Below are 114,509 nucleotides of genomic sequence, written 5' to 3' on the forward strand. Positions count from 1 at the left end.
GTCGTCACATGACGACGAACCAGAGCCCCGTCCCCACCCGTCCTCTCGGCACCACCGGCCCCCGCGTCTCCGTCCTCGGCCTCGGCTGCATGGGCATGTCCGCGCTGTACGGCGAGACCGACCGCGCCGAGTCGATCGCGACGATCCACGCCGCCCTGGACGCCGGGGTGACCCTGCTCGACACGGGCGACTTCTACGGGATGGGGCACAACGAACTGCTGATCGCCGAAGCCCTGCGAAAGGCCCCCGCGAGCGCCCGCGAGCAGGCGCTGACCAGCGTCAAGTTCGGCGCGCTGCGCACGGTCGAGGGCGGTTTCTCGGGGTACGACGGGCGGCCCGCCGCCGTGAAGAACTTCGCGGCGTACTCGCTCCAGCGCCTCGGCGTCGACCACATCGACATCTACCGGATCGCCCGGGTGGACCCGGACGTGCCGATCGAGGAGACCGTCGGCGCCATCGCCGAGCTGGTCGAGGCGGGGCACGTGCGGCACGTCGGGCTCTCGGAGGTCGGCGCGGACACCCTGCGCCGGGCGGCGGCCGTGACCCCGGTCTCCGACCTCCAGATCGAGTACTCGCTGATCTCCCGGTCGATCGAGAAGGAGATCCTGCCCGCCGCGCGCGAGCTGGGCATCGGCGTCACGGCGTACGGGGTGCTGTCGCGCGGGCTCATCAGCGGCCACTTCGCCCGGGACCGGAAGCTGGCGGCGAACGACTTCCGGGGCATGAGCCCCCGCTTCCAGGGGGAGAACCTCCAGCGGAACCTGGACCTGGTGGACCGGCTGAGAGCGATCGCCGAGGCGAAGGGCGCGACGGTCGCGCAGACCGCCGTCGCCTGGGTCCTCGCCCAGGCCGAGCGGCAGGGCGCGGACATCGTGCCGCTGGTCGGCGCCCGGCGCCGGGACCGGCTCGCGGAGGCGCTCGGCGCCCTGGACGTCAGGCTCGACGCGGCCGACCTGGCGGCGATCGAGAAGGCCGTCCCGGCGGGCGCGGCGGCGGGCGAGCGGTACCCGGAATCGCAGATGGCGCACCTGGACAGCGAGCGCTGACCGGCGGGTAGTGTCCTTCCATGGCCGCCACCGAGACCCTGACCGCCGAGCGCATCCTCGAAGCCACCGAGGAGGTGCTGCGGCGATACGGCCCGGCGAAGGCGACCGTGGTGGACGTGGCCCGGGTCCTCGGCGTCAGCCACGGCAGCGTCTACCGCCACTTCCGGACGAAGGCGGCGCTGCGCGAGGCGGTGACCGAGCGGTGGCTCTCGCGCACCGAGACCGACCTCGCCGCGCTGACGACGGCGGCCGGACGACCGGCGCGGGCCAAGCTCCACGACTGGTTCGCGACCCTCTTCGAGGCCAAGCGGCACAAGGCGGGCGGCGACCCCGAGCTGTTCGCCACGTACGGGGTGCTGATCGACGAGAACAGCGGGGTGGTCGACCGGCACGTGGACGTCCTGATCGGCCAGGTCCGGTCGATCGTCGAGGAGGGGGCGAGGGACGCGGAGTTCAGCGCCGAGGACCCCGAGGCGACGGCCCGCGCCCTGTTCGACGCGACCTCCCGCTTCCACGACCCGGCCTATGCCCCGGAGTGGCGGCGCCCCACGATCGAGACCGAGTTCGAGGCCGTGGTGGACCTCCTGCTCCGCGGCCTGCGCGCCTGACTCCCCGCCCACGGCCCTGCCACGGCCAGGGCCCCGCGACACCGCGACCGGCCGCCCGCCGGAGGGACGCCCGGCCCTTCCGGCGCCCCGGCCCTTCCGGCGCCCCGGGCCTTCGGTCTCCCGCACCACGGCGAAGCCCCCGGGTCCGTTTCCGGGACCCGGGGGCTTCGCCGTGAGCGTGGGGCGGGTCAGCAGCCGAGCAGGCGGCTGCCCAGGTAGCCCTGGATCTGGTCCAGCGAGACGCGCTCCTGCTTCATGGTGTCGCGCTCGCGCACGGTCACCGCGTTGTCCTCGAGGGTGTCGAAGTCGACGGTGACGCAGAACGGGGTGCCGATCTCGTCCTGGCGACGGTAACGGCGGCCGATGGCGCCCGCGTCGTCGAACTCGATGTTCCAGTTCTGGCGCAGGTCGGCCGCCAGGCCCTTGGCCTTCGGGGAGAGCTGCGCGTTGCGGGACAGCGGCAGGACCGCGACCTTGATCGGGGCCAGCCGCGGGTCGAGGCGCAGCACGACGCGCTTCTCCATGACGCCCTTGGCGTTGGGGGCCTCGTCCTCGGTGTAGGCGTCGAGGAGGAAGGCCAGCATCGCGCGGCCGACACCGGCGGCGGGCTCGATGACGTACGGCGTCCAGCGCTCGCCCTCCTGGTCCAGGTAGGACAGGTTGGCGCCGGAGGCCTTGGAGTGGGCGTTCAGGTCGTAGTCGGTGCGGTTGGCGACGCCCTCCAGCTCGCCCCACTCGCTGCCGCCGAAGGAGAAGCGGTACTCGATGTCGGCGGTGCGCTTGGAGTAGTGGGAGAGCTTCTCCTGCGGGTGCTCGAACCAGCGCATGTTCTCCTCGCGCATACCGAGGCCCGTGTACCAGTTCCAGCGCTGCTGCATCCAGTACTCCTGCCACTCCTCGTCCTCGCCCGGCTTGACGAAGAACTCCATCTCCATCTGCTCGAACTCGCGGGTGCGGAAGATGAAGTTGCCCGGAGTGATCTCGTTCCGGAAGGACTTGCCCATCTGCGCGATGCCGAACGGGGGCTTCTTGCGCGAGGTCTGCAGCACCTGGCCGAAGTTGGTGAAGATGCCCTGGGCGGTCTCGGGGCGCAGGTAGGCGACGGAGCCGGTGTCCTGGGTCGGGCCGAGGTGGGTGGAGAGCAGCCCGGAGAACTGCTTGGGCTCCGTGAAGGTGCCCTTGTTGCCGCAGTTGGGGCAGTTGAGGTCGACAAGGCCGTTCTCGGGGAGACGGCCGTGCTTCTCCTGGTACGCCTCCTCCAGGTGGTCCGCGCGGTAGCGCTTGTGGCAGGAGGTGCACTCGGTCAGCGGGTCGCTGAAGGTGGCGACGTGACCGGAGGCCTCCCAGACCTCGGTGGCCAGGATGACCGACGAGTCGATGCCGACGACGTCCTCGCGCGCGGTGACCATGTAGCGCCACCACTGACGCTTGAGGTTCTCCTTCAGCTCGACACCGAGCGGTCCGTAGTCCCAGGCGGCCTTCTGGCCGCCGTAGATCTCACTGCACGGGTAGACGAAGCCACGGCGCTTGCTCAGGCTGACGATGGTGTCGATCTTGTCGGCGGCCACGGTGCTCTCTTCATTACGACGACGAAGTGCGAATGCCACAGGTTACCGGCGCCCGTACCCCCCGTATCAAATCGGTTCGGAGAGCGGTCCGCGCGAGGGCGCGGGACGGCGGCACGGGACGGCGGCGTGGGGTGGCCCACACCCAAGGACAATTGACAATCGTTTCCAGTTTTGTTGAAAATGAGTGTCATGAACGTACGCCGCCTGATACCCAGCACCGCCCTCGCCGGAGCCGTCGCGCTCGGCGCCGTCACCCTCTCCGCCTGCGCCGGAACCTCCGACGCGGCCGACAAGGGCGACAGCGGCAGGCTGGACGTGGTGGCGTCCTTCTACCCCATGCAGTACCTGGCCGAGCGGATAGGCGGCGACCACGTCGCCGTCGACACCCTCACCAAGCCCGGCGTCGAACCCCACGACCTGGAGCTCAAGCCCCGGCAGATCGGCGCGCTCGGCGACGCCGACGTCGTCCTCTACCTCAAGGGCATCCAGCCCGCCGTCGACGAGGCCATCGCCCAGGCCGGCGTGAAGAACACGGTCGACGCGGCCACCCTGACCACCCTGGAGACCCACGGCAGCAGCACCGGCCACGACCACGGGCACGGGGCGGAGGGCCACGCGGCGGAGGAAGCGGGCCACGACCACGGCTCCGAGGCCGGAACCGACCCGCACGTCTGGCTCGACCCCGTGAAGTACGCCGAGGTCGCCCGGGGCGTGGGCGCCGCCCTGGCGAAGGCCGACCCGGCCCACGCCGCCGACTACACGAAGAACACCGACGCCCTGGTGAAGCAGCTCGGCGACCTCGACGCCAACTTCCGCGACGGCCTGAAGAACACCACCACCAAGACCTTCATCACCACCCACTCCGCCTTCGGCTACCTCGCCGAGCGGTACGGCCTGGACCAGGAGGGCATCTCCGGCGTCGACCCCGAGTCCGAGCCCAGCCCCGCCCGGATCAAGGAGATCCAGGACATCGCGAAGAAGGACAAGGTCAGCACCGTCTTCTTCGAGACCCTCGCGAGCGACAAGACCGCCAGGACCCTCGCGGACGACACCGGTCTGAAGACCGATGTGCTCGACCCGCTGGAAGGCATCACGGACAAGTCGAAGGGCGACGACTACCTCCAGGTCATGCGCGCCAACCTCGACGCGCTGCAGAAGGCCCTCGGCGCCAAGTGACCCCCGCACCCAAGGAGGTGTCCGCCATGGACGCGGAACCCGTCATCTCCGTCCGCGGAGCCTCCGCGGCCCTCGGCGCCCGGCCCGTGCTGCGCGGCGTCGACCTCACCGTGCACCGCGGCGAGGTCGTCGCCCTGCTCGGCGCCAACGGCTCCGGCAAGTCCACCGCCGTCCGCGCGGTCATCGGCCAGGTGCCGCTGACCGGCGGCACGATCGAACTGTTCGGCACCGACCGGAAGCGGTTCCGCGACTGGGCCCGGGTCGGCTACGTGCCGCAGCGCACCACGGCCGCGGGCGGTGTCCCCGCCACGATCCGCGAGGTCGTCGCCTCCGGCCGCCTCTCCCGCCGCAGGTTCGGCCCGCCGGGCCGGGCCGACCGCGCCGCCGTCGACCGGGCCATCGAACTGGTCGGCCTCGCCGACCGCGCCCGGGACTCCGTCTCCGCGCTCTCCGGCGGCCAGCACCAGCGGGTCCTGATCGCCCGCGCGCTCGCCTCCGAGCCCGAACTGCTGATCATGGACGAGCCGATGGCGGGCGTGGACCTCGCCAGCCAGGAGATCCTCGCCGCGACCCTGCGCGAACAGGTCGCGGGCGGCACCACGGTCCTCCTCGTCCTGCACGAGCTGGGCCCCCTGGAGCCGCTGATCGACCGGGCGGTCGTCCTGCGCGACGGCTGTGTCGTCCACGACGGCCCGCCGCCGGAGGCCGTCGGACAGCACGCCCTGCCCGGCCACGACCACGTACATCCGCACGCGGCCGGTGAGCCGCTCCGCACGGGACTGCTGACCTGACCATGGAATTCCTCGAACCGGCCTTCATGCAGCGGGCGCTGCTCGCCGCCGTGCTCGTCGGCATCACCGCCCCCGCCGTCGGCCTCTACCTCGTACAGCGCCGCCAGGCGCTGATGGGCGACGGCATCGGCCATGTCGCCATGACCGGAGTCGGCCTCGGCTTCCTCCTCAACTCCAGCCCCGTCTGGATGGCGACCCTGGTCGCCGTCGTCGGTTCGGTGGCGATGGAGCTGATCAGGGCGTACGGGAAGACCCGCGGCGACCTCGCGCTCGCGCTGCTCTTCTACGGCGGCATGGCCGGCGGCGTGCTGCTGATCAACCTGTCGCCGACCGGCTCCAACGCCAATCTCAGTTCGTACCTCTTCGGCTCGCTCTCCACGGTGTCCCCCGAGGACATCACCGCGATCGCGGTCCTCGCCGCCTTCGTCGTCCTGGTCACCGTCGGCCTGCGCCGCCAGCTCTTCGCGGTCAGCCAGGACGAGGAGTTCGCCCGGGTCACCGGGCTGCCGGTGCGCGCCCTGAACCTGCTGATCGCGGTCACCGCCGCGGTGACCGTCACGGTCGCCATGCGGGTCGTGGGCCTGCTCCTGGTCAGCGCCCTCATGGTGGTGCCGGTGGCGGCGGCCCAGCAGCTGACGAAGTCGTTCCGCGCGACCTTCGTCCTCTCGGTGGCGACCGGTGTCGTGGTCACCCTGACGGGCACGGTCACCTCGTACTACCAGGACGTGCCGCCCGGCGCGACGATCGTGCTGTACGCGATCGGGGTCTTCGTCCTCCTGACGCTGCTCGCCACGCCGCTGGCCAAACGGCGGGCACGGGCCGCCGAGGAGGCCGCGGCGGGCTGCGACGTACCGGTTCCGGCGACCCGGCGGCCGACGGACGACGTCAAGGTCTGATCACTCAGATCCCGGGGGGCCGGGGTGCTGGCAGAATGGCGGGGGCAGACAAGGATTCAAGGAGGCCCCCGTGGTGACGGCAGGACCCCCCGTACGAGGCCGCTCGACCAAACAGCGGGCCGCCGTCTCGGCCGCGCTCAACGAAGTGGACGAGTTCCGCAGCGCCCAGGAGCTGCACGACATGCTCAAGCACCGTGGCGACTCGGTCGGCCTCACCACCGTCTACCGCACCCTCCAGTCCCTCGCGGACGCGGGCGAGGTCGACGCGCTGCGGACCAGCGAGGGCGAGACGGTCTACCGCCGCTGCTCGACCGGCGACCACCACCACCACCTGGTCTGCCGCGTCTGCGGCAAGGCCGTGGAGGTGGAGGGACCGATGGTGGAGCAGTGGGCCGAGACGATCGCCTCGGAGCACGGCTTCGTGAACGTGGCGCACACCGTGGAGATCTTCGGCACCTGCGCGGAGTGCGCGCGGAAGTGACCTGACGTAGTCGGGGCCCGTACCGGGGTCGGTACGGGCCCTTCGCGCGTCCCCCGTCAGAGGCGGGTGAGGTGCCGGTCCAGGAGTGCCCGCAGCCGGTCGGCGTCGGCCGGACCGGCGAGCCCGCTCTTGGGCAGGTAGGCGAAGCCGGTGGAGGCCCCCCGGGCGGTGAGGAGCACGAAGAGCCGGGGCGTCTCCACGTACCGGGGCAGCATCGGCCAGCGGATGGCGGTGTCGGTGTCACGGGTGATCCACCGCCCGCCGTCCTCGTCGACCAGGGCCCGGCCCTCGCCCTGGTCGCGCACCGCCCGGAAGACGCTCCGGGCGGTCGTCACGGGAACCAGCTCCGCCGCGAGGACGGCGACGAGACCGAGCCCGGCGAACAGGGCCGCGGTACGCGGCTCCCGGTCGGGCGGCAGCAGGGCCAGGGCCGCGATCACGAGGGCGAGCCCGCAGGCCCCGCGGGCCATCCAGCGCAGCGCCCGCCACCAGGGGGCGGCCCGCAGCCTGATCCGTACGGCCTCGCTCACGTCTTCGTACAGGGGCGGGTAGACGAGTTCGAGCCCGTCCCCCGGGGTGTCGCCGGTCGCTTCGCTCACGGCGGTGATCGTAACCGGGCCCGGCGGTGGCCCGGCCGGGGCGGTCAGGCCTTGTCGAGGACGGCCAGGTCGGCCGGGTCCACCCCGCCGAAACGCCGGTCGCGGGAGGCGTACTCGACACAGGCGCGCCACAGGTCGCGGCGGTCGAAGTCGGGCCACAGCACGTCCTGGAAGATCATCTCGGCGTAGCTGCTCTGCCAGATCAGGTAGTTGGAGGTGCGCTGCTCGCCGCTGGGGCGCAGGAAGAGGTCCACGTCCGGCATGTCCGGGTAGTACAGGTACTTCTGGAAGGTCTTCTCGTTGACCTTCGACGGGTCCAGCCTGCCCGTGGCGACGTCCTCCGCGAGCTTCTTGGCCGCGTCGGCGATCTCGGCGCGACCGCCGTAGTTGAGGCAGAAGTACAGGGTCATGGCGTCGTTGTCGACGGTCTGCTCCTGGGCGACCTGGAGCTCCTGGACGACCGACTTCCACATCTTGGGCATCCGGCCGACCCAGCGGATGCGGATGCCCAGTTCGTTCATCTCGTCGCGGCGGCGGCCGATGACGTCCCGGTTGAAGTTCATCAGGAAGCGGACCTCGTCGGGCGACCGCTTCCAGTTCTCGGTGGAGAAGGCGTAGAGGGAGAGGTTCTTGACGCCCATCTCCAGGCAGCCCTTGAGCACGTCGAGGACGACGCCCTCGCCGATCTTGTGGCCCTCGGTGCGGGGCAGACCGCGCTCCTTGGCCCAGCGGCCGTTGCCGTCCATCACACAGGCGATGTGGTTCGGCACCAGCTCCGACGGGAGCTTCGGCGGGCGGGCGCCGGACGGGTGCGGCTCGGGGAGCTTGTACTCGCGGCGCTGCCGTCCGAGGATTCCGCGTCGTGCGATGGCCATGGCGATGGATCTCCTAGCTCTTCTCTACGTACCGCAGGGAGCGCAGGCCGCGCTCCAGGTGCCAGTGCAGATAGGCGGACACCAGCCCGCTGCCCTCCCTGACGTGACGCGGCTCGCACGCGTCCGCAGTCGCCCAGTCGCCCGTGAGCAGCGCGCTGAGCAGGCCGATGGCCTCCGCAGAGGGTACGACGCTTCCCGGGACCCGGCAGTCGCCGCAGACGACTCCGCCCGCGGCGACCGAGAAGAACCGGTTGGGGCCGTCGAGCCCGCAGCGGGCGCAGTCCTCGAAGCTGGGCGCGTAGCCGTTCACGGCGAGGGAGCGGAGCAGGAAGGCGTCGAGGACGAGGTGGGGGGCGTGCTCGCCCCGGGCGAGGGTCCGCAGTCCGCCGACGAGCAGCAGGTACTGCTGGACGGCGGGTTCGCCCTCGTGGTCGGTGAAGCGTTCGGCCGTCTCCAGCATGGCGGTACCGGCGGTGTAGCGGGCGTAGTCGGTGACGATGCCGCCGCCGTAGGGGGCGATGGTCTCGCTCTGGGTGCAGAGCGGCAGGGTGCGTCCGAGGAGTTCGCTCCCCCGGGCGAAGAACTGCACGTCGACGTGGGAGAACGGTTCGAGCCGCGCGCCGAACTTGGACTTGGTCCGCCGGACGCCCCGGGCCACGGCCCGTACGCGTCCGTGGCCACGGGTGAGGAGGGTGATGATGCGGTCCGCTTCGCCCAGCTTCTGGGTGCGCAGCACGATGCCGTCGTCGCGGAACAGACTCATGGGGCCATTCTCGCGTACGGGAGGGGGGTGCCGGGACCGGGGGCGGCGGGTTCTCCGTCCGTACGGGGAGGGTGCCGGTCCGTACGGGGAGGGATGCCGGTGCCGGGGGCCGTACGGACCCCCGTACGGGGACGGGTGCCGGTGCCGGGGGCCCGTACGCCCGCGCCCGCCCGGGTCCAACGCCCGGCGCCCGCCCGCGCCCGCCCGGGTCCGGGTCCACGCCCGGGTCAGGGTCCGCGCCCGGGTCAGGGTCCGCGCCCGGGTCAGGGTCCGCGCCCGGGTCAGGGCGCTTCCGTCTCCGCCGCGCCGGTCCCGGGCGTCCGGCCCGCGTCCGGTCAGGACACCTCGCCCCGGCTCCGCGCGTTCGCGTGCGCGGTGGCCGCGCTGATCCGCTCGGCGGAGGTGGCCTCCCGCACCCCTTCGGGCTCGACGTCCCATTCGCGTCCGCCGCCCAGCGGGCGGACCTGGACATAGGGGCCCTCGTGGCCCATGACCCTTCCGACCCGCCCTGTGCGGATCTCCACGACGTACGACCCGATGGGCAGTGTCATGACCGGTTCTCCTCCCCGTGGGCGCCTTCTCCGTGTCTCCTTCCACCAACGTATGCCTTTCTGAATCCATTTCCCGCTTCGCCTCACCAGAGCGGAACCGCATCCGCGGAATCAACAGACCCGCAGGTCACGCAAGTGCCGTAGGAGTCAGGGAAGTTGCCCTGTTCGATCGGTCAATTCGAAAGCCGTGGTGGAATGCGGTGCGGGAAATCGAATGGGACGCGGAAAATCCACGCGCTTTTCGAACGGACGCGGAACGGACGCGGAACAGGCGCGGGCCGGGCGCGGACCCGGCCCCGACCGCGCTCCGGCCGCGTTCCCGGCGGCCCTCCGGGCGCGCTCCAACCGCACTCCGGCCGGACGGAAAGGGCGACGGCGGGCCCGGCCCGCACCACCCCCCGGACCCTCCGAAACCTAGTCACCCTTGGGTAAGTCATAAGATCGCCTTATGGGTCCATAGGCCGGGGGCGGGTACCGCCGTGCGCCGTGCGATATTTAGGGTGACCTAAGTGTCGGCGGCTTCGCCGCCACGTCGTTTGCGAAGGGAACCCACTCATGCCCCGCCCCCTCCGGGTCGCGATCGTCGGCGCCGGCCCCGCCGGAATCTACGCCGCCGATGCGCTGCTGAAGTCCGAGGCCGCCGCAGAGCCGGGTGTGTCCATCGACCTCTTCGAGCGGATGCCCGCCCCCTTCGGCCTCATCCGCTACGGCGTCGCCCCCGACCACCCCCGCATCAAGGGCATCATCACCGCCCTCCACCAGGTCCTCGACAAGCCGCAGGTCCGCCTCTTCGGCAACATCGACTACGGCACCGACGTGCACCTGGACGACCTGCGCGCCTTCTACGACGCCGTGGTCTTCTCCACCGGCGCGATGGCCGACCGCCCGCTGAGCATCCCGGGCGTGGAGCTGGACGGCTCGTACGGCGCCGCCGACTTCGCCTCCTGGTACGACGGCCACCCGGACGTCCCCCGCACCTGGCCGCTCCAGGCCGAGAAGGTCGCCGTCCTCGGCGTCGGCAACGTGGCCCTCGACATCGCCCGCATCCTCGCCAAGACCGCCGAGGAACTGCTGCCGACCGAGATCCCCGCCAACGTCCACGAGGGACTCAAGGCCAACAAGGCCGTCGAGATCCACGTCTTCGGCCGTCGCGGCCCGGCCCAGGCCAAGTTCAGCCCCATGGAGCTGCGCGAGCTGGACCACTCGCCGAACATCGAGGTCATCGTCAACCCCGAGGACATCGACTACGACGAGGGCTCGATCGCCGAGCGGCGCAAGAACAAGCAGACCGACATGGTCGCCAAGACGCTGGAGAACTGGGCGATCCGCGACGCGGGCGACCGCCCGCACAAGCTCTTCCTGCACTTCTTCGAGTCGCCCGTCGAGATCCTCGGCGAGGACGGCCGGGTCGTCGGCCTGCGCACCGAGCGCACCGAACTGGACGGCACGGGCAACGTGAAGGGCACCGGCGCCACCACCGACTGGGACGTCCGGGCGGTCTACCGCGCGGTCGGCTACCTCTCCGACGAGCTGCCCAAGCTGCCCTGGGACACCGCCAGCGGCACCGTCCCCGACCAGGGCGGCCGGGTGATCGAGGAGACCGGCGAGCACCTGGCCTCCACGTACGTCACGGGCTGGATCCGGCGCGGCCCCGTCGGCCTCATCGGCCACACCAAGGGCGACGCCAACGAGACCGTGGCGAACCTCCTGGACGACTTCGCGAACGGGCGCCTGCTCGCCCCCGCCACCCCCGAGCCGGACGCGGTCGTGTCCTTCCTGGAGGGCCGGGGCCTCACGTACACGACGTGGGAGGGCTGGTACGCCCTGGACGCCGCCGAGAAGGCGCTGGGCGAGCCCCAGGGCCGCGAGCGCGTGAAGATAGTCGAGCGCGAGGACATGCTGCGCGCCAGCGGCGCCATCGGCTGACCTCCGCGCACGGCGGACCCGTCCCGTGCGCACGACGGCTCCGGCCCCCGGCCGCGTCCTCCTGAGGGAGGGCGGGACCGGGGGCCGGAGCCGTCGTATGGGCCCGTACGGGCCCGGGGCACCGGTCAGGACACGGTGCGGGCCGAGGCGAGGAGCCGGGCGACGTCGTCGGGGGCGAGCGCGAGCGCGTTCCCCACGGTGCCCAGGACCTCCTGCTCGGCCGGGCTGTAGATCCCGTCCGCGAGGGCGATCCGGGCGGCCCCGAGCAGCAGGGCCTCCCGCCCGGCGGGCGCCAGGTGCGGTGTGAGCGGCTCCAGGGCCTCGTGCAGCTCGATCGCGAGGAGCGCGCCCTCCGGGTTCACCTCGGGCATGAAGCGCCCGGTGTCGGCCTCCAGGGCCGCCACGAGGTCGACGAGCTGAACGGCCGTGCACTCGGCGAATCCGGCGGACCTGACCGCGCTCACGGCCCGGTCGAGGACCTCGCGCGAGTGGGTGCCGCCCGCCGCGAGGACGGCGAGGGCGACGGTGTGCACGGCGTCCCGCAGCATCGCGGAGAACCGGCCGGTCGTCGGGGAGTCCAGCACCTCCGTGCCGAAGTGCGTGTGGCAGGCGGCGCATTCGACGACCGGCCCCGTACACCCCCGGGGCAGGACCGGCACTCCGAGGACGGCGAACCGGCGGCGGCCGGTGCGCCGCCGGTAGTTGCGGTCGCCTCCGCACTCCTCGCAGAAGAACTCACCGTCCCCGACGGTGTTCCAGGAGGTGCGGATCCCGCATACGCCCACTTTCCCACCACGTGAATCCCGGGCAGACCGCACACGCACCTCCTCGACGGCCCGGCTGCACTGCCGGCGTTGGCGTGATGTTAGCCACATCCTCGTTGTGGCGTCAGCACCCCGTCAGGAGTTCGTCGTGCGGATGGCCGAGACACGTCACCGCTCAGGAGGTGCGGCGGCGGCGCTTTGCGAAGGCCAGGAAGCCTCCGCCGACGAGGACGGCGGCCGCCGCGGCGGCGATCGTGCCCGGTCCGATGGCCGAACCGGTCGAGGCGAGATCACCCTCCGGGGTGGCGGTCGGCGCCGGGGTCGGCGTCGTGCCCGGGGCGGTGGTGGACTCGCCGGGGCCGGCCGGGGTCGACGGGGAGGCGGAGCCGCCCGGGGTCTCGGAGGCGCTCGGCGTCCCGCCGCCCTCGCTGGGGGTCGGCGAGGGGGTGCCCGGGGGCGTGGCCGTCGGGGTGGGGACGGTGGTCTCGGTGGGCTTCGGGGTCTCCGGGGTGACGACCGGGCCCGGCTTCGTCTCCTTGGGGAGGCAGCCGGTGAAGTTCATCTGGTGGGTCTCGGCGCCGGGGACGGTGTCGAGGGACCCGGCGATGACGGAGCCGTTGACGTGACCGGGGCCGTAGGCCGTGCTGCCCATGGAGACGGCGGCGCGGGGGGCGAGGATCGTGCCGGGCCAGGAGGTGTAGTTCTTCTTCACGCTCGTGGCCTCCGGGAAGTTCCACAGCAGCTTGGAGCGGACCTCCTTGAAGTCCGCGCTGCCGGAGGCGTAGTCGTCGATCACGAAGTTCTTCACCTGCGCGTCCCAGAGCCAGACGCTGGAGGTGGGGCGGGTGTGCATGTCGTACGAGCCGCCGACGACGTTCACCAGGGTGGAGGCGCCGGTGGGCACCTTCACGTAGATCTCGCCCGCCTTCTGCAGGTCGGCGGCGCTCACCGCGAAGACGTTGAGCCGGGCGTCGGTGCCGGTCAGGAGGAGGCTCCTGCCGTCCACGGCGGCCTCGCCGTTCGGCTTGACGCCCGCCCAGCCGGTGGACAGGGCGCGCAGTTCGGTGAACTCCTTGCCGAAGTCGATCGGCGAGGGGCCTTCCTTGACCTTGTCGCCGTCGACGCCGAAGCCCTGGCCGGGCGTGGAGCGGTTGACGACCTTCGCCGCTATGCCGGTGCCGTTGTCGAGGACGACCTGGTTGGCGTACAGGGTGCCGCCGACGACGAGGCTGTGGCCGCCGGGCAGCCGGGCGAGGTCCGCTCCGGTCAGCTTGTGGCCGATGGAGAAGCCAGAAGGCCGCTTGGGGTCGCCGAAGGTGGCGTCGCCGCCGACGGCGACCGCGCCCTCGGAGTCCGAGTGCCGGACGGAGTCCTTCTCGACGAACTCGGCGTAGTGGCCGGCGATGCCGAGCGGATTCGTCACGCACTCCGTCGTGGTGGTGGCGGAAGCGACGGGGGCCCAGCTGAGGGCGGCACCGGTCACCGCGAGGGCGGCGGCCACGGCAGCGGTCGTGCGCATACGGAACTCCAGCTCAGGGGAGGTGCGAAAGGGGCGCGTGGGGGGTTCGTGCGGGACATGTGTGGGGAGTGTGCCCGAGCGACGCCCCGACTTTCCGCCATTCCCTGATCTACCGTCAACTCACCTCATATGACGGTCAATCCGACATAGAGGGATCACTCACCTTAAGCGAAGCTGAAACTGTGACGCGTTTCACTCGCGCCGGGGCCCCGCGCCTCACAGAGAGGCACGGGGCGGCGACGGTGGGAAGCGTCAGCGGGCGGAGCGGTTGACCGCCGAGACGACCGCCTTCAGGGAGGCGCGGGTCGTGTTGGCGTCGATGCCGATGCCCCACAGGACCTTGCCGTCGATGGCGCACTCGATGTACGAGGCGGCCTGCGCGGACGCGCCCTCGCTCATCGTGTGCTCCTGGTAGTCCAGCAGCCGGGCGTCGACGCCGACCGCCTGGAGCGCGGCGAAGAACGCGGAGATCGGGCCGTTGCCGGAGCCCGTCAGCACGGTCTCCGTACCGTCCACGACCGCCTCGACGGTCAGCGTGTCCGTGCCGTCGGTGTCCGAGGTGGACTGGCCGGAGCGGAGCTGCACCCGGCCCCAGGCGTTGTCCGGGTTGGGCAGGTACTCGTCCTGGAAGACCGCCCAGATCGCGGCCGGGGTGACCTCGCCGCCCTCGCTGTCGGTCATCTGCTGGATGATCCGGGAGAACTCGATCTGCATCCGGCGGGGCAGGTCCAGCTTGTGGTCGTTCTTCAGGACGTACGCGATGCCGCCCTTGCCGGACTGCGAGTTGACCCGGATGACCGCCTCGTAGGAGCGGCCCACGTCCTTCGGGTCGATGGGCAGGTACGGCACCGCCCACTCGATGTCGTCGACCGTCTTCCCCGCGGCGGCGGCGTCGGCCTCCATCGCGTCGAAGCCCTTCTTGATGGCGTCCTGGTGGGAGCCGGAGAAGGAGGTGTAGACCAGGTCGCCCGCGTAGGGGTGGCGCGGGTGGACCTCCATCTGGTTGCAGTACTCGCTGGTCCGGCGGATCTCGTCGATCTGCGAGAAGTCGACCTGCGGGTCCACGCCCTGGCTGAACAGGTTCATCCCGAGGGTCACCAGGTCCACGTTGCCGGTCCGCTCGCCCTGCCCGAACAGGCAGCCCTCGACGCGGTCGGCGCCCGCCATCAGCGCCAGCTCGGCCGCCGCGACCGCCGTGCCCCGGTCGTTGTGCGGGTGGACCGACAGGCACACGTACTCCCGGCGGGTCAGGTTCCGGGACATCCACTCGAACCGGTCCGCGTGCGTGGACGGCGTCGAACGCTCCACCGTGGCGGGCAGGTTGAGGATGATCTCCCGGCCCGGACCCGGCTGCCAGACGTCACAGACCGCCTCGCAGACCTCCAGCGCGAAGTCCAGCTCGGTGTCGGTGAAGATCTCGGGGCTGTACTGGTAACCGAACACCGTCTCCGGGCCCAGCAGCTTCTCCGCGTACTCCATCACCAGCCGCGTGCCGTCCACCGCGATCTGCCTGATCTGCTCCTTCGAGCCGCGGAAGACGACCCGGCGGAAGGTGGGCGCGGTCGCGTTGTACAGGTGGACGGTGGCGCGCTTCGCGCCGACCAGCGACTCCACGGTCCGCTCGATCAGGTCCTCGCGGGCCTGGGTCAGTACGGAGATGGTGACGTCGTCCGGGATCGCGCCCTCTTCGATGATCGAGCGCACGAACGCGAAGTCCGTCTCGCCGGAGGACGGGAATCCGACCTCGATCTCCTTGTAGCCCATGCGGACCAGCAGGTCGAACATCTCGCGCTTGCGGGCCGGGGACATCGGGTCGATCAGCGCCTGGTTGCCGTCGCGCAGGTCCGTGGAGAGCCAGCGAGGAGCCCGGGTGATCCGCTGCTCGGGCCAGGTCCGGTCGGGGATCTCGACGGCCTCGTACCGGCCGTACTTGTGGATCGGCATCCCGGACGGCTTCTGCAGCCGCGTCGCGTTGGTGACGGGCGTGGGACGGCCGACGAAGGGGGACTGGGACATCGCGTTGGGCTCCTCGGTACAGCGGGAGGGGTTCCCCTGCCCTTCACGGGACTCGGGGGAGGCCGACTGTCGAACGCAACACCAGGTCCCGCGGGGAGGGGGTCGGCCTACGACTACAGGCCCTCGCCGCGGCAGCTAAGGAGAAGCAGCCCGAAACGCATGATGCCCCGCAGCCTAGCCGAGGACGACGGAGGCGGACGTCCCGTTTCAGTATGCGGGACGGCCTCCACGTCAAGACCCAACAGTGACGCATCACTCCATTTCGCCAATTCCCGTCTCAGCCCGTGACAGCGGGGTCACGCAGTGCCACATTGCAGAGATGACCCACACTCCCGTCTTCTGCTCGATCATCCCGCCGCACGTCCTGGACAAGCTGGCCCGGGACGGGAACGACGCGGCCCTGCGCACCCTGGAGGCCGACGCCGCCCTGCGGACCCGCCGCCGGGTGACCGGTGTCCGGGACGTGGTCGCCCCGGCGCCCTCGGACTCCGCGAAGCCGAACCGCACGATCTACGACGCCGGGCACCAGGAGGTCCTGCCCGGCAGGAAGGTCCGCGGCGAGGGCGACGCGCCCGGCCCCGACGCGACCGTGAACCGCGCCCACGCCGGTCTCGGTGCCACGTTCGACCTCTTCCGGGCGGTCTACGGACGGGACTCGCTGGACGGGGCGGGGCTGCCCCTGCACGCGAGCGTCCACTACGGCCAGCGGTACAACAACGCCTTCTGGGACGGCCAGCAGATGGTGTTCGGCGACGGGGACGGGGACCTCTTCCTCGACTTCACCATCCCGGTGGACGTCATCGGGCACGAACTCACCCACGGCTTCACCCAGCACACCGCGAACCTGGAGTACTACGGCCAGTCCGGCGCCCTCAACGAGTCCGTCTCCGACGTCTTCGGCGTCCTGGTCAAGCAGCACGCCCTCGGCCAGAGCGCGACCCAGGCCGACTGGCTGATCGGCGCGGGGCTGCTCGGCCCCGGAGTCGACCACGGCACGGCGCTGCGCTCCATGAAGGCGCCGGGCACCGCGTACGACGACGACGTCCTCGGCAAGGACCCGCAGCCCGGCCACATGGACCACTACGTCCGCACCAGCCGGGACAACGGCGGTGTCCACATCAACTCCGGCATCCCCAACCACGCCTTCTACCTGCTCGCGACCGAGCTGGGCGGCAACGCCTGGGAGCGGGCCGGGCAGATCTGGTACGACGTGATGACCGGCGGGACCCTCACCCCCGAGGACCGGTTCGCCGAGTTCGCGGCGGCCACCGTGGCGGCGGCGCGCGCCCGGTACGGCGACGGGACGGAGCTCCAGGCCGTCCTGAAGGCCTGGTCCGCGGTCGGGCTGCCGTCCGACTGATCCGGCTGGTACACAGGTCCCATGCGGATTCGAGTGCGGCGCACGGGCGGTTTCGCGGGGATCGAGCGGTCGGCGGAGGTGGACACCGGGGCGCTGGCGGACGCCGCCGAGTGGCACGCCCTCGCCGACCGGGTGCTCGCGGACGGCGACGACACCGGCCGGGGCGTCCCGGACGGCTTCCGGTACGAGATCGCCGTCGACGGCCGCACGGTCCACTGCGGCGACCCGCGGCTGACGGAGGCGCAGCGGACCCTCATCACGAGGGTCCTCAAGGAAGGCGCGTAGCCGAGAGGGACGGTGTCCGGTGGCCGCTCCGCACGGAGCGGCCACCGGAAGCCGAGCACCCCCGTTCCACACCCCCGTTTCGCCCTGTAGTTCGAAGGCGGGTCCGTGTCCTGCGAGGATGGCGCCCCTTCCGTCAACCTCGCGAAAGTGGACCGCACATGAACGACAGTCAGTTCAACCGGCGCGACTTCCTCTCGTTGAGCGGTGTCGCCGCCCTGGCCGCCGCCGGGATCGGGTCGGCCGCCGGAACCGCGGGCGCGGCGGGACCGCGTGCCGGGGCGACGGGCGCCGCCCTGGCGCTGCCGCCGTCGAAACTGATCCGGGTCGAGGGCAACACCGGCCCGGCCTACTTCCGTGAGAAGGCCGTGCGGCGGGGGACGGTCATCCAGTCCCTCGGCTTCGACAACGTCAACCGGCGTCTCTACTTCGCCCAGCTCATCGGCGGCGGACTCCAGCTCGCGGGGGAGTCCGCACCGGTCCCCGCCGCCACCCGCGACCTCCACGGCGATCTGGCGATCACCGAGTGGACCCTGGGCCCCGACACGGCGGAGGGCGCCGGGAGCGCCAGCCTCACGGGCCACATGTATCTGCGGGGCTTCGGCCACGGTGTGGGCATCGGCGTCGAGCCGTCCGGGAGCGGCACCTATCTGTGGACCGAGGTCGACGCCGTCCAGGACACCGTGGAGGGGACGAGCCGGGGCCGACGCCTCTGCCGCTTCAAGTTCACCGGTTCCGACACGCCCCTGGACGCCACCAGCACCTCGCTCCAGAAGTTCACCCCCGTTCCCGGCAGTGTGAACAACACCGCGGGCGTCGACCCGCTCACCGGCCGTCTGGTGGTCCGCTACAGCCTGAACGGGATGCGCTACCGGATCTTCGACCTGGCGGCGGCGCGGGCGGGCGACTTCGGCGCCCCGCTGGCCGAGATCGCCGAGCCCGCGCTCCAGATCGACCGCGACCTCTACGGGAAGCCCTCGTTCCAGGGGTACGCGGTGGCCGGCCAGTTCCTTTACATGCTTCACGGGAACTCGTACGGCTACACCCAGGACCATGACGGCGATCCGTCCACGCCCAAGATCGTCATCTCTCCGCCGGGCGTGGGCAACACCCACCTCACCTCGGTGGACCTGAACACCGGCCAGATCGTCAGGACCTTCCACTCGAAGGCGGGCTACACGCTGCCGTTCCGGGAGCCGGAGGGCCTGGCCGTCCAGATCCCGAAGGCGTCCGAGCCCGAGGTGTTCCGGCTCTGCATGGGCTTCGCCTCGGGGGACACCCCGGGCGCGCGCACGGCGTCGGTCTACTACAAGGACTCGCTGATCCAGCCGTAGGACGGGACGGGACCGGACGGCACGGCGGCCGGGCGTCACCGCACGACGGCGTCACGGCGTCACGGCGTCGCCGCGTCACGGCATCACCGCATCACCGCGTCACCGCGTCACCGCCTCGCCGTACGAGAAGGGGCCGCGTCCGGGGAGAAGTCCCGGGCGCGGCCCTCGTCGTGCTCTGCGGCCCTTCCGGGGCCCGCCGCTAGAAGCCGAGCTTCCGCAGCTGCTTCGGGTCGCGCTGCCAGTCCTTGGCGACCTTCACGTGCAGATCAAGGAAGACGGGGGTGCCGAGCAGCGCCTCGATGTGCTTGCGGGACTTCATGCCGACCTCCTTGAGGCGGCTGCCCTTCGGGCCGATGATGATGCCCTTCTGGCTGGGGCGCTCGATGTACACGTTGGCGTGGATGTCGAGCAGCGGCCGGTCCGCCGGGCGGTTCTCGCGCGGGATCATCTCCTCGACGACCACCGCGATCGAGTGCGGCAGCTCGTCCCGGACGCCTTCGAGGGCGGCCTCGCGGATCAGCTCCGCGACCATGACCTGCTCCGGCTCGTCGGTGAGGTCGCCCTCCGGGTAGAGCGGCGGGGACTCGGGGAGCAGCGGGATCAGCAGGTCGGCGACGAGCTGGACCTGCTTGTTGCCCACGGCCGAGACGGGCACGATCTGCGTCCACTCGAAGCCCAGCTCCTTGCCGAGCTGGTCGATCGCGATGAGCTGTTCGGCGAGGGTCTTGGAGTCGACCAGGTCGGTCTTGGTGATGATCGCGACCTTGGGGGTCTTCTTGATCCCGGCGAGTTCCTTGGCGATGAACCGGTCGCCGGGGCCGAGCTTCTGGTCGGCGGGCAGGCAGAAGCCGATCACGTCGACCTCGGCCCAGGTGGCGCGCACCACGTCGTTGAGCCGCTCGCCGAGGAGGGTGCGCGGCTTGTGGAGCCCGGGGGTGTCGACCAGGATCAGCTGGGCCTCGGGGCGGTGCACGATGCCCCGGACGGTGTGCCGGGTGGTCTGCGGCCGGTTCGAGGTGATGGCCACCTTCTGACCGACCAGAGCGTTCGTGAGGGTGGACTTGCCCGCGTTGGGGCGGCCGACGAAGCAGGCGAAGCCGGCCCGGTGGACGGCTTCGGATTCTTGGTTGCGAGCGCTCATGGAGGCCATTGTCCCCGATGAGCGCCCGCCGTACGCACTCAGTGCGCGCTCGCGGGTACCGGAGCCTCCCCCACGGGGTCCGTACGGGGGTCCCGGCGGGCCGTCCGGCGGCGGCGGAGCCGCAGGCCGAGGACGGTGGCGGCGCCCGCCGCGAGAAGGGTGAGGAGGGCGGTCCAGGGCACGGCGAGGAAGGAGACGGTGCCGGTCTCCCGCACGTCCTTCGCGGTGGCGGTGAGGGTGACGTCCCCCCGGTCGAACTGGGGGGAGCCGGTCCACCGCGCGGTGAGCCGGATCTTCTGGCGGGGCAGCAGTTCGGCGGGGACCCCGGTCAGGCCGCGGGCGAGGAGGGTGCGGCCGAAGAGCCCCTCGGCGCGGAGCGCGACCTGGGGGCTGAGGGTGACGTTGCCCCGGTTGTGCAGGGTGTACGAGACGAGGGCGCTGCTTTCGCGGGTGCCGGGGACCAGCGGCCGGTCCTGGTCGAGGGTGATGTCCTCGACGGCGAGGGCGGGCACGGTCGGGCCGGTGACCCGGAGGTAGACGCGGGCGGCGACGGCCCGCTGGACGCCGACGGCGACGGCGCTCCCGGCGGCGGGGCCGATCCGTTCGTCGAGGGCGACGAGGGCGCCGGGGTGGTCGCCGGGGTCGGCGTCGGCGGGGACGGTCAGCGTGTAGGGGACGGTGACGGCGGAGCGGGGCGGGACGGTGATCCGGGTCTGCTCCGGGGTGATCCAGGCTCCGGCGCCGGTCTGCCGCTCCTGCCGGGTGCGGACGGCGAAGCCGCCGTCGCGGTCGGTGTTGTAGGCGTCGGCGCCGTAGAGCCGGAAGGTCAGCGGGCCGTCCGTCCGGTTGGTGACGGTGACCCGGTCGGTGACGGTGGCACCCGGGTCGACGGTGAGGAAGAAGTAGGGGCGGCTGCCCGGCCGGGCAGCCGCCGGATAGACCGCCCATTCGCCGTTCTCCGCCGCCCCGGCGCCCGGCGCGAGGCCCAGGAGCAGGAGGAGGGCGCTCAGGAGGAGGGCGTACGGCTTGACGCGGAGGACGTACGGTTCGACGCGCACGGTGCGGAACCCCCTGGGGTGCGGATCGGCGGCGGACCGGCCGGGTGCGCGCCCGGCCCGCCGTGCGGTCAGGACAGGGTCAGCGTGAGCAGGCCCGCGTACGAGCCGGGCGCGGTGAACGCCGGGACGTCGAGGGAGAGGCCCGCGTCGACGGTGAACTCGCCGCCCGTGAGGGCGCCGTTCGGGGTGGAGGCGAGGGTCGCGCCGCCGCTGCCGACGGGTCCGGCGGATCCGGCCGCGCAGGTGCTGGGGCTGCCCTCCTTGGCGGTGCAGGACGGGGTCCAGCTGAGGTTCCCGGCGCCGAGGGAGCCGCCGGGGCCGGTGAAGTCGGTGACCTTGCCGGTGAGGGACCAGCCCGCGGGGCCGCCGCGGAAGTCCTTGACGGTCACGGTCTGGAGGCTGCCGGTGGCGGCGCCGCCCTGCCCGAAGTCCACGGCGGAGAGCTGGACGGCGTCGCCCGCCTGGGTCATGGACAGTTCGCCCGCCGTGACGGACGCGGTGATCCGCTGGCTGCCCGGCGGCTGCGGGGTGTCGTCGACGACGGTGTAGGCGGCCGGGCCCGCGCCCTTGTCGGCGTTCCAGGAGGCGCCCTCGTAGGCCACGATCCCGGTGGTCGCCTTGTCGTTGACCTTGAGGCGGGCCGCGAAGGAGCCCTCGCTGTCGGTGGTGACGGTCATCCGGTCGGCGGTCTCGGCCGCTCCGGCGCGGCCGACGACGGTGACGGCGGTGAGCGGGGTGAACCGGGAGCCGTTGACGGTGACCCGGACGCCGGGGGCGCCGGAGGGCGTCTCCAGCTGGAGGGCCCGGGTGTTGGGGCTGGTCACCGGGCTCGCGGTGACCGTGTCGGAGACCGGGGCGGGCGGGTTGAGGACGGTACAGGGGGTGTCCAGCTCCATGAGGTAGCTGGTGTGGATGTTGTAGTCGCCGGGAGACAGGGTGATCGTTCCGGCCTGGGTGACCGTGAAGGTGCCGGTCATGGAGAAGGCCGGGAAGGAGCCCTTGCCGGGGACCGGCGGGTTCTTCTTGGGGCCGGTGACGGTGAGGGCGCCGCTCTGGGCGCCGCCGAGGACGACCTTGCCGCTGGGCGTCATGATGTCGGCCGGGAGGGCGAGGTCGACCGGGTTGGACGCGGCGGGCTTGGTGATCGTGTAGGTGACGGTCACGACGTCGCCGACCTTGGGGCTGCTCTTGTCGACCGAGACGAGGGCGGTGGTGGTGCCCTGGATGGGCGGGATGCCCGCGATCGGCGGCGGGACGCAGCGGGTCTGGTACTGCACCTCCACGGAACTGCTGGTCGCACCGGCGGGGGCGGCGAGCGCGCCGCCGCCCGCGAACGCGAGGGCGGTGGCGCCGAGGACGGCGGTCCAGCGCCGTCTTCGGACGGCCGCCCGGGATCGGGTGAGTGCCATGGTGTGCCCCCTCCTGAGGAATGAGTGGGCGCCATTGACGGCCGTCGGTGAAGAGAAGTCAAGGCACGCGAGGAACATCGACTGATGTGCCGTCAGATACTGTCAAGATCGGCTCGGTCGGGTCTTTCCGCAGGTCATCGGCGGGGCGGCCGGGGCCGGAGCGCGACGGAGACCGGCGCCGCCCGAGGGCGGCGCCGGTCCGGGGCGGAGCGGGCTCAGCTGAAGACGAACGGGCCGGGCGTCTGCGAGGTCACGGCGTCGCAGTTCACCGTGACCCCGAAGATCACCATCTTGAGGGCGACACCCGCGAAGTACGAGTTGAGGCTGTCGCCCGAGGCCACGGTCCCGGTGAGCGGACCGATCTTCACCGTCCCGCCGGCGGGGAGCGCCGGGTTCTTCTTGCCGGTGAAGACCCGGGTGCCACCGCCGCCCTTGGCCATCGTCAGCGTCGCGTTGATCTGGTCGGCGCCGACCGCGATCGGCGTCGTGATGCCCGAGGTGAGGGTGATGCTCGCGGACGTGCCGAGCTGGGTCGCGGCGAGGGTGGCGGTGCCGCCGCCCCAGCTGCCGCAGTCGTACGTCGCCGTGGCCGAGCCGGGCGAGACGGCGGCGGCCGACGGGGCGAAGGCGAGTCCGGCGGCGGCGAGGCCCCCGGCGAGGACCGCGACGGTCCCCGTGGTGCTTCTTCTTCTCATGGCGAGTTCGAACCCCTTCCGATGACGAACGCAGGGGTGCGGACACTGCGTGGAGGACGAGAGATCTGACGGTCCGTCGGGCGGACCGGTGTTCATTGAGACGCAGACCGCCGGGGAAGGCAAGAGAAGACACCGTGATCGTTCACAAGGACACAAGACGGAGGGGCCCGGCACACCGCCGGGCCCCTCCGTGTCCTGTTCTCGCCGTACGGCCCCGCCTCCGGGCCGGGCCGTCCGCGCGGCCGTCCCGCGCGGCGGGAACCCGCGCCCGGACGGGACGCGTTCAGCCCGCCGTGACCGCCGCGCGCAGCTGTCCGTCGGGACCCGCGAGCAGCACCGGGGTCTCCGGGCCACCGAGGTCCCGGACCGCCGCCCGGTCCTCGTCCGACGCGGCCGACGCGCTCGACACCACGGCCGCCGCCTCCAGGGACCGGGCCCCGCTGGCCACCGCCATCGCGACGGCGGTCCGCAGCGCGCTCAGCCGGAGCGACTCCAGCTCCACGGTCCCCGCCACGTACGTCCGGCCGGTCTCGTCGCGCACCGCGGCGCCCTCGGGCACGCCGTTGCGGGCGCGGGCGCTGCGCGCCAGCGTGATGATCTTCAAGTCCTCGGCGCCGAGGTCGCCGTGCTCGCTGCTGAGTGTCATGCCCCTGAGCATAGGTCCGCCCCGGGGATCAGCCCGCGACCGGGTACATCGCCCCCCGGCGCCCCTCCGGTGACGCCAGCCACTCCAGCTTCTCCGCCGTGTGCGCCTCCGGCAGCGGCGTGTGCAGCACGATCACCAGGTCCGGCCGGGCCGGGACCCGCAGCTGGGTGGCCTCCATCATCAGGGTGCCCGCCAGCGGATGCTCCAGCTCCTTGCGGTTCTGGCCGCCCGGCCGGACGTCCTGCCGCTCCCACAGCTCCGCGAACTCCGGACTCAGCTCCTTCAGCTCCTCGACCACCACCCGGAAACCCTCGTCCTCCGGGGCCTCCGAGCAGGCCGAACGGAACTGGGCGACGACCTTCGGCGCGCTCCGCGCCCAGTGCGCCGCCCGCGTCCGGTACAGCGGATCGGTGAAGAAGCTCGCCAGGCAGTTCTGCGGGACGTCCGGCCGCATCCCCAGCACGATCGCCGCCGCGTCGTTGTGGACGACCGTGTTCCAGTAGACGTCCATGATGTGCGCGGGGAACGGGGTCCACGCGTCGATCAGCCGCCGCAGCCCCTCGCACATGTCCAGGTCCTCCGGAGCGGTCTCCGCGACCGGCGGGTTCAGCGCCGCCAGGACGTACAGATGGCGCCGCTCCGCCGGGCTCAGCCGCAGCACCCGCGCCACCGAGTCCAGCACCTGCGGCGAGACCGTGATGTCCCTGCCCTGCTCCAGCCACTGGTACCAACTGGCCCCGACGCCCGCGAGGACGGCCACCTCCTCCCGGCGCAGCCCCGGGGTCCGGCGGCGCCCGCCGTCCGGCAGCCCCGCCTCGGCCGGGCTCACCCGGGCCCGGCGGCTCATCAGGAACTCACGGAGCTGCCCCAGCCGGTGCTGCTTCGCGGTGACGCTCTCGACGGCGGTAGCCACGTACTTCCCCCTGGACGCGTGGTGGTGCCCGGTCGTGCCTGGTGGTACGGCCAACAGGATAAGTTCCCGCTCCCCACCGTTGTTCCCGGACGCCGAAGGTGGGGACATGCCGACCCTGACCTCCGCCGAGGCCCCCGCCCGGACCCCCTCCCCCGCTCCCCCGGCCCTCACCGGCCGCACCCGGCTCGTCCTCTTCGTGCTGTGCGCCGCCCAGTTCATGGTCGCGCTGGACTTCTCCGTACTGAACGTGGCCCTGCCCGTCCTCGGCACCGACCTCGGCCTCGACCGGGCCGCCCTCCAGTGGGCCGTCACCGCCTTCGCGCTGCCCTCCGGCGGCTTCCTGCTGCTCTTCGGCCGCGTCGGCGACCTCTACGGACGCAAGAGGCTGTTCCTCGCCGGGCTCACCCTCTTCGGCGCGGCCTCGCTGCTCGCCACCTTCGCCTGGGACCCGGCCTCCTTCCTCACCGCCCGCGCCCTCCAGGGCCTCGGCGCCGCCGCGATCGTGCCCACCGGCATGTCCCTGCTGACCACCACCTTCCCCGAGGGCCCGCTGCGCGACCGGGCGCTCGGCATCTCCGGCACCCTGCTCTCGCTCGGCTTCACCGTCGGCATGGTCCTCGGCGGCGTCATGACCGACGCCCTCGGCTGGCGCTCCACCATGGGCCTGCTCGCCCTCTTCGTCGCCATCGTGCTGCCGCTCGCCCCTCGGCTGCTGCCCGAGTCCCGCACCCCCGAACGGCCCCGGCTCGACGTGCCCGGCGCGGTGACCGTCACCGCCGGACTGCTCTCCCTGATCTACTCCCTGTCCACGGCCGCCGAACGCGGCTTCGGCGGTGCGGACGTCCTGGTCACCCTGGTGGCGGGCGTGCTGCTGCTCGGGGTGTTCGTACGGGTCGAGTACCGCGCGGCGGCCCCGCTGGTCTCGCTGCCGATGCTGCGGCGGCCCACGGTCGCCTTCGGCAACCTGGGCGGTCTGGTCACCTTCTCGATGATGTCGACCGTCGTCTTCGTCCTCACCCTGTACCTCCAGGACACCCTGGGCCTCTCGGCCTTCGCCACCGGTCTGGTCTTCGGCGTGCAGGGCGTGATGTCCGTGCTCGCCGGAACACTGGCGCCGAAGCTCATCGGCCGGATCGGTGCCCGCGGCGTCCTCGTCGGCTCGCTCGCCGGACAGGGCCTGCTGACGGCCGCGCTGCTCGGGCTCGGCCGGGAGTCGGGCGCGGTCCTGGCGACCGTCGCGGTCTCGCTGGCGTCGATGTGCCACCTCGGCGCGATCATCGCGTACGGGCTGACCGCCACCTCCGGCGTCCCCGACGAGAAGCAGGGTCTGGCGACCGGACTGGTGACCACCACCCAGCAGGTCGGCCTCACGATCGGCATCCCGCTGCTGGGGGTCCTCGCCACCACCGGCGGCGACCTGTACGGCGGTGTCCGCACCGTCCTCGTCCTGGACGCGGCGATCCTGCTCGGCGCCGCCGTCCTGGTGGGCCTCGGACTGCGGCGCCGGTGACTCGGGGCCGGTGACTCAGGGGCGGTGACTCAGGGCCGGTCGAGGCGGAGCCGTACCGCCCGGGGAAGACCGGCGACGACGAGGTCGTACGAGTCCTCGACGAGCTCCCGGACCATCCGGTCCGGGAGCTCTCCCACGCTCACCGTGTTCCAGTGCCGCTTGTTCATGTGATAGCCGGGCGCGACGCCGGGGTGCTCCTCGCGGAGCCGTACCGCCTCGTCCGGATCGCACTTGAGGTTGACCCGCAGCGGCTCGGAGTCCAGCGCCGAGAGTGCGAACATCTTCCCGGCGACCTTGAAGACGGAGGTCTCCGGGGTGAACGGGAACTCCTCCGTCGCGTCGTTGAGGTCCAGGCAGAAGGCGCGCAGCTCGTCGGGGGTCACTACGGGGTCTCCTCCGGCTCCAGGGGTTCCACCAGAACGGTGACGATCTTGTTCCGGCGGCCGGCCGGGGACTCGGCCGTCAGCCGCAGCCCCCGCCCGTCCGGCAGCTCCACGACCGCCTTCGCGCCCGCGATCGGCACCCGGCCGAGCGCCTTCGCGAGCAGACCGCCGACGGTCTCCACGTCCTCGTCGTCGTACTCGTCGGGCCCCAGACCGTACAGCTCCCCGAGGTCGCCGATGTCCAGCCGGGCCGTCACCCGGTGACGGCCCCCGCCGAGGTCCGTGACCGGCGGCAGCTCCCGGTCGTACTCGTCGGTGATCTCCCCGACGATCTCCTCCAGGATGTCCTCGATGGTGACGATGCCCGCCGTGCCGCCGTACTCGTCGATGACGACGGCGACGTGGTTGCGCTCCAGCTGCATCTCGCGCAGCAGGTCACCGGCGTTCTTGGTGTCGGGGACGAAGGCGGCGGCCCGCATCGCCGTCGACACCAGGTCCGCCTCGGACTCCCGGTTGATGTGCGACTTCCTGACCAGGTCCTTCAGGTACACGATGCCGACGATGTCGTCCTCGTTCTCCCCGGTGACCGGGATGCGCGAGAAACCGGAGCGCAGCGCGAGGGTGAGGGCCTGCCGGATCGTCTTGTACCGCTCGATGCAGACCAGGTCGGTCCTGGGCACCATCACCTCCCGCACGAGGGTGTCGCCCAGCTCGAAGACCGAGTGCACCATGCGGCGCTCCTCGTCCTCGATCAGCGACTCGCTCTCGGCGAGGTCCACCAGGGCCCGCAGCTCCGCCTCGGAGGCGAAGGGCCCCTTGCGGAAGCCCTTGCCGGGGGTGAGCGCGTTGCCGATGAGGATCAGCAGCTGCGGGATCGGCCCCATGATCCGGGCCAGCGGCAGCAGCACGTACGCGGCGGCCGTCGCCGTGTTCAGCGGGTGCTGGCGGCCGATCGTACGGGGCGAGACGCCGACGGCCACATAGGAGACGAGGACCATCACCGCGATGGCGACGAGCAGCGCCTCCCAGGTCTCCGGGAAGGCTTCGAGGCAGACGTACGTGACGAGGACGCCCGCCGCCATCTCGCAGGCGACGCGCACGAGGAGCGCCACGTTGAGGTAGCGGGTGGGGTCCGAGGCGACCTGGGCGAGCTTCTCCGCCCCGCGCCGCCCTGACCGTACGGCCTCGGCGGCGCGGAAGCTGGAGACCCGGGCCAGACCGGCCTCGGCGCACGCGGCCAGCCACGCCACGACGACCAGGGCGACCGCCCCGAGGATCAGCGAGACGTCCATCGGGTCAGGAGACGGTCGGTGCCGGGGACGGGCCGGTCAGGCCCTTCTCCGCGCGCCAGCCGTCGACGATCGCCGCCTGGAGGCCGAACATCTCGGCCTTCTCGTCGGGCTCCTCGTGGTCGTAGCCGAGGAGGTGCAGCACCCCGTGGACGGTGAGGAGCTGGAGCTCCTCGTCCATGGAGTGGTCGGTCGGCGCGTCCTTGCCCTGCTGGGTGGCGACCTCGGGGCAGAGCACGATGTCACCGAGGAGGCCCTGCGGGGGCTCCTCGTCCTCCTTCGACGGCGGGCGCAGCTCGTCCATCGGGAAGGACATGACGTCCGTCGGTCCGGGCAGGTCCATCCACTGGATGTGGAGCTGCTCCATCGCCTCCGCGTCCACCACGATCACCGAGAGCTCGGAGAGGGGGTGGATGCGCATCCGGGCGAGCGCGTAGCGGGCGATGTCGAGGATCGACTGCTCGTCGACCTCGGTCCCGGACTCGTTGTTGACGTCGATCGACATGGTGCTCGTGTACTACTTCCCGTTGCGGCTGTCGTACTGCTCGTACGCGTCGACGATACGGCCGACGAGCCGGTGCCGGACGACATCCTGCGACGTGAGCGACGAGAAGGCGACGTCCGGGACCCCTTCGAGGATGTCGCGCACCTGCCGGAGCCCGCTCTTCGCCCCGTTCGGCAGGTCGACCTGGGTGATGTCACCGGTGATGACGATCTTCGAGTCGAAGCCGAGGCGGGTGAGGAACATCTTCATCTGCTCGGGGCTGGTGTTCTGCGCCTCGTCGAGGATGATGAACGCGTCGTTCAGGGTGCGGCCCCTCATGTAGGCCAGGGGCGCGACCTCGATGGTGCCGCTCGCCATCAGTTTGGGGATGGAGTCGGGGTCGAGCATGTCGTGCAGCGCGTCGTAGAGCGGGCGCAGGTAGGGGTCGATCTTCTCGAAGAGGGTGCCGGGCAGGAAGCCGAGGCGCTCGCCCGCCTCGACGGCGGGGCGGGTCAGGATGATGCGGCTGACCTGCTTGGACTGCAGGGCCTGGACCGCCTTGGCCATGGCCAGGTAGGTCTTTCCGGTGCCCGCGGGGCCGATCCCGAAGACGATGGTGTGCTTGTCGATGTCGTCGACGTACCGCTTCTGGTTCAGCGTCTTGGGGCGGATCGTGCGCCCCCGGTTGGAGAGGATGTTCTGGGTGAGCACCTCGGCGGGGGTCTCCGCGCCGCCCTCCGCGCCGTTCTCGCCGGTCCTGAGCATGGCGATCGAGCGTTCCACTGCGTCCTCCGTCATCGGCTGACCGGTGCGGAGCACCAACATCATCTGGTCGAACAGGCGCTGGATCAGGGCGACCTCCGCCGCGTCGCCGACCGCGCTGACCTGGTTGCCCCGGACGTGGATGTCGGTCTTCGGGAACGACCGCTCGATCACGCGGAGCAGTGCGTCGCCGGAGCCCAGCAGGCTCACCATCGGATGCTTGGCGGGGACGGCGAAGTGGGCGCGGGCCTGTCCGGGCGCCCCGTCCTGGGGCGATCCGTCGCGGGCTGTGGGTGTCTGAGTCATGGGCCGGCACTGTGGCCTGCGCATACCTCCCGTTACGGGGTTCTCGCCGCTCGACAACCTCTGGTCCCCAAGCCTACGACCTGGGTGCCACGGGCCCGTAGTGGTTTAGCCGTTCGTCGTACGAGCCGCTCAGGTGTGAGCGGCGCGGAAGCCGATGGTGGGTACCGCGCGGCGCGGCGGCCAGGCGCGCGCGGGGGCGGGCAGCAGCCGTTCGAGGAAGGCGTAGCGGGCGCGCAGGGCCTCCGGGTCCTGGCCCTCGTGGTGCTGGGCCCGCTGCCACCAGGCGGCGATCTCGCTCCAGGTGGGGGCCGAGAGGGAGCCGCCGAACTCCTGGACGGAGAGGGCGGCGGTGAGTCCGGCGAAGGCGAGCCGGTCGGCGAGGGGCCAGTCGGCGAGGGTGCCGGTGACGAATCCGGCGACGAAGACGTCCCCGGCGCCGGTCGGGTCGAGGGCGGCGACCCGGATGGCGGGGACCTCCGCGGTCTCGCCGGTGGCGCCGTCGACGGCGTAGGCGCCCTCGGAGCCGAGGGTGACGACGGCGTAGCGGACCTTGTCGGCGAGGGCGCGGGCGGCGGCCCGGGGGCAGTCGGTGCGGGTGTACCGCATCGCCTCGGCGGCGTTGGGCAGGAAGGCCTCGCAGTGTTCGAGGTCGGTGAGGCCCCTGAGGTCCCAGTGGCCGGTGTCGTCCCAGCCGACGTCGGCGAAGACCTTGGCGCCCCCCAGCGCGGCCCGTTCGACCCATTCCTCGGCGCGTCCGGGGACGAGGGAGGCGACGGCCGCGCGCGCGTGGGGCGGGTAGGCGGGCAGGGTGGCGTCCAGGTCGGGGGCCTGGTGGCCGTGGGAGACCATGGTCCGTTCGCCCTCGTAGGCCATGGAGACGGTGACCGGGGAGTGCCAGCCGGGGACGGTGCGGGAGAGGGCGAGGTCGATGCCCTCGCCCTGTTCGAGGGCGTCCCAGCAGTACTCGCCGTAGTGGTCGTCGCCGAAGGCGGCGGCGAGGGAGGTCCGCAGGCCGAGGCGGGCGAGGGCGGTGGCCATGTTGGCGACGCCGCCGGGGCTGGAGCCCATGCCCCGGGCCCAGGACTCGGTGCCCCGGACGGGGGCGCTGTCGAGGCCGGTGAAGATGATGTCGAGGAAGACGGTGCCGGTCAGGAAGACGTCGCAGGCGGGGTCGGTGGGTTCGCGCAGACATCCCAAGGGGTCGACCTCGGCGTCGTGGTGCGGCTGCTCTCCCCTGGCTGTGGTCACGGCGGACTCCCCGGTCGTGGTGCGGTGCATCGGCACCGTGGTGCTGATCTGGACAGTGTGCCCGACGGGGGTGGAGAGACGGCTGCGACGCCACCCGGCCGTCGCGCGTTGCCCCGCGGGAGCGAACCCAAACCGATAGTGACTCACCTCACAGGCCGAAGCGGGGGCCGTGCCTTCTCCGCCCAGTCGGATGCTTGATACACATGGTGCCGCGACCCCGTGGATCACCGGCCGCCATCTCATTTCCCCGTTCAGTTCCTGGAACGCTCCTGCCGTCGCGCCCGCGCGTCCCGGGGCCCCTGTCCTCCCTCGTCGCCGTCGGCCGCCCCGCCCCGTACCCGCTGCCCACCGTCGTCGGTCGACTCACCGCCGGGCTCGGCCCCGGCCCGGCGCGGGACCTCACGCGTCGGCGCCTTCCCGCTGCCCGGCTCCTCGTCGGCGGGGTCCGCCCTGGCCGTACGTGATGACCGGATCACGCCCCGCGCGGCGGCGGGCGGGGGCTCCTCGCGGTGGCGGTCGGTCACGGCTCCGCCGCCGTAACAGGTCCGGTGCCGTCGGCCGTCGGGGGCGGCGTCCTCAGGGGCGTCGGCGCGGGGGCCTCGGCGCGGGCATCGCGACGGCGGTCGCCGCCGCCGGGATCGCCGGACGGCGCGGCCCGCACCCGGCCGGAGCCGGGGGCGGAGCCTGGCGCCGGGCCGGGCGCGGGGGCGGTCCGACCGGTCCGCTCCCCCGGCGCCGGTCCGGGGCCGCGTCCCGTCCGGGGCGGGACCCGGCCCGCACGGGTCTCAGACGGTGTCGAAGTCGTACGCCTCGACCTCGGCGAGGTACCGGGCCCTGCGCTCCTCGTCGTCGTCCAGGAAGGAGGCGAGGAAGGAGTTGCGGGCCAGCTCGCGGAGCTGGTCCGGGGTCAGGCCGAGGGCGTCGCGGACTCCGTCGAAGTTGTCTCCGGCGTAGCCGCCGAAATACGCGGGGTCGTCGGAGTTCACGGTGACCAGCAGGCCCGCCGCCATCATCGACCGCAGCGGATGGTCGGCGAGGGTGTCGATGACCCGGAGCCGTACGTTCGACAGCGGGCAGAGGGTGAGCGGCACCCGCTCGCGGGCCAGCCGCTCGACCAGCTCCGGGTCCTCCACGCAGCGCAGCCCGTGGTCGATCCGCTCCACCCCGAGGACGTCGAGCGCCTCGCGGACGTACGCCGCCGGGCCCTCCTCGCCCGCGTGGGCGACCTTGCGCAGACCGAGCGCCCCGGCCGCCTCGTACACCTCGCGGAACTTGGCCGGCGGGTGGCCGACCTCCGCCGAGTCGAGACCGACGCCGGTGATCCGGTCCAGATGGGGCACGGCCTGCTCCAGGGTGGCGAGCGCCGACTCGGCGGACTCGTCGCGCAGGAAGCACATGATGAGCCGGGTGGAGATCCCGTGCCGCTCCTCGGAGCGGTCGAGCGCGGCGCCCAGCCCCTCGACCACGGTGGCGAAGGGCACCCCGCGCGCGGTGTGGGCCTGCGGGTCGAAGAAGATCTCGGCGTGCCGGACGCCCTGCGCGGCGGCCCGCTCCAGATAGGCCTCGGCCAGCTCCGTGAAGTCCTCGGCGGTCCGCAGCACCGCCATCAGGCCGTAGTAGAGGTCCAGGAAGGACTGGAGGTCGCCGAAGCGGTACGCCTCGCGCAGGGCGGCGGTGTCCGCGTACGGCAGGGTGACGCCGTTGCGTTCGGCGAGCGCGAAGGCCAGCTCGGGTTCGAGGGTGCCTTCGATGTGGAGGTGCAGTTCGGCCTTGGGTACGGGCATGGTCACAGTCGTTTCGGTACGGGGACCCGCATGAGGTCCTGGGCGATGCTCAGTTCGCCGTCGAATCCGGCCGCCCGCGCCTGCCGCGCGAACTCCGAGGGGTCGGAGTAACGCTGCGAGAAGTGGGTCAGCACCAGGTGCCGCACCCGGGCGTCCCGGGCGACCGCGGCGGCCTGTCCGGCCGTCAGATGGCCGTGGTCGGTGGCGAGCCGGACGTCCTCGTCGAGGAAGGTCGACTCGATGACCAGCAGATCGGCGTCCTCGGCGAGGGCGTGCACCCCGTCGCAGAGCCGGGTGTCCATGACGAAGGCGAAGCGCTGCCCGCGCCGGACCTCGCTGACCTCCTCGAAGGACACGCCGTTCAGGGAGCCCTCGCGCTGGATGCGGCCGACGTCGGGGCCCGCGATGCCGTGCGCGGCGAGCCGCCCGGGGAGCAGCCTGCGCCCGTCGGGCTCGGTCAGCCGGTAGCCGTACGACTCGACGGGGTGCGAGAGCAGCCGCGCGTCCAGGGTGAACGCGTCGGTGACGGCGAGCGGCCCGTCGGCGCGGACGGGCGCCTGTACGAGGTCCACGGTCTCGCGGTACGCCGTGGCGTACCGCAGCCGGTCGAAGAAGTGCTGTCCGCTCGCCGGGTAGTGCGCGGTGACGGGGTGCGGCACCCGGTCGAGGTTGATCCGCTGGATCACCCCGGCGAGGCCCAGCGAGTGGTCGCCGTGGAAGTGCGTCACACAGATCCGGTCGAGGTCGTGCGCCGCGACCCCGGCCCGCAGCATCTGCCGCTGGGTGCCCTCGCCCGGGTCGAAGAGGATGCCCCGGCCGTCCCAGCGCAGCAGATAGCCGTTGTGGTTGCGGTGCCGGGTCGGGACCTGGCTGGCGGTCCCGAGCACGACGAGTTCGCGGACGGACACGGACTATCCGGGAGGCCAGGTGAGACCGCGGCCGGCCAGCACGTGCGCGTGGGCGTGGAAGACGGTCTGGCCCGCGCCGGAGCCGGTGTTGAGGACGATCCGGTAACCGGACCCGTCCACCTTCTCCTGGGCGGCGACCTCGCCCGCCTCGCGCAGCACGTCGGCGGCGACCTCCGGCGCGGCGGCGGCGAGGGAGGCGGCGTCCGGGTGGTGGAGGCGCGGGATCACCAGGACGTGCACGGGCGCCTGCGGGTTGATGTCGCGGAAGGCGACGGTGGTCGCCGTCTCCCGGACGATCGTCGCCGGCACCTCACCCGCCACGATCTTGCAGAACAGGCAGTCGTCCTGCGGCTCTCCGGCCATGGCCCCGCTCCTCGCTCGTCTGATCGGCTGGTACCCCCGCATGTTATCGGCCGCCGCCCGCCCCCGGGCGCGCCCCCGGTCAGTCCGTGGGCGCCCGCCGGTTCAGGGCGGAACGGCTCACCCAGTACGTGATGATCACGGCCCAGAACAGCGGCGTCCCCAGACCGCCGACCACGCCGGTGCCGAACGACCACAGGGCCATCGTCACCACCGAGTACAGCCCGAGCAGCCCCACCGCGGCGGCCATCGCGATCACCGGACGGCAGGACCGGGCCACCAGGAGCAGCGGGCGGCGCAGCCGGGGCGGCACCCGGCGGGCCATCCACAGCGCCCAGCCGCCCCAGGCGCCGAGGAGGACGGCCGCGCCGATCACGAACGGTACGACGGCGTCCGCGCCGGTGGCCCCGTCCCGGACGGGCGCGCTCCCGAACGCCGAGGCGAGGAAGCCCGCCAGGGCGACCCAGCGGGCCCCGGCGACGGTGTTCCAGGCCATCGCCTCCAGGTTGTGGCGGGCCTTGCGGTCCTGGAGGTCGAGCGCGGCGGAGGCGACGAAGCCCTCGGCCGCCTGGGTCCACGCGCCGCGCCGGAACCAGCGGCGCCGCAGCCGCAGCAGCGACAGGTTGTTGTGGGCCTCGCTGCTCTGCGGGTTGAGCCGCAGCGTCGTCTCGTACGCCCGTCGCGCGGTGGCGTGGTCGCGTCGGCGCTGTGCCGTCAGGCCCACCAGGAAGTGGGCCGCGTCCTCCTCGGGCGCCAGCCGGACGGCGGTCCGCGCGGCCTCGTACGCCTCGGTGTTCCGGGCCCGCGACACGGACCGGGACAGGACGGTGGCGAGGGCGTAGTGGGTTCCCCAGTGCTGCGGGGCGAGCCGGACGGAGTGCCGGGCCGTGGCCTCCGCCTCCGGGTAGCGCTTGAGGCCCAGCAGGATCTGGACCCGCATCAGGACGCCCGCCAGCAGTTCGGGCTCGGCGCGCAGGGCCCGTTCCACGGCGTCCAGGGCCGCCGGATGGTCCTCGGCCCGGTGGTGGCAGCGGGCCAGCAGGACGAGCGCCTCGGCGTCCTCCGGTTCCGTCGCCAGGTGCCGGGCGACCAGTTCCCCGGCCTGGGCGTACCGGCCGGTGTCGTAGAGGGCCTCGGCGCGCAGCAGCGCGGTCGGCGCGGTCACAGCTTGCGCTTCCGCTTGAGGTGGGTGAGGAGGTCGTCGTAGAGACCGCCCTCGTTGGCGAACATGGCGACGTTCCGGGCAGCCGCGAACCAGGGCTCCGTGGACGGCTTGATCTGCTTGGCCGCGCCGAGCAGGTCCTTGGTGGTGATCAGGCGTACGGAGCCGCTGCGGGCGGAGTCGAGGAGCGCGGTCTCGGCCGCCGACTCGCAGACGTGTGCGAGGTCGGCGCCGGAGAAGTCCTCGGTGGCCTTGACGAGCTTGCCGAGGTCGACGGACTCGACGGGGCGTTCCCGCAGGTGGTAGCGGAGGATCGCCTCGCGGGCGGTGGCGTCCGGCGGGAGCACCAGCAGGGTGCGGTCGAGGCGGCCGGGGCGGCGCAGCGCGATGTCCACGTCCCAGGGCACGTTGGTGGCGGCGAGCACGAACACGCCTTCGTTGCCCGCGCCGCTCGCGATGCCGTCCAGTTCGGTGAGGAGCTGGTTGACGACGTTGCGGAGGCCGCTGTGGTGGGTGCGGGAGCGCTTGGCGCCGAGCGCGTCCAGCTCGTCGAGGAAGACCACGCAGGGGGCCTGGCGGCGGGCCGTCTCGAAGATGTCGTGGACGTTCTTCTCGGAGGCGCCGATCCACATGTCGAGGACGTCGGAGAGCGAGACCGTGAGGAAGTTCGCGCCCAGCTCGCCCGCGACGGCCCGTGCGATGAACGTCTTGCCGCAGCCGGGCGGCCCGTACAGCAGCAGTCCGCCGCGGAGCGACTTGCCGTACAGCCTGCGCAGTTCCGGGTTGCGCATGGGGGCGAGGAAGGCGGCCTCCAGACGGTCCTTGACCTCGTCCATGCCGCCGACGTCGGCCAGGCGCACCGAGCCGGGCGCGTCGACGTCCCAGGCGGCCGGGGCGTCCCCGCCCTCGGCCTGCGGCTCCGTCAGGAAACGGGGCCCGACGACGTCCCGCACCTGCTGCTCGGCGGCGGCCCAGTCGAAGGCGGGACCGTCGACGGGGGACTCCGGGGGCTGGGGGCCGGTGTGATCCGCGGGACGGGCGGGCTGGGGCTGCTCAGCAGGGGTTACGGGGCTGGTGGGGCCGGTGTACTCAGCGGGTGTCCCGGGGGCCGGGGGCTCTTCGAGGCTGGTGGGGTCGGCATGGCTCGTGAGGCCGGTGGTACCACCGGTCCCGGTGGGAGCCGCCGGAGCGACCGGGGCCGCCAGGACCGGCGGGACCGGCGGAACTGCCGGAGCTGCCGGAGCTGCTGGGACTGGCGGTGACGTCGGGGGCGTCGCGGGCAGCCCCATCGCGCGGATCATCAGCGCGCGGGCCGCAGCGTCCCCCGGCGCGTGCTGGAGCGAGACCGCCGCCTCCGCGACCGCCTCGTCGTTCCGGCCCTCCGCGAGGAGCAGTTCGGCGAAGTGGAGGCGCAGGGGTACGTCGTCGGGCGCGGCGGCGACCGCCGCGCGCAGACTACGGATCAGGGGGGAGTCGTCGGCCATGCGGGCCAGCCTAGGAAGGCCGCCCCGCGCCCTGTCCACCGGGTACGGCCCGGGGGGCCTGCCGGAGCCGGAAACTCCACCGGCCGCGTCGCTGGCCGTGCCACCGGTCAGGACCGGAAGCCGCACCGGTCGAGGCCGGAACCGCCACCGGCCGGGGCTGGCCGTACCACCGGCCGTCACCGGTCCGCGCCGGAAGCCTCACCGGTCAGGACCGACCGCGTCACCGGTCAGAACCGGAAGCCGCACTGGTCAGAGCCGGAAGCGCCACCGGTCGGCACCGGTCGGCACCGGAAGCCTCTCCCGTCAGGACCGACCGCGTCACCGGTCGGCGCTGGCCGCGTCACCGGTCGGCACCGGAAGCACCACCAGCCGCCACCGCCGTCACCGTCCGGGACCCGAAGCCTCGCCGGTCAAGGCCGGAAGCCTCACCGTCCGGAGGGGGCCCGCCCGGAGGGGCCCGGCCGGGCCCCCTCATCCGGTCCCGACCCCGCCGCACCCGGCCCCCGGCCGGACCCCGTGTCCGTCAGCTCCAGCGGCCCGTGCGGGCCAGGACGAGGGCCGTCGCCGCGGTGCCCGCCGTGGAGGTGCGCAGGACGCTGCGGCCCAGCCGGTACGGCTTCGCCCCGGCCGCCTCGAACGCGGCCAGTTCGTCCGGTGAGACGCCCCCCTCGGGGCCGACGACCAGCACGATCGAGCCCTTCGCCGGGAGGTCGGCGGTGGCGAGCGCGCCGCTCGGGTGCGCCCGGTCCTCGTGCAGCACCGCCGCGAAGTCGGCCTCCGCGAGGAGCGCGGCGACCTGCTTGGTCGTCATCTGGTCCGCGACCTCGGGGAACCGGGTGCGGCGCGACTGCTTCCCGGCCTCGCGCGCGGTGGACCGCCATTTGCCGAGCGCCTTGAGGCCCCGGTCGCCCTTCCACTGGGTGACGCACCGGGACGCGGCCCACGGCACGATCGCGTCCACCCCGGTCTCCGTCATGGTCTCGACGGCGAGTTCGCCCCGGTCGCCCTTGGGGAGCGCCTGGACGACGGTGACGCGCGGCTGCTCCTCGGGGTCCTCGTGGACCTCGTCGACGCGTACGGTCAGCCGGTCCCGGTCCTCGGCGGCCAGCACCACGCACGCGGCCCAGCGGCCCCGCCCGTCGACGAGGACGAGTTCCTCGCCCGCCCGGAGCCGCTTCACGGAGACGGCGTGCCGTCCCTCGGAGCCGTCCAGGAGGAAGCTCCCGGGGCCGGGAACGGTCTCGACGACGAAGACGGGTGCGGTCATGGCGTGCTCCTGTGGGCCTGCTGGGCGAGGGCGGTGTCGAGTTCGGCGGCCAGCACCTCGACCAGGCGTCCGGCGGGGAGGTCCCGGGCGAGACGGTGGCCCTGACCGGCCCACAGGGCCATGCCCTGGGCGTCCCCGGTGGCGGCGGCGGCCTTGCGGAGCGGCGCGGTGAGGTGGTGGATCTCGGGGTAGGCGGAGGGGGCGTACGGCCCGTGCTCGTGCAGGAAGCGGTTGACCAGACCGCGCGCCGGGCGTCCGGTGAAGGCCCGGGTGAGGGCGGTCCGGGTGAACAGCGGGTCGGTCAGGGCCGCCTTGTGCAGCCGGTGGGCGCCGGACTCGGGGCAGGGCAGGAAGGCGGTGCCGAGCTGGGCTGCGTCCGCCCCGGCGGTGAGGACGGCGGCGATCTGCGCGCCCCGCATGATCCCGCCCGCCGCCACGAGCGGCAGGGGGACGCTCTCGCGGACCTGGGTGAGCAGGGCGAGCAGTCCGGTGCCGTGGGCGTCGTCGTCGGCCGGGTCGTCGCGGAAGGTGCCCTGGTGGCCGCCCGCCTCGGTGCCCTGGACACAGACGGCGGCGGCCCCGGCGTGCTGCGCGACGAGGGCCTCCTCGACGGAGGTGGCGGTGACGATCGTGTAGGTACCGGCACGGGCGAAGGAGGCCAGGACCTCGGGCGCGGGGCAGCCGAAGGTGAAGGAGACGACGGAGACCGGGTCCTCCAGGAGGATGGCCAGCTTGGCGTCGTAGGCGTCGTCGCGGCTGTCGTCGGTCTCGCCGAGCGGGGTGTCGTACCAGGTGGTCTCGCCCGCCAGTTGGTGACGGTAGACCTCGACGGCGGCGGGATCGGCGGGCCTGCCGGTCCCCGGCAGGAAGAGGTTGACGCCGAAGGGGCGGGCGGTGAGCCCGCGGACCTGCTTGATCTCCTGGTAGAGGCCGCCGGCCGTCTTGTAGCCGCCGGCCAGGAAGCCGAGGGCCCCGGCCTCGCAGACGGCCCCTACCAGCTCCGGACAGGAGGCGCCACCCGCCATGGGGGCCTGCACGATCGGGTACCGAGAGAGATCGTTCAGTGCGGTGGTGGACATATGGGCATCGTGTCATGCCCCTGCTCCGGCGCCGAATCCATGAGCGGCACCTCGATCCGTGAGCGGCACCTCCACCGGACACGGCTCCGGACACGGCTACAGGCACGGCTACGGGCACGATTTCGGGCACGATTTCGGATACGGCTCCTGACACGGTTTCGGACACCGCTCCGGATACGGCCGAGGGCGGCTTCCGGTCCCCCGGATGCCGCCCCTCGCCCGTACCGGCCGGATGTTCCTACCGGCCGTTGAACGCGTCCTTCAGGCGGGAGAACAGCCCCTGCTGCCCCGGCTGGAACTGGCCGGTCGGCCGCTCCTCGCCGCGCAGCTTGGCCAGCTCGCGCAGCAGCCGCTCCTGCTCGGCGTCCAGCTTGCCGGGGGTCTGCACCTCGACGTGCACGATGAGGTCACCGCGTCCGTTGCCGCGCAGATGGGTGATGCCGCGCCCGTGCAGCGGGACCGACTGGCCGGACTGCGTACCGGGCCGGATGTCGATCTCCTCGATGCCGTCGAGGGTCTGCAGCGGCACCTTCGTGCCCAGCGCGCCCGCCGTCATCGGGATGGTGACCGTGCAGTGCAGGTCGTCGCCGCGCCGCTGGAAGGTCTCGTGCGGGGTCTCGTGGATCTCGACGTACAGGTCTCCGGCGGGGCCGCCGCCGGGGCCGACCTCGCCCTCGCCCGCGAGCTGGATCCGGGTGCCGTTGTCGACACCGGCCGGGATCTTCACGGTGAGGGTGCGCCGGGAACGGACCCGGCCGTCGCCCGCGCACTCGGGGCACGGGGTCGGGACGACGGTGCCGAAGCCCTGGCACTGCGGGCAGGGGCGGGAGGTCATGACCTGGCCCAGGAAGGACCGGGTGACCTGGGAGACCTCGCCACGGCCGCGGCACATGTCGCAGGTCTGCGCGGAGGTGCCCGGTGCGGCGCCCTCGCCGGAGCAGGTCGTGCAGACCACCGCCGTGTCGACCTGGAGGTCCTTGGTGGTGCCGAAGGCCGCCTCGTTGAGGTCGATCTCCAGACGGATCATGGCGTCCTGGCCGCGCCGGGTCCGCGAACGCGGCCCGCGCTGCGAGGCCGTGCCGAAGAAGGCGTCCATGATGTCGGAGAAGTTGCCGAAGCCACCGGCTCCGAAGCCGCCCGCGCCCCCTCCGCCGGAAGCCGACAGCGGGTCGCCGCCCAGGTCGTAGACCTGCTTCTTCTGCGGGTCCGAGAGGACCTCGTAGGCGGCGTTGATCTCCTTGAATCGTTCCTGCGTCTTCGGATCGGGATTGACGTCCGGGTGCAGCTCGCGGGCGAGCCTCCGGAAAGCCTTCTTGATCTCGTCCTGGGACGCGTCGCGGCGCACGCCGAGCACGGCGTAGTAGTCCGTGGCCACTACGACTCCGCCAGGATCTGTCCGACGTAACGTGCCACTGCGCGTACCGCTCCCATCGTTCCGGGGTAGTCCATGCGGGTCGGTCCGACCACGCCGAGTTTGGCGACTGCCTCGCCGCCCGAACCGTAGCCGACCGAGACGACGGACGTGGAACTCAGTCCCTCGTGGGCGTTCTCATGCCCGATACGTACGGTCATGCCCGATTCCTTGGCCTCGCCGAGCAGCTTGAGGAGCACGACCTGCTCCTCAAGGGCTTCGAGCACCGGCCTGATCATCACAGGAAAATCGTGTCCGAAGCGGGTGAGATTGGCGGTGCCGCCGATCATCAGCCGCTCCTCGTGCTCCTCGACCAGGGTTTCGAGGAGGGTCGCGAGCACGGTCGAGACCGTCGCCCGGTCCTCCGCCTCCTCGAACGACTCGGGGAGGTCCTGCACCAGCTGCGGCACGTCGGCGAACCGGCGGCCGACGACCCGGCCGTTGAGCCGGGACCGCAGATCGGCGAGCGCGGTCTCCCCGAAGGGCGCGGGGCAGTCGACGACCCGCTGCTCGACCCTGCCGGTGTCGGTGATGAGCACCAGCATCAGACGGGCGGCGGCCAGCGAGAGCAGCTCCACGTGCCGCACGGTCGAACGGGTCAGCGAGGGGTACTGGACGACGGCGACCTGACGGGTCAGCTGGGCGAGCAGCCGGACCGTGCGGCCGACGACGTCGTCCAGGTCGACCGCGCCGTCGAGGAAGTTGTGGATGGCCCGGCGCTCGGGCGTCGACAGCGGCTTCACCCCGGCCAGCCGGTCGACGAAGAGCCGGTAGCCCTTGTCCGTGGGGATGCGGCCCGCGCTGGTGTGGGGCTGCGCGATGTAGCCCTCGTCCTCCAGGACGGCCATGTCGTTGCGGACGGTGGCGGGCGAGACGCCCAGCCTGTGGCGCTCCGTGAGCGCCTTGGACCCGACGGGCTCCTCCGTCCCGACGTAGTCCTGGACGATGGCCCGCAGCACCTCGAGCCTGCGTTCGCTGAGCATCGTGCACACCTCCAGCTGCCGTCGTCGTTCCGGTTGCTCCGCTTTTGGCACTCGACCGGTCCGAGTGCCAGAGATCCCCGGCCAGTGTACGGCGGCGGGCGTCGCTCCTGGCAAGGAGGCGGCGCCCCCACCGGTTAGCGTCGCCGCATGGACGTCGAATGGGAAGCGTACGGATGGGAGCGTCTCGCGGACGGGGTGGGCCGCAGACGGCTCCCCCGCTGGGACGCCACGGTCGGTCTCGTACTGGGAGAACGGGCGGTGCTCCTGTACGACACGGGGTCCTCGCTCGCCGAGGGGGCCGGGCTGCGGGCGCAGGTCGCGGGCCTCACCGGCGGCCGGGGAGTGACGCACATCGCACTGGGCCACCCCCATTTCGACCATGTGCTCGGCACGGCGGTGTTCGCGGGCGCCGAGGTGTTCGGCGCGGTCGGCACGGACGAACTGCTCCGCCACCCCCGGGAACGGGAGGCCCTGCTCGCGGACGCCGTGCGGCACGGGCTCGACCCGGCGGAGGCGGCGGAGGCGGCGGACGTCCTGGTGGCCCCCCGGCACGTGGTCTGCGGCGAGTGGACGCTCGACCTGGGCGGTCGCCAGGTCCTCCTGGCGAACGTGGGCCCCGGGCACACCGGCCACGATCTGGCGCTCCTGGTGCCCGGCGAGCGGGAGGTGGTGTTCTGCGGCGACCTGGTCGAGGAGTCGGGCGAGCCGCAGGCGGGCCCGGACGCGGTCCCGGCGCGCTGGCCGGACGCGCTGGACCGGCTGCTCGCCCTCGGCGGCGAGGACGCGGTGTACGTGCCGGGGCACGGGGCGGTGGTGGACGCCCCGTTCGTGCGACGCCAGCGCGAAGAACTGGCACGGCGGTTCTCCGTGGCCTAACGTCGCCCGAATGCGCAGCTACAACCCGGATCTGACGCCCCCTTGGAAGAGGTCGGCCCCCGTCCCCGAGGTCCCGGCCGACCCGGACCTGGTCGTCGAGGAGGTCACCACCGGCTTCTGCGGGGCGGTGATCCGCTGCGAGGCGGGCACGGTGACCCTGGAGGACCGCTTCGGCAAGCACCGGGTGTTCCCGCTCGACCCGCGCGGCTTCCTGCTGGAGGGCCGGGTGGTGACCCTGGTCCGCCCGGTCTCCGCGGCCCCGGCGCGCCCCGCGCGGACGGCCTCCGGCTCGGTCGCCGTGCCGGGGGCGCGGGCCCGGGTGGCGCGGGCGGGCCGGATCTATGTGGAGGGCCGTCACGACGCCGAGCTGGTGGAGCGGGTCTGGGGCGACGACCTGCGGATCGAGGGCGTGGTCGTGGAGTACCTGGAGGGTGTCGACGACCTGCCGGCGATCGTGGCGGAGTTCGGCCCGGCCCCGGACGCCCGGCTGGGCGTCCTGGTGGACCACCTGGTCCCGGGCTCGAAGGAGTCGAGGATCGCGGCCCGGGTGACCTCTCCGGACGTCCTGGTCGTGGGCCATCCGTACGTCGACGTCTGGGAGGCGGTGAAGCCGTCCTCCCTCGGCATCCCGGCCTGGCCGACGGTCCCGCGCGGCCAGGACTGGAAGACGGGCGTGTGCCGGGCCCTGGGCTGGCCGGAGAACACGGGGGCGGCCTGGCAGCACGTCCTGTCGAGGGTGACGAGCTACAAGGACCTGGAACCGGAGCTGCTGGGCGCGGTGGAACGACTGATCGACCACGTGACCGTGCCCTGAACTCCGGTGGGCGCGCCGTGACGGCCGCCGCCCCGCCCCCGCCCGCACGCGGCGGAGGTGTTCCGCCGGTCGGTCCGTCCGCACGGCCGTACGGTTCCGGCAGCCCGCGACAGCGGAGGTGAGGCCGCCGCCGGAGGTCGCCCCGCCGACGGGATCACGGCCGCCGCCGGGCGCCGCCCTCGCTCAGTCCACCAGGTCCCGGACCACCGCGTCGGCAAGCAGCCGTCCCCGCAGGGTCAGGACGGCCCGCCCGTCCGCGTAGGGGCCGGGGTCGAGCAGCCCGTCCGCCAGGGCCTTCCGGGAGGCGGCGAGTCCGGCGGGTCTCAGCAGCTCCAGGGGGCAGCCCTCCCTGAGCCGCAGTTCGAGCAGGACCCGCTCCACCCTCCGGTCCTCGGCGGGGAGCAGCTCCCGGCCCGCCCCCGGCGACTTCCCGGCGGCGAGGGCGGACGCGTACGCTCCCGGGTGCTTCACGTTCCACCAGCGGACCCCGCCCACGTGGCTGTGCGCGCCCGGTCCCGCGCCCCACCAGTCGGCGCCCCGCCAGTACAGCTCGTTGTGGAGGCAGCGCCCGGCCTCCGAGGTGGCCCAGTTGGAGACCTCGTACCACGCGAACCCGGCCCGGGAGAGGACGTCCTCGGCGATCAGGTACCGGTCGGCGTGGACGTCGTCGTCGGTCATGGGGACCTCGCCGCGCCGGATGCGGCGGGCGAGCTGGGTGCCCTCCTCGACGATCAGGGCGTAGGCGCTGACGTGGTCGGGGCCCGCGCCGATGGCCGCTTCCAGGGAGGCCCGCCAGTCGTCGTCGGACTCACCGGGCGTGCCGTAGATCAGGTCCAGGTTGACGTGGTCGAACCCGGCGGCGCGCGCCTCGGCGACACAGGCCTCGGGCCGGCCGGGCGTGTGGGTGCGGTCGAGGACCTTCAGGACGTGCTGCCGGGCGCTCTGCATCCCGAAGGAGACGCGGTTGAAGCCGCCCGCCCGCAGTTCCGCGAGGTAGTCGGGGCCGACGGACTCCGGGTTGGCCTCGGTGGTCACCTCGGCGTCGTCGGCGAGCCCGAACTCCTCCCTGACCGCCGCCAGCATCCGGACGAGGTCCCCGGCGGCGAGCAGGGTGGGCGTGCCGCCGCCGACGAACACGGTCCGCACCGGGCGGGGGTCGTCGCCGAGCACCTTCCGGGCGAGCCGGATCTCCTCGACGACCTGTCCGGCGTAGTTGTCGCGGGAGGCGAGCACGCCTCCGGTGCCGCGCAGCTCGCTCGCCGTGTAGGTGTTGAAGTCGCAGTAGCCGCAGCGGGTCGCGCAGTACGGCACGTGCAGATAGAAACCGAGCGGCCGTTCCCCGGCCCCTTCGAGGGCGTGCGGGGGCAGCGACCCGTCGTCGGGCACGGTCTCACCATCGGGCAGTACGGAAGGCATGGCCCCATTGTCCCGTACCGCCCGGAGTCGGCGCCCGCCCCTGTGGACGGACGGGCGCCTGTGGACAACCCGGTCACCCCTGGACACGGCCGACCACGGCCGCCGACCCCGCTGTGGGCCCGGCTGTCGGGCCCTCCAGGACGGCCCCGGGACACCCGGGAGCACGCCCGGGACGACCGCCCAGGCGTGCTCCCACGCCCCGAGGGCCGGGGCCGGAGGCCGGGGCGGTCAGGACTCCCGGGAGCCCGCGTACATCTCCTCGATGAGCGTCCTGTACTCGCGCTCCACCACCGGCCGCTTCAGCTTCAGCGAAGGGGTGAGCTCGCCGTGCTCGATGTCGAGGTCGCGCGGCAGCAGCCGGAACTTCTTGATCGTCTGCCAGCGCTGGAGGCCCTCGTTGAGGCGGTCGACGTAGCCCTGGACCATCCTCACCGTCTGCGGTGCGGCGACGATCTCGGCGTAGGTGCGGCCCGCGAGGTCGTGCTCGGCGGCCCAGCCGAGGAGGGTGGGCTCGTCGAGGGAGATCAGCGCGGTGCAGTAGTTCCGGTCGGCGCCGTGCACCAGGATGTTGGAGACGAACGGGCAGACGGCCTTGAACTGGCCCTCGACCTCGGCCGGCGCGATGTACTTGCCGCCGGACGTCTTGATCAGGTCCTTCTTGCGGTCGGTGATCCGCAGATAGCCGTCGGCGGACAGCTCGCCGATGTCTCCGGTGTGGAACCAGCCGTCGGACTCCAGGACCTCGGCGGTCTTCTCGGGCAGCCCGTGGTAGCCCTCCATGATGCCGGGGCCGCGCAGCAGGATCTCGCCGTCGTCGGCGACGCGGACCTCGGTGCCGGGGAGCGGCTTGCCGACGGTGCCGGTGCGGTAGGCCTCGCCCGGGTTCACGAAGGAGGCGGCGGAGGACTCCGTCAGGCCGTACCCCTCCAGGATGTGGATGCCCGCGCCCGCGAAGAAGTAGCCGATGTCGGGGGCGAGGGCGGCGGAGCCGGAGATGCAGGCGCGCAGGTTGCCGCCGAAGGCCTCGCGGATCTTGGCGTAGACGAGGGCGTCGGCGATCTTGTGCTGGGCGGTGAGGCCGAAGGGCGCGGCGGCGGTGCCGGTGCGGCGGAAGCTGTCCTGGGTGGCCTTGGCGTACGCGCGGGCGACTCCGGCGGCCCACTGGAAGATCTTGTACTTGGCGCCGCCTCCGGCGCGGGCCTTGGCCGCGACGCCGTTGTAGACCTTCTCGAAGATGCGGGGGACGGCGGCCATGTAGGTCGGCCGGACCACCGGAAGATTCTCGATGATCTTGTCGACGCGGCCGTCGACGGCGGTGACGTGCCCGACCTCGATCTGGCCGGAGGTGAGGACCTTGCCGAAGACGTGCGCCAGCGGCAGCCACAGGTACTGGACGTCGGCCTGGGTGACGAGACCGGTGGCGGCGATGGCCTTGGCCATGTACGACCAGTTGTCGTGCGGGAGGCGGACGCCCTTGGGGCGGCCCGTGGTGCCGGAGGTGTAGATGAGGGTGGCGAGCTGGGTGGCGGTGATCGCCCCGACCCGCTCCTTGACGGCCTCGGGGTGCTTCTCCAGGTAGGCCCGGCCGCGCGCCTCCAGATCGGCGAGGCTGAGGACCCATTCGCCGTCGCCCTCCACACCGGTGGCGTCGACGACGACCACATGGCGCAGGTGCGGCAGTTCGGCGCGGCGCTCCACGGCCTTGGCGAGCTGGGCCGCGTCCTCGGCGATCAGCACCCGGGACTCGGAGTCGGAGAGGATGAACGCCGACTCCTCGGCGTTGGTCTGCGGGTAGACCGTGGTGGTCGCGGCGCCCGCGCACATCACGCCGAGGTCGGCGAGGATCCATTCGACGCGGGTGGAGGAGGCGAGGGCGACCCGCTCCTCGGGCCGTACGCCGAGGTCGACGAGACCGGCGGCGATGGCGAAGACCCGGTCGGCGGCCTGGCCCCAGCTGAGCGACTTCCAGTCGTCCGGGCCGGTTCCGGAGGCGGCGGGCACCGGATAGCGGTAGGCCTCCGCGTCCGGAGTCCGCTCGACGCGCTCGAGGAAGAGGGTCGCCACGGAGGGCGGTCGGTTCTCGATCTGGGTCTGTGTGTCGCTCACGACGTCCTCCGGGCGGCGGCGGTGCCTTCTGGCGGTTCGTAAAAAACTGGCGAGTAACCTTCGAGCCGGGATCAGACTAAAGGCCCGGAGACCGGCGCGTAAGGCCTTGCAGGGCGTCGCTTGATAACGAACGGGCCCACGCGCACCCGGCACGTGGACCCATTCGTTTCATCATGCAGCTACTTCTGGCGGTCCGGCTACTTCTTCTTGCCGGAGGACTCGTCGCTCGACAGGACGGCGATGAACGCCTCCTGCGGCACCTCCACCGAGCCGACCATCTTCATGCGCTTCTTGCCCTCCTTCTGCTTCTCCAGCAGCTTCCGCTTGCGGGAGATGTCACCGCCGTAGCACTTGGCGAGGACGTCCTTCCGGATGGCGCGGATGGTCTCGCGGGCGATCACCCGGGAGCCGATGGCCGCCTGGATCGGCACCTCGAACGCCTGCCGCGGGATGAGCTCGCGCAGCTTGGCGACCAGCCGCACGCCGTAGGCGTAGGCGGCGTCCTTGTGCGTGACGGCGGAGAAGGCGTCGACCTTGTCGCCGTGCAGCAGGATGTCGACCTTGACCAGGCTGGACGCCTGCTCGCCGGTGGGCTCGTAGTCGAGGGAGGCGTAACCGCGCGTCTTGGACTTCAGCTGGTCGAAGAAGTCGAAGACGATCTCCGCGAGGGGCAGGGTGTAGCGGATCTCGACCCGGTCCTCGGAGAGGTAGTCCATCCCGATGAGCGTGCCCCGGCGGGTCTGGCACAGCTCCATGATGGCGCCGATGAACTCGCTGGGGGCGAGGATCGTGGCGCGTACGACGGGCTCGTACACGTCGTCGATCTTGCCCTCGGGGAACTCGCTCGGGTTGGTGACCGTGTGCTCGCTGCCGTCCTCCATGACCACGCGGTAGACCACGTTGGGGGCGGTGGCGATCAGGTCGAGGCCGAACTCGCGCTCCAGGCGCTCGCGGATCACGTCCAGGTGGAGCAGACCGAGGAAGCCGACGCGGAAGCCGAAGCCGAGCGCGGCGGAGGTCTCCGGCTCGTAGACCAGGGCGGCGTCGTTGAGCTGGAGCTTGTCGAGGGCCTCGCGGAGGTCCGGGTACTCCGAGCCGTCCAGCGGGTAGAGGCCCGAGAAGACCATCGGCTTCGGGTCCTTGTAGCCGCCCAGCGCCTCGGTGGCGCCCTTGTGCAGGGAGGTGATCGTGTCACCGACCTTGGACTGGCGGACGTCCTTCACTCCGGTGATGAGGTAGCCCACCTCGCCCACGCCGAGACCGTCGGACGCGGTCATCTCGGGCGAGGAGACGCCGATCTCCAGCAGCTCGTGGGTGGCGCCGGTCGACATCATCTTGATGCGCTCGCGCTTGTTGAGCTGCCCGTCGACCACACGGACGTACGTCACGACACCGCGGTACGAGTCGTAGACCGAGTCGAAGATCATCGCGCGGGCGGGGGCGTCCGCGACGCCCACCGGGGCGGGGATGTCCCGGACCACCCGGTCCAGCAGCGCCTCGACGCCCACGCCGGTCTTCGCGGAGACCTTGAGGACGTCCTCCGGCTGGCAGCCGATGAGGTTCGCCAGCTCTTCGGCGAACTTCTCCGGCTGGGCGGCGGGCAGGTCGATCTTGTTCAGGACCGGGACGATGGTGAGGTCGTTCTCCATCGCCAGGTACAGGTTGGCCAGCGTCTGGGCCTCGATGCCCTGCGCCGCGTCGACCAGCAGGACCGTGCCCTCGCAGGCGGCGAGCGAACGCGAGACCTCGTACGTGAAGTCGACGTGCCCCGGGGTGTCGATCATGTTCAGGATGTGCGTCCTGCCCTCACCCTGCCCCTCGGTCGGCGCCCACGGCAGCCGGACCGCCTGGGACTTGATCGTGATCCCGCGCTCCCGCTCGATGTCCATGCGGTCGAGGTACTGGGCACGCATCTGCCGCTGGTCGACCACACCGGTCAGCTGGAGCATCCGGTCGGCGAGCGTGGACTTGCCGTGGTCGATGTGCGCGATGATGCAGAAGTTGCGGATCAGAGCCGGGTCGGTACGGCTCGGCTCGGGCACGTGGGGAGGAGTCGCGGGCACGCAGGGTCTCGTCTCGGGGCGATGTCGGATCGATACGTAGGTTCCATGGTCCCATGCCCGCCGCCCGACGCCCGGTTTGGGCGGCCGAGGGGGGCGCTGATACTGTGGACAGCTGTGTCTCGTATGCCCTCTCAGCTGCGAGGCCCATCCAGAAGGAACACCGAACCTGTAAAGGCTCTTTTCGTGGCGAACATCAAGTCCCAGATCAAGCGGAACAAGACGAACGAGAAGGCGCGCCTGCGCAACAAGGCCGTCAAGTCCTCGCTCAAGACCGCGATCCGCAAGGCCCGCGAGGCCGTCGCCGCCGGCGACTTCGAGAAGGCCACCGTTGCCTCTCGTGCCGCCGCGCGTCAGCTCGACAAGGCTGTCTCGAAGGGTGTCATCCACAAGAACGCCGCCGCCAACAAGAAGTCGGCGCTGGCCACCAAGGTTGCCGCTCTCCAGGGCTGAGCTCTGATGTGATCGGCCGTACGGGACCCAGCGGGCCCTCTCTCCCGCTCCCGCCCGGCCACCCAGGACTCGCACGCGGACGCGTTCGCCACGCGGGTGCGAGCCCATCGTCTTCACCCGAGGCCCCGCTCCTTCCCTTCCCCAGGGAAGAGCGGGGCCTTCGGCATGGGGCGGGGACCCTTCCCCCAGGGGTTCCACGGGCCCCGGCCCTACGGGTCCCAGGGCAGCGCGCGGCCGGGCCGGGGGCGTACTGACGGGTCCGGGCGCCCCCCGCGCAGAGCTTCGGCGTGCCGCCGCGAGGTCTCGGGGGCCGACCGCGCGGGCGCGGGCCCGCTACTCCCCGCGTCTCATCCTCGCCGCGCGGGCCACCGCGACCACCGCCTTCTCCAGGGCGTACTCCGGGTCGTCCCCGCCGCCCTTCACCCCGGCGTCCGCCTCGGCGACCGCCCGCAGCGCCACGGACACCCCGTCCGGGGTCCAGCCCCGCATCTGCTGACGCACCCGGTCGATCTTCCAGGGCGGCATTCCCAGCTCACGGGCGAGGTCGGCGGGCCGTCCGCCCCGGGCCGACGACAGCTTGCCGATCGCCCGGACGCCCTGGGCGAGCGCGCTGGTGATGAGGACCGGGGCGACCCCGGTCGAGAGCGACCAGCGCAGGGCCTCCAGCGCCTCCGCCGCCCGTCCCTCGACGGCGCGGTCCGCGACGTTGAAGGAGGAGGCCTCGGCCCGTCCGGTGTAGTACCGGCCGACGACCGCCTCGTCGATCGTGCCGTCCACATCGGCCGTGAGCTGCGCGGCGGCGGCGGCCAGCTCCCGCAGGTCGCTGCCGATCGCGTCCACGAGCACCTGACACGCCTCCGGTGTCGCCGACCGTCCGATGGCCCGGAACTCCTGCCGGACGAACGTCAGCCGCTCCGCGGGCTTCGTCGTCTTCGGGCAGGCCACCTCCCGCGCGCCCGCCTTCCGCGCGGCGTCGAGCAGGCCCTTGCCCTTGGCCCCGCCCGCGTGGAGCAGGACCAGCGAGATGTCCTCGACCGGGTCGTCGAAGTACGCCTTGACGTCCTTGACCGTGTCGGCGGAGAGGTCCTGCGCGTTCCGCACGACCAGGACCTTGCGCTCGGCGAAGAGCGAGGGGCTGGTCAGCTCGGCCAGCGTCCCGGGCTGGAGCTGGTCGGACATGAGGTCGCGCACGTCGGTGTCGGCGTCGGCGGCGCGGGCCGCCGCCACCACCGCCTGCACGACACGGTCGAGGAGCAGGTCCTCCTGCCCCACGGCGAGCGTCACGGGGCCGAGGAGGTCGTCGGGAGAAGTCTTTCTGGTGGCCATCGCGTTCCAGCATCCCACGGGCCACTGACAGCGATGCCCGAGAATGGCCGGGTGAGCGAACGACACGTACTGGTACTGCCCGACCGCGACGCCGCCGAGGAGGTCGCGGGCGAACTCCCCGACCGTTTCGGCCTGGCCGAGGAACCCCAGCTCGTACGGGACGCGCTGGCGGGCGAGGACGACGCCGAGGACGCCCAGTGGCTGGTGGTCGTCGAGGACCCGGAGGGCAGGCTCGACCCAGCGGCGCTGGACGGTCTCGCCGCCGAGTACGAGGGATGGCTGGAGGCCCCGTAGGGGCGCCGGGGTCCGTGGCGGGACCGGCCGGGGCCCTGAAGGGCGCGGGCCGAGGGCCGTGGCGGGGCAGGCCCGGGGTCCCCGATCCGTGAGCCCGCGGGCTCAGTCCGCGCGCGAGCCGCGCAGGAGGCGCCGGACCATGTCGACCGCGAGGTCCTCGGCGGAGTGGGCGGGCGGCAGGGCGCCGCTCCCGGCGAGGGCGGCGATGCCGTGGAGCCCGGCGAGCAGGACCACGCCGAAGCGCTCCGGGTCGCCGAGCGGCGTGCCTCCGGCGAAGAGGCCGAGCAGGGGGCCCGCGCAGGCGTCGGAGGCGGCGCGCACCTCGGGGGCCCGCACGTCGTGCTTGCGCGCATACATCACCTCCAGCAGGGCGGGGTGCGCGGTGGCGAAGCGGACGTAGGTCAGGGCCGTGTCGGTCAGCCGCTCCTCGAAGCCCCGGCCGTCGTCGGACACCGCGCCCCGCAGCCGGTCGCCCAGACGGCCGAATCCCTCGACGGCCAGGGCGTCGAGCAGGGCCCGACGGTCCGGGAAGTGCCGGGCGGGGGCGGCGTGCGAGACGCCGAGGTCACGGGCGAGCGAACGCAGGGAGAGGGCCTCGACGCCGCTGTCCGCGAGGACGGTCTCGGCTCGGGCCAGCAGTTCGGTCCGCAGATTTCCGTGGTGGTACGCCATGACGGCATCCTAATCCCCGAATGTTGTCGTTGACATCATTGTTGTTGATGCCTACATTGGCCCTATGGGCAGGCCACGCTGGACCACCGCAGACATTCCCGACCAGACCGGGCGCATCGCCGTCGTCACCGGCGCCAACACCGGCCTCGGCTTCCAGACGGCGGCGGCGCTCGCCGCGAAGGGCGCGCACGTCGTCCTCGCCGTACGGGACACGGACAAGGGCCGCACGGCCGCCGAGCGGATCACCGCACGGTCACCGGGCGCCGCCGTCACCGTCCAGAAGCTCGACCTGAGCGCCCTCGCGTCGGTCCGCGCCGCCGCCCGGCGACTGCGCGACGACTTCCCGCGCGTCGATCTGCTGATCAACAACGCCGGGGTGATGTGGACCCCGCGATCGGCGACGGCGGACGGCCACGAGCTGCAGTTCGGCACCAACCACCTCGGTCACTTCGCCCTCACCGGACTGCTCCTCGACCGGTTGCTGTCCGTCCCCGGCTCACGCGTGATCACCGTCAGCAGCGGCGCCCACCGGCTGGGCGCCTCCATCGACTTCGACGACCTGAACGCCGAGCGCCGCTACAGCCCGACGCGCGCCTACGGACAGTCCAAGCTGGCGAACCTGCTGTTCGCCTACGAACTGCAGCGGCGGCTGGCCGACCGGGGCACCACCGTCTCGCTCGCGGCCCACCCCGGCGGAGCCGCCACCGACCTGAGCCGCGACTTCAGCCCGCCCGTACGGCTCCTGTTCGACAAGGTCTTCGTGCCGCTGTTCGCCCAGGGTCCGGAGCGCGGGGCCCTGCCGTCCCTGCGTGCCGCCACCGATCCCCGGGCGACCGGCGGCCAGTACTACGGCCCGGACGGCATCACCGGTATGCGCGGACACCCCCGGCCGGTGGCCTCCAGCGCCAGGTCCCACGACCGGACGACGCAGCGCCGCCTCTGGACCGTCTCCGAGGAACTGACCGGCGTCACCTACCCCGTATGACCCTCCCCGGCTTCCCTCCGCGCGCCACCTCGCACTCCGTCCCGGGCGCACCGGCCGCCGGTCGTGGCCGCCGCGCCGCCCCACCCGCACAGCGAAGGACCAGCGAATGAGAGTGATCCTCTTCGGAGCGACCGGCATGGTCGGCCGGGGCGTCCTGCGCGAATGCCTCCGCTCCCCGGAGGTCGACCGGGTCCTGGTCGTCGGGCGCACCCCGACCGGGCTCGCGCACCCCGAGCTGAGGGAGATCACCCACCCCGACCTCGCGGAGCTGATGAACCGTCCCGGCATCCAGGACGAACTGTCCGGGTACGACGCCTGCTTCTACTGCCTCGGGGTCTCCGCCGCCGGGCTGAGCCAGGAGGCGTACCGGCGGATCACCCACGACCTGACCCTGACCGTGGCCCGCGTCCTGGCCGACGCGAGCCCCGGCCTCACCTTCGTGTACGTCTCGGGGCAGGGCACGGACACCAGCGAACGGGGCAGGAGCGGATGGGCCCGTGTGAAGGGGAGGACCGAGAACGATCTGCTCACCCTGCCCCTGCCCACCTACTTCTTCCGCCCCGGATACATCCAGCCCCTGCACGGCATCACGTCCAGGACCCCCCTCTACCGGGCCCTGTACGCCGTCACCGCTCCCCTCTTCCCGCTGATCAGACGGCTGGCACCGCACCAGGTGACCACCACCGAGGCCATCGGCCGGGCGATGGTCTCGGTCGCCGCCACCGGCGCCCCCGGGCCGTACCTCGACAGCCGCTCGATCAACGAGGCCGCCGCCGGAGGTCGCTGACGGACGGACGCCTCAGACCGCCTTCTGGGCGGGCACCGGCTCCTCGTCCCTGGTGGGCAGTTCCCTCGTCCACGGCAGTGGGGAGGGCAGCAGCCACAGCACGGCGAAGACGGCGCCGACGGTGGCGATCCACAGGGTCGGACGCAGCCCGATCGCGGTCCCGAGCAGTCCGCCGACCAGCGCGCCGAGCGGCCGGAAACCATGGTTGAGCGTCCGGAAGGCGCCCATGACCCGGGCCCGCACCGCGTCGGGTATCAGAGCCATCTGGAACGAGCCTGCGGCGACGTCCACGACCATCACCCCGGCGCAGGAGAGGAACTCCGCCAGGAACAGCACGCCCACCAGCACCGGCAACGGCCCGCCCGCCAGCGGCACCAGGAGCAGCGGAAGGGTGAAGCCGAGGAAGCCCGCGACGAGCGCCCCACCGATGCCGAGCCGCCGTACGACCGCTCCGCTGCACACCGCGCCGAGGAGTCCGCCCACGGCGCCGGTGGCGAGCACCAGACCGAGCAGCCCGGCCCCGAGGCCGAGGTCGACGGTCGCGTAGAGCACGAAGAGCGTGTGGAACATGTAGTTGAAGAACTGGACCGTGCCCGACGCGGCGAACAGCGCCCGCATCGAAGGCTCCCGGACCACCCATCGCAGCCCTTCGGTGAAGTGTCCCTTGACGACGGGCGCGGGCGGCGGCTCGACCGCCTCGATCCGCGCCAGGTATCCGGCCGACACCAGATACGTGACGGCGTCCGCGACCAGGGCGAAGGGGGCGGTGAGGAACTGCACCAGGAGCCCGCCGACCCCGGGCCCGGCCAGCCAGGCCGTCGAACGGCTGCCGTTCACCAGCGAGTTCGCCTGTACGTACTGGTCGGGGGGTACGAGCGCCACGAAGAGCGTGGTGTTGCAGACCTCGAAGAGCACGGTGAGCGCCCCGACGCCGAACGCCACCACGTACAGCTGGGTCAGCGTCAGCGCGTCCAGCGCGTAGGCCACCGGCAGGGACAGCACCAGTGCCGCCCGCCCGATGTCGGTCGCCACCATGGCCCGCCGACGGCTGGCCCGCCGGTCGGCCCAGGCTCCGAAGGGCAGGTTGAGCAGGAGGGCGGGCAGGAGCTCGACGGTCTTGAGCCAGCCCATCGCGGCGGCGTCCGCGCCCAGGACGAGGACGGCGGCGAGCGGGATCGCCATGAGCGATATCTGGTCCCCCGCGAGGGACACGGTCTGTCCGGTCCAGTAGCGCCGGAAGGTGCGTTCGCGCAGCAGCGGCGGCACCCGGTCCTTCAGGGCCATGCGGTTCACTCCGCTCCGCTCTCGGGGACTTCCTGGTCCAGATAGGCGATGCGCACGATGCTGACGAGCCGCGAGCCCTCCGGCCGCAGGGACGGATCGGACGCGCGCGCCTCGTAGGGCCGCATCAGTCCGTCGATCCGGGCGCCGAGGGCGGTCAGCTCCTCGGGGGTGAGGTGGAGCAGCGTGTCGCCGAACTGCTCGGCCTGCCGCCACTCCTTCGACAGCCGCCGCCGGTTCTCCATGGCCCGGGTGACCCGCTCGAAGTAACGCTCGGCGATGGCCGAACCGAGCACGTCGGCCGCCTCCGCGACCGCCGGGTCCTCGCTCCACTCCGGCCACTCGGTGTACCGCGCCGTGGCCCGCCAGGGCTTCTCCCGCCCCTTGCCGCCGGGCGCCTGCTCCACGAGTCCGTATTTGGCGAGTATCCGCAGGTGATAGGAGCAACTGGCGACGGACTCCCCCGTCAGCTCGGCCGCCCGGGTGGCCGTGAACGGCCCGTTGGTGCGCAGCAGCCCCACCAGGGTCATCCGCAGGGGATGCGCATAGGCCCGCAGAGCGCGCGGGTCGGTGAGCCGAACACTGCGGGGCTGCTCGCCCTCGGGCTGGGGGTCACTGTTCTCCGACATGATGAAAAGATATCTTTAGAAAGATTTCTTTACAAGCATTTCTTTAGATGTGTGTGGGGGGGGAGGGGGCGCGCTCGGGGCGGGGGCTCTGAGGGGACTGGGGCCGGGACTCTGGGGGGCTGGGGCCGGGGGCTGGGGTGGGGTGGGGCTCTGGGGGCCTGGGGGGCCTGGGGCTGGGGGGCCTGGGGCTGGGGCCGGGGGGGGCTTTTCCCCCGCCCCCCCCCCCCCCCCCCCCGCCCCCCCCCCCCCCCCCCCCCCCCCCCCCCCCCCCCCCCCCCCCCCCCCCCCCCACCCCCACCACCGCGACGGCCCCGTCCCGGTCGGTCCGCAGCACCCGTGCTCCGCCGTCCCGCAGAAGGTCCAGCGTCCGGGGCGAGGGGTGGCCGTACGGGTTGTCCGGGCCCGTCGACACCAACGCGAGCCTCGGCCGCACGGCCCGCGTCAACTCCGGTTCCTGGTACGCGGAACCGTGGTGGGCGACCTTGAGCACATCGACCGGTGGTAGCTCCGGATGGGCTCTCAGCAGCGCCCGCTGCGCCGGTGGCTCCAGGTCCCCGAGCAGCAACAGAGTCACTCCACCGGCCGCCCGGACCAGCAGGGCGACACTGGCGTCGTTCGGCCCCTCGAAGAACTCCCCGCCTCCCGACCCGACTCCTACCCCTGCCTCTGCCTCTACCCCTGCCCCTGCCATCGGCCAGAGCACCCGCCACTCCAGGCTCCCGACCCGGCGCCGCTCCCCCGGCCCGGCGCGGATCAGTGGCACGCGTGCTGCCGCTGCCGTCCGCCGGACGAACGCGGCCTGGGCGGGCGGCTCTTCGAGTCTCGTCGTCTGGATCGCCCCGACTTCCCTCCCTCTCAACACCCCCGGGAGCCCGGCCACATGGTCCGCGTGGAAGTGGGTCAACAGCAGCAACGGCACCCTCCGTACACCGAGTTCACTCAGGCACCGGTCCACCGCCGCCGGGTCCGGACCCGCGTCCACCACCACGCCCGCGTCCCCGCCCGCCGCGAGCACCGTCGCGTCCCCCTGTCCCACCGAGCACATCGCGTACACCCAGCCCGGCGGCGGCCATCCGGTGGCCCACCGGGTCAACGGCACCGGCCGCGTCACCACGAGCAACAGCACCACCGCCAACAACGACCCGATCGGCCCCCGGTACGGCAGCCCACGCGCCCCGAACACCAGCAGAACCGTGAGCGCCGCCAAAGCGAGACCACCCCACCACCCTCCGGGCCAGGTCATTTCCGCCCCCGGCAGCGCCGCGCCGGTACGGGCCACCCGCGCGATCCACCCGGCCGGCCACCCCGCCAGCCACGCCAGCCACTCCGCCGCCGATGCCCACAGCGGCGCCACGGCGAGCGCGGCGAAGCCGAGCACCGTTGCGGGCGCCACCGCGAGTTCGGCCAGCAGGTTCGCGGGGACCGCGACCAGGCTCACCCGGGCGGCGAAGACCACCACGACCGGAGCGCAGACCGCCTGTGCCGCCAGCGAGGCCGCGAGTGCCTCCGCGAGTCCGCCGGGTACCCCGCGCCGCCGCAGCGCCTCGCTCCACCGGGGCGCGAGGGTGAGCAGTGCCCCGGTCGCCAGGACCGAGAGCAGGAAGCCGTAACTCCGCGCGAGCCAGGGGTCGTAGAGCACCAGGAGCAGCACGGCCGCGGCCAGCGCGGGGATCAGCGATCTCCGTCTGCCGGTCCCGATCGCGAGGAGCACGACGAGCCCGCAGGCCGCCGCCCGCAGCACGCTCGGATCCGGTCGGCAGACGACCACGAACGCGAGCGTCAGCGCTCCGCCCGCCAACGCGGTGCCCCGCAGCGAGAGCCCCAGCCGGGGGGCGAGTCCACCGCGTTCCGCCCGATGGGCCCGTCCCGGTCGCCCGACGAGCAGGAGCAGCACGATGGAGAGGTTGCTCCCGGACACGGCCAGCAGATGGGTGAGGTCGGTCGCCTCGAAGGCGTCTCTCAGTTCCGGCCCGATCCGGGAGGTGTCCCCCACCACCAGGCCCGGCAGCAGGGCCCGCGCGTCCGGTGCGAGTCCCTCGGTCGCCCGGCGCAGCCCGGCGCGCAGTTCTCCCGCCACCTGTTGCGGCGCGGTCGGCGGCCCGACGATCGTGGGCGGCCCGGCCCCGTCCGTCTTGAGCACCGCCGCGTACGGTTCGCCCGGCCGTGCCGGACCCAGCCGTCCGGTGATCCTCAGCCGGGTGGAGGGCAGGAGTCGTAGCCATTCCGAGCGGCCTTCCCCCGGCGGCACGATCACCAGGACCGGGGCCCTGGTCCGGACGGTCCCGTCGTCCGACCTCCGCGCCTCGGTGACCACGCCGTCCAGGACGACGGACACGGGGACCGTTCCGCTTCCCCGCACCCGGGGCCTGGTGAGCCTCGGGTCGGAGGCCACCGTCACCTCAAGGTGTACGCGTGCGGCGTCCCGAGCCAGTGCCGGGACGGGTCCTCTCCGCAGGTCCGCCGCGTGCAGTCCCGCCGAGGTCGCCCCGGCGGCGGCGCACAGCAGCGCCCCGGCGCACGCGGTCGTCCGCAGTCTCCACCCCGCGACCTCCTTCCGCTTCCGGTCGGCTCCCGGTCCCTCCCTGCCGGACCGTCCCACCGGTGCGTCGGCTCGGCGCTCCCCGTCACGCCCCCTGCCGTCACGCACCCTGCCGCCGGGTCGCCACCGCGCCACGACCGGCGCCAGCAGAACCGTGGCCGCCACCAGACAGCCCCCGGCACCGGCGAACGTCCACCACCCGGTGGCGCCCAGTGCCCAGGCGGCTGCCGCCCATGCCGCCACCGCGAGGGGTACGAGCCGCAGATCCGTCGGCCCCTCGTCCCTCCGGTGCGTCGTGGGGCGCTCTGCTCCACCCGAGTCCGTCGGGTCCCCGTCCCTCCCGGGGCTCTGGGCCGTTACCCCGCCCCGTTCCTCGACCGCCGCCTCCCCCTGCCCCGGAGCCGTCTCCGCGTCCCGTACTCCGCCCCGTCCCGCGCTCCGCCTCACGGCCGGACCAGTGGTTCGAGGTCGGCGAACCGACGCTCACCGATGCCGTTGACCTCGCGCAGTTCCCCGACCGAGCGGAAGCCTCCGTGCTCCGTCCGGTGGTCGACGATGTGCCCGGCGAGGACGGGGCCGACCCCCGGGAGACCGTCGAGTTGCTCCACCGTGGCCGTGTTCAGACTCAGCGGCACTCCCGGCCCGCCATTCCCCGCACCGGAGCCGGGGCCGGGCCCCGGTGCGGAGATGCCCGGCAGTCCGACGAGGACCTGTTCGCCGTCGAGGAGCACCCGGGCCCGGTTGAGGCCGGTGAGGTCCGTGTTCTCCTTCGCGCCGCCCGCCGCGCGGAGGGCGTCCGCGACCCGGGACCCGGCGGGCAGCGTCAGCACCCCGGGCCGGTGGACCTTGCCGCCGACGTCGACGATCACCTTCGCCCCGCCCTGATTCGCCCCGCCCCGGGCGGGAAGCGCGCCCCGTCCCGCTTCCGCCCCGGCGCGCGGCACGAGTTCCGGTGCGGGCGGGGCCATGGACGCGGCGGCCCGTACGAGGTCGGGGGCGCGCACCGGTTCCGGGCGCCCGGTCCAGAAGTAGCCGCCCGCGAGGCCCCCGGCCACCACCAGGACCACCGTCAGGGCGGCCAGTGTCCTCGGTTCGAGGCCGCACCGGGTCTGCACCCACACCGGGGTCCGCTCGCGCAGCGCCGCCAGTCGTCGGCGGGCCCCCGGCGGTGAGCCGCGCTGCCATGCCTCGGGTTCCTCAGGGGTCCCCCGCACCGGTTCGGCCGCCGTCTCCTGCGGGACCGTCCCCGGTGACCGGGCCGCGCCCGGTGACGGGACCGTCCCCGGTGACGGGGCCGCGCCCGGGAACAGCGCGTCACCCCGGTGCCGGGTGCCGTCCCCCGGCACCACGGCCGCCCGCCGGACGCGAACCCGGCGCCTGGCGCGCCCGGAAGCCGTACCGTGCCCGGATACCGCGCCGTGCCCGACCGCCGGACCCGGGGCGCCGGGAAGGTCCACCGGACGATCGGGGAGGGTCGTCGCCGTACGTGTGTGAAGGGTCATGGGGCTGACGGTAGGGACCGCGACCCCGCCGTGCGGGGCGCGCTCGGGTTCCGTGGACAGGCGCCCCGCTGTGGAAAACCCCGTCACCCTCCCGGGGGATGGGCAGCCTCAGCGCGGGGAGACGACGACCGCGAGCAGCCCGGGGCCCGTGTGCGCGCCGATGACCGCGCCCACCTCGCTGACCTGCACGTCCGCCGTGCCCGGTACGCGTTCCCTGAGCCGGTCGGCGAGGGCGGCGGCCCGTTCGGGCGCGGAGAGGTGGTGGACGGCGATGTCCACGGCGCCGGTACCGGCCCGTTCCACGGCGATCTCCTCCAGGCGGGCGATGGCCTTCGAGGCCGTCCGCACCTTCTCCCGTAGTTCGATCCGTCCGTTGTCGAGTTCGAGGAGCGGCTTCACCGCGAGGGCGGAGCCGAGGAGTGCCTGCGCGGCGCCGATCCGGCCGCCCCGGCGCAGATAGTCGAGGGTGTCGACGTAGAAGTAGGCGCTGGTTCCCTCGGCGCGTTTCTCGGCGGCGGCGACCGCTTCGTCGAGGGAGCCGCCGGCCTCGGCGACCCTGGCGGCCTCCAGGGCGCAGAAGCCGAGTGCCATGCCCATCATCCGGGTGTCGACGACCCTCACGGGCAGGGGGGCGTCCTTCGCCGCGAGCACGGCGGCGTCATAGGTGCCGGAGACCTCGGCGGACAGATGGAGCGAGACGACGCCCTTCGCCCCTGCCTCGGCGGCTTCCCGGTAGGCCTCGGCGAAGACTTCGGGGCTCGGCCGCGAGGTGGTGACGGGCCGTCTCTTCTGCAGGGCCTCGGCGAGTGCCTGCGCCGAGATCTCGGTGCCCTCCTCCAAGGCGCGGTCGCCGATGACGACGGTCAGCGGCACCGTGACGATGGCGTGCCGCTCCCTCGTCCGACGTGGCAGGTAGGCCGTGGAATCGGTGACGATCGCGACATGCCGGGACATGAGCGGGAGGTTACCCGGCGTTGCCCCGGCACGGCAGCCCGGCCCCCACCGCCGATGCCCGGCGGGGCCGTCCGGGGGTGTGGACCCGGCGCGGTCCCGGGCCGGTCGGGGGGTCAGGTGGTGGTCTCGGGGCGGGCCGACTTCTCCCAGGAGTAGGGGATCCGCCGGGGGTCGGGGGCCGTGATCGCGGGCCGTTCGTTCTCGTGGCCCGGAGCGGCCTGCCCGGCCTGCCCGGCCTGTCCGTGCTGTTCCGAGGGGTGTTCCCATCCGGTCCGTCCTCCGGGAGCGGTTCCGGTGGCGCCGGTTCCGGCCGACGTGGTCTCGGGGTCGGTCCAGTGGCGCAGGGCGCCCGCCTCGACGTCGATCTGGTCGCTGAGCGCCGACAGGTCGTCCTCGGCGAACTTCAGGGCCCGGTCCCGGGCCGCGCGGCGCAGCGCGTCGGCGGAGCCGGTGATCCGCTCGGTGCGGGCGGTGAGGTCGGGGAGCTGTCCGGACACCCAGGCCCGGTCGGGTTCCCGTTCGAGGCGCCTGAGGTCGTCGTCCAGTTCGAGCCCGTGCGCGCTGAGCCGGTGGAACAGGTCGAGGGACTCCTTCAGGGAGGCGTCCTCTCCGACACCGGCCTGGAGGGCCTCCTGAGTGGCTCGCATCGAGGTGCGCAGGGAGAGCCGGAGTCTGGCCAGCTCGCCCGCGACTCCCGTCTGGCCGAAGCTCTTGGCCCGCAGGGTGGTGTCCTCGACCGTGCGCCGGGCCTGGTCGATCGTGCGGTCGACCCCTCGTTTGGCCGCCTTGACCGCCTTGACCGTCACGTAGACGCCGAGCGCCACGAACGACAAGAAGAGCAGCGCCATGATCGTGATAATCGCGGCTTCCATGTGCGCCCCTCCGGCGTCCGTCGAGTCCCCACTGATGTGGTTCCTCCACCGTAAACGGAAGAGGCAGGTCGGGGGTTCCATCGGAACCCCCAACCTGCCCGTAGGGGAAACCCCTGGGTCCGTCAGCCGGCGACGATGTTGACCAGCTTCGGCGCGCGCACGATCACCTTGCGGATCTCGGCGCCGCCCAGCGCGCCGACCACGTGGGGGTCGGCCAGGGCCAGTGCCTCCAGCTCGGCGTCGGTGATCGACGGGGGGACCTCCAGGCGGGCCTTGACCTTGCCCTTGATCTGCACGACGCAGGTCACGGTCTCGTCGACGAGGTACGCCGGGTCGGCGACCGGGAAGTCCTGGTGGACGACCGAGTCGGTGTGCCCGAGCTTGCGCCACAGTTCCTCGGCGATGTGCGGGGCCAGCGGGGCGACCAGCAGGACCAGCCGCTCCGCGACGGACCGGGACAGCGCGCCGCCCGACTTCGTCAGGTGGTTGTTCAGCTCGGTCACCTTGGCGATGGCGGTGTTGAAGCGCATCGCGGCCATGTCCTGGGCGACACCGTCGATCGCCTTGTGCAGGGCGCGCAGGGTGTCCTCGTCGGGCTCGGTGCCGACGACGGTGGCCTCGCCGGTCGCCTCGTCGACGATGTTGCGCCACAGCCGCTGGAGCAGCCGGTACTGGCCGACCACCGCGCGCGTGTCCCAGGGGCGGGAGACGTCCAGCGGGCCCATCGCCATCTCGTACAGGCGCAGGGTGTCGGCGCCGTACTCGGAGCAGATCTCGTCGGGCGTCACGGCGTTCTTCAGGGACTTGCCCATCTTGCCCAGGACGCGGCTGACCTTCTCGCCCTCGTACCAGAAGGCTCCGTCGCGTTCCTCGACCTCGACCGCGGGGACGGCGATCCCGCGCGCGTCGCGGTAGACGAAGGCCTGGATCATGCCCTGGTTGTACAGCTTGTGGAACGGCTCTGCGGAGGAGATGTGGCCCAGGTCGAACAGCATCTTGGACCAGAACCGCGCATACAGCAGGTGCAGTACGGCGTGCTCGGCGCCGCCGACGTACAGGTCGACGCCACCGGTGGGCATTCCCTCGCGGGGGCCCATCCAGTACTCCTCGACGGTCGGGTCGACCAGCTTCTCGGAGTTGCGCGGGTCCAGGTAGCGCAGCTCGTACCAGCAGGAACCGGCCCAGTTGGGCATGGTGTTGGTCTCGCGGCGGTAGCGGCGCGGGCCGTTGCCGTCTCCGAGGTCCAGGGTGACGTCGACCCAGTCCTCGTTGCGGGACAGCGGGGGCTCCGGCCGGGTGTCGGCGTCGTCCGGGTCGAAGGTGCGGGGCGAGTAGTCCTCGACCTCGGGGAGCTCCAGCGGCAGCATCGACTCGGGCAGCGCGTGGGCGACGCCGTCCTCGTCGTAGACGATCGGGAAGGGCTCGCCCCAGTACCGCTGGCGGCTGAACAGCCAGTCACGGAGCCGGAAGTTGACCGTGCCCTCGCCGATGCCTCGGTCGGCCAGCCAGGCGGTGATCTTCGCCTTGGCGTCGACGACGCCCAGGCCGTCCAGGGAGATCTCGCCGCTGGCGGAGTTCACCAGCTTCGCGTCGTACGAGGCGAAGGCGTCGTCCCAGGTGGCGGGGTCGGTGCCGCGCTCGTCGTCGGGCTCGACGACGCAGCGCATCGGCAGCTCGAAGGCGCGCGCGAAGGCGAAGTCGCGGCTGTCGTGGGCGGGGACGGCCATGATGGCGCCGGTGCCGTAGCCCATCAGGACGTAGTCGGCGATGAAGACCGGGACGCGGTCGCCGCTGACCGGGTTGGTCGCGTAGGCGCCGGTGAAGACGCCGGTCTTCTCCTTGGCGTCGGCCTGCCGTTCGACGTCGGACTTGGAGGCGGCCTGCTTGCGGTAGGCGTCGACGGCCTCGGACGGGGTGGCGTGTCCGCCGGTCCACACGTCGTGGGTGTCCTCGGGCCAGGCGGCCGGGACGATCTGGTCGACCAGGTCGTGTTCGGGCGCCAGGACCATGTAGGTGGCGCCGAACAGGGTGTCCTGGCGGGTGGTGAAGACGGTGATGGCGCCGGTGTCGCCGACCTGGAAGTCGACGCGGGCGCCCTCGGAGCGGCCGATCCAGTTGCGCTGCTGCAGCTTGATGGCCTCGGGCCAGTCCAGCGCGTCCAGGTCGTCCAGGAGGCGGTCCGCGTAGGCGGTGATCCGCATGTTCCACTGGCGCAGCTTGGCCTTGAAGACGGGGAAGTTGCCGCGCTCGGAGCGGCCGTCGGAGGTGACTTCCTCGTTGGCCAGGACGGTGCCCAGGCCGGGGCACCAGTTGACCGGCGCCTCGGAGGTGTACGCCAGGCGGTACTCGCCCAGGATGTCGGCGCGCTCGGTGGCGGTCAGCTCGTTCCACGCGCGCGTGGAGCCGGGGATCTCACGGGTGCCGTTCTCGAACTGCTCGATCAGCTCGGCGATCGGACGGGCCTTCCCGGCCTCGGCGTCGTACCAGGCGTTGTAGATCTGCAGGAAGATCCACTGGGTCCACTTGTAGTACTCGGGGTCGATCGTGGCGAACGACCGGCGCTTGTCGTGGCCCAGGCCCAGCCGGCGCAGCTGGACCTTCATGTTCTCCATGTTGGCCTCGGTGGACACGCGCGGGTGCGTGCCGGTCTGCACGGCGTACTGCTCGGCGGGCAGGCCGAAGGCGTCGAAGCCGAGGGTGTGCAGCACGTTGTGGCCGGTCATGCGCGCGTGGCGGGCGAAGACGTCCGTGGCGATGTAGCCGAGCGGGTGGCCGACGTGCAGTCCCGCGCCCGAGGGGTACGGGAACATGTCCATGATGAACTTCTTGGGGCGTGCGACGACCTCGGGGTCGCCCGCCAGGTCACCGGTGGGGTTGGGCGCCTCGTAGGTGCCCTCGGCGTCCCAGAAGTCCTGCCAGCGTGCCTCGATGTCGGCGGCCATGGCCGCCGTGTAGCGATGCGGGGCCGCCGTCTCGACGGCCGTATTGATCTCGGTCATGGTCCTTGAAGCTCCATCGATCGTCTCTGCCCACTGCCACGGACTGCCGTGAAATGAAAAATCCCCTCGCACAGGAGGGGACGCCGCGCCGACTCCGACGGAATGTCTGTCGTCCGTCGGGACTGATCAGCGCGGCTCGGTAAGCAGAAGGCGTACGGCACGCATGGCGCCAGGGTACCGCAGGGCCCGTGCGGGCCGCACCGGTGTTCCGGGGAGCGGTCGCGGCACACGGGTCGGAAGGGACCGGAAGGGAGGGGACACGAGAAAGCGGGCCACCCGATCCGGGTGGCCCGCTTTCCTCACTGTGGAGCTAAGGAGAATTGAACTCCTGACCTCCTGCATGCCATGCAGGCGCTCTACCAACTGAGCTATAGCCCCTTGCTTTCCGTCTCCGTTCCGGTTTCCCTCGCGGCGACAGACAGAACATTAACCGGCTCCCCGGCAGATCTCCAAATCGATTCCCGGGGCCCTTCCGACCCGCCGGGTAGGGTCGCCGACTGTGTCCGTCTCCGTGCTCTCCCGAACCCGCGCCCGGCCGTGGCCCCTGGCCACCGCCGCGGCGGTCTGTCTGTTCTCGTTCGTGGCCTTCTGGGCGGCGCAACGCCTGGCCCACGTGAACATGCTCGATGTGATGGTCTACCGCGCCGAGGGCGAGACGGTCCTCGCGGGCGGCGATCTGTACGCGATGCGCGCCACCTCCGCGAACCTGGGCATGACCTACCCGCCGTTCGCGGCGCTGCTGTTCGTCCCGCTGACCCTGGTGGGCGTGCCGCTGATGCGGACGCTGGCCACCGCGGGGAACCTGCTCCTGGTGGTCGCTCTGGTGCAGCTGTCGCTCCAGTTGGTCCGCCCGTCGCTGTCCCGTACGGACCTGTGGCGTACGACGCTGTGGGTCGCCGCCGTCGTGGTCTGGTGCGAGCCGGTGTGGACGACGCTGCGGTACGGCCAGATCAACCTGCTGATAGCCGTGGCGGTGCTCTGGGACCTGACGCGCCGGGCGGGCAGCCGCTGGGCCGGTCTGGGCATCGGTCTGGCGACGGCGGTGAAGCTCACACCAGGGCTCTTCGTGGTCCTGCTGCTCGTCGCCGGGTTCCTCCTGTGGCGGCGGGACCGGACCTGGAACCAGTGGCTGCGCACGGCGGCGACGGCGACGGGGGTGTTCCTCGGGACGACGCTGGCGGTGGCGGTGGCCCTGCCCGCCGACTCCCGGCGGTTCTGGACGGAGACCTTGTTCGAGACCGGGCGGGTCGGTTTCGCCGAGGAGACCGCCAACCAGTCGATCCGGGGGGTGCTGGCCCGGCTGATGCACACCGACGATCCGGGCATGTGGTGGGCGGTGACCGCGGCGCTCCTCGGCGGCGCGGCGATGGTGCTGGCGGTACGGGCGGCCGTGCGCGGCGACAAGGCGGTGGCGGTGGTCGTCTGCGCGTTCACCGCGCTGATGATCAGTCCGATCTCCTGGTCCCACCACTGGGTCTGGTGCGTGCCGCTGCTGATCCTGCTCGCGGACCGCTCCACGCGCGCGTGGCCGGTGACGGGTGCGGTGGCCCTGGCCTTCGCCTCGTTCATGCTGTGGTGGGTCCCGCACGACCCGGGGCGGCCCGAACTGGACCAGAACGCGGGCCAGATGCTGCTCTCGGCCGTCTATCCGCTGACGGCGACCGCGGTGTTCGTGGGGTACGCGCTGACGCTGCGGCGTCAGGCCGTGGCGAAGGAGTAGAACCGCTTGAGGGTGCAGTGCTCGTCGAGGAGCCGGCCGTAGATCGGTTCCCCCTCGAGTTCGCGGTACGTCTCGATGGGGTCGCCTTTTATGATCAGCGCCCGTGCGCACTCCTCGCACCAGTACTGGAACCCGGGGTTGACGGGTTCCATGTCGCGCACGATGGGCGTACCACTGCCGCACCAGTCGCATTTCCGCCTGTGCGCACCCATCAGCGAGCTCCGGCCGCGACCGCGCGCCGTGCGCCCATGGGACACACCCCGCCGTTGTCACCGAGCACTTGGGTCACCCTCCCATCCGGAATCTCGTCCCCCTCCGGCCGTCCGATTCTGCCATGGTCCCGCAAGGGGGCGGCCCGCTCGGCGTGGCGGCCCGACCGGCCCGCCCGCGAGCACGGCGACGGCCGGGGCCTGCGGCGTCGTCCAACAGGACGCGCGCGTTCCGCGGGACGGCCCGCCCGGTGCGGGGCGGCCGGGTCCACGCGCGTGCGCGTGGGCAGCGTCGGTGACGATGCCGCCGCCGTAGGGGGCGATGCCGGGTCCACGCGCGCGTGCACGGGTCGTCGGGGCCGCGACGTTGACGCGGAGACGCCGGGGAGCGCCGTGGACCGGGCGGCGGGCACCACTCCCGGCGGTGATCCGGGTCGGTTGTCGGTGCCACCGTCTTTACTGGTTGGGGGACGGGTCGTGGTCGAGGTCGCGCGCCGAGCGTGACCGAGGTGCGGCACGGGTGGGAGCCCGCCGACGCCGGTGGCGACAGCACCTGGTGACGGCGGCACGGGGACTCGACCATGGGGGTGGGACGATCATGACCGCCGTACCGGCACACCGGCGCCGACGACCGGAACTGGCCGCCTTCCTGCGGGGTCGCAGGGCCCGGGTGTCACCGGAGGACGTCGGGATGCCACCGGGGCTCCGCCGCCGCACGCCCGGTCTGCGCCGCGAGGAGGTCGCCCGGCTCTCCGGGGTCGGCGTGACCTGGTACACGTGGTTGGAGCAGGGGCGTCCGATCAACGCGTCGGCGCAGGTCCTCGACGCGGTCGCCCGTACGCTGCGGCTCGACCGCCCCGAGCGCGAGCACCTCTACCGGCTGGCCGAGGTGCCGTACGCCCCGGAGCCGTCCGCGTCCGACCTTCCCGAGGTCGGCCGGGAGATCCAGGGCATCCTCGACGCCCTGGATCCGCACCCGGCGGTGCTCTACAACGCGCGGTACGACGTGCTCGCCACCAACGGCGCGTACGAGCGGCTCTTCTTCCGGGACGGGCAGGAACCGGACACGGGCCCGTCCGGCGTCCGCAACGCGCTGTGGGCCCTGTGCGGCGCCTCGGAGGCGGTGTGCCCGGTGGTCGACCGGCGGCGGGAACTGCCGCTGATGGTGGCCCGGCTGCGGGGCGCGTACGGACACCATGTGAACGAGCGCGCCTGGGAGGAGTTCATACGGGCGCTGGTGGAGACGAGTCCCGATTTCGCCCGGCTGTGGCGCGGCGCGGACGTGGTGGCGCCGGGGGCCCGGGTGAAGGTCTTCCGGCACGCACGGGTGGGCGAGGTCCGGATGACCTCGGTCTCCCTCTCCGTGAACGGGATGCCGGAGTGCCGGATCGTGGTCCACACGCCGGACGACGAGGAGAGCCGTCTCAGGGTCGCGTCCCTGTGCGGCGCGACGGACGGAAACGACGGATCCCGCCCCCCTGAAGGGGACGGGATCCGGTGACTGTGGAGCTAAGGAGAATTGAACTCCTGACCTCCTGCATGCCATGCAGGCGCTCTACCAACTGAGCTATAGCCCCTCGTGTTCTTCGCGCTCTGCGCTGCGAACAAGAAGAACTTTAGCCTGTGACCTGCCGGAAAGTGAAATCCGGGTCCGGTCGGCCGACCGGGGGGCTCAGGTGTCGTCGCCGAGCACCGGCTCGGGCAGCGTGCCCGCGTTGTGCTCCGTCAGCCGCCAGCCTCGGGCGCCCTCGCCGAGGACGGACCAGCAGCAGTTCGAGAGACCGCCGAGGCTCTCCCAGTGACGGGCTTCGAGGCCGAGGAGCCGGCCGATGGTGGTGCGGATCGTGCCGCCGTGGCTGACCACGACGAGCGTGCCGTCCTGGGGCAGCTTGTCGGCGTGGTCCAGGACGACCGGGGCGGCCCGGTCGGCCACCTCGCTCTCCAGTTCCCCGCCGCCCCGGCGCACGGGCTCGCCGCGCTTCCACGCCGCGTACTGATCGCCGTACCGCGTGACGATCTCGTCGTGGGTCAGGCCCTGCCACTCCCCCGCGTACGTCTCGCGCAGCGCGGAGTAGTGGGCGACGGAGTGACCGGTGAGCGTGGCCAGCTCGGCGGCGGTGGCCGCCGCCCGCTTCAGGTCGGAGGCCACGATGGCGTCCGGTTCCAGCGCGGCGAGCAGCCGGGCGGCCCGGCGCGCCTGGGCGACGCCGGTCTCCGTCAGCTCGATGTCGGTCGAGCCCTGGAAACGGCGCTCCAGGTTCCAGGAGGTCTGGCCGTGGCGCCAGAGCACGATGCGACGGCCCCTGCCGCCCTCGGTGGTGCTCAGCGCAGCTCACCGTCCACTTCGTCGGGCAGCCCGGCGGCGTGCTCGGAGAGGTCGACACCGGTCAGGGCGGCGTGCTCGGCGCCCTTGCCCTGGGTCTTCCGGGCGTCTTCGGGGAGGGGCAGCTCGGGGCAGTCCTTCCACAGGCGCTCGAGCGCGTAGAAGACGCGCTCCTCGCTGTGCTGGACGTGGACGACGATGTCGACGTAGTCCAGCAGGATCCAGCGGGCGTCGCGGTCGCCTTCGCGGCGGACCGGCTTGGCGCCGAGGTCCTTGTTGAGTCGCTCTTCGATCTCGTCGACGATCGACTTGACCTGGCGGTCGTTGGGCGCGGAGGCGAGCAGGAAGGCGTCGGTGATCGACAGCACATCACTGACGTCGTACGCGATGATGTCGTGCGCGAGCCGGTCGGCGGCCGCCTGAGCGGCGGCGTTGACGAGTTCGATGGAACGATCCGTGGCGGTCACAAGCAGGCTTTCGTCGGCGGTCCAGTACCCCTCCAGGGTCTCACGGACCGCCGACGGCCCCGCCAACGTTTTCCGGGGGCCGGCGCCGGGCCGCCCGGACCGGTCCCGCGGGGGCGGCTCGGGGCCGCCCGGCACCGGTCCGGGCGCCTGTTACCGAGCGGTCTTCTTGACCTTGTAGTCCTGGCCCAGGACCACGGTGACCACGGCTGCCCGGGTGGGCTTCCCCTTGGTGACCGAGGAGGCCGGGAGGTCCAGCGTCTTGGCGACCTCTTCGGCCGTCGCCCTCTGGGTGTCGTCGCCGTAGATGACCTGCGACTTCTCCTGTGTCGGCGCTTCCACGCCACCGACGAAGGCGTAGCCGCCGTTGGCCAGGACGACCCGGGCCGATTCGGTCGCCTTCTTGCCCGAGGCGTCACGGACCGAGACCCGGGGCACTCCGTCGGTCTTGGGCGCGGTGACCTTGCCGCCCAGGACGTCCTTGACCAGGCTCTCGCCCGCGCCCTCGGTCAGTGTGCCGTCCTCGGCCACCGGGAGGACGCTCGTCTTGTACGCGCCCATCTTGGCGTGCTCGGCGAGCTTGGCCAGGGAGGCGCCCAGGTCCTTCTCGGGGAGGGAGGGGTCGAGGATCTGCTGGAGGGTCTGGACCGTGACCGTGGCGGCACCGGGGTCGGAGGAGAACTTCCGCAGCACGCCGTACATGACCTGTCCGAAGCGCTGGAGCTGCGCGGCCTCGGGCTCGCCGGGCACCCGGTGGGTGGCGTAGGCGACGGCGGCGCGCCCGTTGAGGGTCTGCTTCTCACCCTTGCGGACCAGCGGATCCGCGCCCTTCTTGGTGTCGGGCACGTCGACGTCGGTGTCCACCTCGATGCCGCTGAGGGTCTCGACGAGGTTCTCCAGGTACGGGGTGTCCAGGCGCCAGGTGCCGGTGATGTCGGTTCCGAGGAGGTTGTCGACCGCCTGCCGGGTTCCGCCGGAGCCGTCGTCCTCGACGGATGTGCCGAGGGTGGTGGCCACTCCCTCGTCGTCGGCGACGACGAGGGAGTTGGGGAGCAGCACGGTGGTGCCCTGGCGGGTGGTCGTGTTCTCCACGAGCAGGGCGGTGGAGGTCCGGCCGCTTCTGGTGTCGTGGAGGTGGACGACGATGGTGTCGCGTTTCTGCGGGCCGGTCGCGGTGCCGCCGGTCCTGGTCTCGCCGTCGGACGTTCCGGGGAGGAGGCCGGCGGACCAGAGGTAGCCGACGCCGCCCACGACGGCGAGGACGAGGACGACGACCAGGGCGACGATCCGGTTGCGGCCCCGGCGCCTGGCCTCCTCGCGGCGTTCCGAGCGGCTCTCGGTGAACTTGAGCCAGTCGATGACGTCCTCGGAGTCCTCGTCGGGCTCCTCGATGAAGGAGAACTGCTCGGCGCGGTGGTCGCGGTCCTCGTCGTCGGTCCCGGCGGGGCCTTCGCCGGTACGGGCCGGGGTGGGCCGTTCGGGTGCGGGGCGCTGTCCGGGGACGCCCGTCGGGGCCGCGACGGGCGCGGCGGGCGGGGTCCGCACGGGGGTCTGGGCCGGGGCGGGTGCCTGCGCGGGGGCCTGGGCCGCCTCGGGCTGGGCGGCCCACTGCTGTCCGGTGTCGTAGCCGGGGTAGGTGTAGCCCTGCTGCCCGTAGGGGTCGTAGGAGGGCTGCTGGGGCTGGCCCGGCTGCTGGGCGTAGGGGTCGTAGCCGTAGGCCTGCTGCGGCTGCTGGGTCTGCTGTGCGCCGTACGGGTCGTAGTGCTGCCCGGATGCCTGTGGGGGCGTCTGTGGCTGCTGGTACACCGGTTGGCCGTACTCGTCGTAGCCGATGATCTGCGGCTGCGGACGGTACGGATCGTACGGATGCTGCTGGTCGTTCACGGGTGCCCCTCCCCGAAGCTCACTCGCCGCGGCAGCTCACTCGCCGCGGTACAACTGGCGCTTGTCGATGTAGCGCACCACGCCGTCCGGGACCAGGTACCAGACGGGATCGCCCTGTGCGACCCTCGCCCGGCAGTCGGTGGAGGAGATGGCGAGCGCGGGCACCTCGACCAGCGAGACGCCGCCCTTGGGCAGGCCGTCGTCGGTGAGGTCGTGGCCCGGCCGGGTGACGCCGATGAAGTGGGCGAGCGAGAAGAGTTCCTCGGCGTCGCGCCAGGTGAGGATCTGCGACAGCGCGTCGGCCCCGGTGATGAAGAAGAGGTCCGAGTCGCTGTTGAGAGAGCGCAGGTCCCGCAGGGTGTCGATGGTGTAGGTCGCTCCGCCTCGGTCGATGTCGATCCGGCTGACCGAGAACTGCGGGTTGGACGCGGTGGCGATGACCGTCATGAGGTAGCGGTCCTCCGCGGAGGACACGGTCTTGTCGCTCTTCTGCCACGGCTGCCCGGTCGGCACGAACACCACCTCGTCGAGGTGGAACAGGGCGGCGACCTCGCTGGCCGCCACCAGGTGTCCGTGGTGGATCGGGTCGAAGGTTCCGCCCATCACGCCGAGTCGGCGCTTGCCGCGCCCGCCAGTAGGCACTTCCTGCTCTCCCATGCGTGCAGAGCCTACTGGCACGGCGGCAGACGCCTGATCAGGGTCTCCCGTTCAGCGGTCGCGGTTGAAGCGGGTGGTGATCCACAGCAGCAGGAGCAGGGCACCGAGCGCGCCGAAGCCGATGATGTAGGGGTTGAGGCTGTGGTGGTTGCCGCCGTGCTCGCCGCCCTCGGCGAGAGAGACCAGGTGGGTGGCGGTGCTGTGGAGACTCATCTTCGACAGACCTATCGATCGGGGATGGGAGCGGAGACTTCGCGCACATCGTATGCGGGCGGTCCGGAGAGGCCCACGCCGACTCAGGCGTTGGCGTCGCGCTCCGTGGTGCCGTCGGCGGTGTCGGTGGGCTTCCCGGTGCCGGTGGACTCCGTGGCGGCGGGGGCGTTCGTCGTACCGGTCGGGTCGGGGTCCTCGGTGCGGTAGCCGCGCAACAGGAACCAGGCGAGCAGGGCGCCGCCCACGAGGGAGACGAGCAGCACGATGCGGAGGGTGTCGCCGGGCCCCTGCTGCGCGGCGGCGGCGAGCAGGGTGGTCGCGGAGTCTGCGGTGTCCGGCATGTCGGTCGTGCTCCTCGGTCGTCCGTGGCGCCCGAGTTATCCACAGGGCCCCGGCACACGGTAGCGCCAGCGCCTAGGGTGGGTGTGGTCAGGGGGACGAGCACCGACTCGTACGAACAGGGGGCATCCATGACCGAGAACGACCAGGGGAGCGTGCCGAGCAGGCAGCGCAGGCGGTTCTCCGGCATCTCCTCACGAGCCTACGAACATCCGGCCGACAGGTCGGCGCTGGTGGCGCTGCGCAAGCTCAGCGGCTTCGACACGGTCTTCAAGGCGCTCAGCGGGCTCCTGCCCGAGCGCAGTCTGCGACTCCTCTTCCTCTCGGACTCCGTCCGGGTGAGTGACGCCCAGTTCACCCATCTCAACGACATGCTGCGGGACGCCTGTTACATCCTGGACCTGGAGAAGGTCCCGCCGATGTACGTGACGCAGGACCCGAAGCCGAACGCGATGTGCATCGGCCTCGACGAGCCGATCATCGTGGTCACCACCGGTCTGGTGGAGCTCCTCGACGAGGAGGAGATGCGGGCGGTCGTCGGCCATGAGGTCGGCCACGCCCTCTCCGGGCACTCCGTCTACCGCACGGTGCTGCTCTTCCTGACCGGTCTCGCGCTCAAGGTCGCCTGGATCCCGCTGGGGAACGTGGCGATCACCGCGATCGTGACGGCGCTGCGCGAGTGGTTCCGCAAGTCGGAGCTCTCCGCCGACCGGGCCGGGCTCCTCGTCGGGCAGGACGTACGGGCCTCGATGCGCGGGCTGATGAAGATCGCGGGCGGCAACCACCTCCACGAGATGAACGTGGACGCGTTCCTGGCCCAGGCCGAGGAGTACGAGAAGGCCGGTGACCTGCGGGACTCGGTCCTGAAGATCCTCAACGTGCTGCCCAGGACGCACCCCTTCACCACCGTCCGGGCGGCGGAGCTGAAGAAGTGGGCGGAGAGCCGCGACTTCCAGCGGATCATGGACGGGCACTACCCGAAGCGCACGGAGGACAAGGACACCTCCGTCACGGACGCCTTCCGCGAGTCCGCGGGGCACTATGCCGAGACCGTGCGGACCAGCAAGGATCCCCTGCTGAAGCTGGTCGGGGACATAGCGGGCGGCGCCGGTGACCTGGCGGGCGACCTGGGCGGACGGCTGCGCAACCGCTTCGGCGGCGGCCAGGGGGACAAGAGCGCGCAGGGCGGCAAGGCCGCCGAGGGCGAGCGGGGCACGCCGGACGCCGGCGACGGCGACACCGGAAGCACCGAGAAGTAGGCCCGCTGATCGCCCGGCACTCCCCTCCCGCCATCGCCCGCCCGCCCGGTACTTCCCGGCGTCGGGCACCGGCCGTCGGCGCTTCCCGGCGTCGGACACGACCGCCCAGCAGGCAGGCACCGCCCCGGCCATCCCGCGTCGGCCCGACCGGCGGGCATGACGCTGACCGCCCGGCGTCCGCCCGGTGGGCATGATCGCCGGTGCTCGTGGACGGGCAGGGCGGGCTGGACGGGCTATGGGGAGGGCTGGGCGGTCGGGGCCAGCGTTCCGCAGAGGGACGGGGTGGCGGGCCGGGCCGTGGCGTACGGGTCGGTGACCGGAGGTCGGCCGCCGTCCGGGGCCCGTGCGCCCGCCAGGAGCGGTCGCAGGGCTCCGGTGCCGTCCGGGCCGCAGGCCTGGGGGCCCGCCTCGGCCGTGCTGGTCAGCAGCTCGGCCCGGTGCATACGCAGGTCGTCGCGGTCGAAGCGGAAGCGGACGACGCGGTGAACGGTGAAGAGGGAGGCCGCGCCGCCCGGCGCCTGGGCGGCCGGGCGGAGGGCGTAGGTGTACGTGTGGTCCGCGAGGACGTCGAGGGTTTCGGTGCCGGTCTCCTCGTAGTGGAGGACTCCCTGGACCCGGACGCCGGGGTCCGCGAGGACGGCCTGTCGGGGGTCGAAGCGGACGATCCAGGCGGCGAGGGCGTGTCTGCCGTCGTCGGCCGGTGTCTCGACGCTCCGGTCGAACTGCTCCAGCTGGTCGGGGTCGAGCAGTACGCGCGGGGGCCGCACGGTCGCCCCGGAGAGGACGTCGGGCTCCAGGCCGGAGGCCACGAGGTAGTCCTTGGCGATGCTGAGGGCGGTGACGACCTGGCTCTCGGCGAAGTGGGAGGTGCGCCCGGCGAGGGGCAGGTTGATCCCGGCGGCGCCGACCCCGTACTCGGCGGCCGGGCTGTGGTCGAAGAGCCGCTCGGGCGTACCGCCGACGACGGGGCCCCGGGGGGCGAGCGGGACGACGGTGGTCCTGAGCGGTTCGGCCCGCTGGTCGGGGGGTGGCTGGTAGGGGTTGCGGACGCCCAGGTAGAGGGCGGTGCCGAAGGCCAGGAGGATCAGCAGGACCAGCAGGACGGTGGGGCGGGAGCCGCTGCGGCTGTCCCGGACGGCTGGGGCGCTGCGGACGGCGCGGGCCGGTTCGCCCATGCGCTCGCTGGCCGAGAACTCCTGGAGGCGGGCAGCGCGGACGAACGCCTCGTCGAAGACGACGGACCGGTACTCGTCCTCACCACCGCCGGGGAGCCCCTCGGGCGTCCCCTCGGGTGGGTCGCCACGGCTTGCCATACTTTCAGGGTAGGTCGGCGGGGGCTTCGGTAAACGCCCAGGTACACGACAAGTTCGGAAGAATTCCGCCGTCCGGGGGACCGGTGGGGGCCGCCGACCGCTATCCGGGTGACGTGGACCGCACGGCGGGTACCTGGGCGACGGGCGGGGCCGGATTCGGGTTGGGCGCGTCGACGCCCGTGGTGGCGGGCGGCGGGACCTGGTCCTGCCGGTTGGCGGCGGCGCCCCGGTAGACGGCGCTGAAGGCGAGGGCGACCATGCCGACGCCCATGACGAGGGCGAGCAGCCAGGCCACCGGCCGGTGCCAGCGGGCGCTGCCCCGGTAGGGCCGCAGGGCCCCGCCGTGGCGGCCGTAGGGGCTGGCGTCGTCCCCGACGTCGTCGGGTTCGTAGGTGGGGCCGGCAAGGTCGCGGCGCTCCCCGTAGGGGTCGTCGTCGGCGGGTCCGCCGCCCGCACGGGCCCGGGCGGACTCGGCCTCGGCACGGGCCTGGGCCGCGGCGAGCAGCCGCTCGACGGCGGTCGGTTCGTGGAAGGCCGCGGCCCGTACGAAGTCCTCGTCGAAGACCACGTCGGCGTAGACCTCGTCGGCGCCTCCGCGGTCGACAGCGTCCTCGGGGTCCCCGCCGTCCTGGAACGGCTTGCCCCCCACGTCGTCCGGCACGGATTCAGAGTAGACCCGGCAGGGGGTTTTGGGCAGGGAGAGTGCGAACCCTCCCCGCCCGTACCGAAAGGAGGTGATTACCGCACGTGACCGTCACCGGTGACGATGTACTTGGTCGAGGTCAGCTCCGGAAGGCCCATGGGGCCCCGGGCGTGCAGCTTCTGGGTGGAGATCCCGATCTCCGCGCCGAAGCCGAACTGTCCGCCGTCCGTGAACCGGGTGGAGGCGTTCACGGCGACCGTGGTCGAGTCGACCAACTGGGTGAAACGACGGGCCGCGGCCTGCGAGGTGGTGACGATCGCCTCGGTGTGGCCGGAGGACCACATCCGGATGTGTTCGACGGCCTTGTCGAGGGAGTCGACGACGGCGGCGGCGATGTCGTACGACAGGTACTCGGTCTCCCAGTCCTCGGCGGTGGCCGGGACGACGGTGGCCTTGGAGCCCTCGGCGAGGGCGAGGACCCGCTCGTCGGCGTGGACGGTGACGCCCGCCTCGGCGAGGGCGTCGAGGGCCCGGGGCAGGAAGGCGTCGGCGACGTCCTGGTGGACGAGGAGGGTCTCGGCCGCGTTGCAGACGCTGACCCGGTGGGCCTTGGAGTTGATCAGGATGTCGACGGCCATGTCGAGGTCGGTCTGCGCGTCGACGTAGACGTGGCAGTTGCCGGTGCCGGTCTCGATGACGGGGACGGTGGACTCCTCGACGACCGTGCGGATCAGGGAGGCGCCGCCGCGCGGGATGAGGACGTCGACGAGGCCACGGGCGCGCATCAGTTCGCGGACCGATTCGCGGGACTCGCCGGGGACGAGCTGGATGGCGTCGGCGGGCAGTCCGGCGCCGCCGATGGCGTCGCGCAGGACCTTCACCAGGGCGGCGTTGGAGGCGTAGGCGGAGGAGGAGCCGCGCAGCAGGACGGCGTTGCCGGACTTGAGGCAGAGTGCGGCGGCGTCGACGGTGACGTTGGGGCGGGCCTCGTAGATGATGCCGACGACGCCGAGCGGGACGCGGACCTGGCGCAGGTCGATGCCGTTGGGGAGGGTCGAGCCCCGGACGACCTCGCCGACGGGGTCGGGCAGCGCGGCGACATGGCGGACGTCGGCGGCGATGGCCCGGACGCGCTCGGGAGTGAGGGTCAGCCGGTCGACGACCGATTCGCTGGTCCCGGCCTCGCGGGCCTTGGCGATGTCCTCGGCGTTGGCCTCGACGATCTCGGCGGTACGCACTTCCAGGGCGTCCGCGATCGCCAGCAGGGCGTCGTCCTTGGCCGCGCGCGGGAGTGGCGCGATTTCGGCGGCGGCGCCACGGGCCCGGTAGGCGGCCCGGGTGACCGGGGACAGGTTGTCGAGGGGCGTGAGCGAGGTCATGCCCGCAGGGTACTGGCAGCCCCGCGGACATCCCTCACGTATCCCGCACTCCGAGACGTGCTCCCCGCGCCACGGGACGACGGCCTTCCCGGGCGGCGGAGCCCCGGTCGGCCGGTGCCGGTGCGGCGGTCAGTACGGGTGGACGCCGACCGGGGCCGCCGGGGGCGGGCCGTAGCCCTCCGCGATGCGCTGGTGGTAGGTCTCGCGGTCGATGACCTCGAGGCCGACGATCTCCCACGGCGGCAGCTTCGCGGTCTGCCGGTGCTCGCCCCAGAGGCGCAGCGCGACGGCCGCGGCGTCGTGGAGGTCGCGGGCCTCCTCCCAGTAGCGGATCTCGGCGTGGTCGTTGGCGTAACGGCTGGTCAGCAGGAAGGGGTGGTCGTGGGCGAGCTGTTCGAGCCCGCGCCGCACCTCCTTCAGGGGCGACTCCACCCCGGACACGCTGAGGGTGATGTGCCAGAGCTTGGACACGGGCCGCTGCTCGGCCCGCACCTCCCGTACCTCGCGTGACTCCCGTGGCTCCGTGCCGGGTTCGGTCTTCCTGTCCTCTGACCTGGCCCGTGTCTCGTCGAAGTCGGCTCCGGCCTCGACACTGGTCAGGGCGCGTTCGGCAGTCCCTCGGGGCGGTGCCCCTGGGCGCGCTCGTCTCACCGGCGGCCTCCTGTGTGATGCGTGTGGTGCTGTCCCCGCCCTGCTCTTGCCCCCGGGACAAAGTTGACCAGTCCGAGGGCGTACGTGGGGCGGTTTTGGTGAACGTCCCTTCCGGATGGCCGTACTTTCAGCCGTTTCGGGTGGGGCGGGCGGGATGGCCGATGACGACCAGGTCGTCCCGGTGGACGACCTCCCGCTCGTACTCGGGCCCGAGTTCCTTCGCGAGGACGTGGGTGGAACGTCCGAGCATCTGGGGCAGTTCCTTGGCGTCGAAGTGGACGAGGCCACGGGCGACGGCCCGGCCCCCGGTGTCGCGCAGTTCGACGGGGTCGCCCGCCACGAAGTCGCCCTCGACGGCCGCGACACCGGCCGCGAGCAGCGACTTCTTGCCTTCGACGACGGCGCGGACGGCTCCGTCGTCGAGAGTGAGGGAGCCCTGCGGGGTGGAGGCGTGGGCGAGCCAGAGCAGCCGGTCGGCGGAGCGGCGGCCGGTGCGGTGGAAGTACGTGCCGGTGTCCCGGCCGGTGAGGGCGTCGGCGGCGCGGCTCGCGGAGGTGAGGACGACGGGGATGCCCGCGGCGGCGGCGATCCGGGCCGCCTCGACCTTGGTGACCATGCCTCCGGTGCCGACGCCCGCCTTGCCCGCGGCGCCGATCTCGACGTGGGCGATGTCCTCGGGTCCGGTGACCCGGGCGATCCGGGAGGTGCCGGGCTTGGCGGGGTCGCCGTCGTAGAGCCCGTCGACGTCGGAGAGGAGGACGAGGAGGTCGGCGCGGACGAGGTGGGCGACGAGGGCGGCGAGGCGGTCGTTGTCGCCGAAGCGGATCTCGTCGGTGGCGACGGTGTCGTTCTCGTTGACGACCGGCAGGGCGCCCATGGCGAGCAACTGGTCCAGGGTGCGGTAGGCGTTGCGGTAGTGGGCGCGGCGGCTGGTGTCGTCGGTGGTGAGGAGGACCTGGCCGACGCGGACGCCGTAGCGGGCGAAGGAGGCGGTGTAGCGGGCGACGAGGAGGCCCTGGCCGACGCTGGCGGCGGCCTGCTGGCGGGCGAGGTCCTTGGGCCTGCGGGTGAGTCCGAGGGGGGCGAGGCCCGCGGCGATGGCGCCGGAGGAGACGAGGACGATCTCCTTCTCGCCGCCGCTGCGGACCTTGGCGAGGACGTCGACGAGGGCGTCGACGCGGTCGGCGTCGAGGCCCCCGGACGCGGTGGTGAGCGAGGAGGAGCCGACCTTGACGACGATCCTGCGGGCCTCCGTCACATACGGTCGCGCGAGGTCCGCCTCTCCCGTCGCCTGCGTGCCCTGCTGCGTCGTCACGTGCGTCGCCACCTGCGTCGTCCTCACTCGGCTGTCCTGCGCGGCGCCCGCTCCCGGGCGGCGGCTGCCAGGCAATCTACGCGAGGCGGGAGGGCTGCCGCTCGTCCGTTCCGCTTCCTGGACCGGAGGCGGTGGGGTCCTGGCCGGTGCCGCGCGGCACCAGGATGCGCTGGGAGATGAGGTAGGTGAAGGGGATCGCGACGACGGCGGCGACGAGCGGCGCGATCCTGTCGTCCATCGCGGCCCAGCTGACCAGGGCGTACAGGCCGACGCTCTGCACCAGGTAGTTGGTGACGTTGGTGAGGGGGAAGAGGGCGAACTTCTTCCAGGTCGGCCGGGTGCGGTAGGTGAAGTAGGTGTTGAGGAAGAAGGAGCCGACCATGCTGAGGAGGAAGGCGAGGGAGTAGGCGGCGAAGTACGGCATCCAGGGGTGGAGCAGCAGGTAACAGCCGAAGAAGGTCACGGTGTTGACCCCGCCGACCAGGGCGAAGCGGAAGATCTCGGCGAGCCGCGCGCGCCGGGGCCGTCCGCCGGTCGCCTCCGCGCCCCGGCCCTGTCCGGCCGTCTTCTCTCCGGCGGTCTCCTCTCCGGTCGTCTCCTCCGCCCCCTGGCCCCGTCCGGCCGCCTCCCTCGCGCCCCGGTCGCGCGCCCTACCGGGGCTGCTGGGGCTGCTAGGACCACTGGGGCCTCCAGGACTGCTGGGGCTGCTGGGGCTGCTGGGGCTGACGAAACCACCGGGCCCACCAGGACCACCGGGACCACCCGAGCCACCCGAGCCACCCGAGCCACCAAGACCACCGGGCCCACCAAGCCCACCGGCCCCCTCCGACCCCCCCGCCCCGGACCGCCCGCTCGACCCCCCCGGCCCCATCAGCGCTCCCCCTCGGTGGCGACGACCCGGGCGCGTCCGGCGGCGGCGCGTTCGGCGGCGCCCCGGCCGAAGGAGCGGTGGGTCTCCTTCACGAGGAAGTGCGGGCGGCGCTTGGTCTCGTAGTAGATGCGGCCGATGTACTCCCCGATCAGCCCCAGCATCACCATCTGCACGCCCCCGAGGCCCACGATGATCGCGACCAGCGTGACGTATCCGGGGGCGGTGACGCCCTGGCTGAGGGCGGCGACGGTCACCCAGACGGCGTAGAGGGCGGCGAGACCGGTGAGCATCATGCCGAGCCAGAGGGCGATCCTCAGCGGGCGGTTGTTGAAGGAGATCAGCCCGTCCATGCCGTAGTTGACGAGCGAGCTGAACCGCCACTTCGTCTCGCCTCCCTCGCGCGCGGCGTTCTGGTAGTCGAAGGTGACGGTGTCGAAGCCGATCCAGGAGAACAGCCCCTTGGAGAAGCGGTTGTACTCGGGGAGCGAGAGCAGGGCGTCGACGGCGGGGCGGGACAGCAGCCGGAAGTCGCCGACCCCGTCGGTGAGTTCGACGTCCACCCAGCGGTTGACGGCCCGGTAGTACACACGGCTGAGGGCGGACCGGACCTTCTTGTCGCCCTCGCGGGTGCGGCGCGCCATGACCTGGTCGTGGCCCTGGTGGTGCAGGTCGAGCATCCGCGCGAGCAGCTCCGGCGGATGCTGGAGGTCGGCGTCCATGATGACCACGGCGTCGCCGGTGGACTTGCGCAGTCCGGCGAGCATGGCCGCCTCCTTGCCGAAGTTGCGACTGAAGGAGGCGTACTGGGTGCGGTGGGGGTGCCGGGCGGCGATCCCGCGCAGCTTGGCCAGTGTCCCGTCGGAGCTGCCGTCGTCGACGTAGCAGATCTCGTAGCCGACGGGGAGGGTGTCGAGCACCTGGCGCATCCGCGCGTCGAAGAGTTCGACGACGTCCTCCTCGTTGAAGCAGGGGACGACGACGGAGAGCCTGGTCATGGAACGGTCACTCCAGAGGGAGGGGCGGGAGTACGTCCTGAGGGACCGCCACCGAACTCTTCTTCGAGCGGCGCGGCCACGGTACGGAACGGCGGTGACCGTCCGGCGTCGCCCGGGTGACCGCTCCCGGTCGGCATGTCGTCCATGCGGAAAAGGATGCAAGGAAGATATTGATATACGTGGCATTTATACCTATTTGTCACCCATAGAGCCCTGTGGAGCGATGACCGGTGAGCAGGACGACCCTCTCGGAGCGCGGTGACGCACCGGCGGCGGACGGCGGACAGGACGGCGGCGGACCGGACGACGAGGGGGGCGGCCCCCGGCGGGCGCTCCCCCCGGTCGCCCTGGTCGTCGCCGCGGGCGCCGGGGCGCTGCTCTCCGTCGGCGCCTTCCTCGGCCTCTACGTACGCCCCACGTCGGACGACTGGTGCGCCCTCTGGAAGGCCCGCGACCTGGGTGTCCTCGGCATCACCGGCGACTTCTACCTGACCCAGAACGGGCGGGTCACCAACGCCTTCCTGACCGGTCTGCTCTACTCCGACGGAATGCGCGGGCCCTCCCTGCTGCCCGCCTTCCTGGTGGTGACGCTCGGCATCGGTCTCTACCTCCTCGGCCGGGCTTCGCTGCGGGCGCTGCGCCTGCCGTTCCCCCGGGTGGCCGCGCTGACGGCCACCCTGGTCGTCGAGGCGCTGCTGTTCTTCGCGGGCACGCGCCCCTATCAGGTGCTGCTCTGGGCCCCGGCCACCGTCTCCCACACCCTCCCGAGCGTGGTGGGCGTCTGGGCGGCGCTGGGCGCGGTGGCGGCGGCCCGCAGCCGGTGGCGCTGGGCGCGGAGCGCCGCCGTCGTCGGGGCGGTGCCGCTCGGCGCGGCGATCGGGATGCTCAGCGAACCGTTCGTCGCCATGTCGGGGCTGATCGCGGTGGCGGTCGGGGTGCTCTGCCTCCCCCGGTTCGGCCGGACGCGCGACCGGTTCGTGCCGACGTGGTGCGCGGCCTGGTGCCTGGGGCTCCTGATCGGTCTGGTGCTGCTGTCCACCTCGCCGGGCGCCCGCTGGCGGCGGGCGCAGCGGCCGAGGACCCCGCTCTCCCTCGCGGAGGTCCGGGCGACGCTCGGGGACTGGTACCGGATCTGGGAGACCGTCGGCGGGCAGTGGGCCTACGCGGGCGCCCTCGCGGCCGGAGTGCTCTTGGGGCTCGCGGTGGCGTTCGCGACCCCCGGGCCCTTCCCCGGCCGGAAGGGCGCGTCCCCGGCCCGGGAAGGCGCGCCCCCGGCCCGGAAGGACGGACCGAGGGCCCCTTCACCGGGGACCCCTTCACCGGACGCCCCTGCGCCGGACGACTCTCCGCTGTACAGCCCTCCGCCGTACAGCCCCTCGCCGGGCGGCCCCCCGTCCAGAGGAACGTTTCTGGTGGCCGTCGCCCTGCCGGTCCCGCTGATCGCCGTGGGGAGCCTGGTCGCCGCGTACGGTCTGCGCGGCGGATACGGGCCGGGCGGCTGGACCTACGCGCGGACATGGACCAGCTTCCTCGTGCCGTTCCTGCTGGCGCTCTGCGGCTACGGGACCTGGCTCGGCCACCGGATCGGCCGTCGGCTCGGCCGGGCGCCGACGACCGGCGGGGCGCGGGCCGCCGGGCTCACCGTGCTGGTCGTCACCGGCGCCGTGGCCGTGGCGAGCCTGACGGCCCTGGTGCTCCCGGTGCGGACCCTGACCACCAAGACGGTGGCGCGGAGCATCGCGTGGGACCGGCAGGACGTCCGCATCCGGGCGGAGGCGGCGGCCGGGCGCCGGGAGGTGACGTACCGCCCGCTGCTGATCGGCGGACTCGCCGAGCCCTTCTTCACCGAGGTGTACGCGGACGACTGGGCGGCCCGCTGCGCCGCCGCGTACTACGGGGTCGAGCGGCTCGTGCGGCCCTGATCCCGGCGCCCGCCACGCCCGCGCCGCTGTGTCCCCCGTCACGTCGGAGGAACGGCGGCGGGCGGGCACGGGAAGGCGCTCCGCCCCTGGTGGAACCGTCGTCGGCGGGTTTCCACCGGGACGCCCTTAAGGGCGACACCGCACACGGGCCGATGGTTGCCCCCGCCATCCGCCCGGTCTCGTAACAATCGGAACACGGCGTCCGCTGTGGCGCCCGGAGGCACGGCAAGGCGAGCGGGGAACACCAGGTAGCTTGTGTGTGTCTGGAGGAAAGACAAGTGGATCGAGGTGCAAGTGCCTGACGTCTCCGTGGTCGTCATCGCCTACAACGACGCAGAGCGTCTGCCGACGGCCGTGCAGTCGGTGTTGGATCAGACCCTGCACGGCGTCGAAGTGGTGATCGTCGACGACTGCAGCAAGGACGACACCTTCGCGGTCGCCCAGGCGCTGGCCGCCGGGTGTCCGGACCGGGTCAGGGCGTTCCAGCTGCCACAGAACAGTGGTGGCTGCGGCGCACCTCGCAATTACGGCATCCAGCGTGCCACCGGTACGTACGTCATGTTCCTCGACAGCGACGACGTGCTGGAGCGGAACGCCTGCCGCAACATGCTCGACGCCGCCGAGAGCACCGGCTCCGACCTGGTGTCCGGCCTGTGCGTCCGCGTCCACCTGGACAGCCGTCACAAGAAGACCACCGAGTGGTACCCGTGGCTCTACTCCAGGACCCGGACGATCGACTCGATCACCGAGCTGTCCGACCTGCTGGTCTTCGACACGCTGTCGACGAACAAGTGCTACCGGCGTGAGTTCCTCCTTGAGCAGGGGCTGGAGTTCCCGGTCGGCATCCACTACGAGGACCTGCTGTTCTCGGCGCAGGCGTATGTCGCCGCGAGCCGGATCACGCTCATCCCCAACCACGTGTACTACTGGAACGTGCAGGAGAGCGCGGCCTCCAAGTCGATCAGCAACCGGCGCCACGAGATCGCCAACTTCGTGCACCGGATGGAGATCCACCGCCGGGTGGACGCCCTGCTGGAGAGCAAGGGCTACGACGAGCTGAAGTACCGCAAGGACATCAAGTTCCTCAAGCACGACCTCGTCCTCCACCTGCGTGACCTGCCGCTGCTGGGCGACGACTACCGGCGCGAGTTCGCCGAGCTGGCCAACGGCTACCTCGCCGAGATCGACCCGCGGGCCTACGAGGAAGTGCAGCGCCTGCACGCCATCTGCGCCTACCTGCTGAGCAAGGAGGACTGGGCGAACCTGCTCCCGGCCACCGACGCGCTCACCAACCCGGGCCGTCTGACCGTCCCGCTCGCCGAGAAGGACGGTCAGGTCTACTGGTGCGCCGAGCACCTGGACACCGAGCAGGGCCGGCAGATCCTCGACATGACCTCGGCCGGCTACCACACCAGGCCGCTGACCTCGCTCGCCCTGGGCAACCGGCTGACCTCGTACAGCAGCGACGACGGCATCGTCAGGCTCGCCGGACGGGTGATCAACCCGCTGGGCCGGATCAGCCCCGACGCCGAGCTCAGCGCCGTCCTGGAGTTCTCCGCCCGGCGCAGCGTCGGTGGCAAGACCGCCCGCATCCCGGTCACCACGGTCCGCCACGCGGGCGACTGGATCGAGTGGGAGAGCCTGGCCGACATCGCGCGTACGGTCCGCCCGCTCGGCATCATCGACGCCGTCTGGGACGTCCGGCTGATCCTCACGGTCGACGGCCAGCGGCTCAGGACCCGGGTGTCCGTCAGCGGTACGCCCATCGACGAGGCCGAGGCGCTGCGCATCCGCCCCCGGCTGACCCAGCTGGTCTCCGACCGTTTCGTCCCGGAGATCACCAAGAAGGGCAACCTGTCGTACGTCCTCGCCGCCGAGGGCAAGATGGCCGTGCACACCTCGGAGATGATCGAGGGCGCCATACACGGACGGGCCGCCGGGCTGGCGAAGACCAGCCTGCGACGCCTGCTCAAGGCGAAGCGCGACCTGAACTCCGGTGAGACCAAGCTCCGCGTCTACCACGACTTCTACAGCAAGCTGCCGATCCGCAAGGGGCTCGTCGTCTTCGAGAGCCACCTCGGCAAGCAGTACAGCGACAGCCCCAAGGCCATCTACGAGGAGATGCGCCGCCAGGGCGTCCCGTTCGAGGCCGTCTGGTCGTACGCGGGAGCGCAGCCGACCGGCTTCCCCGAGGACGCCACCCTGGTCAAGCGCTGGAGCTGGCAGTATCTGCGGGCACTGGCCCAGGCCGAGTTCTGGATCGACAACCAGGGCTTCCCGCTGCGCCTCACCAAGCGCCCGGGGACCACGTACATCCAGACCTGGCACGGCACCGCCCTCAAGCGGATGGGCTTCGACGAGCCCAACACGAAGTCCCGCGGTCTGGCCGCCCAGGCCTCCTTCCAGCAGGCCCTGGACCGCTTCGACCACTTCCTCATCCGCGGCGAGCACGACCGGCGCACCCTCGCGAAGGGCTTCCGGCTCCGCGACGAGGTGCTGCTGCCCGTGGGCTACCCGCGCAACGACGGCCTCGTCCAGGCACGTCAGGAGGAAGCCGGGACCGGGCACCGGGAGCGGGGCGCGCTCGCGGCCGAGCTGGGCATCGACCCGGAGAAGAAGGTGCTGCTGTACGCGCCGACGTTCCGCGCCAGCGCGGGCGGCAAGGTGCGTGCCTTCCAGGCGCCGTTCGACGTCGAGGAGTTCGCCGAGCGCTTCGGCGACACCCACACCCTGCTGATCAGGACGCACTACCTGAACAGCGTGACGCTCCCGCCGTCGGTCCGGGGACGGGTGATCGACGTCTCCTCCCACCACGACATCACCCCCCTGCTCGCCCTCGCGGACGGGCTGATCACCGACTACTCGTCCGTGATGTTCGACTACGGGCTGCTCGACCGCCCGATGATCTTCTTCGCGTACGACTACGAGGAGTACGCGCAGGAGAACCGGGGCACCTACTTCGACCTGAAGGAGCGCGCTCCCGGCCCGGTCGTGGCCACGGAGGACGAGCTCTTCGAGGTGGTCGCCAATCTGAGGGAAGAGGCCGACACGAAGTTCGCGGCGGCCCGGCAGCGGTTCAACGCCGAGTTCAGCGAGTGCGACCGGGGCGACGCGGCCCGTCAGATCGTCGCCAAGTTCTTCGACAGGAGCGGGAAGTGAACGACCAGACCACCCTGTCCGGCGGCCGTGACATCTTCATCGTCTCCAACAGCGTGGACGAGATGGGCGGTGTGACGACCTGGACCCATCAGATGGCCCGCGAGTTCACCGACCGGGGCAACCGCGTCCATGTCATCGGGATCACTCCGGCCCCCGCCGGACGTCAGCACGAGTTCCCCGACCCGCTGCCCTACTCCACGACGACGCTGTACGACGCGCATCCGCCGCAGGTCCGCGCGTTGCGCGGCCTCAAGGGCAAGCTCAACGCCGCCGAGCGCCGACGTCACGCCGCCCGCGCCGCCGGGGCGCGGGAGCGCGCCGACCGGATGACGGCTCTCTTCGCCGCCGCCCGGCCCGGGGCCGTCCTCATCGTGACCCAGGTGTGGGCGATGGAGTGGGTCGCCCTCGCCGACACCAAGGGGCTCGTGGTCATCGGCATGAGCCACGAGTCGTACGCCGCCAGTGCCGCCTCCTCCCGGCTCGCCCGGGTGAAGCGGTACTACAAGGGCGCCGACCGGCTCCTCGTGCTCACCCCCGGTGACGCGGACCAGTGGATCCGGGCTGGCATGGACAACGTCGGCCACATGCCGAACGCCCTGCCCTTCATGCCCGAGCGTCCGGTGTCCCGCACCGAGAAGGTCGTCGTCTCCATCGGCCGCCTCTCGCACGAGAAGGGCGTGGACATGCTGCTCGACAGCTGGGCCGAGGTCGCGCCCCGCCACCCCGACTGGAAGCTGCGGATCTACGGGACCGGTGACGAGGAGGAGGCTCTGCTGCGGCGGACGACCGCCCTCGGTCTGGACGGGTCCGTGGAGTGGAAGGGACGGACCAACGACGTCCTCGGGGCGCTCTCCGAGGCCTCCGTCTTCGCCCAGGCGTCCCGCGCCGAAGGCTTCCCGATCACTCTCCTGGAGGCGATGGCGGCCGGTGTGCCGTGTGCCGCCTTCGACTGCGCCCCGGGTGTCCGCGAGATCATCCAGGACGGCGAGGACGGTCTGCTCGCCCGCCTCGGCAACACCATGGAGCTGGGCGGGCACATCAGCACGCTGATCTCCGACAAGGAGCAGCGCGACCGGATGGGCGACGCGGCCTTCGAGAACGTGAAGCGGTACTCCGCCGACGAGATCACCGGCCGCTGGGAGGCGCTGTTCGCCTTCCTGGAGCGCTGACCGCTCTCCGTCACGGCGGAAACGGCACGGAAGAACGGCGAAAGGGCCGGGGAGTTCGACTCCCCGGCCCTTTCCCGTCGGCTCGCACGAACCCGGTCGGACCCGGTCGGCTCGCGCCTGCCGGTCAGACCCGTCCGCTCGCGCGTCCCGGTCAGACGGTGGCGCCCCGGCGGGCGACCCATCCGGCCCAGGCCGAGCTGATCATGTCGCGGACGTCGTGGCGGGCCTTCCAGCCCAGCTCCGACTCGATGCGGTCGGCCGCGGCGACGACCCGGGCCGGGTCGCCGGGGCGGCGCGGGGTGACCAGCGGCTCGGTGGTGTGGCCGGTGATCTCGTTGATCAGCCGGACCATCTCGGTGACGGAGACGCCCTCGCCACGGCCGATGTTGACCGTCAGGTCGCGCGGCTCGCCCCGGTCCGCCCACTCCGCGAGCTTGCGGGCGGCGACCAGGTGCGCGTCCGCGAGGTCCTCGACGTGGATGTAGTCACGGATGCAGGTGCCGTCCGGAGTCGCGTAGTCGTCGCCGAAGACGCGCGGGGACTCGCCCGCGTCGAGACGCTCGAAGACCATCGGGACCAGGTTGAACACCCCGGTGTCGGCCAGCTCGGGAGCAGCCGCACCGGCCACGTTGAAGTAGCGCAGACAGGCCGTGGAGATGCCGTGCGCGGCGCCCGCGGCCCGTACCAGCCACTCCCCCGCCAGCTTCGTCTCGCCGTACGGGCTCAGCGGCAGGCAGGGGGTCTCCTCGGTGACGAGGTCGACGTCCGGCATCCCGTAGACGGCGGCGGAGGAGGAGAAGAGGAAGTTGCGCACTCCGGCGGCGGCCACGGCCTCCAGGAGGACGGTGAGGCCGATGACGTTCTCGCGGTAGTAGTGCAGCGGCAGCTCGACGGACTCGCCGACCTGCTTCTTCGCCGCGAGGTGCACGACGCCCGTCACCCCGTGCTCGGCGATCGTCCGGTCCAGGACCTCGCGGTCCAGGGTGGAGCCGACCACCAGGGGGACGCCCTCGGGCACCCGCTCCGCGTATCCCGTGGACAGGTCGTCGAGGATGACGACGCGCTCGCCCGCCCGCGTCATCGCGCGCACCACGTGGGAGCCGATGTATCCGGCGCCGCCGGTGATCAGATAAGTCATAGTGCCCCAAACCCTTTCACTGTGAACTGCGGGCAAGCCGACGGAGGCGGGCCCTGACGGCCCGGAAACCGTCCCGTGCGCCGGGAGCGATCCGCATGGCCAGCGAACCGTTCGCCGTGGCGTACTGCTGCACCAGAAGTACACCGTACCGGCTGCTCGGGAGCACCGAGCGCCGCTGGGAACCGTCCGGTGGCCGCAGCGAGGTGGTGAACGTCTCGCCGTTCTCGCACGTCACCGTGGCGCTGACGTCCCACAGTTGGACGCCCTGACGGCCCTGGCGGCGGCCCGTGCCGGCGAGCCCGGCGAACCGGACCGGGACCCGGGCGCTCCAGGCTCCCGGGGCGGGGTCCGCCCCGGGACGCAGCTCGACCCGCTCGGTACGGGCCGGTTCGGCGTCGCCGCGCGGCAGGAACGCCAGCTCGGCGGTGCGGGGCACGGCCTCGGCGAGCCGCCCGTACAGGTCACGGACGGTGAAGTGCAGCTCGCCGCCTCCGCCGGTGCGCAGGACGGCGTCCACGACCAGGGGCAGCTCGTCCAGCGGAAGACGGTCCACGCCGTCGAGCCGGGCCTCCGGAAGGTCCTCGGACCAGACGGCGGCGGCAGGGGTGCCCGCGTAGGGCGGGAGCAGCCGGGCCGGGTTCGCGGCCAGCCGGGACAGCCGGAGCAGGTCGCGCGGTTCCGCCGCGGCCAGCAGGAAACGGGCGGTCCAGCGGGCGGGAGCGACCGCGGCGGCGATCTCCGGCTCCGCGAAGTCCGCCAGATGGCGACGGGTGGAGTCCCACCACGCGGCCCGGTGGGCGGGGTCGCGCAGCCGCAGGTCCCGGGCGTACATCCGCAGGTCGTGTTCGAGGAACTTGGTGCGGCAGGCGGCGGCGAGCTCGTCCCGGCCCGCCCCGGCGAAGGTCTCGACGGCCGCGCGGTGGGCGGCGATCCGGGCCTCCCAGTTGGTGACGTCCTGACGGTCGAGGGAGATCGACAGCTGGGCGGCGCTCCTGCGCACGTGCCAGACGTAGACGGTGTCGGGCACCACCGCGACGCGCGGGGCCGCCGCGTACACCCGGGCGGTGAAGAGGAAGTCCTCGTAGACGAAGCGGCCGTCGGGGAAGCGGATGCCGTGCCCGGTCAGGAACGCGCGGTCGTACACCTTGTTGACGCACAGGGTGTCGTGGAGCAGCGGTCGCAGGTCCTCGGGGGTCTCCAGCACGGCCGGCTCCCGGTAGAGCGCGGGCTGCCAGCGGACGTCCCGGCCCTCGGGGAGTTCCCGCCGTACGCAGACGCCGACGGCCACCGGAGTCCGGTGCAGCTCCGCGGCGGCGACCAGCGCGTCGGCGGCGCCGGGCGGCAGGACATCGTCGCTGTCCAGGAACATGACGTACGGGGCGGTGGAGGCGGCGATGCCGTCGTTGCGGGGGGTGCCGCAGCCGCCGCTGTTCTCCGCGCGGCGCACCACTCGCAGCCGGGGGTGCCGGGCGGCCAGTTCGTCGAGCACCCGGGCCGTCCCGTCGCTCGAACAGTCGTCGACCGCCACGACCTCCGCCACCACGGGCCCCTGGTCGAGCGCGGACCTGATGGCTTCGCCGACCAGGGCCTCGTCGTTGTAGGCGATGACGACGACGCTGAGCCTGTCCGCGTTTCCGGACGGGGGAACGGTACTCACAACAGGATCCTACGGGAGGCCCCCGACCCCTCTGACAGGGGCCGAGGGCCTCCGGGAGCACCGCACGGGCCCGCCCCCGGGGGCGGGCGTTCCGGGTCCCGCCGGTCGGGCGGGACCCGGTGGGGAGTGCCTAGAACGGGTCGAACTCGTCGTACTCGCGCTGCGACTCGTCGTGCTCCGACTGGCGGTCGCGGCGGCGCTGGGCGGCGGGACGCGGGGCCTCCAGACGGTGGTCCTCGCCACGGCGGCCGAGCATCTCCGCACCGGCCATCATCGTCGGCTCCCAGTCGAAGACGACCGCGTTGTCCTCGGCACCGATCGCCACGCCGTCGCCCGCGCGGGCGCCCGCCTTCATCAGCTTGTCCTCGACGCCGAGGCGGTTGAGGCGGTCGGCGAGGTAGCCCACGGCCTCGTCGTTGCTGAAGTCGGTCTGACGGACCCAGCGCTCCGGCTTCTCGCCGCGCACCCGGTAGACCTCCTCCTGCTCGTCGTACACGACCGTGAAGCCCGCGTCGTCGACGGCCTTCGGACGGATGACGATCCGGGTCGCCTCCTCCTGGGGCTTGGCCGCGCGCGCCTCGCCGATGATGCCCGCGAGGGCGAACGACAGCTCCTTGAGGCCGAGCCGCGCCACGGCGGAGACCTCGAACACCTGGTAGCCGCGCTCCTCCAGCTCCGGGCGGATCATGTCCGCGAGGTCCTGGCCGTCGGGGATGTCCACCTTGTTGAGGACGACGATCCTCGGCCGGTCCTCAAGACCGCCGTACTGCCGCAGCTCCTCCTCGATGATGTCGAGGTCGGTGACCGGGTCGCGGTCGGACTCCAGCGTCGCCGTGTCCAGGACGTGCACGAGGACCGAGCAGCGCTCCACGTGGCGGAGGAACTCCAGGCCCAGGCCACGGCCCTGGCTGGCGCCCGGGATGAGACCCGGGACGTCGGCGATCGTGTAGACGGTCGAACCGGCGGTGACGACGCCCAGGTTCGGGACGAGCGTGGTGAACGGGTAGTCCGCGATCTTCGGCTTGGCCGCCGACAGGACCGAGATCAGCGAGGACTTGCCCGCGCTCGGGTAGCCGACCAGCGCCACGTCGGCGACGGTCTTCAGCTCCAGGACGATGTCCCGCGCCTCGCCCGGCTCGCCGAGCAGCGCGAAACCGGGGGCCTTGCGGCGCGCGGAGGACAGCGCCGCGTTGCCCAGACCGCCGCGACCGCCCTGACCGGCGACGAAGGTGGTGCCCTGGCCGACGAGGTCGGCGAGGACCTCACCCCGCTTGTCGAGGACGACGGTGCCGTCCGGTACGTACAGGACCAGGTCCTGGCCGTCCTTGCCGGAGCGGTTGTCGCCCGCGCCGGGCTGTCCGTTGGTCGCCTTGCGGTGCGGCGAGTGGTGGTACTCGAGGAGCGTGGTGACCGCCTGGTCGACGACCAGGGTCACATCGCCGCCACGGCCGCCGTTGCCGCCGTCGGGCCCGCCGAGCGGCTTGAACTTCTCCCGATGGACGGAGGCGCAGCCGTGGCCTCCGTTACCCGCGGCGACATGCAGCTCGACGCGGTCCACGAAGGTGGTCATGGGTGTGCCTCCACTTACTGGGGGTCCCCCCGGCCGGAAACCGGGGACGTACGGAATGTCTATCTAGTAACACGCGAAAGGCGGACCCGCTTCCCGGTACGGGAAGTGAGGTCCGCCTCCGCAGAGTGTCCGATCAGGCGACCGGAACGATGTTCACGACCTTGCGGCCACGGTGGGTGCCGAACTGCACCGAACCGGCCTGCAGGGCGAACAGCGTGTCGTCGCCGCCACGGCCGACGCCGGAGCCCGGGTGGAAGTGGGTGCCACGCTGGCGGACCAGGATCTCACCCGCGTTGACGACCTGACCGCCGAAACGCTTCACGCCGAGCCGCTGGGCATTGGAGTCACGCCCGTTACGGGTGGACGATGCGCCCTTCTTGTGTGCCATGTCTCAGTCCCTCTTACTTCGCAGCCGCGGGGATACCGGTGACCTTGATCGCCGTGTACTGCTGGCGGTGACCCTGGCGACGGCGGTAGCCGGTCTTGTTCTTGTAGCGCAGGATGTCGATCTTGGCGCCCTTGTGGTGGTCCACGACCTCGGCCGTGACCTTGATACCGGCCAGGACCCACGGGTCGCTGGTCACGGCGTCGCCGTCGACAACGAGCAGGGTCGAGAGCTCGACCGTGTCGCCGACCTTGGCGGTGGAAATCTTGTCAACCTCGACGATGTCGCCGACAGCAACCTTGTGCTGGCGACCACCGCTGCGCACGATGGCGTACACGCTGATCTCTCTCTCACTCGGGGTGGAAACCTCTGAAGCCAGCCACTCACACGGACCCGAGGGCCCGAGGCGTTCCGGAATCGGACGAGCGGCCTCTCCCGACGGGCGGGAGGGAAGTTGCTCAGAGGCGCGACGTGTCGATAGACACGCCGACGGTCTAGGTTACGGGCGGCTGCCTCGGAGGGTCAAATTCGCCCGTACGGTGCGGGCCCGCCCCCCTCGGGTGGAGGGAGACGGGCCCGCGTCCGCCGGTCAGTCCTGGGCCGGGGCGGCGGTCTTCTCCGCCGCCTTCTTGGCCGGGGTCTTCTTGGCGGTGGTCTTCTTCGCCGCGGTCTTCTTGGTCGCCGCCGTCTTCTTGGTGGCGGCCTTCTTGGCGGTGGCCTTCTTCGCCGCGGTCTTGCGCGCCGCCGTCTTCTTGACGGGGGCGGGCTCGGCCTCGGCCTCGGGGGCCGCCTCGTCGGCGACCGGGGCCGCGGCGACCACCAGGACGGCGGCCTCCTCGGCGCCGGAGGGCGAACCGGCGGGCGCGGTGGCCTTGCGGACCACCCGGCGGCGGGCGCGCGGCGGGGCGGCCACGGGGGCCTCCTCGGCGACGGGCTCCGCGACCGGCTCCGGGGCGCTCTCCACGACCGGCTCGGCCACCACGGGCTCGGCGGCGGGCTCCGCCACCGGCTCGGTGGTCGAGACGACCGGGGAGGTCGCCCGGCGAACGGCACGGCGACGGCCGCGGGGGGCCGGGGCCTCCTCGGCGACGGGCTCCGCCACCGGCTCGACGACCGGCTCGGGCGCGGCTTCGACGACCGGCTCGGGCGTCACGACGGGCTCGGGCGCCACGACCGGCTCCGGCCGCTCGTTCGGCTCGAACACCACGGACTCGGTCTCCACGACCGGGCGCGCGGTCGCGGGCGCGGTCGCCCGGCGGGTGGCGCGACGGCGGCCACGGCCACGGGTGGCGGCGGCCTCCGCCTCGGCGACGGAGCCGTACAGCTCCTCGTCCGGGGCGATCGGCTCGGGCAGGGCCACCGGGGCGGCCAGCTCGGCCGCGACCTCGGCCTCGGTCTCCACCAGGTCCTGGGCCGGGTGCTCGGTGGTCTCGGCGTGCTCGTGCTCGTGGTGGTCGGTGCCGCGACCGCGCTTCTTCGCCCGCTTGCCGCCGCCCCCGCCACCGGCGGTGGCCGGCTGCTCCATGTGCACGATGACACCGCGCCCGTTGCAGTGGACGCAGGTCTCGGAGAAGGACTCCAGGAGGCCCTGACCGACCCGCTTGCGGGTCATCTGGACCAGGCCGAGCGAGGTGACCTCGGCCACCTGGTGCTTGGTCCGGTCCCGGCCCAGGCACTCCAGGAGGCGGCGCAGCACCAGGTCGCGGTTGGACTCCAGGACCATGTCGATGAAGTCGATGACGACGATGCCGCCCAGGTCGCGCAGCCGCAGCTGGCGCACGATCTCCTCGGCCGCCTCCAGGTTGTTCCTGGTCACGGTCTCTTCGAGGTTGCCGCCCTGGCCGGTGAACTTGCCGGTGTTGACGTCGACGACGATCATCGCCTCGGTCTTGTCGATCACCAGCGAACCGCCGGACGGCAGCCAGACCTTGCGGTCCAGGGCCTTCGCCAGCTGCTCGTCGATCCGGTAGGTGGCGAAGACGTCGACCTCGCTGGTCCACCGCGAGAGGCGGTCGGCCAGGTCGGGCGCGACGTGCGAGACGTAGCCGTGGATGGTCTCCCACGCCTCGTCACCGCTGACGATGACCTTCGAGAAGTCCTCGTTGAAGATGTCGCGGACGACCCGGACGGTCATGTCCGGCTCGCCGTAGAGCAGCGACGGCGAGGACGTCGAGATCTGGTCGGCCTTCTTCCTGATGTCGGCCCACTGCGCCTGGAGGCGCTCGACGTCGCGGCGCAGCTCGTCCTCGCTGGCGCCCTCGGCGGCGGTGCGCACGATGACGCCCGCGTCCTCGGGGACGATCTTCTTGAGGATGGTCTTGAGGCGGGCGCGCTCGGTGTCCGGGAGCTTGCGGCTGATGCCGGTCATGGAGCCCTCGGGCACGTACACGAGGTAGCGGCCGGGCAGGGAGACCTGGCTGGTCAGACGGGCGCCCTTGTGGCCGATCGGGTCCTTCGTCACCTGGACGAGGACCGACTGGCCGGACTTGAGGGCGCTCTCGATGCGGCGCGGGCCGTGGCCCATGCCGAGCGCCTCGAAGTTGACCTCACCGGCGTACAGGACGGCGTTGCGGCCCTTGCCGATGTCGACGAAGGCGGCCTCCATCGACGGCAGGACGTTCTGGACCTTGCCCAGGTAGACGTTGCCGACGTACGAGGTGGCCTGCTCCTTGTTGACGTAGTGCTCGACGAGCACGTTGTCTTCCAGGACGCCGATCTGGGTGCGCTCGCCGCTCTGGCGGACGACCATGACCCGCTCGACGGCCTCGCGGCGGGCCAGGAACTCGGCCTCGGTGATGATCGGGACGCGGCGGCGGCCCTGCTCGCGGCCCTCGCGGCGGCGCTGCTTCTTGGCCTCCAGGCGGGTCGAGCCCTTGATGGACTGGACCTCGTCGGCGCCGGTGCCTCCCTCGGTCCTCTCGCGGGCCGGGCGGGGCTCGCGGACCTTGACGACCGTACGGACGCCCTCCTCCTCGGCGCCCTCGGCGTCGGCGGAGGCGTCACCGCTGCGACGGCGGCGGCGACGGCGGCGGCGGGAGCTGCTGGACCCGCCGGAGAAGCCCTCGGCCTCGTCCTGCTCGTCCTCGGGCTCCTCGTAGGTCTCGGCGTCGTCGTGGTCCTCGGCGTCGGGGGACCGGGGCTCCTCGCCCTCCTCGGTCTCGTCGGCGTCGGCCGGCTCGCCGCGACGGCGGCGACGGCCGCCACGGCGGCGACGGCGGGAGGGGCGGTCCCCGTACTCGTCCGTCTCCTCGTGCTCCTCGGCCTCGTCGATCTCGTCGGCGGCGGCCTCGACCTCGGGCTCGTCGGCGACGGTGGCCGGTACGGGCTCGACGGCGACCGGCTCGCCGCGACGGCGGCGACGGCGGCGGCCGGACTCGGCGCGCTCGGCGGGCTCGGGGACCTCCACGGCCTCCACCGCCTCGACGGTGTCGGTCTCGGTCTCGTCGAGCTCGACGGCCTCGGTCTCGTCGGTCTCCGGCTCGGCCACGAAGGCGGCGGCAGCGGCGGCCGTCTCCAGCGTCTGGAACATCGGCTCGGTGAAGACCGGGGCCTGGAACACGGCGACGGAGGGGCGTCCGGCGCGGCGCGACTCCCGGGTCGGGGCGGGCTCGGAGGTGAACTGCGGGGAGGCCGCGCGGCGGCGGGTACGGCCCCGGGGCGCGGTCTCGGGGGCCTCGGCGGCGGGCAGCGGCTCGGCGGCGGGGGCGGTCTCGGCGACCGGCGCGGCGGCGACCGGCTCGGGCGAGGCGGTCTTGCGGGTGGCCCGGCGACGGGCGCGGGGCGCGGGGGTCTCCTCCACGGCTTCCTCCACGACCGGGGCCGAGGCCTCGGCGGCGGGGGCCGGGTCGGCGGCCGGGGCCTCGGCGGGCGCTCCGGCCGGGGCGGTGGCCTTGCGGGTGGCGCGGCGGCGGGTACGGGCGGGGGCGGCCTCGGGGGCCTCCTCCACGACGACCTCGGCCACGGCCTCGGGGGCGGCGGCCTCGGCGGTCTCCTCGGCGGCGGCGGCGGGCGCGCCGGCCGGGGCGGTGGCCTTGCGGGTCGCGCGGCGGCGGGTACGGGCGGGGGCGGCCTCGGGGGCCTCCTCCGCCACGGTCTCGGCCACGGGTTCCGCGACCGGCGCCGGTGCCTCCTCGGCGACCGGCGCGGCGGCGACCGGCTCGGGCGAGGCGGTCTTGCGGGTGGCACGGCGACGGGCGCGCGGCGCGGGCGCCTGGGCCTCGTCGGTGGTCCCGGCGGTCTCCGGGGCCGGGGCCGGGTCGGTCGCCGTGGTCCCGGCGGCGGTGTCCGTCACCGGCGGACCGGCGGGGCGGGAAGCGGCGCGGCGCCTGCGGCGCGGCGGCAGCTTGTCACCGGGGGCGTTGGTGTCTTCGTTGGACTCGAGCATTGCGGGCGGTTCTCCCGTCACGCTCCCGGGCGCCGCGTCTGGTTCCGGTCCGGCGGTACGTCGCGCCTGTGGGGCGCGGTGCCGCCGTCCGGGGCGCGGGCGCCGCACGGGAGCTGAATGTCTGGCTCGCCGGTTCCGTACGCCCTGTGCGGACGGCCTGGCGAAAGTCTTCTGGTCAGTGCGCGGCCCGACCCAGGTGGCTCCCGAGTACCAGGGCTGCGCTACGACGACCGCTCCTTACGCGGTGTCCGTACCCGGCGCCGTCGCCGGGGCGGTCGCGGCGGCCCTGCCGGGCGCTGCCGTGGCTGCCTCGCGGTCGGGCGCGAGCGGGTCGGTCACCGTGCCGGACTCCTCGTCGAAGAGCCCCTGCGCCAGCCTGGTCACCGCTGCGGGGACCGGCGGCGCCAGGTCGGCCACAGCTCGGAGACCGGACAGGACGTCGTCGGGTCGCACGGCAGGTGTCACGTGCCGAACAACCAGCCGCAGTATCGCACAGGCGCTGTCCAGCGGCGCGTCATCCCGGGGATCGCCCTGGGGAGGTGCCGCCGTCAGCGCGGTGACGGCCGATCGCGCGTCGAAGGTGCGGACGCCGTTCTTCGTCTTGCGTTGTACTTCCACGGTCCCGGCCGCCAGAAACGTTCCGACGGCCTTCTCCGCGTCCTCGACGGCGACGCCTTCGAGGCGCAGCTCCCACACGGAGGCGGTGAGCCGGTCGGCGAGTCCGGAGGTCCGGGCCTCGACGGCGTCCGTGATGTCGAGCCCGGCCGGGAGGGACTCGTCGAGCAGGGCCCGCAGGGTCTCCGGGTCCCGTGCCTCGGTGAGCGCGATCTCCAGGTACTCAGCCTCGGAGCCGGTCCCCGTCGGGGCGGCGTTGGCGTACGACACCTTGGGGTGGGGGGTGAATCCGGCCGAGTACGCCATGGGCACCTCGGCGCGGCGCAGCGCGCGCTCGAAGGCCCGCTGGAAGTCACGGTGGCTGGTGAACCGGAGGCGGCCGCGCTTGGTGTAGCGCAGTCGGATGCGCTGCACCGCCGGTGCGGGCGGCGGGCCTTCGGGCTGTCGCTTGCCCAGTGGTTCTTCTCCTCGGTGCGGGGCGGCGCGGGTGGGCGCCGTCCACGGGATGTGCGGTGGCCCTGGGGGGCCGCCCGGTTCACCCCCGTCTTCGCGGGGAGATCTCGGGGGCGGGCGCCGCGCCGGGGACGTTCGTTGTACTACCCAGAGTACGCGCCCGGACGGCATCGGGTGCCCCGGGCCGGGGCGGCGGGCTCGGGCGGCGGGGGCGGGCGCCGGAGGGGGTGGGGCCGTACGGGGGTGGGGAGCGCGTCGGCCCGGCGCGGGGTTCCTCCCCGTGCCGGGCCGACGCCGGACCGCTCCGCGGCTACTTGACCACGGTCAGCGGCAGCAGCTTCTTGCCGGTGGGGCCGATCTGGATGGCCGTGTCCATCTGGGGGCAGACGCCGCAGTCGAAGCACGGGGTCCAGCGGCAGTCCTCGACCTCGGTCTCGTCGAGGGAGTCCTGCCAGTCCTCCCACAGCCAGTCCTTGTCGAGACCGGAGTCGAGGTGGTCCCAGGGCAGGACCTCCTCGTAGGAGCGCTCGCGGGTGGTGTACCAGGCGACGTCCACCCCCTGCTCGGGGAGGGTCTTCTCGGCGCACCGCATCCAGCGGTCGTACGAGAAGTGCTCGCGCCAGCCGTCGAAGCGACCGCCGTCCTCGTAGACCGCGCGGATGACGGAGCCGATGCGCCGGTCGCCGCGCGAGAGGAGGCCCTCGACGATGCCGGGCTTGCCGTCGTGGTAGCGGAAGCCGATCGAGCGGCCGTACTTCTTGTCGCCGCGGATCTTGTCGCGGAGCTTGCGCAGCCGCTCGTCGGTCTCCTCCGCCGACAGCTGCGGCGCCCACTGGAAGGGGGTGTGCGGCTTGGGGACGAAGCCGCCGATGGAGACGGTGCAGCGGATGTCGTTCTGGCCGGAGACCTTGCGGCCCTCGGCGATCACGTTCATCGCCATGTCGGCGATCTGGAGGACGTCGTCGTCGGTCTCCGTGGGCAGGCCGCACATGAAGTACAGCTTCACCTGGCGCCAGCCGTTGCCGTACGCGGTGGAGACGGTCCGGATGAGGTCCTCCTCCGAGACCATCTTGTTGATGACCTTGCGCATCCGCTCGGAGCCGCCCTCGGGGGCGAAGGTGAGGCCGGAGCGGCGCCCGTTCCTGGTCAGCTCGTTGGCCAGGTCCACGTTGAACGCGTCGACACGGGTGGAGGGCAGCGAGAGGCCGACCTTGTCCTCCGTGTAGCGGTCGGCGAGGCCCTTGGCGATCTCACCGATCTCGGTGTGGTCCGCGGAGGACAGCGAGAGCAGGCCGACCTCCTCGAAGCCGGTCGCCTTGAGGCCCTTCTCCACCATCTCGCCGATGCCGGTGATGCTTCGCTCCCGCACGGGGCGCGTGATCATGCCGGCCTGGCAGAAACGGCAGCCGCGGGTGCAGCCGCGGAAGATCTCGACGGACATGCGCTCGTGGACGGTCTCCGCGAGCGGGACGAGGGGCTGCTTGGGGTAGGGCCACTCGTCGAGGTCCATGACGGTGTGCTTGGAGACGCGCCACGGCACACCGGACCTGTTGGGGACGACGCGGCCGATACGGCCGTCCGGCAGGTACTCGACGTCGTAGAACGCCGGGACGTAGACGTTGCCGGTCCTCGCGAGGCGGAAGAGGACCTCCTCGCGGCCACCGGGCCTGCCCTCGGCCTTCCAGGCGCGGATGATCTCGGTCATGTCGAGGACGGCCTGCTCTCCGTCGCCGATGATCGCCGCGTCGATGAAGGCCGCGATCGGCTCGGGGTTGAAGGCCGCGTGGCCGCCCGCGAGCACGATCGGGTGGTCGACCGTCCGGTCCTTCGACTCCAGCGGGATGCCCGCGAGGTCGAGGGCGGTGAGCATGTTGGTGTAGCCCAGCTCGGTGGAGAAGGACAGGCCGAAGACGTCGAAGGAGCCGACCGGGCGGTGGCTGTCGACGGTGAACTGCGGCACCCCGTGCTCGCGCATCAGCTCTTCGAGGTCCGGCCAGACGCTGTAGGTGCGCTCGGCGAGGACGCCCTCGCGCTCGTTCAGCACCTCGTAGAGGATCATGACGCCCTGGTTGGGCAGCCCGACCTCGTACGCGTCCGGGTACATCAGGGCCCAGCGGACGTCGGCGGCCTCCCAGGGCTTGACCGTGGAGTTCAGCTCTCCACCGACGTACTGGATCGGCTTCTGGACGTGCGGGAGCAGAGCTTCGAGCTGGGGGAAGACAGACTCGGCACTAGACATGTCGAACCTTCGTGAGCTGGCAGGGGGCGACTCTCAAGCGTACCCCGGTGCTCAGCGCCTCCGAGCCGTTCCGGTCCCGGCGGGCGCCGCGCGGGCCCAGACCTCCGGCAGCTCCCGTTCGGCGGTGGCGGCGGCGGCTTCCTCGCGCCCGTAGAGGAGTCCCCAGGTGAAGGAGGGTTCCCCGGCGGCGCGGGCGTCGGTGGCCAGGCCGCGCAGGGCGGCGCGGGCGACGACGGTGTCTTGGTGCTCGCCGAGCACGTTCTGTACGGCCTTCACCCGTTCCGCCAGGCGCGCGGCCGGTCTCCCGAGGGCCGGGCGGGCGGCCTCGGCCGCGTACCGGAGGCGTTTGGCGGCCTTGCGGGCCTCGTGGAGGGCGAGGTCGCGCTCGTGTCCCGGAGCGAGGGCGAGCGCGTGGTCGATCCGGGCGGCGAGGCGGGCGTGGTCGGCGCGGACGGCGAGGGCGAGGGCCTTCCCTGCGTCGCGCCGCGCGGCCCCGCACAGGGGCGGGTCGGCGAGGAGGGCGGCGAGTCCGTCGAGGAGGGCGAGGTGGCGGGGGGAGTCGAGGGCGGCGAGGGCCCGCCGCCGGGCTTCGGCGCGCCGGGGCCCGTTCCGGCGGCGCAGCCGGGCCCGGACGGGGCCGTGGACGAGGGTGCGGGGCAGGGCGGCGGTGCGGGCGCGCAGCCGTGCGTCGAGGACCTCCTCGTCGCGGGCGGCGCCGAGTTCTCCCGCGAGCCATCCCAGTTCGGCGGCGAGGGGGTCGGTGACGTTCCGGTCGAAGAGGCGCCGGTGGGTGCGCAAGGCGCCGCGCAGACGGCGGCAGGCGATCCGCAGCTGGTGGACGGCGTCGGGGAGGTCGCGGCGGACGGCGGGGTCGTACGTGACGAGGGCGTCGGCCCCCGCGCGGAGGGAGGAGAGGACGACGGCTCCGGCGGTGCCGGGCGGGCCGGGGGCGGGGGCCGGGACGGGGGGCGCGCCGGTCCCGGCGAGGGCCCTGGCGAGTTCGGAGGGGGCGGCGGAGGGGTGGATGCCCGCCTCGCGGAGGCGGGCGGCGACGGCGTCGAGGAGGGCGGGGTCGGCGCCGTCGGCGAGCTCGACCTCGATCTCGGTCCAGGCGGTCCGGGGGCCGTCGGGGAGGCGTCGGGCGCGGACGGTGTCGACGGAGAGTTCGGCGAGGAGGGTGCCGTCGGCGGCGACGAGGTGGCGGACGTCCCGTGCGGAGCGGAGCCGGACGACGGGGACGGCCGGGTCCCGGCGGAGCCGGGAACGCAGCAGTTCCGCCAGTTCGCCGGGGAGGGTGTCGGCCGGCGGGACCCTGATCTCGTCGCGGACGCCGGGGGCGACGGGGAACGTGAGGTGCCAGCCCGCCTCGTCGCCGCCGGTGCGGCGGCGCAGGGTGAGACCGGCGGCGGCGAGGCGCAGGTCGGGGGTGTCGTGGTAGACGGCGTCGAGTTCCATGACGCCCCGGTCCAGGACCTCGGCGACCCCCGGGACCCGGGTGAGGTCGGGCACCGGGGTGTCCGGGGCGGCTTCGTACTTCCGCTCGATCTCGCGCTCGGTCTCGCGCCTCATCGCACGCTTGGTCCGCCGCCTGCTCGCAGGCTCGGTCCCACGCCCGGTCTCGCGCTCGGTCTCGCGCTCGGTCCCACGCCCGGTCTCACGCCTGGTCTCGGCCATACCTCGAATCTAGGCCGTCTCCCGGGGATCGCGCCCGGTCCCCGGTCTCGCCCGGCGGGATCCGGAGGGGACGGGCAGGCCGTGCTCAGGCGGTCATCGGGCGCTGGACGCGGATCGACTGGAGCAGTCCGATGGCCACCCACACGGCGAACATGGAGGAGCCGCCGTAGGAGACGAACGGCAGCGGGAGGCCCGCGACCGGCATGATGCCGAGGGTCATGCCGATGTTCTCGAAGGACTGGAAGGCGAACCAGGCGATGATTCCGGCGGCGACGACCGTGCCGTACAGCTCGGTGGTCTCGCGGGCGATGCGGCAGGCCCGCCAGAGGATGACCCCGAGGAGGACGAGGATGAGGCCCGCTCCGACGAAGCCGAGTTCCTCTCCCGCGACGGTGAAGACGAAGTCGGTCTGCTGTTCGGGGACGAACTGGCCGGTGGTCTGGGAGCCCTTGAAGAGTCCGGCGCCGAGGAGGCCGCCGGAGCCGATGGCGATGCGGGCCTGGTTGGTGTTGTAGCCGACGCCGGAGGGGTCGAGGTCGGGGTTGGCGAAGGCGGCGAAGCGGTTGATCTGGTACTCGTCGAGCATTCCGAGGGCGGTGACGAGGACCGCGCCGAGGACGCCCGCGCCGATCAGGCCGAGGACCCAGCGGTTGGAGGCGCCGGAGGCGAGCAGCACACCGAGCACGATGACGATCATGACCATGACCGAGCCGAGGTCGGGCATCAGCATGACGATGCCCATGGGGAGCGCGGCGAGGGTGAGGGCCTTGGCGACGGTGCGGTGGTCGGGGTGGAGCTGGTCCCCCGCGTCGACCTTGGAGGCGAGCAGCATCGCCATGATCAGGATGATCGTGATCTTGACGAACTCGCTGGGCTGGAGGGAGAAGCCGCCGCCGACGACGATCCACGCGTGGGCGCCGTTGATGGTGGCGCCGAGCGGGGTGAGGACGGCGAGGATCAGCACGATCGAGAGTCCGTAGAGGACGGGGACGGCGCCGCGCAGGGTGCGGTGGCCAAGCCAGACCGTGCCGATCATCAGGGCGACGCCGATGCCGGTGTTGAGCAGGTGCCGGAAGAGGAAGTAGTACGGGTCGCCGTTGTTGAGTTCGGTGCGGCCCCGGGTCGCGGACCAGACGAGGAGCGCGCCGATCCCGGACAGGGCGAGCGCGGAGAGCAGCATCGGCCAGTCGAGGCGGCGGACCACCGAGTCGCGGGCGGCCAGTTTCGCGAGCGTGCCGCGCTCGGGGGCGTACCGGGAGACGGAGAAGCCGTGGGGTGCGCTCATGGGGTCAGTCCCTCCGCCAGGCGGCGGGCGGGCCCGCGAGTTCCTGCTGGTCCCGCTGGGCGGGGTCGGGCTTGGTGGGGTCGGGCAGGGCGGGGTCGGCCGGGGGCCGGGTGCCGTCGGGCGTCCTGAGGGGCGCGTTCGGGTCGACCTTCTGGATCTCGGGGTCGTACGGTCCGATCTTCGGGGCGTCGATGGAGCCGTCCGCCTCGATCTTGGGCAGGCTCTTCTGCGGCTGCGGCAGCAGGGCCCTCTTGAGGTCCTGGTTGCCCGCGTCGTCGAGTCCGTAGAGCGCGTCGTAGATGTTGCGCACGGCGGGTCCGGAGGCGCCGGAGCCGGTGCCGCCCTGGGAGATCGTCATGACGATCGCGTAGTCCCCGGTGTACGTGGCGAACCAGGAGGTCGTCTGCTTGCCGTAGACCTCGGCGGTGCCCGTCTTGGCGTGCATCGGGATCTTGTCCTGCGGCCAGCCGCCGAATCGCCAGGCGGCGGTGCCACGGGTCGCGACTCCCGCGAGGGCCTGCTCTATCAACCCCTGGGTCTTGGCGTTCATCGGGAGCTTGCCGTGCGCCTTGGGCTCGATCTCGGTGATCCGCTTGCCGTCGGGGCTGATGACCGCCTTGCCGACGGTGGGGTTCCAGAGGGTGCCGCCGTTGGCGATGGCGGCGTAGATGGTGGCCATCTGGATGGGGGTGACGAGGGTGTCGCCCTGGCCGATGGAGTAGTTGACGGAGTCACCGGCGCGCATGAGGTTGCCTTCGAGGCAGTTCTCGTACGAGAGCTGCTCGACGTACGTGCCGCCGCGCTTGCCGATCTTGCACCAGTAGTCCTTGTTGGCCGCCCAGAAGTCCTGCTTCCACTTGCGGTCGGGGACCCGTCCGGTGACCTCGTTGGGGAGGTCGATGCCGGTCTCGGCGCCGAGGCCGAACTGGTGGGCCGTCCGGTAGAACCAGTCCTTGGCGTCCTTCTTCGGCTTCATGCCGCCGTCCTTCTGCCACTGCTGGTGGGAGAGGGCGTAGTAGACGGTGTCGCAGGAGACTTCGAGGGCCTGGCCGAGGGTGATGCTGCCGTGGCCCTGGGACTCGAAGTTCTTGAAGACCTGGTTGCCGATGGAGTACGAGGACGGGCAGGGGTAGCGCCCGTTGAAGTCGTAGCCCGCGTTGACGGCGGCGGTGGTCGGGATGACCTTGAAGATCGAGCCGGGGGCGGCCTGGCCCTGGATGGCCCGGTTGAGGAGCGGGAGGTTGGAGTCCTTGCCGGTGAGGGCCGCGTAGTCCTTGGCGGAGATGCCGCCGACCCAGGCGTTGGGGTCGTAGTCGGGCAGCGAGGCCATGGCGACGATCCGGCCGGTCTTCGTCTCCATGACGACGACGGCGCCGGTGTCGGCCTTGTAGTTCTCGCTGGTGTTCTTGTCGTAGACCTTGCGGGCCTCGACCATCGCGTTGTTCAGCTCCCACTCGGCGACCGCCTGTACGCGGGCGTCGATGGAGGTGACGACGTTGGAGCCGGGGACGGCGGGGTCGCTCTTGGCCTGGCCGATGACCCGGCCGAGGTTGTCGACCTCGTAGCGGGTGACGCCCGCCTTGCCGCGCAGCTGCTTGTCGTAGGTGCGTTCGAGTCCCGAGCGGCCGACCTGGTCGGAGCGGAGGAACGGCGAGTCGGTGTCCTTGGCCTTCTCGATCTCCGCGTCGGTGACGGGTGAGAGGTAGCCGAGGACCTGGGAGGTGCGGGACTTGCCGGGGGCCGGGTAGCGGCGTACGGCGGTGGGCTCGGCGGTGATGCCGGGGAAGTCCTCGGCGCGTTCCCGGATCTGGAGGGCCTGCTGGGTGGTGGCCTCGTCGGTGACCGGGATCGGCTGGTAGGGCGAACCGTTCCAGCAGGGCTTGGGGGTCTGGGAGTCGCAGAGCCGGATCTTGTTGATGACCTCGTCGGGCTTCATGTCGAGGACGTCGGCGAGCCGGGTGAGGACGGTCCTGCCCCGGTCCTTCATCTTCATCAGCTCGGTGCGGGACGCGGAGACCACGAGCCGGGTCTCGTTGTCGGCGAGCGGGACGCCCCGGGCGTCGAGGACGGAGCCGCGCACGGCGGGCTGCACGACCTGCTGGACGTGGTTGTTCTTCGCCTCGTCCGTGTACTCCTTGCCGTTGCGGATCTGGAGGTACCAGAGCCGGCCCCCCAGGGTCAGCAGCAGCGAGAAGACGAGGATCTGGATGACGACGAGCCGGATCTGGACCCGGGGGGTCCGTCCTGTCTCGGGGATGTTGCTCATACCGCCGGTGCCCCCTCGGTCACAGTCGCTTGACTCCCTTGATGCGTCCGGCCCGTGAGGCGCGGCCCCGGGCGGCCTTCACGCGCAGGCCGCCGCGCTGGCCGCCGATCCTCAGGCCGGTGCCGGAGGAGAGCCAGCCGGAGGCGACGTCGGCGCCGTTGCCGCCGCCCGCGTCGGCGAGCGGGTCGTTCTCCGCGCGGCGGGCCAGCGCCATGATGAGCGGCACCGTGAAGGGCGCGAGGAGCAGGTCGTACACGGCCGCGGTGAACAGCAGGAATCCCAGGCCGACATGGCGGGCCGCGGTGTCGCCGACGAGGGCGCCGACGCCCGCGTACAGCAGGGTGGAGCCGACGGCCGCCGCGACGACGACGGCCATCGGGCCGGTCGCGGAGGTCAGTCTGCCGTTCTCGGGCCGGGCCAGGCCCACGAGGTAGCCGACGACGCAGAGCACGAGGGCGTACCGTCCGGCGGCGTGGTCGGCGGGCGGGGCGAGGTCGGCGAGGAGGCCCGCGGCGAAGCCGATGAGGGAGCCGCTGACGGGTCCGTACACCAGGGCGAGGCCGACGACGGTCAGCAGCACCAGGTCCGGGACGGCGCCGGGGAGCTGGAGCCGGGCCAGGACGGAGACCTGGACGACCATCGCCACCACGATCAGGGTGGCGGAGAGGAGGATGCGGTTGAACTTCACGGTGTCGCGTCCCCCTGGTCCTGCGGCGCCTGCTGGTTCTGGTTCTGGTTCTGGGGTGCCTGCGGGTTCTGGCCGGGCCTGAGGCCCTGTGCCTGGTCCTGCGGCTGGCCGTCCCGCTGTCCGTCGGGGTTGCGCTGTCCGTCCGCCGGGGTCGGTGTGACGGTGACCGTGACGGTCGGCGCGGGCTTCGGCTTCTGCGGCAGGACGGCGTCGCGCGGGTCGGAGCGCGGGGCCTGGACGACGACGCCGACGATGTCGAGCTTGGTGAAGCCGACGTACGGGCGGACGTAGACGTTGCGGGTGAGGCCGCCGCCCGCCGGGTCGACGCGGACGACCTCGCCGACCGGGACGCCGGGCACGAAGGGCTTGTCGGCGCGGGAGCCGAAGGTGACGAGCCGGTCCCCGGCCTTCACCTTGGCCTTGCCGTTGAGGAGCTGGACGAGCAGCGGACGGTCGCCCTGGCCGGTCGCGAAGCCGAGTTCGTCGGACTTCTCCATCCGGGTGCCGACCGTGAAGTCGGGGTCGTTGGCGAGCAGGACCGTGGAGGTCGAGGGGCCGACGGTGGTGACGCGGCCGACGAGTCCGGAGCCGTTGAGCACGGTCATGTCCCGGGTGATGCCGTCCCGGGCGCCGACGTCGACGGTGACCGTCCAGGAGAAGCCCTGGGCCGCTCCTATGGCGATGACCTGCGCGCCCTTGATGCCGTACTGTCCGGCGCCCGCGGTCTTCAGCATGGAGTCGAGCTCGCGGAGCCGGTTGCGGTTGCGGTCGTCGCTGCCGAGCCGCGCCTTCAGCTCGGCGTTCTCCTTCTCCAGGGCGGAGATCCTGGTGTGCCGTTCACCGGAGTCCCGTACGGCTCCTATGGCGTTGCCGATGGGATCGACGGCGGCGGCCACACCGTTCTCGACGGGCCCGAAGACCGCGGCCGCGGCCTGCCGGGCACCGTCGACGGGTGACTCCTGGCCGCCCCGGATGTCCACCGTGATCAGTGCGAACGCGATGGCGATCAGCAGCACCAGGAGCAGCCGGCTCTCTCGTGTGTCCCTCACGTGCGGCGGCCGTGCCTTTCCTCGTGGTCCGGTTCTTCGGTTGTTCGGCTGTGCGGGTGGGGCGGCGGTGGCGGCCCGCCCCCGTCAGCGGCGCGGCTGGGCGTCCAGGACCTGCTGGAGGGCCTCGAACTCCTCCACGCACTTGCCCGCGCCGAGCGCCACCGAGTCGAGCGGGTCCTCGGCGATGTGGATCGGCATCCCGGTCTCGCGACGGAGGCGCTCGTCCAGACCCCGGAGCAGGGCGCCGCCACCGGTGAGAACGATGCCGCGGTCCATGACGTCACCGGAGAGTTCCGGCGGGCACTTGTCGAGGGTGGTCTTCACCGCGTCGACGATCGCGTTGACCGGCTCCTCGATGGCCTTGCGGACCTCGGCGGCGGAGATGACGACGGTCTTCGGGAGGCCGGAGACGAGGTCCCGGCCGCGGATCTCGGTGTGCTCGTCCTTGTCGAGGTCGTACGCCGAACCGATGGTGATCTTGATCTGTTCGGCGGTGCGCTCGCCGAGGAGGAGCGAGTACTCCTTCTTGATGTGCTGGATGATCGCGTTGTCCAGCTCGTCGCCCGCGACGCGGATCGACTGCGCCGTGACGATCCCGCCGAGGGAGATGACGGCGACCTCGGTGGTGCCGCCGCCGATGTCCACGACCATGTTGCCGGTGGCCTCGTGGACCGGGAGGCCCGATCCGATGGCCGCCGCCATGGGCTCCTCGATGATGTGCACCTGACGGGCACCGGCCTGCGTGGACGCCTCGATGACGGCGCGGCGCTCGACCCCGGTGATGCCGGAGGGCACGCAGACGACGACCCGGGGGCGGGCCAGGTAGCGCCGCTTGTGGATCTTGAGGATGAAGTAGCGGAGCATCCGCTCGGTGATCTCGAAGTCGGCGATCACGCCGTCCTTGAGGGGGCGTACGGCGACGATGTTGCCGGGGGTCCGGCCGATCATCTTCTTCGCCTCCGCGCCGACCGCGAGGATGCCACCGGTGTTGGTGTTGATGGCGACGACGGAGGGCTCGTTCAGGACGATCCCGCGGCCTCTGACGTACACCAGCGTGTTGGCGGTCCCGAGGTCGACAGCCATGTCACGGCCGATGAACGACATTGAGTTCCCCTTGTTTCCCATGGCTGAGAGTGGTGCGGCGTGGAGTTTTCCATCGTAGTGCCGCCGACGCGGATACCGCGCGGTGGTCCGCCCCTGTACAGGTGACGGAAGGACGCGGCGATCCGTTCCCGGGATGGGCGTTCATATGCCTGGGGGCGACCGAATTCCTTCGGTCGCCCCATCAGGGTGCTGCGTTCGGCTGACGCCCGGTCAGCGCGGGCCGGTGCGCGGTCCGGACGGCACCGGTCGAGCGGTGCCGGTGAGCCGGTGTCGGCCAGCTGGTGCCGGTGAGGCGGTGCTGGTCAGACAAGACTAGTCAGCCGGAGGCCCTCAGCCGGTGCCGGTCGGCCGGTACCGGTCAGACCAGGCCGGGGAAGAAGATCTTCAGCTCGCGGAGGGCCGACTCCTCGGAGTCGGAGGCGTGGATCAGGTTCTCGCGGACGATGGTGCCGAAGTCGCCGCGGATCGAGCCGGGGGCGGCGGCGATCGGGTCGGTCGGTCCGGCCAGCTGGCGGACGCCCTCGATGACCCGCTCGCCCTCGACGACGAGCGCGACGACCGGGCCCGAGGCCATGAAGCCCATCAGCGGCTCGTAGAACGGCTTCCCACGGTGCTCGCCGTAGTGCTGCTCCAGGGTCTCCTGGTCCAGCTCGCGCAGTTCCAGGGCCGCCAGGGTCCAGCCGGCCTTGCGCTCGATACGGCCGATGATCTCGCCGACCAGGCCACGGCGGACGGCGTCGGGCTTGAGCAGGACGAGCGTGCGCTGGCTCACGGGGGAACTCCTTCGGAAAAGCGGTGTGCGGGACCTCCGAGGCTACAGGCCCCGCACCTCCCTCGGTTACGCAGCGTCAGGCCCTGCCGAGGCCCCGGCGGCCTGGGTCGCGGCCCAGCCGGCCTTGACCTCGTCGATCCGCCGCCCGTAGTGGACGGAGGCCCACCACAGACCGGCGAAGACCGCGCCGAGGAAGAACATCGTCGGGACGAAGAACCCGCTGGCGACCAGGCCGATCTGGAGGGCCCAGCCGAGCTGCACGCCACCGGGCCGGGTGACCATGCCGCACAGCAGCACCGACAGGACCATGGCGACACCGCAGACCCACCAGACGGTGGACATCGCGAGGCTGTCGTCCTTCATCGCCACGAGACCGGCGAAGCCGATCACGAAGAACTCGCCGATGAGCGTCGAGGAACAGAGCGTGCGCATCGGACTCAGCCCTTCCGGAGGAGCAGCCGGGCATCGCCGACCGTGAAGATCGAACCGGTCACCAGCACTCCGGCGCCGCCGTACTCGGCGTCCTCCTCGGCCAGGGTGATCGCCGCCTCGATGGCGTCGGGCAGCCTCGGCTCGACGACGACCCGGTCCTCGCCGAAGACCTCGACCGCGACCGCGGCGAGCTCGTCCACGTCGGTGGCCCGGGGGTTGGAGTTCGCGGTGATCACGACCTCCGCGAAGATCGGCTCGAAGGCCTCCAGGAGGCCCCGGGCGTCCTTGTCGCCGCTCGTGGAGACCACGCCGATGAGCCGGGAGAAGCCGAAGGCCTCGCCGATGCCCTCCGCCGTGGCGCGCGCGCCGTGCGGGTTGTGCGCGGCGTCGAGGACCACCGTCGGGGAGGAGCGGACGATCTCCAGGCGGCCGGGCGAGGTCACCCGGGCGAAGGCCTGCCGGACCGTGTCCACGTCCAGGGTCCTGGCGTGCTGGCTGCCGATCCCGAAGAACGCCTCGACGGCGGCGAGCGCCACCACCGCGTTGTGCGCCTGGTAGGCGCCGTGCAGCGGCAGGAACACGTTGTCGTACTCGCCGCCCAGACCGCGCAGGGTGAGGAGCTGCCCGCCGACCGCGACCTCGCGGGAGACGACGCCGAACTCCATGCCCTCGCGGGCCACGGTGGCGTCCGCGCCGACGGCCTTCTTCAGCAGCACCTGCGCCGCGTCCACCGGCTGCTGGGCCAGGATGACGGTCGCGTCCTGCTTGATGATCCCGGACTTCTCCCCGGCGATCTCGCCGGTCGTGCCGCCGAGCCGGTCGGTGTGGTCGAGGTCGATCGGGGTGACGACGGCGACGGTCGCGTCGATCACGTTCGTCGCGTCCCAGGTGCCGCCCATGCCGACCTCGACGACGGCCACGTCGACCGGGGCGTCGGCGAAGGCCGCGTACGCCATCCCGGTGAGGACCTCGAAGAAGGAGAGCCGGTACTCCTCGCGGGAGTCGACCAGTTCCACGTACGGCTTGACGTCCTGGTAGGTCTCGATGAACCGCCGGGCGGAGATCGGGGCGCCGTCCAGGCTGATCCGCTCGGTGATCGTCTGCACGTGCGGCGAGGTGTACCGCCCGGTGCGCAGCTCGAAGGCGCCGAGCAGCGCCTCGATCATGCGGGCCGTGGACGTCTTGCCGTTGGTGCCGGTGATGTGGATCGAGGGGTACGCGCGCTGCGGCTCGCCGAGGACGTCCATCAGGGCCGCGATCCGGGTGACGGAGGGCTCCAGCTTGGTCTCGCCCCAGCGGGTGGACAGCTCGGTCTCCACCTCGCGCAGGGCCTTGTCCAGCTCCGGGTCCTCGGGGCGGCCGGGCACGGGGTCCCCGACCGGCGGCCCGGCCTGGGTGCGCAGGGTGCGGCTACCGGCCTCGATCACCGCCAGATCGGGATCACGGGTGGTTTCGTCGTCGACGATGGCGTCGAAGGCGTCGGGCGTGTCGGACGGGTCGCGGGGCTCACTCACGGGCCCAGTCTACGGAGCGACCGCGACACCACGACCGACAGGACCATGGACCCGGTCGTTTCGGGACCTTCGGCCCGCCGTGCGTCCCGCCCGCCGGGCAAACTTGGCGATCATGGACATAGGGATCGACCTCGGCACGGCCAACACGCTCCTCTACGCGCGCGGGCGGGGCATCGTGCTCAACGAGCCGTCCGTGGTGGCGATGCAGGAGGGTTCCCGGCACGCGCTCGCGGTCGGTACGGAGGCGAAGGAGACCATCGGCAGGACCCCGGGCTCGATCACCGCGGTCCGTCCGCTGCGGGACGGGGTGATCAGCGACTACGAGGCCGCCGAGGAGATGATCCGGCACTTCGTGCGCAAGGCCTTCCCCGGGCGCAGGCGCCCGCGCACCCGGATGGTGGTGTGCGTGCCGAGCGGGGTGACCCAGGTCGAGCGGCGGGCCATCGTGCACGCCTCGCTCTCGGCGGGCGCCCGCGCGGTCCATCTCGTCGAGGAACCGATGGCGGCGGCGATCGGCGCGGGCCTCCCGGTCTCCGACCCGCGCGGCTCGATGGTCGTCGACATCGGCGGCGGTACGACGGAGGTGGCGGTGATCTCGCTCGGCGGGATCGTCACCGCCCAGTCCCTCCGGGTGGGCGGCGACCGGCTGGACGCGGCGGTCACCGACTACGTCCGCAAGGCGCACTCGCTGCTGATCGGCGAGCGGACCGCCGAGGACGTGAAGGTGGCGATCGGCAGCGCCTGGCCGGTGCCGGGCGAGGAGGAGCGCGAGGGCCGTACGTTCACCGTGCGGGGCCGGGAGAAGGTCAGCGGGCTGCCCCGGACGGTGGAACTGACGGTGCCGGAGGTGCGGGAGGCGCTCGACGAGCCGGTGGAGGCGATCATCGCGGCCGTCCGGGTGACGCTGGAGGAGTGCCCGCCCGAGCTGTCCGGGGACGTCATGGAGTACGGGATCGTGCTCACCGGCGGCGGGGCGCTGCTGCCGGGCCTCGACCTGCGGATGGCCTCGGCGACCGGCATCCCGGTCTTCGTCGCGGACGACCCGCTGGACTGCGTGGCCCTGGGCTCGGGCCGCTGCGTGGAGGACTTCGACGCGCTCCAGCGGGTGCTGGGGAAGGCGGAGACGGTGAGGTAGGGGCCCGGCGGGGCGGGGCGGGCCTACGGGGGTTCTTCCCGGAGGGGGCCTCGGGGGCCTTCCGGGAATGAGTCCTTCTGGGAGTGCCTGCCGGAGGGGGCCTCGGGGGTCCCTGCCCGGGCCCTGACGGAGGGGACCTTGGGGGTCCCTGTCCGGGCCCTGACGGTGGCGGCCTCAGAAGCCCCGCCGGAAGTCCCTGCCAGGAGCTCCCCCAGAAGGCGGCCTCGGAAGTCCCTCCCGGGGCCCTGCCGGAGAGGACCCCGGCGCCCCCTGCCGGGGTGGCCCTCGGCGGTCCAGAGGCGGTCCCCTGCGGTCCAAGGGCGGTCCTCGGCGGTCCGCCGGGACGGCTCCCGGCGGTCCCTCAGGAGCGGGTCCCGGCGGGCCCGCCCCCTGAGGAGAAACCTTTCAGCCGTCCAGGCCCGTCGGAAGCAGCGCCGTCACCGTGTAGACGCCGTCCCCCGCGCGGGCGCGCAGGGTGCCGCCCATGCTCGTGACCCGTTCCTCCATGGAGAACAGGCCGGTGCCGGTCGAGACGGGCGCCCGGTCCGGCGGGGTCTTCGGCAGCGGGTTGCGCACCTCGGTGCGCAGATCGCGGCCCTCGACGGTGATCGTGACCGCCACCGGCAGGCCCGGCGCGTGCTTCGCCGCGTTCGTCAGGCACTCCTGGACGACCCGGTGCACGGCCGCCTGCCGCAGCGGCGACAGCGCCTTCGCCTCCGCCGCGACGGCCAGCTCCACGGGGCTGCCCATCCGTTCGCTCTCCGCGGCGAGCACCGTCAGCCCTTCGAGACCGGGGGTGGCCGCGTCCCGGTCGGCGCGGCGCACGAGCGTCTCGTTGAGCATGAGGTGGGCGCGCCGGGCGGTGTCCGCCAGTTCCTCGAAGTCCTTCTGGTGCGCGTCCCCCCTGGCCCGTACGGCGAGGACCTCGGCCCGTACCGCGAGCACGGTCAGCTCGCGTCCGACCAGGTCGTGGACGTCCCGGCCGACCGAGATCCGCTCCTCCTGGACGGCCTGCCGGGCGGCGGCATCCCGGCGCTGCGCCTCCAGGGCATGGACGAGGTCGTGGCGGTACGCGGCGACGCCGACGCCCGCCGCGAGGACGCCGATCGGGACGACCAGGCTCAGGAAGTCGCTGAGGGTGTCGCCGTGCCGGGCGGGCCAGCCGGGCGTCTGGAAGAGACCGTAGGCGACGGCGACGTACAGCAGGGTCGCGGCGACGGCGGCGCGCCGCCCCCGGTACCGCCCGAGCGCGTACAGGGCGAACTGGATCATGGTCAGTTCGTGCAGCCAGCCCATCAGGCCGAGCGCCACCGCGTAGGGGACCCACGGCAGCCGCCGCCGGAGCACCAGCGCCGACGCCCCGGCCGCCAGGGCGAGGGTCGCGGTGACACCGCTGAGGGAGTTGTCCGCGCGGGCGAGCCCCGGCACGTCCAGCACCATCAGGCCGAAGGCGCTGAGCGCGGCGATCACGTCGAGCGCGCGGGGCGACACCGCCCACCGGTCCACGCGACGACGGAGCGCGGGGAAGGCGGGGAGGCGGAACATGCCCTCCATCATCCAGGGTCTTTCGTCCCGATGAGATGGACCTGAAGTCCCGTCTGCTGTGACATCGGGCACTTCGTCCTTTTTGCTGTTTGACTCGGAGGCGTGCACGAAGCCTCACAGGAGCAGTTGTCCCTCGCCGCCGCGCTCCTCGACGCCCTCCCCCAGGCGGCGCTCCTGCTCGACCGGGAGCTGCGGGTGATCCGGGTCAACCACCGCTTCGCCGCGCTGCTGCGGCTGCCCGCCGGGATCGACCTCTCCCCCGGCACCCCCCGGGACCGGGTCGTCGGCCATCTCGCCGGACTGCTGGACCGGCCGGAGGAGCGGCGCAGGCTCCTGGAGGAGAGCGAGACCCACGGCCCCGTCACCCGCACCACCGACTACCACCTGCGGGACGGCCGGACGCTGCGCCGCCGCCGCTCCCCCGTCGCCGACGGGAACCGCCTCCACGGGCACCTGTGGCTGGTCGAGGACGTGACGCGGCAGAGCGAGGCCGAGGAGAACCTGTACGAGCAGGTACGGAAGCTGGCGGCGCTCGCCGACGAGCGGGCCGCGTTCGCCGGGCGGGCCCTGCACGAGCTGCGCACCCCGCTCGCCACCGTGCTGAGCTTCGCCGAACTCCTCCTCGATCCGCTGGGCGGCCCGCTCAGCCAGGAGCAGACCGCGTACGTCGGCGCCATCCGGCGCGGTGCCCAGCGGATGCGGTCGGTGGCCGAACAACTGCCGAGGACGGCTTCCGGGGGGCCCGCTCCCGAGCCCCGGCTCGGCCCGGTCCTGGTCCACGAGCTGATCGAGCGGGTGGTCCTCGAAGCGCTCCAGCGGGCCGAGGGCGGCGGCCCCTACATCGCGGCCGAATGCCCGGTCACCGGACCGCCGCTGCTCGCCGACGGGGGGCTGCTCACGGGCGCCCTCGAAGAGCTGCTGGGCAACGCGCTGCGCTTCACCCCGGACGAGGGGCGCGTGGAGGTCGTCGGCAGACCGGCCGCCGACCACTGGACGATCGAGATCAGCGACGACGGGATCGGGGTGCCGCTGGAGTACCACGAGGAGATCTTCACACCGTTCGTACGGGCCCCCAACGCCCGGCGCGGCGGCTACCCGGGCACCGGGCTCGGGCTCGCGGGCGCCCTCGACACGGTCCGGCTGCACGGCGGGACGATCACCGTCCGGAACCACGAGGACCGGCCGGGCGCGGTGTTCACCGTACGGCTGCCCCTCTCCCGCCCATGACCAGGCTCCTGATCGTCGAGGACGACCCCGATCTGGCGCTGGCGCTGCGGGTGACGCTCGCCCGGCGCGGTTACGAGGTGTCCGTCGCGGGCGACGGCCGCGAGGGCCTGCGGCTGCTCTTCGCCGAACGCCCCTCCCTGATGCTCCTCGATCTGCTGCTGCCCGCCCTGGACGGCTGGGAGGTGCTGGACCGGACCCGGGACATGAGCGACCTGCCGGTCCTGGTCCTCTCGGGCCTGGGGGAGGTGGACGACCGGGTGCGGGCGCTGCGGTCGGGCGCCGACGACTACCTGGTCAAGCCGTTCGCGCACGAGGAGCTGCTGGCCCGGGTGGAGGCGCTGCTGCGCAGGTCGGGGCCCCGGCAGTGGGCGGGCGAGCCGGTGGAGGAGGACCTGCGGCTGGTCCCGGAGCGGCGGGCGGCGCTCTGGCAGGGCAGCGAGATCCGGCTGAGCGACATCGAGTACCGGCTGCTCCAGCTCCTGGTCCGCAACCGGGGCCGGGTCGTCACCACCGAGCAGCTCCTCGACCAGGTCTGGGACGACACGACGACGATCGGCCGGGACCGGGTCAAGTTCGCGGTGCTCCGGCTCCGCCGCAAGCTCCGCACGGCGGGCGGGGACGGGTCCCGCGACCCGCTGGAGGCGGTCCGGGGCCTCGGCTACCGCTACGAGAGCGCCTCCCGTACGACGAAGGGCCCCGCCCCGGACGGATGACGGCCCCACGCACCGGACCGGAAACCACGCCCGGCCCCGACACCGCCCGCCACCCGACCACGCCCGGTCGCCGTCGACGCCCAGCCACCATCGGCGCCCGACCACCGTCGACCCCCAGCCCCCGACTCGGCCCGACACCCGACCACCACCGACGCCCAGCCCCCGACCACGCCCAGTCACCGTCCACCCCGGCCACCGATCACGCCCGACCACGGGCCGGGGCGGCAATCGGCCACCGTCCGCCGACCCGCAACCGACCCGCACCCGAGCCGCCCCGGCCACCGCCCGTCCCTGCACCGCACCCGTCCCAGGCGGCGGCCTCGCCCGTACCCGGTCCCCGCGTCACGCCCCGCCGCCCCGGCCACCGCTCGCACCCGGGCGAGCCCGGCCCGCTCGGCCTTCGCACGGCCCGCGCGATGCCCGCCCGGCCCGTACCCAGCCCGTACCCAGCCCGTACCCAGCCCGTACCCAGCCCCAGGGCATACCCCCGACTCGCCACCCCGCGAGAGCACCACCCCCGGCCACCGCCCACCGACCCGCCCCGGGGCGGCCACCCCGTCCCCGGACTCCCCGGTCTCGGGACCGGGCCCCCGGACCGGGACCGCGCCCCGCGCCGAAGGGCCTCCCGTGACCGGGAACACCCCCCTTCCGGGACGGAGATCCCGGGCCGGAGGGCCGAAGGTCCCGGACCGAGGTCCCGAGCGGCCCCCGGGACACCGGGTACAACCATGTCGCAACCGTGCGCCACCGCAGCGCGCGACCGACACCCGGCAACTT

At 72.5% G+C, this 114,509-nt stretch carries 98 protein-coding genes, 2 tRNA genes and 1 pseudogene; 26 read left to right on the forward strand and 75 right to left on the reverse strand.

The genetic code is table 11. The annotated features are described in order from the left end of the window. The first annotated feature begins 8 nt into the window (after positions 1–8). Both ACFXGN_RS18470 and ACFXGN_RS18475 read left to right on the forward strand, forming a co-directional pair. Positions 9–1,046, forward strand: a complete 1,038-nt coding sequence (locus ACFXGN_RS18470) for an aldo/keto reductase (RefSeq protein WP_384860050.1) — start codon at positions 9–11, stop codon at positions 1,044–1,046. Positions 1,047–1,066: 20 nt separating this feature from the next. Beyond that, on the forward strand, positions 1,067–1,654 hold the full coding sequence (locus ACFXGN_RS18475; protein WP_351789297.1) for a TetR family transcriptional regulator: 588 nt from the start codon (positions 1,067–1,069) through the stop codon (positions 1,652–1,654). 188 nt (positions 1,655–1,842) lie between these two features. On the opposite strand, the gene ACFXGN_RS18480 is transcribed toward ACFXGN_RS18475, so the two are convergent. Next, positions 1,843–3,222 carry a glycine--tRNA ligase gene (locus tag ACFXGN_RS18480; protein ID WP_384860054.1) on the reverse strand — a complete coding sequence of 460 codons (1,380 nt, stop codon included), beginning with the start codon at positions 3,220–3,222 and terminating at the stop codon, positions 1,843–1,845. Between the two features lie 189 nt (positions 3,223–3,411). Between ACFXGN_RS18480 and ACFXGN_RS18485 the strand changes: the two genes are divergently transcribed. The 4 genes from ACFXGN_RS18485 to ACFXGN_RS18500 all read left to right on the forward strand — a co-directional run bounded on the left by ACFXGN_RS18485 (position 3,412) and on the right by ACFXGN_RS18500 (position 6,566). After that, complete coding sequence (locus tag ACFXGN_RS18485) at positions 3,412–4,398, forward strand: metal ABC transporter substrate-binding protein (protein ID WP_384860057.1); 987 nt, start codon at positions 3,412–3,414, stop codon at positions 4,396–4,398. Positions 4,399–4,424: 26 nt separating this feature from the next. Continuing rightward, complete coding sequence (locus tag ACFXGN_RS18490) at positions 4,425–5,189, forward strand: metal ABC transporter ATP-binding protein (RefSeq protein ID WP_384860060.1); 765 nt, start codon at positions 4,425–4,427, stop codon at positions 5,187–5,189. A gap of 2 nt (positions 5,190–5,191) precedes the next feature. After that, complete coding sequence (locus tag ACFXGN_RS18495; protein ID WP_384860063.1) at positions 5,192–6,085, forward strand: metal ABC transporter permease; 894 nt, start codon at positions 5,192–5,194, stop codon at positions 6,083–6,085. A 70-nt stretch (positions 6,086–6,155) separates the two neighbouring features. Continuing rightward, complete coding sequence (locus ACFXGN_RS18500) at positions 6,156–6,566, forward strand: Fur family transcriptional regulator (protein WP_384860066.1); 411 nt, start codon at positions 6,156–6,158, stop codon at positions 6,564–6,566. A gap of 56 nt (positions 6,567–6,622) precedes the next feature. On the opposite strand, the gene ACFXGN_RS18505 is transcribed toward ACFXGN_RS18500, so the two are convergent. From ACFXGN_RS18505 to ACFXGN_RS18520, 4 genes are all read right to left on the reverse strand, one after another. After that, positions 6,623–7,165 carry a YcxB family protein gene (locus ACFXGN_RS18505; protein WP_384860069.1) on the reverse strand — a complete coding sequence of 181 codons (543 nt, stop codon included), beginning with the start codon at positions 7,163–7,165 and terminating at the stop codon, positions 6,623–6,625. A gap of 44 nt (positions 7,166–7,209) precedes the next feature. Further along, positions 7,210–8,034 (reverse strand): isoprenyl transferase, encoded by an 825-nt coding sequence (locus tag ACFXGN_RS18510; protein ID WP_384860388.1) that lies wholly within the window; start codon positions 8,032–8,034, stop codon positions 7,210–7,212. 19 nt (positions 8,035–8,053) lie between these two features. Then, the gene (recO, locus tag ACFXGN_RS18515; protein ID WP_384860072.1) at positions 8,054–8,803 is read right to left on the reverse strand and encodes a DNA repair protein RecO; all 750 of its coding nucleotides are present in this window, start codon (positions 8,801–8,803) and stop codon (positions 8,054–8,056) included. Between the two features lie 335 nt (positions 8,804–9,138). After that, on the reverse strand, positions 9,139–9,354 hold the full coding sequence (locus ACFXGN_RS18520) for a hypothetical protein (RefSeq protein ID WP_351789314.1): 216 nt from the start codon (positions 9,352–9,354) through the stop codon (positions 9,139–9,141). Between the two features lie 555 nt (positions 9,355–9,909). On the opposite strand from ACFXGN_RS18520, the gene ACFXGN_RS18525 reads away from it, so the two are divergent. Continuing rightward, the gene (locus ACFXGN_RS18525; protein ID WP_384860075.1) at positions 9,910–11,280 is read left to right on the forward strand and encodes an FAD-dependent oxidoreductase; all 1,371 of its coding nucleotides are present in this window, start codon (positions 9,910–9,912) and stop codon (positions 11,278–11,280) included. Between the two features lie 125 nt (positions 11,281–11,405). Here ACFXGN_RS18525 and ACFXGN_RS18530 read toward each other — a convergent pair whose 3' ends face one another. From ACFXGN_RS18530 to leuA, 3 genes are all read right to left on the reverse strand, one after another. After that, the gene (locus ACFXGN_RS18530) at positions 11,406–12,098 is read right to left on the reverse strand and encodes a TerB family tellurite resistance protein (RefSeq protein ID WP_384860078.1); all 693 of its coding nucleotides are present in this window, start codon (positions 12,096–12,098) and stop codon (positions 11,406–11,408) included. Between the two features lie 121 nt (positions 12,099–12,219). Then, entirely contained in the window at positions 12,220–13,563 is a 1,344-nt protein-coding gene (locus tag ACFXGN_RS18535) for a choice-of-anchor A family protein (RefSeq protein WP_384860080.1), read from the reverse strand. A 252-nt stretch (positions 13,564–13,815) separates the two neighbouring features. Further along, complete coding sequence (gene leuA, locus ACFXGN_RS18540) at positions 13,816–15,579, reverse strand: 2-isopropylmalate synthase (protein ID WP_384860084.1); 1,764 nt, start codon at positions 15,577–15,579, stop codon at positions 13,816–13,818. A gap of 319 nt (positions 15,580–15,898) precedes the next feature. On the opposite strand from leuA, the gene ACFXGN_RS18545 reads away from it, so the two are divergent. From ACFXGN_RS18545 to ACFXGN_RS18555, 3 genes are all read left to right on the forward strand, one after another. Continuing rightward, positions 15,899–16,939, forward strand: a complete 1,041-nt coding sequence (locus tag ACFXGN_RS18545; protein ID WP_384860086.1) for a M4 family metallopeptidase — start codon at positions 15,899–15,901, stop codon at positions 16,937–16,939. 21 nt (positions 16,940–16,960) lie between these two features. Further along, the gene (locus tag ACFXGN_RS18550) at positions 16,961–17,224 is read left to right on the forward strand and encodes a protealysin inhibitor emfourin (RefSeq protein ID WP_384860088.1); all 264 of its coding nucleotides are present in this window, start codon (positions 16,961–16,963) and stop codon (positions 17,222–17,224) included. A gap of 158 nt (positions 17,225–17,382) precedes the next feature. Then, complete coding sequence (locus ACFXGN_RS18555; RefSeq protein ID WP_384860091.1) at positions 17,383–18,555, forward strand: teichoic acid biosynthesis protein C; 1,173 nt, start codon at positions 17,383–17,385, stop codon at positions 18,553–18,555. 199 nt (positions 18,556–18,754) lie between these two features. Here ACFXGN_RS18555 and era read toward each other — a convergent pair whose 3' ends face one another. The 6 genes from era to ACFXGN_RS18585 form a co-directional block, all read right to left on the reverse strand. Next, positions 18,755–19,705 (reverse strand): GTPase Era, encoded by a 951-nt coding sequence (gene era / locus ACFXGN_RS18560; protein WP_384860094.1) that lies wholly within the window; start codon positions 19,703–19,705, stop codon positions 18,755–18,757. 29 nt (positions 19,706–19,734) lie between these two features. Beyond that, complete coding sequence (locus ACFXGN_RS18565) at positions 19,735–20,754, reverse strand: WxL protein peptidoglycan domain-containing protein (RefSeq protein WP_384860096.1); 1,020 nt, start codon at positions 20,752–20,754, stop codon at positions 19,735–19,737. Positions 20,755–20,822: 68 nt separating this feature from the next. Next, positions 20,823–22,163, reverse strand: coding sequence for a beta-xylosidase (locus tag ACFXGN_RS18570; RefSeq protein ID WP_384860099.1), 1,341 nt, complete (start codon positions 22,161–22,163; stop codon positions 20,823–20,825). Between the two features lie 215 nt (positions 22,164–22,378). Continuing rightward, positions 22,379–22,858 carry a hypothetical protein gene (locus ACFXGN_RS18575; protein WP_384860100.1) on the reverse strand — a complete coding sequence of 160 codons (480 nt, stop codon included), beginning with the start codon at positions 22,856–22,858 and terminating at the stop codon, positions 22,379–22,381. A gap of 283 nt (positions 22,859–23,141) precedes the next feature. Continuing rightward, a complete protein-coding gene (locus ACFXGN_RS18580) occupies positions 23,142–23,504 on the reverse strand; it encodes a cytidine deaminase (protein WP_384860102.1) in 363 nt (120 codons plus the stop codon). Between the two features lie 28 nt (positions 23,505–23,532). Beyond that, positions 23,533–24,417, reverse strand: a complete 885-nt coding sequence (locus ACFXGN_RS18585; protein WP_384860105.1) for a helix-turn-helix transcriptional regulator — start codon at positions 24,415–24,417, stop codon at positions 23,533–23,535. Between the two features lie 106 nt (positions 24,418–24,523). Between ACFXGN_RS18585 and ACFXGN_RS18590 the strand changes: the two genes are divergently transcribed. Next, the gene (locus ACFXGN_RS18590) at positions 24,524–25,927 is read left to right on the forward strand and encodes an MFS transporter (protein ID WP_384860106.1); all 1,404 of its coding nucleotides are present in this window, start codon (positions 24,524–24,526) and stop codon (positions 25,925–25,927) included. A gap of 29 nt (positions 25,928–25,956) precedes the next feature. On the opposite strand, the gene ACFXGN_RS18595 is transcribed toward ACFXGN_RS18590, so the two are convergent. The 15 genes from ACFXGN_RS18595 to hrcA form a co-directional block, all read right to left on the reverse strand. Continuing rightward, a complete protein-coding gene (locus ACFXGN_RS18595) occupies positions 25,957–26,310 on the reverse strand; it encodes an MmcQ/YjbR family DNA-binding protein (RefSeq protein ID WP_351796562.1) in 354 nt (117 codons plus the stop codon). After that, complete coding sequence (locus ACFXGN_RS18600; RefSeq protein WP_384860109.1) at positions 26,310–27,602, reverse strand: hemolysin family protein; 1,293 nt, start codon at positions 27,600–27,602, stop codon at positions 26,310–26,312. Before ACFXGN_RS18600 ends, ACFXGN_RS18595 begins: the two co-directional genes overlap by 1 nt. A gap of 4 nt (positions 27,603–27,606) precedes the next feature. Further along, complete coding sequence (ybeY, locus tag ACFXGN_RS18605; protein WP_384860112.1) at positions 27,607–28,104, reverse strand: rRNA maturation RNase YbeY; 498 nt, start codon at positions 28,102–28,104, stop codon at positions 27,607–27,609. Between the two features lie 12 nt (positions 28,105–28,116). Next, entirely contained in the window at positions 28,117–29,151 is a 1,035-nt protein-coding gene (locus ACFXGN_RS18610; RefSeq protein WP_384860115.1) for a PhoH family protein, read from the reverse strand. Between the two features lie 129 nt (positions 29,152–29,280). Further along, positions 29,281–30,399 carry a carbohydrate kinase family protein gene (locus tag ACFXGN_RS18615; protein WP_384860116.1) on the reverse strand — a complete coding sequence of 373 codons (1,119 nt, stop codon included), beginning with the start codon at positions 30,397–30,399 and terminating at the stop codon, positions 29,281–29,283. A gap of 251 nt (positions 30,400–30,650) precedes the next feature. Then, positions 30,651–30,923: a hypothetical protein gene (locus ACFXGN_RS18620; RefSeq protein WP_384860119.1), complete on the reverse strand. Its 273-nt coding sequence runs from the start codon at positions 30,921–30,923 to the stop codon at positions 30,651–30,653. Between the two features lie 261 nt (positions 30,924–31,184). Then, positions 31,185–32,183, reverse strand: a complete 999-nt coding sequence (locus tag ACFXGN_RS18625; protein ID WP_384860122.1) for an adenosine deaminase — start codon at positions 32,181–32,183, stop codon at positions 31,185–31,187. 2 nt (positions 32,184–32,185) lie between these two features. Next, positions 32,186–33,091 carry a ribonuclease Z gene (locus ACFXGN_RS18630; RefSeq protein WP_384860124.1) on the reverse strand — a complete coding sequence of 302 codons (906 nt, stop codon included), beginning with the start codon at positions 33,089–33,091 and terminating at the stop codon, positions 32,186–32,188. A 3-nt stretch (positions 33,092–33,094) separates the two neighbouring features. Next, complete coding sequence (locus ACFXGN_RS18635) at positions 33,095–33,454, reverse strand: histidine triad nucleotide-binding protein (protein WP_351796535.1); 360 nt, start codon at positions 33,452–33,454, stop codon at positions 33,095–33,097. Positions 33,455–33,533: 79 nt separating this feature from the next. Beyond that, positions 33,534–34,616, reverse strand: coding sequence for a tetratricopeptide repeat protein (locus ACFXGN_RS18640; RefSeq protein WP_384860126.1), 1,083 nt, complete (start codon positions 34,614–34,616; stop codon positions 33,534–33,536). After that, positions 34,613–36,097: a tetratricopeptide repeat protein gene (locus ACFXGN_RS18645; RefSeq protein ID WP_384860129.1), complete on the reverse strand. Its 1,485-nt coding sequence runs from the start codon at positions 36,095–36,097 to the stop codon at positions 34,613–34,615. Before ACFXGN_RS18645 ends, ACFXGN_RS18640 begins: the two co-directional genes overlap by 4 nt. A 523-nt stretch (positions 36,098–36,620) precedes the next feature. Next, on the reverse strand, positions 36,621–37,364 hold the full coding sequence (locus tag ACFXGN_RS18650) for a 16S rRNA (uracil(1498)-N(3))-methyltransferase (protein ID WP_384860132.1): 744 nt from the start codon (positions 37,362–37,364) through the stop codon (positions 36,621–36,623). Further along, a complete protein-coding gene (locus tag ACFXGN_RS18655) occupies positions 37,361–38,443 on the reverse strand; it encodes a nitronate monooxygenase (protein WP_384860134.1) in 1,083 nt (360 codons plus the stop codon). The genes ACFXGN_RS18650 and ACFXGN_RS18655 overlap by 4 nt, the downstream gene beginning before the upstream one ends. Positions 38,444–38,681: 238 nt before the next feature. Further along, complete coding sequence (dnaJ, locus tag ACFXGN_RS18660) at positions 38,682–39,818, reverse strand: molecular chaperone DnaJ (RefSeq protein ID WP_384860137.1); 1,137 nt, start codon at positions 39,816–39,818, stop codon at positions 38,682–38,684. Further along, the gene (gene hrcA / locus ACFXGN_RS18665; protein WP_384860138.1) at positions 39,818–40,837 is read right to left on the reverse strand and encodes a heat-inducible transcriptional repressor HrcA; all 1,020 of its coding nucleotides are present in this window, start codon (positions 40,835–40,837) and stop codon (positions 39,818–39,820) included. Before hrcA ends, dnaJ begins: the two co-directional genes overlap by 1 nt. A 147-nt stretch (positions 40,838–40,984) precedes the next feature. Between hrcA and ACFXGN_RS18670 the strand changes: the two genes are divergently transcribed. Both ACFXGN_RS18670 and ACFXGN_RS18675 read left to right on the forward strand, forming a co-directional pair. Beyond that, positions 40,985–41,713: an MBL fold metallo-hydrolase gene (locus tag ACFXGN_RS18670; RefSeq protein ID WP_384860141.1), complete on the forward strand. Its 729-nt coding sequence runs from the start codon at positions 40,985–40,987 to the stop codon at positions 41,711–41,713. 10 nt (positions 41,714–41,723) lie between these two features. Continuing rightward, entirely contained in the window at positions 41,724–42,527 is an 804-nt protein-coding gene (locus ACFXGN_RS18675) for a DUF3097 domain-containing protein (RefSeq protein WP_384860143.1), read from the forward strand. A 183-nt stretch (positions 42,528–42,710) separates the two neighbouring features. On the opposite strand, the gene hemW is transcribed toward ACFXGN_RS18675, so the two are convergent. The 3 genes from hemW to lepA form a co-directional block, all read right to left on the reverse strand. Further along, complete coding sequence (gene hemW, locus ACFXGN_RS18680) at positions 42,711–43,943, reverse strand: radical SAM family heme chaperone HemW (RefSeq protein WP_384860145.1); 1,233 nt, start codon at positions 43,941–43,943, stop codon at positions 42,711–42,713. A 228-nt stretch (positions 43,944–44,171) separates the two neighbouring features. Next, a complete protein-coding gene (locus ACFXGN_RS18685) occupies positions 44,172–46,049 on the reverse strand; it encodes an AMP-dependent synthetase/ligase (protein WP_384860148.1) in 1,878 nt (625 codons plus the stop codon). A gap of 197 nt (positions 46,050–46,246) precedes the next feature. After that, positions 46,247–48,112, reverse strand: a complete 1,866-nt coding sequence (gene lepA, locus ACFXGN_RS18690) for a translation elongation factor 4 (RefSeq protein WP_384860151.1) — start codon at positions 48,110–48,112, stop codon at positions 46,247–46,249. Positions 48,113–48,295: 183 nt separating this feature from the next. On the opposite strand from lepA, the gene rpsT reads away from it, so the two are divergent. Further along, positions 48,296–48,562: a 30S ribosomal protein S20 gene (rpsT, locus tag ACFXGN_RS18695; RefSeq protein WP_351792905.1), complete on the forward strand. Its 267-nt coding sequence runs from the start codon at positions 48,296–48,298 to the stop codon at positions 48,560–48,562. Between the two features lie 333 nt (positions 48,563–48,895). On the opposite strand, the gene holA is transcribed toward rpsT, so the two are convergent. Further along, positions 48,896–49,888, reverse strand: coding sequence for a DNA polymerase III subunit delta (holA, locus tag ACFXGN_RS18700; RefSeq protein ID WP_384860154.1), 993 nt, complete (start codon positions 49,886–49,888; stop codon positions 48,896–48,898). 33 nt (positions 49,889–49,921) lie between these two features. Here holA and ACFXGN_RS18705 point away from each other — a divergent pair, with 33 nt between their 5' ends. Next, the gene (locus tag ACFXGN_RS18705; protein WP_384860157.1) at positions 49,922–50,182 is read left to right on the forward strand and encodes a hypothetical protein; all 261 of its coding nucleotides are present in this window, start codon (positions 49,922–49,924) and stop codon (positions 50,180–50,182) included. A gap of 102 nt (positions 50,183–50,284) precedes the next feature. On the opposite strand, the gene ACFXGN_RS18710 is transcribed toward ACFXGN_RS18705, so the two are convergent. Continuing rightward, complete coding sequence (locus tag ACFXGN_RS18710; RefSeq protein ID WP_384860159.1) at positions 50,285–50,854, reverse strand: TetR/AcrR family transcriptional regulator; 570 nt, start codon at positions 50,852–50,854, stop codon at positions 50,285–50,287. 64 nt (positions 50,855–50,918) lie between these two features. On the opposite strand from ACFXGN_RS18710, the gene ACFXGN_RS18715 reads away from it, so the two are divergent. Together ACFXGN_RS18715 and ACFXGN_RS18720 are read left to right on the forward strand one after the other, a co-directional pair. After that, positions 50,919–51,839: an SDR family NAD(P)-dependent oxidoreductase gene (locus ACFXGN_RS18715; RefSeq protein ID WP_384860162.1), complete on the forward strand. Its 921-nt coding sequence runs from the start codon at positions 50,919–50,921 to the stop codon at positions 51,837–51,839. A 106-nt stretch (positions 51,840–51,945) separates the two neighbouring features. After that, complete coding sequence (locus ACFXGN_RS18720; protein ID WP_384860165.1) at positions 51,946–52,626, forward strand: NAD-dependent epimerase/dehydratase family protein; 681 nt, start codon at positions 51,946–51,948, stop codon at positions 52,624–52,626. Between the two features lie 12 nt (positions 52,627–52,638). Here ACFXGN_RS18720 and ACFXGN_RS18725 read toward each other — a convergent pair whose 3' ends face one another. The 8 genes and pseudogenes from ACFXGN_RS18725 to ACFXGN_RS18760 form a co-directional block, all read right to left on the reverse strand. After that, positions 52,639–53,910 (reverse strand): MFS transporter, encoded by a 1,272-nt coding sequence (locus ACFXGN_RS18725; protein ID WP_384860168.1) that lies wholly within the window; start codon positions 53,908–53,910, stop codon positions 52,639–52,641. Between the two features lie 5 nt (positions 53,911–53,915). Beyond that, on the reverse strand, positions 53,916–54,536 hold the full coding sequence (locus tag ACFXGN_RS18730) for a winged helix-turn-helix domain-containing protein (RefSeq protein WP_384860172.1): 621 nt from the start codon (positions 54,534–54,536) through the stop codon (positions 53,916–53,918). 280 nt (positions 54,537–54,816) lie between these two features. After that, positions 54,817–57,339, reverse strand: a pseudogene (locus tag ACFXGN_RS18735) (ComEC/Rec2 family competence protein); the annotation flags it as partial. Between the two features lie 179 nt (positions 57,340–57,518). Further along, entirely contained in the window at positions 57,519–58,577 is a 1,059-nt protein-coding gene (locus ACFXGN_RS18740; protein WP_384860175.1) for a helix-hairpin-helix domain-containing protein, read from the reverse strand. Between the two features lie 108 nt (positions 58,578–58,685). Further along, a complete protein-coding gene (locus ACFXGN_RS18745) occupies positions 58,686–59,531 on the reverse strand; it encodes a DegV family protein (RefSeq protein WP_384860177.1) in 846 nt (281 codons plus the stop codon). Positions 59,532–59,644: 113 nt separating this feature from the next. Further along, entirely contained in the window at positions 59,645–60,403 is a 759-nt protein-coding gene (locus ACFXGN_RS18750) for a hypothetical protein (protein WP_384860180.1), read from the reverse strand. 122 nt (positions 60,404–60,525) lie between these two features. After that, entirely contained in the window at positions 60,526–63,402 is a 2,877-nt protein-coding gene (gene leuS / locus ACFXGN_RS18755) for a leucine--tRNA ligase (RefSeq protein WP_384860182.1), read from the reverse strand. Positions 63,403–63,707: 305 nt separating this feature from the next. Continuing rightward, positions 63,708–63,780, reverse strand: a tRNA-Ala gene (locus ACFXGN_RS18760). A gap of 121 nt (positions 63,781–63,901) precedes the next feature. Here ACFXGN_RS18760 and ACFXGN_RS18765 point away from each other — a divergent pair. Continuing rightward, entirely contained in the window at positions 63,902–65,122 is a 1,221-nt protein-coding gene (locus ACFXGN_RS18765) for a glycosyltransferase 87 family protein (protein WP_384860185.1), read from the forward strand. On the opposite strand, the gene ACFXGN_RS18770 is transcribed toward ACFXGN_RS18765, so the two are convergent. After that, positions 65,101–65,334 carry a hypothetical protein gene (locus ACFXGN_RS18770; RefSeq protein ID WP_056559019.1) on the reverse strand — a complete coding sequence of 78 codons (234 nt, stop codon included), beginning with the start codon at positions 65,332–65,334 and terminating at the stop codon, positions 65,101–65,103. The two genes, ACFXGN_RS18765 and ACFXGN_RS18770, sit on opposite strands and share 22 nt — an antisense overlap. Positions 65,335–65,929: 595 nt before the next feature. Here ACFXGN_RS18770 and ACFXGN_RS18775 point away from each other — a divergent pair. Continuing rightward, positions 65,930–66,832 carry a helix-turn-helix transcriptional regulator gene (locus ACFXGN_RS18775; protein WP_384860189.1) on the forward strand — a complete coding sequence of 301 codons (903 nt, stop codon included), beginning with the start codon at positions 65,930–65,932 and terminating at the stop codon, positions 66,830–66,832. A 3-nt stretch (positions 66,833–66,835) separates the two neighbouring features. On the opposite strand, the gene ACFXGN_RS18780 is transcribed toward ACFXGN_RS18775, so the two are convergent. The 7 genes from ACFXGN_RS18780 to ACFXGN_RS18810 all read right to left on the reverse strand — a co-directional run bounded on the left by ACFXGN_RS18780 (position 66,836) and on the right by ACFXGN_RS18810 (position 71,213). Continuing rightward, positions 66,836–66,908 (reverse strand) — tRNA-Ala (locus ACFXGN_RS18780). Between the two features lie 95 nt (positions 66,909–67,003). Further along, positions 67,004–67,657: a histidine phosphatase family protein gene (locus ACFXGN_RS18785; RefSeq protein ID WP_384860391.1), complete on the reverse strand. Its 654-nt coding sequence runs from the start codon at positions 67,655–67,657 to the stop codon at positions 67,004–67,006. Continuing rightward, positions 67,654–68,121, reverse strand: a complete 468-nt coding sequence (rsfS, locus tag ACFXGN_RS18790; RefSeq protein WP_384860192.1) for a ribosome silencing factor — start codon at positions 68,119–68,121, stop codon at positions 67,654–67,656. Before rsfS ends, ACFXGN_RS18785 begins: the two co-directional genes overlap by 4 nt. 150 nt (positions 68,122–68,271) lie before the next feature. Then, the gene (locus ACFXGN_RS18795) at positions 68,272–70,002 is read right to left on the reverse strand and encodes an LCP family protein (protein ID WP_384860195.1); all 1,731 of its coding nucleotides are present in this window, start codon (positions 70,000–70,002) and stop codon (positions 68,272–68,274) included. A gap of 36 nt (positions 70,003–70,038) precedes the next feature. Then, positions 70,039–70,659 carry a nicotinate-nucleotide adenylyltransferase gene (nadD, locus tag ACFXGN_RS18800; RefSeq protein ID WP_384860198.1) on the reverse strand — a complete coding sequence of 207 codons (621 nt, stop codon included), beginning with the start codon at positions 70,657–70,659 and terminating at the stop codon, positions 70,039–70,041. Between the two features lie 51 nt (positions 70,660–70,710). Next, positions 70,711–70,872, reverse strand: coding sequence for a hypothetical protein (locus ACFXGN_RS18805; protein WP_384860200.1), 162 nt, complete (start codon positions 70,870–70,872; stop codon positions 70,711–70,713). 83 nt (positions 70,873–70,955) lie between these two features. Continuing rightward, positions 70,956–71,213 carry a hypothetical protein gene (locus tag ACFXGN_RS18810; RefSeq protein WP_384860403.1) on the reverse strand — a complete coding sequence of 86 codons (258 nt, stop codon included), beginning with the start codon at positions 71,211–71,213 and terminating at the stop codon, positions 70,956–70,958. A 129-nt stretch (positions 71,214–71,342) separates the two neighbouring features. On the opposite strand from ACFXGN_RS18810, the gene ACFXGN_RS18815 reads away from it, so the two are divergent. Next, positions 71,343–72,470 carry a M48 family metallopeptidase gene (locus ACFXGN_RS18815; protein ID WP_384860202.1) on the forward strand — a complete coding sequence of 376 codons (1,128 nt, stop codon included), beginning with the start codon at positions 71,343–71,345 and terminating at the stop codon, positions 72,468–72,470. 233 nt (positions 72,471–72,703) lie between these two features. Here the strand turns inward: ACFXGN_RS18815 and ACFXGN_RS18820 are convergent, their stop codons facing one another. From ACFXGN_RS18820 to ACFXGN_RS18850, 7 genes are all read right to left on the reverse strand, one after another. Next, on the reverse strand, positions 72,704–73,783 hold the full coding sequence (locus ACFXGN_RS18820; RefSeq protein ID WP_384860204.1) for a hypothetical protein: 1,080 nt from the start codon (positions 73,781–73,783) through the stop codon (positions 72,704–72,706). Positions 73,784–73,883: 100 nt separating this feature from the next. After that, on the reverse strand, positions 73,884–74,444 hold the full coding sequence (locus ACFXGN_RS18825) for a hypothetical protein (protein WP_384860206.1): 561 nt from the start codon (positions 74,442–74,444) through the stop codon (positions 73,884–73,886). A gap of 77 nt (positions 74,445–74,521) precedes the next feature. Continuing rightward, the gene (locus ACFXGN_RS18830) at positions 74,522–75,805 is read right to left on the reverse strand and encodes a glutamate-5-semialdehyde dehydrogenase (RefSeq protein ID WP_384860208.1); all 1,284 of its coding nucleotides are present in this window, start codon (positions 75,803–75,805) and stop codon (positions 74,522–74,524) included. A 129-nt stretch (positions 75,806–75,934) separates the two neighbouring features. Beyond that, on the reverse strand, positions 75,935–76,456 hold the full coding sequence (locus ACFXGN_RS18835; protein ID WP_384860211.1) for a hypothetical protein: 522 nt from the start codon (positions 76,454–76,456) through the stop codon (positions 75,935–75,937). Between the two features lie 127 nt (positions 76,457–76,583). Beyond that, positions 76,584–77,714, reverse strand: a complete 1,131-nt coding sequence (gene proB / locus ACFXGN_RS18840; RefSeq protein ID WP_384860394.1) for a glutamate 5-kinase — start codon at positions 77,712–77,714, stop codon at positions 76,584–76,586. Positions 77,715–77,847: 133 nt separating this feature from the next. Continuing rightward, positions 77,848–78,270, reverse strand: coding sequence for a GtrA family protein (locus ACFXGN_RS18845; RefSeq protein WP_384860397.1), 423 nt, complete (start codon positions 78,268–78,270; stop codon positions 77,848–77,850). Between the two features lie 371 nt (positions 78,271–78,641). Next, the gene (locus ACFXGN_RS18850; RefSeq protein WP_384860213.1) at positions 78,642–79,637 is read right to left on the reverse strand and encodes a glycosyltransferase family 2 protein; all 996 of its coding nucleotides are present in this window, start codon (positions 79,635–79,637) and stop codon (positions 78,642–78,644) included. A 230-nt stretch (positions 79,638–79,867) separates the two neighbouring features. Here ACFXGN_RS18850 and ACFXGN_RS18855 point away from each other — a divergent pair, with 230 nt between their 5' ends. The 3 genes from ACFXGN_RS18855 (at position 79,868) to ACFXGN_RS18865 (ending at position 85,887) form a co-directional block, all read left to right on the forward strand. Next, positions 79,868–81,559: a hypothetical protein gene (locus ACFXGN_RS18855; protein ID WP_384860216.1), complete on the forward strand. Its 1,692-nt coding sequence runs from the start codon at positions 79,868–79,870 to the stop codon at positions 81,557–81,559. 288 nt (positions 81,560–81,847) lie between these two features. Then, positions 81,848–84,718 (forward strand): CDP-glycerol glycerophosphotransferase family protein, encoded by a 2,871-nt coding sequence (locus ACFXGN_RS18860; RefSeq protein WP_384860218.1) that lies wholly within the window; start codon positions 81,848–81,850, stop codon positions 84,716–84,718. A gap of 62 nt (positions 84,719–84,780) precedes the next feature. Further along, a complete protein-coding gene (locus tag ACFXGN_RS18865) occupies positions 84,781–85,887 on the forward strand; it encodes a glycosyltransferase (protein ID WP_384860400.1) in 1,107 nt (368 codons plus the stop codon). A 151-nt stretch (positions 85,888–86,038) separates the two neighbouring features. On the opposite strand, the gene galE is transcribed toward ACFXGN_RS18865, so the two are convergent. From galE to ACFXGN_RS18950, 17 genes are all read right to left on the reverse strand, one after another. After that, the gene (gene galE, locus ACFXGN_RS18870; protein WP_384860221.1) at positions 86,039–87,025 is read right to left on the reverse strand and encodes a UDP-glucose 4-epimerase GalE; all 987 of its coding nucleotides are present in this window, start codon (positions 87,023–87,025) and stop codon (positions 86,039–86,041) included. A 16-nt stretch (positions 87,026–87,041) separates the two neighbouring features. Next, positions 87,042–88,682, reverse strand: a complete 1,641-nt coding sequence (locus ACFXGN_RS18875; protein WP_384860224.1) for a glycosyltransferase family 2 protein — start codon at positions 88,680–88,682, stop codon at positions 87,042–87,044. Between the two features lie 130 nt (positions 88,683–88,812). After that, entirely contained in the window at positions 88,813–90,252 is a 1,440-nt protein-coding gene (gene obgE / locus ACFXGN_RS18880) for a GTPase ObgE (protein ID WP_384860225.1), read from the reverse strand. A gap of 133 nt (positions 90,253–90,385) precedes the next feature. Continuing rightward, positions 90,386–90,640 (reverse strand): 50S ribosomal protein L27, encoded by a 255-nt coding sequence (rpmA, locus tag ACFXGN_RS18885; protein ID WP_029387501.1) that lies wholly within the window; start codon positions 90,638–90,640, stop codon positions 90,386–90,388. Positions 90,641–90,653: 13 nt separating this feature from the next. Then, a complete protein-coding gene (gene rplU, locus ACFXGN_RS18890; protein WP_015033583.1) occupies positions 90,654–90,974 on the reverse strand; it encodes a 50S ribosomal protein L21 in 321 nt (106 codons plus the stop codon). Between the two features lie 252 nt (positions 90,975–91,226). After that, complete coding sequence (locus ACFXGN_RS18895; protein WP_384860228.1) at positions 91,227–95,021, reverse strand: Rne/Rng family ribonuclease; 3,795 nt, start codon at positions 95,019–95,021, stop codon at positions 91,227–91,229. Positions 95,022–95,258: 237 nt separating this feature from the next. Beyond that, a complete protein-coding gene (locus tag ACFXGN_RS18900) occupies positions 95,259–96,050 on the reverse strand; it encodes a TIGR03936 family radical SAM-associated protein (protein WP_384860230.1) in 792 nt (263 codons plus the stop codon). 349 nt (positions 96,051–96,399) lie between these two features. Then, positions 96,400–98,328 carry a TIGR03960 family B12-binding radical SAM protein gene (locus ACFXGN_RS18905; protein WP_384860232.1) on the reverse strand — a complete coding sequence of 643 codons (1,929 nt, stop codon included), beginning with the start codon at positions 98,326–98,328 and terminating at the stop codon, positions 96,400–96,402. A gap of 51 nt (positions 98,329–98,379) precedes the next feature. Next, on the reverse strand, positions 98,380–99,897 hold the full coding sequence (locus tag ACFXGN_RS18910; protein ID WP_384860234.1) for a CHAD domain-containing protein: 1,518 nt from the start codon (positions 99,895–99,897) through the stop codon (positions 98,380–98,382). Positions 99,898–100,087: 190 nt separating this feature from the next. Next, positions 100,088–101,287 carry a rod shape-determining protein RodA gene (rodA, locus tag ACFXGN_RS18915; RefSeq protein WP_351792801.1) on the reverse strand — a complete coding sequence of 400 codons (1,200 nt, stop codon included), beginning with the start codon at positions 101,285–101,287 and terminating at the stop codon, positions 100,088–100,090. Between the two features lie 4 nt (positions 101,288–101,291). After that, the gene (gene mrdA, locus ACFXGN_RS18920; RefSeq protein ID WP_384860237.1) at positions 101,292–103,553 is read right to left on the reverse strand and encodes a penicillin-binding protein 2; all 2,262 of its coding nucleotides are present in this window, start codon (positions 103,551–103,553) and stop codon (positions 101,292–101,294) included. A gap of 19 nt (positions 103,554–103,572) precedes the next feature. Continuing rightward, complete coding sequence (gene mreD / locus ACFXGN_RS18925; protein ID WP_384860239.1) at positions 103,573–104,241, reverse strand: rod shape-determining protein MreD; 669 nt, start codon at positions 104,239–104,241, stop codon at positions 103,573–103,575. After that, positions 104,238–105,290 (reverse strand): rod shape-determining protein MreC, encoded by a 1,053-nt coding sequence (gene mreC, locus ACFXGN_RS18930; RefSeq protein WP_384860242.1) that lies wholly within the window; start codon positions 105,288–105,290, stop codon positions 104,238–104,240. Before mreC ends, mreD begins: the two co-directional genes overlap by 4 nt. Positions 105,291–105,374: 84 nt before the next feature. Continuing rightward, a complete protein-coding gene (locus ACFXGN_RS18935; RefSeq protein WP_125753625.1) occupies positions 105,375–106,394 on the reverse strand; it encodes a rod shape-determining protein in 1,020 nt (339 codons plus the stop codon). Positions 106,395–106,752: 358 nt separating this feature from the next. Further along, complete coding sequence (gene ndk, locus ACFXGN_RS18940; RefSeq protein ID WP_351792789.1) at positions 106,753–107,166, reverse strand: nucleoside-diphosphate kinase; 414 nt, start codon at positions 107,164–107,166, stop codon at positions 106,753–106,755. A 66-nt stretch (positions 107,167–107,232) separates the two neighbouring features. Next, positions 107,233–107,598 (reverse strand): DUF4233 domain-containing protein, encoded by a 366-nt coding sequence (locus ACFXGN_RS18945; RefSeq protein WP_384860245.1) that lies wholly within the window; start codon positions 107,596–107,598, stop codon positions 107,233–107,235. Positions 107,599–107,603: 5 nt separating this feature from the next. After that, positions 107,604–109,112 (reverse strand): bifunctional folylpolyglutamate synthase/dihydrofolate synthase, encoded by a 1,509-nt coding sequence (locus tag ACFXGN_RS18950; RefSeq protein WP_384860248.1) that lies wholly within the window; start codon positions 109,110–109,112, stop codon positions 107,604–107,606. A gap of 112 nt (positions 109,113–109,224) precedes the next feature. Between ACFXGN_RS18950 and ACFXGN_RS18955 the strand changes: the two genes are divergently transcribed. After that, positions 109,225–110,247 carry a rod shape-determining protein gene (locus ACFXGN_RS18955; protein ID WP_351792781.1) on the forward strand — a complete coding sequence of 341 codons (1,023 nt, stop codon included), beginning with the start codon at positions 109,225–109,227 and terminating at the stop codon, positions 110,245–110,247. A gap of 405 nt (positions 110,248–110,652) precedes the next feature. On the opposite strand, the gene ACFXGN_RS18960 is transcribed toward ACFXGN_RS18955, so the two are convergent. Next, a complete protein-coding gene (locus tag ACFXGN_RS18960) occupies positions 110,653–111,792 on the reverse strand; it encodes a sensor histidine kinase (protein WP_384860251.1) in 1,140 nt (379 codons plus the stop codon). A gap of 102 nt (positions 111,793–111,894) precedes the next feature. Here ACFXGN_RS18960 and ACFXGN_RS18965 point away from each other — a divergent pair, with 102 nt between their 5' ends. Next, positions 111,895–113,019 (forward strand): sensor histidine kinase, encoded by a 1,125-nt coding sequence (locus ACFXGN_RS18965; protein WP_384860254.1) that lies wholly within the window; start codon positions 111,895–111,897, stop codon positions 113,017–113,019. Next, the gene (locus tag ACFXGN_RS18970) at positions 113,016–113,732 is read left to right on the forward strand and encodes a response regulator transcription factor (protein ID WP_384860256.1); all 717 of its coding nucleotides are present in this window, start codon (positions 113,016–113,018) and stop codon (positions 113,730–113,732) included. The genes ACFXGN_RS18965 and ACFXGN_RS18970 overlap by 4 nt, the downstream gene beginning before the upstream one ends. Positions 113,733–114,509 lie beyond the last annotated feature (777 nt).

The sequence above is a fragment of the Streptomyces sp. NPDC059247 genome, assembly GCF_042754005.1.
Classification (GTDB): Bacteria; Actinomycetota; Actinomycetes; order Streptomycetales; family Streptomycetaceae; genus Streptomyces.

Bases quoted from the DNA above. Each gene is read 5' to 3' on its own strand.
- ACFXGN_RS18470 (WP_384860050.1), top strand. From the start codon at position 9: ATGACGACGAACCAGAGCCCCGTCCCCACCCGTCCTCTCGGCACCACC.
- ACFXGN_RS18475 (WP_351789297.1), top strand. From the start codon at position 1,067: ATGGCCGCCACCGAGACCCTGACCGCCGAGCGCATCCTCGAAGCCACC.
- ACFXGN_RS18485 (WP_384860057.1), top strand. From the start codon at position 3,412: ATGAACGTACGCCGCCTGATACCCAGCACCGCCCTCGCCGGAGCCGTC.
- ACFXGN_RS18490 (WP_384860060.1), top strand. From the start codon at position 4,425: ATGGACGCGGAACCCGTCATCTCCGTCCGCGGAGCCTCCGCGGCCCTC.
- ACFXGN_RS18495 (WP_384860063.1), top strand. From the start codon at position 5,192: ATGGAATTCCTCGAACCGGCCTTCATGCAGCGGGCGCTGCTCGCCGCC.
- recO (WP_384860072.1), bottom strand. From the start codon at position 8,803: ATGAGTCTGTTCCGCGACGACGGCATCGTGCTGCGCACCCAGAAGCTG.
- ACFXGN_RS18520 (WP_351789314.1), bottom strand. From the start codon at position 9,354: ATGACACTGCCCATCGGGTCGTACGTCGTGGAGATCCGCACAGGGCGG.
- ACFXGN_RS18525 (WP_384860075.1), top strand. From the start codon at position 9,910: ATGCCCCGCCCCCTCCGGGTCGCGATCGTCGGCGCCGGCCCCGCCGGA.
- ACFXGN_RS18535 (WP_384860080.1), bottom strand. From the start codon at position 13,563: ATGCGCACGACCGCTGCCGTGGCCGCCGCCCTCGCGGTGACCGGTGCC.
- leuA (WP_384860084.1), bottom strand. From the start codon at position 15,579: ATGTCCCAGTCCCCCTTCGTCGGCCGTCCCACGCCCGTCACCAACGCG.
- ACFXGN_RS18545 (WP_384860086.1), top strand. From the start codon at position 15,899: ATGACCCACACTCCCGTCTTCTGCTCGATCATCCCGCCGCACGTCCTG.
- ACFXGN_RS18550 (WP_384860088.1), top strand. From the start codon at position 16,961: ATGCGGATTCGAGTGCGGCGCACGGGCGGTTTCGCGGGGATCGAGCGG.
- ACFXGN_RS18555 (WP_384860091.1), top strand. From the start codon at position 17,383: ATGAACGACAGTCAGTTCAACCGGCGCGACTTCCTCTCGTTGAGCGGT.
- era (WP_384860094.1), bottom strand. From the start codon at position 19,705: ATGGCCTCCATGAGCGCTCGCAACCAAGAATCCGAAGCCGTCCACCGG.
- ACFXGN_RS18570 (WP_384860099.1), bottom strand. From the start codon at position 22,163: ATGGCACTCACCCGATCCCGGGCGGCCGTCCGAAGACGGCGCTGGACC.
- ACFXGN_RS18575 (WP_384860100.1), bottom strand. From the start codon at position 22,858: ATGAGAAGAAGAAGCACCACGGGGACCGTCGCGGTCCTCGCCGGGGGC.
- ACFXGN_RS18580 (WP_384860102.1), bottom strand. From the start codon at position 23,504: ATGACACTCAGCAGCGAGCACGGCGACCTCGGCGCCGAGGACTTGAAG.
- ACFXGN_RS18590 (WP_384860106.1), top strand. From the start codon at position 24,524: ATGCCGACCCTGACCTCCGCCGAGGCCCCCGCCCGGACCCCCTCCCCC.
- ACFXGN_RS18600 (WP_384860109.1), bottom strand. From the start codon at position 27,602: ATGGACGTCTCGCTGATCCTCGGGGCGGTCGCCCTGGTCGTCGTGGCG.
- ybeY (WP_384860112.1), bottom strand. From the start codon at position 28,104: ATGTCGATCGACGTCAACAACGAGTCCGGGACCGAGGTCGACGAGCAG.
- ACFXGN_RS18610 (WP_384860115.1), bottom strand. From the start codon at position 29,151: ATGACTCAGACACCCACAGCCCGCGACGGATCGCCCCAGGACGGGGCG.
- ACFXGN_RS18625 (WP_384860122.1), bottom strand. From the start codon at position 32,183: ATGCCCGTACCCAAGGCCGAACTGCACCTCCACATCGAAGGCACCCTC.
- ACFXGN_RS18635 (WP_351796535.1), bottom strand. From the start codon at position 33,454: ATGGCCGGAGAGCCGCAGGACGACTGCCTGTTCTGCAAGATCGTGGCG.
- ACFXGN_RS18645 (WP_384860129.1), bottom strand. From the start codon at position 36,097: ATGGCCGACGACTCCCCCCTGATCCGTAGTCTGCGCGCGGCGGTCGCC.
- ACFXGN_RS18650 (WP_384860132.1), bottom strand. From the start codon at position 37,364: ATGACCGCACCCGTCTTCGTCGTCGAGACCGTTCCCGGCCCCGGGAGC.
- ACFXGN_RS18655 (WP_384860134.1), bottom strand. From the start codon at position 38,443: ATGTCCACCACCGCACTGAACGATCTCTCTCGGTACCCGATCGTGCAG.
- hrcA (WP_384860138.1), bottom strand. From the start codon at position 40,837: ATGCTCAGCGAACGCAGGCTCGAGGTGCTGCGGGCCATCGTCCAGGAC.
- ACFXGN_RS18670 (WP_384860141.1), top strand. From the start codon at position 40,985: ATGGACGTCGAATGGGAAGCGTACGGATGGGAGCGTCTCGCGGACGGG.
- ACFXGN_RS18675 (WP_384860143.1), top strand. From the start codon at position 41,724: ATGCGCAGCTACAACCCGGATCTGACGCCCCCTTGGAAGAGGTCGGCC.
- hemW (WP_384860145.1), bottom strand. From the start codon at position 43,943: ATGCCTTCCGTACTGCCCGATGGTGAGACCGTGCCCGACGACGGGTCG.
- holA (WP_384860154.1), bottom strand. From the start codon at position 49,888: ATGGCCACCAGAAAGACTTCTCCCGACGACCTCCTCGGCCCCGTGACG.
- ACFXGN_RS18705 (WP_384860157.1), top strand. From the start codon at position 49,922: ATGCCCGAGAATGGCCGGGTGAGCGAACGACACGTACTGGTACTGCCC.
- ACFXGN_RS18710 (WP_384860159.1), bottom strand. From the start codon at position 50,854: ATGGCGTACCACCACGGAAATCTGCGGACCGAACTGCTGGCCCGAGCC.
- ACFXGN_RS18715 (WP_384860162.1), top strand. From the start codon at position 50,919: ATGGGCAGGCCACGCTGGACCACCGCAGACATTCCCGACCAGACCGGG.
- ACFXGN_RS18720 (WP_384860165.1), top strand. From the start codon at position 51,946: ATGAGAGTGATCCTCTTCGGAGCGACCGGCATGGTCGGCCGGGGCGTC.
- ACFXGN_RS18725 (WP_384860168.1), bottom strand. From the start codon at position 53,910: ATGGCCCTGAAGGACCGGGTGCCGCCGCTGCTGCGCGAACGCACCTTC.
- ACFXGN_RS18730 (WP_384860172.1), bottom strand. From the start codon at position 54,536: ATGTCGGAGAACAGTGACCCCCAGCCCGAGGGCGAGCAGCCCCGCAGT.
- ACFXGN_RS18740 (WP_384860175.1), bottom strand. From the start codon at position 58,577: ATGACCCTTCACACACGTACGGCGACGACCCTCCCCGATCGTCCGGTG.
- ACFXGN_RS18745 (WP_384860177.1), bottom strand. From the start codon at position 59,531: ATGTCCCGGCATGTCGCGATCGTCACCGATTCCACGGCCTACCTGCCA.
- ACFXGN_RS18750 (WP_384860180.1), bottom strand. From the start codon at position 60,403: ATGGAAGCCGCGATTATCACGATCATGGCGCTGCTCTTCTTGTCGTTC.
- leuS (WP_384860182.1), bottom strand. From the start codon at position 63,402: ATGACCGAGATCAATACGGCCGTCGAGACGGCGGCCCCGCATCGCTAC.
- ACFXGN_RS18770 (WP_056559019.1), bottom strand. From the start codon at position 65,334: ATGGGTGCGCACAGGCGGAAATGCGACTGGTGCGGCAGTGGTACGCCC.
- ACFXGN_RS18775 (WP_384860189.1), top strand. From the start codon at position 65,930: ATGACCGCCGTACCGGCACACCGGCGCCGACGACCGGAACTGGCCGCC.
- nadD (WP_384860198.1), bottom strand. From the start codon at position 70,659: ATGGGAGAGCAGGAAGTGCCTACTGGCGGGCGCGGCAAGCGCCGACTC.
- ACFXGN_RS18805 (WP_384860200.1), bottom strand. From the start codon at position 70,872: ATGAGTCTCCACAGCACCGCCACCCACCTGGTCTCTCTCGCCGAGGGC.
- ACFXGN_RS18810 (WP_384860403.1), bottom strand. From the start codon at position 71,213: ATGCCGGACACCGCAGACTCCGCGACCACCCTGCTCGCCGCCGCCGCG.
- ACFXGN_RS18815 (WP_384860202.1), top strand. From the start codon at position 71,343: ATGACCGAGAACGACCAGGGGAGCGTGCCGAGCAGGCAGCGCAGGCGG.
- ACFXGN_RS18820 (WP_384860204.1), bottom strand. From the start codon at position 73,783: ATGGCAAGCCGTGGCGACCCACCCGAGGGGACGCCCGAGGGGCTCCCC.
- ACFXGN_RS18830 (WP_384860208.1), bottom strand. From the start codon at position 75,805: ATGACCTCGCTCACGCCCCTCGACAACCTGTCCCCGGTCACCCGGGCC.
- ACFXGN_RS18850 (WP_384860213.1), bottom strand. From the start codon at position 79,637: ATGACCAGGCTCTCCGTCGTCGTCCCCTGCTTCAACGAGGAGGACGTC.
- ACFXGN_RS18865 (WP_384860400.1), top strand. From the start codon at position 84,781: ATGGGCGGTGTGACGACCTGGACCCATCAGATGGCCCGCGAGTTCACC.
- galE (WP_384860221.1), bottom strand. From the start codon at position 87,025: ATGACTTATCTGATCACCGGCGGCGCCGGATACATCGGCTCCCACGTG.
- obgE (WP_384860225.1), bottom strand. From the start codon at position 90,252: ATGACCACCTTCGTGGACCGCGTCGAGCTGCATGTCGCCGCGGGTAAC.
- rpmA (WP_029387501.1), bottom strand. From the start codon at position 90,640: ATGGCACACAAGAAGGGCGCATCGTCCACCCGTAACGGGCGTGACTCC.
- ACFXGN_RS18895 (WP_384860228.1), bottom strand. From the start codon at position 95,021: ATGCTCGAGTCCAACGAAGACACCAACGCCCCCGGTGACAAGCTGCCG.
- ACFXGN_RS18905 (WP_384860232.1), bottom strand. From the start codon at position 98,328: ATGTCTAGTGCCGAGTCTGTCTTCCCCCAGCTCGAAGCTCTGCTCCCG.
- ACFXGN_RS18910 (WP_384860234.1), bottom strand. From the start codon at position 99,897: ATGAGGCGCGAGACCGAGCGCGAGATCGAGCGGAAGTACGAAGCCGCC.
- rodA (WP_351792801.1), bottom strand. From the start codon at position 101,287: ATGAGCGCACCCCACGGCTTCTCCGTCTCCCGGTACGCCCCCGAGCGC.
- mrdA (WP_384860237.1), bottom strand. From the start codon at position 103,553: ATGAGCAACATCCCCGAGACAGGACGGACCCCCCGGGTCCAGATCCGG.
- ACFXGN_RS18935 (WP_125753625.1), bottom strand. From the start codon at position 106,394: ATGTCGTTCATCGGCCGTGACATGGCTGTCGACCTCGGGACCGCCAAC.
- ACFXGN_RS18945 (WP_384860245.1), bottom strand. From the start codon at position 107,598: ATGCGCACGCTCTGTTCCTCGACGCTCATCGGCGAGTTCTTCGTGATC.
- ACFXGN_RS18955 (WP_351792781.1), top strand. From the start codon at position 109,225: ATGGACATAGGGATCGACCTCGGCACGGCCAACACGCTCCTCTACGCG.
- ACFXGN_RS18960 (WP_384860251.1), bottom strand. From the start codon at position 111,792: ATGTTCCGCCTCCCCGCCTTCCCCGCGCTCCGTCGTCGCGTGGACCGG.
- ACFXGN_RS18970 (WP_384860256.1), top strand. From the start codon at position 113,016: ATGACCAGGCTCCTGATCGTCGAGGACGACCCCGATCTGGCGCTGGCG.